General features: G+C 27.5%; 110 protein-coding genes, 1 pseudogene and 6 riboswitches (1 of these 117 running past the window's edge). Of the genes and pseudogenes, 86 read left to right on the top strand and 25 right to left on the bottom strand.

The annotated features are described in order from the left end of the window. Positions 1-109 carry the beginning of a GNAT family N-acetyltransferase gene (locus tag TEGL_RS11400; protein ID WP_018590613.1) on the bottom strand. It extends 443 nt beyond the left edge of the window, so 109 of the gene's 552 nt are visible here — the first part of the coding sequence; the start codon lies at positions 107-109; its stop codon lies off the left edge, out of view. A gap of 73 nt (positions 110-182) precedes the next feature. Continuing rightward, positions 183-344: a hypothetical protein gene (locus tag TEGL_RS11395; protein WP_018590614.1), complete on the bottom strand. Its 162-nt coding sequence runs from the start codon at positions 342-344 to the stop codon at positions 183-185. 122 nt (positions 345-466) lie between these two features. On the opposite strand from TEGL_RS11395, the gene TEGL_RS11390 reads away from it, so the two are divergent. Continuing rightward, a complete protein-coding gene (locus tag TEGL_RS11390; protein ID WP_018590615.1) occupies positions 467-901 on the top strand; it encodes a hypothetical protein in 435 nt (144 codons plus the stop codon). A 109-nt stretch (positions 902-1010) separates the two neighbouring features. On the opposite strand, the gene larD is transcribed toward TEGL_RS11390, so the two are convergent. Together larD and larA are read right to left on the bottom strand one after the other, a co-directional pair. After that, positions 1011-1721 (bottom strand): D/L-lactic acid transporter LarD, encoded by a 711-nt coding sequence (larD, locus tag TEGL_RS11385; RefSeq protein ID WP_018590616.1) that lies wholly within the window; start codon positions 1719-1721, stop codon positions 1011-1013. Positions 1722-1772: 51 nt separating this feature from the next. Further along, on the bottom strand, positions 1773-3056 hold the full coding sequence (gene larA / locus TEGL_RS11380) for a nickel-dependent lactate racemase (protein WP_018590617.1): 1284 nt from the start codon (positions 3054-3056) through the stop codon (positions 1773-1775). 190 nt (positions 3057-3246) lie between these two features. On the opposite strand from larA, the gene TEGL_RS11375 reads away from it, so the two are divergent. The 3 genes from TEGL_RS11375 to TEGL_RS11365 all read left to right on the top strand — a co-directional run bounded on the left by TEGL_RS11375 (position 3247) and on the right by TEGL_RS11365 (position 5405). Beyond that, the gene (locus TEGL_RS11375) at positions 3247-3903 is read left to right on the top strand and encodes a Crp/Fnr family transcriptional regulator (RefSeq protein ID WP_018590618.1); all 657 of its coding nucleotides are present in this window, start codon (positions 3247-3249) and stop codon (positions 3901-3903) included. 112 nt (positions 3904-4015) lie between these two features. Next, positions 4016-4615 (top strand): histidine phosphatase family protein, encoded by a 600-nt coding sequence (locus TEGL_RS11370; RefSeq protein WP_018590619.1) that lies wholly within the window; start codon positions 4016-4018, stop codon positions 4613-4615. Positions 4616-4634: 19 nt separating this feature from the next. Beyond that, entirely contained in the window at positions 4635-5405 is a 771-nt protein-coding gene (locus TEGL_RS11365) for an alpha/beta hydrolase (RefSeq protein WP_018590620.1), read from the top strand. Between the two features lie 54 nt (positions 5406-5459). On the opposite strand, the gene TEGL_RS11360 is transcribed toward TEGL_RS11365, so the two are convergent. Next, positions 5460-6185: a ferric reductase-like transmembrane domain-containing protein gene (locus TEGL_RS11360; protein WP_018590621.1), complete on the bottom strand. Its 726-nt coding sequence runs from the start codon at positions 6183-6185 to the stop codon at positions 5460-5462. A gap of 277 nt (positions 6186-6462) precedes the next feature. Between TEGL_RS11360 and TEGL_RS11355 the strand changes: the two genes are divergently transcribed. Next, the gene (locus TEGL_RS11355) at positions 6463-6624 is read left to right on the top strand and encodes a hypothetical protein (protein WP_018590622.1); all 162 of its coding nucleotides are present in this window, start codon (positions 6463-6465) and stop codon (positions 6622-6624) included. Between the two features lie 50 nt (positions 6625-6674). Here the strand turns inward: TEGL_RS11355 and TEGL_RS11350 are convergent, their stop codons facing one another. Both TEGL_RS11350 and TEGL_RS11345 read right to left on the bottom strand, forming a co-directional pair. After that, on the bottom strand, positions 6675-7607 hold the full coding sequence (locus TEGL_RS11350; RefSeq protein ID WP_018590623.1) for a permease prefix domain 1-containing protein: 933 nt from the start codon (positions 7605-7607) through the stop codon (positions 6675-6677). After that, complete coding sequence (locus TEGL_RS11345; protein ID WP_018590624.1) at positions 7607-7930, bottom strand: PadR family transcriptional regulator; 324 nt, start codon at positions 7928-7930, stop codon at positions 7607-7609. Before TEGL_RS11345 ends, TEGL_RS11350 begins: the two co-directional genes overlap by 1 nt. 227 nt (positions 7931-8157) lie before the next feature. On the opposite strand from TEGL_RS11345, the gene TEGL_RS11340 reads away from it, so the two are divergent. The 11 genes from TEGL_RS11340 (at position 8158) to TEGL_RS19810 (ending at position 21751) form a co-directional block, all read left to right on the top strand. Further along, positions 8158-9171, top strand: coding sequence for an ROK family protein (locus tag TEGL_RS11340; protein WP_018590625.1), 1014 nt, complete (start codon positions 8158-8160; stop codon positions 9169-9171). A 37-nt stretch (positions 9172-9208) separates the two neighbouring features. Next, positions 9209-9592, top strand: a complete 384-nt coding sequence (locus tag TEGL_RS11335; protein WP_018590626.1) for a VOC family protein — start codon at positions 9209-9211, stop codon at positions 9590-9592. A 95-nt stretch (positions 9593-9687) separates the two neighbouring features. After that, entirely contained in the window at positions 9688-10482 is a 795-nt protein-coding gene (locus TEGL_RS11330) for a hypothetical protein (RefSeq protein WP_018590627.1), read from the top strand. 204 nt (positions 10483-10686) lie between these two features. After that, positions 10687-12615 carry a molybdopterin-dependent oxidoreductase gene (locus TEGL_RS11325; protein WP_018590628.1) on the top strand — a complete coding sequence of 643 codons (1929 nt, stop codon included), beginning with the start codon at positions 10687-10689 and terminating at the stop codon, positions 12613-12615. Positions 12616-12848: 233 nt separating this feature from the next. After that, positions 12849-14045 carry a S41 family peptidase gene (locus TEGL_RS11320; RefSeq protein WP_018590629.1) on the top strand — a complete coding sequence of 399 codons (1197 nt, stop codon included), beginning with the start codon at positions 12849-12851 and terminating at the stop codon, positions 14043-14045. 21 nt (positions 14046-14066) lie between these two features. Beyond that, entirely contained in the window at positions 14067-15803 is a 1737-nt protein-coding gene (locus TEGL_RS11315) for an ABC transporter ATP-binding protein (protein WP_018590630.1), read from the top strand. Continuing rightward, the gene (locus TEGL_RS11310; protein WP_018590631.1) at positions 15796-17469 is read left to right on the top strand and encodes an ABC transporter ATP-binding protein; all 1674 of its coding nucleotides are present in this window, start codon (positions 15796-15798) and stop codon (positions 17467-17469) included. Before TEGL_RS11315 ends, TEGL_RS11310 begins: the two co-directional genes overlap by 8 nt. Before the next feature lie 132 nt (positions 17470-17601). Then, positions 17602-18750: a hypothetical protein gene (locus TEGL_RS11305; protein ID WP_018590632.1), complete on the top strand. Its 1149-nt coding sequence runs from the start codon at positions 17602-17604 to the stop codon at positions 18748-18750. A 112-nt stretch (positions 18751-18862) separates the two neighbouring features. Then, positions 18863-19135 (top strand): metal-sensing transcriptional repressor, encoded by a 273-nt coding sequence (locus TEGL_RS11300; protein ID WP_018590633.1) that lies wholly within the window; start codon positions 18863-18865, stop codon positions 19133-19135. 164 nt (positions 19136-19299) lie between these two features. Beyond that, positions 19300-21228, top strand: coding sequence for a heavy metal translocating P-type ATPase (locus TEGL_RS11295; RefSeq protein WP_018590634.1), 1929 nt, complete (start codon positions 19300-19302; stop codon positions 21226-21228). Between the two features lie 454 nt (positions 21229-21682). Beyond that, positions 21683-21751, top strand: coding sequence for a fasciclin domain-containing protein (locus TEGL_RS19810; RefSeq protein WP_242827325.1), 69 nt, complete (start codon positions 21683-21685; stop codon positions 21749-21751). Positions 21752-21823: 72 nt separating this feature from the next. Here the strand turns inward: TEGL_RS19810 and TEGL_RS11290 are convergent, their stop codons facing one another. After that, complete coding sequence (locus TEGL_RS11290) at positions 21824-22036, bottom strand: DUF378 domain-containing protein (RefSeq protein WP_018590635.1); 213 nt, start codon at positions 22034-22036, stop codon at positions 21824-21826. A 171-nt stretch (positions 22037-22207) separates the two neighbouring features. On the opposite strand from TEGL_RS11290, the gene TEGL_RS11285 reads away from it, so the two are divergent. From TEGL_RS11285 to TEGL_RS11250, 8 genes are all read left to right on the top strand, one after another. Next, positions 22208-22780 (top strand): biotin transporter BioY, encoded by a 573-nt coding sequence (locus TEGL_RS11285; RefSeq protein WP_018590636.1) that lies wholly within the window; start codon positions 22208-22210, stop codon positions 22778-22780. Positions 22781-22837: 57 nt separating this feature from the next. Beyond that, positions 22838-23800, top strand: a complete 963-nt coding sequence (gene bioB, locus TEGL_RS11280) for a biotin synthase BioB (RefSeq protein ID WP_018590637.1) — start codon at positions 22838-22840, stop codon at positions 23798-23800. Next, entirely contained in the window at positions 23793-24461 is a 669-nt protein-coding gene (gene bioD / locus TEGL_RS11275; protein WP_018590638.1) for a dethiobiotin synthase, read from the top strand. The genes bioB and bioD overlap by 8 nt, the downstream gene beginning before the upstream one ends. A gap of 212 nt (positions 24462-24673) precedes the next feature. Then, positions 24674-25330, top strand: a complete 657-nt coding sequence (locus TEGL_RS11270) for a hypothetical protein (RefSeq protein ID WP_018590639.1) — start codon at positions 24674-24676, stop codon at positions 25328-25330. Positions 25331-25491: 161 nt separating this feature from the next. Further along, complete coding sequence (locus TEGL_RS11265; RefSeq protein ID WP_018590640.1) at positions 25492-26028, top strand: dihydrofolate reductase family protein; 537 nt, start codon at positions 25492-25494, stop codon at positions 26026-26028. Positions 26029-26128: 100 nt separating this feature from the next. Beyond that, a complete protein-coding gene (locus TEGL_RS11260; RefSeq protein ID WP_018590641.1) occupies positions 26129-26428 on the top strand; it encodes a (2Fe-2S)-binding protein in 300 nt (99 codons plus the stop codon). A gap of 148 nt (positions 26429-26576) precedes the next feature. After that, positions 26577-26683: riboswitch (glycine riboswitch) on the top strand. A gap of 178 nt (positions 26684-26861) precedes the next feature. After that, positions 26862-28112: a saccharopine dehydrogenase family protein gene (locus TEGL_RS11255; protein ID WP_018590642.1), complete on the top strand. Its 1251-nt coding sequence runs from the start codon at positions 26862-26864 to the stop codon at positions 28110-28112. A 149-nt stretch (positions 28113-28261) separates the two neighbouring features. Next, the gene (locus tag TEGL_RS11250; protein WP_018590643.1) at positions 28262-29185 is read left to right on the top strand and encodes a GTP-binding protein; all 924 of its coding nucleotides are present in this window, start codon (positions 28262-28264) and stop codon (positions 29183-29185) included. Between the two features lie 72 nt (positions 29186-29257). On the opposite strand, the gene TEGL_RS11245 is transcribed toward TEGL_RS11250, so the two are convergent. Together TEGL_RS11245 and TEGL_RS11240 are read right to left on the bottom strand one after the other, a co-directional pair. Further along, complete coding sequence (locus TEGL_RS11245) at positions 29258-30178, bottom strand: pseudouridine-5'-phosphate glycosidase (protein ID WP_018590644.1); 921 nt, start codon at positions 30176-30178, stop codon at positions 29258-29260. Next, positions 30178-31266: a PfkB family carbohydrate kinase gene (locus tag TEGL_RS11240; protein WP_018590645.1), complete on the bottom strand. Its 1089-nt coding sequence runs from the start codon at positions 31264-31266 to the stop codon at positions 30178-30180. The genes TEGL_RS11245 and TEGL_RS11240 overlap by 1 nt, the downstream gene beginning before the upstream one ends. A 319-nt stretch (positions 31267-31585) precedes the next feature. Here TEGL_RS11240 and TEGL_RS11235 point away from each other — a divergent pair, with 319 nt between their 5' ends. Further along, the gene (locus TEGL_RS11235) at positions 31586-33211 is read left to right on the top strand and encodes a Sua5/YciO/YrdC/YwlC family protein (protein WP_018590646.1); all 1626 of its coding nucleotides are present in this window, start codon (positions 31586-31588) and stop codon (positions 33209-33211) included. 93 nt (positions 33212-33304) lie between these two features. Then, on the top strand, positions 33305-33784 hold the full coding sequence (locus TEGL_RS11230) for an STM3941 family protein (protein ID WP_018590647.1): 480 nt from the start codon (positions 33305-33307) through the stop codon (positions 33782-33784). Positions 33785-33812: 28 nt separating this feature from the next. Here TEGL_RS11230 and TEGL_RS11225 read toward each other — a convergent pair whose 3' ends face one another. The 3 genes from TEGL_RS11225 to TEGL_RS11215 form a co-directional block, all read right to left on the bottom strand. Next, positions 33813-34109: a winged helix-turn-helix transcriptional regulator gene (locus TEGL_RS11225; RefSeq protein WP_018590648.1), complete on the bottom strand. Its 297-nt coding sequence runs from the start codon at positions 34107-34109 to the stop codon at positions 33813-33815. 198 nt (positions 34110-34307) lie between these two features. Then, on the bottom strand, positions 34308-34625 hold the full coding sequence (locus tag TEGL_RS11220; RefSeq protein WP_018590649.1) for a winged helix-turn-helix transcriptional regulator: 318 nt from the start codon (positions 34623-34625) through the stop codon (positions 34308-34310). Between the two features lie 149 nt (positions 34626-34774). After that, positions 34775-35455, bottom strand: coding sequence for a FadR/GntR family transcriptional regulator (locus TEGL_RS11215; RefSeq protein WP_018590650.1), 681 nt, complete (start codon positions 35453-35455; stop codon positions 34775-34777). A gap of 184 nt (positions 35456-35639) precedes the next feature. Here TEGL_RS11215 and ilvD point away from each other — a divergent pair, with 184 nt between their 5' ends. The 7 genes from ilvD (at position 35640) to yjeM (ending at position 44661) form a co-directional block, all read left to right on the top strand. Continuing rightward, positions 35640-37301 carry a dihydroxy-acid dehydratase gene (gene ilvD, locus TEGL_RS11210; protein WP_018590651.1) on the top strand — a complete coding sequence of 554 codons (1662 nt, stop codon included), beginning with the start codon at positions 35640-35642 and terminating at the stop codon, positions 37299-37301. A 33-nt stretch (positions 37302-37334) separates the two neighbouring features. Beyond that, on the top strand, positions 37335-37469 hold the full coding sequence (locus TEGL_RS11205) for a hypothetical protein (RefSeq protein ID WP_018590652.1): 135 nt from the start codon (positions 37335-37337) through the stop codon (positions 37467-37469). Further along, positions 37469-37714 carry a hypothetical protein gene (locus tag TEGL_RS11200; RefSeq protein WP_018590653.1) on the top strand — a complete coding sequence of 82 codons (246 nt, stop codon included), beginning with the start codon at positions 37469-37471 and terminating at the stop codon, positions 37712-37714. The genes TEGL_RS11205 and TEGL_RS11200 overlap by 1 nt, the downstream gene beginning before the upstream one ends. A 274-nt stretch (positions 37715-37988) precedes the next feature. Further along, positions 37989-39410: an alanine/glycine:cation symporter family protein gene (locus tag TEGL_RS11195; protein ID WP_018590654.1), complete on the top strand. Its 1422-nt coding sequence runs from the start codon at positions 37989-37991 to the stop codon at positions 39408-39410. A 191-nt stretch (positions 39411-39601) separates the two neighbouring features. Then, the gene (locus tag TEGL_RS11190; protein ID WP_018590655.1) at positions 39602-41221 is read left to right on the top strand and encodes an EAL domain-containing protein; all 1620 of its coding nucleotides are present in this window, start codon (positions 39602-39604) and stop codon (positions 41219-41221) included. A 492-nt stretch (positions 41222-41713) separates the two neighbouring features. Further along, positions 41714-43099, top strand: a complete 1386-nt coding sequence (locus tag TEGL_RS11185; protein WP_018590656.1) for an aminopeptidase — start codon at positions 41714-41716, stop codon at positions 43097-43099. Between the two features lie 26 nt (positions 43100-43125). Continuing rightward, the gene (gene yjeM / locus TEGL_RS11180; RefSeq protein ID WP_018590657.1) at positions 43126-44661 is read left to right on the top strand and encodes a glutamate/gamma-aminobutyrate family transporter YjeM; all 1536 of its coding nucleotides are present in this window, start codon (positions 43126-43128) and stop codon (positions 44659-44661) included. A gap of 60 nt (positions 44662-44721) precedes the next feature. On the opposite strand, the gene TEGL_RS11175 is transcribed toward yjeM, so the two are convergent. Further along, positions 44722-46050, bottom strand: a complete 1329-nt coding sequence (locus TEGL_RS11175) for a hemolysin family protein (protein WP_018590658.1) — start codon at positions 46048-46050, stop codon at positions 44722-44724. Positions 46051-46231: 181 nt separating this feature from the next. On the opposite strand from TEGL_RS11175, the gene TEGL_RS11170 reads away from it, so the two are divergent. From TEGL_RS11170 to TEGL_RS11155, 4 genes are all read left to right on the top strand, one after another. Then, positions 46232-47137, top strand: coding sequence for an SDR family oxidoreductase (locus tag TEGL_RS11170; protein ID WP_018590659.1), 906 nt, complete (start codon positions 46232-46234; stop codon positions 47135-47137). Between the two features lie 152 nt (positions 47138-47289). After that, entirely contained in the window at positions 47290-48054 is a 765-nt protein-coding gene (locus TEGL_RS11165) for a lysozyme inhibitor LprI family protein (protein WP_018590660.1), read from the top strand. 133 nt (positions 48055-48187) lie between these two features. Beyond that, positions 48188-48271, top strand: a riboswitch (cyclic di-GMP riboswitch). Positions 48272-48383: 112 nt separating this feature from the next. Further along, a riboswitch (cyclic di-GMP riboswitch) is annotated at positions 48384-48467 on the top strand. Positions 48468-48578: 111 nt separating this feature from the next. Beyond that, a riboswitch (cyclic di-GMP riboswitch) is annotated at positions 48579-48662 on the top strand. A gap of 510 nt (positions 48663-49172) precedes the next feature. Further along, positions 49173-54461 (top strand): Cna B-type domain-containing protein, encoded by a 5289-nt coding sequence (locus tag TEGL_RS11160; protein ID WP_018590661.1) that lies wholly within the window; start codon positions 49173-49175, stop codon positions 54459-54461. 413 nt (positions 54462-54874) lie between these two features. Further along, on the top strand, positions 54875-58492 hold the full coding sequence (locus TEGL_RS11155; protein ID WP_018590662.1) for an AAA family ATPase: 3618 nt from the start codon (positions 54875-54877) through the stop codon (positions 58490-58492). Between the two features lie 66 nt (positions 58493-58558). On the opposite strand, the gene TEGL_RS11150 is transcribed toward TEGL_RS11155, so the two are convergent. Then, positions 58559-59338: a class I SAM-dependent methyltransferase gene (locus TEGL_RS11150; protein ID WP_018590663.1), complete on the bottom strand. Its 780-nt coding sequence runs from the start codon at positions 59336-59338 to the stop codon at positions 58559-58561. Positions 59339-59974: 636 nt separating this feature from the next. Here TEGL_RS11150 and TEGL_RS11145 point away from each other — a divergent pair. The 15 genes from TEGL_RS11145 to TEGL_RS11075 all read left to right on the top strand — a co-directional run bounded on the left by TEGL_RS11145 (position 59975) and on the right by TEGL_RS11075 (position 75390). Next, positions 59975-61384, top strand: coding sequence for an amino acid permease (locus TEGL_RS11145; protein ID WP_018590664.1), 1410 nt, complete (start codon positions 59975-59977; stop codon positions 61382-61384). Between the two features lie 128 nt (positions 61385-61512). Continuing rightward, entirely contained in the window at positions 61513-62121 is a 609-nt protein-coding gene (locus TEGL_RS11140) for a DUF2284 domain-containing protein (RefSeq protein ID WP_018590665.1), read from the top strand. An 84-nt stretch (positions 62122-62205) separates the two neighbouring features. Continuing rightward, on the top strand, positions 62206-62820 hold the full coding sequence (locus tag TEGL_RS11135; protein WP_018590666.1) for a flavodoxin family protein: 615 nt from the start codon (positions 62206-62208) through the stop codon (positions 62818-62820). Between the two features lie 157 nt (positions 62821-62977). Next, positions 62978-63346, top strand: coding sequence for a GntR family transcriptional regulator (locus TEGL_RS11130; RefSeq protein WP_018590667.1), 369 nt, complete (start codon positions 62978-62980; stop codon positions 63344-63346). Next, positions 63347-64045, top strand: a complete 699-nt coding sequence (locus TEGL_RS11125) for an ABC transporter ATP-binding protein (RefSeq protein WP_018590668.1) — start codon at positions 63347-63349, stop codon at positions 64043-64045. Then, entirely contained in the window at positions 64039-64851 is an 813-nt protein-coding gene (locus tag TEGL_RS11120; RefSeq protein WP_018590669.1) for a hypothetical protein, read from the top strand. Before TEGL_RS11125 ends, TEGL_RS11120 begins: the two co-directional genes overlap by 7 nt. Before the next feature lie 112 nt (positions 64852-64963). After that, a complete protein-coding gene (locus TEGL_RS11115) occupies positions 64964-66136 on the top strand; it encodes a DUF2812 domain-containing protein (protein ID WP_018590670.1) in 1173 nt (390 codons plus the stop codon). Positions 66137-66186: 50 nt separating this feature from the next. Then, positions 66187-66855: a response regulator transcription factor gene (locus tag TEGL_RS11110; RefSeq protein WP_018590671.1), complete on the top strand. Its 669-nt coding sequence runs from the start codon at positions 66187-66189 to the stop codon at positions 66853-66855. 2 nt (positions 66856-66857) lie between these two features. Continuing rightward, positions 66858-67898 carry a sensor histidine kinase gene (locus tag TEGL_RS11105; RefSeq protein ID WP_018590672.1) on the top strand — a complete coding sequence of 347 codons (1041 nt, stop codon included), beginning with the start codon at positions 66858-66860 and terminating at the stop codon, positions 67896-67898. A gap of 140 nt (positions 67899-68038) precedes the next feature. After that, positions 68039-68806, top strand: coding sequence for an ABC transporter ATP-binding protein (locus tag TEGL_RS11100; RefSeq protein WP_018590673.1), 768 nt, complete (start codon positions 68039-68041; stop codon positions 68804-68806). After that, entirely contained in the window at positions 68796-70823 is a 2028-nt protein-coding gene (locus tag TEGL_RS11095) for an ABC transporter permease (protein WP_018590674.1), read from the top strand. Before TEGL_RS11100 ends, TEGL_RS11095 begins: the two co-directional genes overlap by 11 nt. Before the next feature lie 209 nt (positions 70824-71032). After that, positions 71033-71413: a hypothetical protein gene (locus tag TEGL_RS11090; RefSeq protein WP_018590675.1), complete on the top strand. Its 381-nt coding sequence runs from the start codon at positions 71033-71035 to the stop codon at positions 71411-71413. Between the two features lie 402 nt (positions 71414-71815). Beyond that, positions 71816-72730: an ABC transporter ATP-binding protein gene (locus TEGL_RS11085; RefSeq protein WP_018590676.1), complete on the top strand. Its 915-nt coding sequence runs from the start codon at positions 71816-71818 to the stop codon at positions 72728-72730. Continuing rightward, positions 72730-73983, top strand: a complete 1254-nt coding sequence (locus TEGL_RS11080; RefSeq protein ID WP_018590677.1) for an ABC transporter permease — start codon at positions 72730-72732, stop codon at positions 73981-73983. The genes TEGL_RS11085 and TEGL_RS11080 overlap by 1 nt, the downstream gene beginning before the upstream one ends. Positions 73984-74058: 75 nt before the next feature. Then, a riboswitch (Fluoride riboswitch) is annotated at positions 74059-74131 on the top strand. 50 nt (positions 74132-74181) lie between these two features. Beyond that, positions 74182-75390, top strand: coding sequence for a cation:proton antiporter (locus TEGL_RS11075; protein WP_018590678.1), 1209 nt, complete (start codon positions 74182-74184; stop codon positions 75388-75390). Positions 75391-75443: 53 nt separating this feature from the next. Here the strand turns inward: TEGL_RS11075 and TEGL_RS11070 are convergent, their stop codons facing one another. Beyond that, the gene (locus TEGL_RS11070; protein WP_018590679.1) at positions 75444-76331 is read right to left on the bottom strand and encodes a PhzF family phenazine biosynthesis protein; all 888 of its coding nucleotides are present in this window, start codon (positions 76329-76331) and stop codon (positions 75444-75446) included. 134 nt (positions 76332-76465) lie between these two features. On the opposite strand from TEGL_RS11070, the gene TEGL_RS11065 reads away from it, so the two are divergent. Both TEGL_RS11065 and TEGL_RS11060 read left to right on the top strand, forming a co-directional pair. Next, positions 76466-77851: a PLP-dependent aminotransferase family protein gene (locus TEGL_RS11065; protein WP_242827311.1), complete on the top strand. Its 1386-nt coding sequence runs from the start codon at positions 76466-76468 to the stop codon at positions 77849-77851. 142 nt (positions 77852-77993) lie between these two features. Then, entirely contained in the window at positions 77994-78527 is a 534-nt protein-coding gene (locus tag TEGL_RS11060) for a GNAT family N-acetyltransferase (RefSeq protein WP_018590681.1), read from the top strand. Between the two features lie 110 nt (positions 78528-78637). On the opposite strand, the gene TEGL_RS11055 is transcribed toward TEGL_RS11060, so the two are convergent. Next, a complete protein-coding gene (locus TEGL_RS11055) occupies positions 78638-79177 on the bottom strand; it encodes a metal-dependent hydrolase (protein WP_018590682.1) in 540 nt (179 codons plus the stop codon). A 190-nt stretch (positions 79178-79367) separates the two neighbouring features. On the opposite strand from TEGL_RS11055, the gene TEGL_RS11050 reads away from it, so the two are divergent. From TEGL_RS11050 to TEGL_RS11030, 5 genes are all read left to right on the top strand, one after another. Then, positions 79368-80273 (top strand): N-acetylmuramoyl-L-alanine amidase, encoded by a 906-nt coding sequence (locus TEGL_RS11050; RefSeq protein WP_018590683.1) that lies wholly within the window; start codon positions 79368-79370, stop codon positions 80271-80273. A gap of 128 nt (positions 80274-80401) precedes the next feature. Next, the gene (locus TEGL_RS11045) at positions 80402-81250 is read left to right on the top strand and encodes a polysaccharide deacetylase family protein (RefSeq protein ID WP_018590684.1); all 849 of its coding nucleotides are present in this window, start codon (positions 80402-80404) and stop codon (positions 81248-81250) included. Between the two features lie 108 nt (positions 81251-81358). Further along, complete coding sequence (locus TEGL_RS11040) at positions 81359-81676, top strand: DUF1540 domain-containing protein (protein ID WP_018590685.1); 318 nt, start codon at positions 81359-81361, stop codon at positions 81674-81676. Between the two features lie 134 nt (positions 81677-81810). Next, positions 81811-82044, top strand: a complete 234-nt coding sequence (locus tag TEGL_RS11035) for a hypothetical protein (RefSeq protein WP_018590686.1) — start codon at positions 81811-81813, stop codon at positions 82042-82044. Then, positions 82045-82254 carry a helix-turn-helix transcriptional regulator gene (locus TEGL_RS11030; RefSeq protein ID WP_018590687.1) on the top strand — a complete coding sequence of 70 codons (210 nt, stop codon included), beginning with the start codon at positions 82045-82047 and terminating at the stop codon, positions 82252-82254. Between the two features lie 136 nt (positions 82255-82390). Here the strand turns inward: TEGL_RS11030 and TEGL_RS11025 are convergent, their stop codons facing one another. Genes TEGL_RS11025 through TEGL_RS11015 form a run of 3 tightly spaced genes read right to left on the bottom strand, consistent with a single transcriptional unit; the run spans position 82391 to position 84340 of the window. After that, positions 82391-82930 carry a nucleoside-triphosphatase gene (locus TEGL_RS11025; RefSeq protein WP_018590688.1) on the bottom strand — a complete coding sequence of 180 codons (540 nt, stop codon included), beginning with the start codon at positions 82928-82930 and terminating at the stop codon, positions 82391-82393. A 45-nt stretch (positions 82931-82975) separates the two neighbouring features. Next, complete coding sequence (locus TEGL_RS11020; protein WP_018590689.1) at positions 82976-83623, bottom strand: leucine-rich repeat protein; 648 nt, start codon at positions 83621-83623, stop codon at positions 82976-82978. Positions 83624-83644: 21 nt separating this feature from the next. Continuing rightward, on the bottom strand, positions 83645-84340 hold the full coding sequence (locus TEGL_RS11015; RefSeq protein WP_018590690.1) for a J domain-containing protein: 696 nt from the start codon (positions 84338-84340) through the stop codon (positions 83645-83647). A gap of 122 nt (positions 84341-84462) precedes the next feature. Here TEGL_RS11015 and TEGL_RS11010 point away from each other — a divergent pair, with 122 nt between their 5' ends. The 4 genes from TEGL_RS11010 (at position 84463) to TEGL_RS10995 (ending at position 89264) form a co-directional block, all read left to right on the top strand. Continuing rightward, positions 84463-84987, top strand: coding sequence for a nucleotide exchange factor GrpE (locus TEGL_RS11010; protein WP_018590691.1), 525 nt, complete (start codon positions 84463-84465; stop codon positions 84985-84987). 147 nt (positions 84988-85134) lie between these two features. Further along, positions 85135-86892, top strand: a complete 1758-nt coding sequence (locus tag TEGL_RS11005; RefSeq protein WP_018590692.1) for an Hsp70 family protein — start codon at positions 85135-85137, stop codon at positions 86890-86892. Between the two features lie 204 nt (positions 86893-87096). Next, complete coding sequence (locus TEGL_RS11000) at positions 87097-87969, top strand: cation diffusion facilitator family transporter (RefSeq protein ID WP_018590693.1); 873 nt, start codon at positions 87097-87099, stop codon at positions 87967-87969. 119 nt (positions 87970-88088) lie between these two features. Then, the gene (locus TEGL_RS10995; protein ID WP_018590694.1) at positions 88089-89264 is read left to right on the top strand and encodes a cation diffusion facilitator family transporter; all 1176 of its coding nucleotides are present in this window, start codon (positions 88089-88091) and stop codon (positions 89262-89264) included. A gap of 29 nt (positions 89265-89293) precedes the next feature. Here TEGL_RS10995 and TEGL_RS10990 read toward each other — a convergent pair whose 3' ends face one another. Beyond that, entirely contained in the window at positions 89294-91813 is a 2520-nt protein-coding gene (locus tag TEGL_RS10990) for a S8 family serine peptidase (protein WP_018590695.1), read from the bottom strand. A gap of 142 nt (positions 91814-91955) precedes the next feature. Then, the gene (locus TEGL_RS10985) at positions 91956-92276 is read right to left on the bottom strand and encodes a (2Fe-2S)-binding protein (protein ID WP_018590696.1); all 321 of its coding nucleotides are present in this window, start codon (positions 92274-92276) and stop codon (positions 91956-91958) included. A 248-nt stretch (positions 92277-92524) separates the two neighbouring features. Here TEGL_RS10985 and TEGL_RS10980 point away from each other — a divergent pair, with 248 nt between their 5' ends. From TEGL_RS10980 to TEGL_RS10965, 4 genes and pseudogenes are all read left to right on the top strand, one after another. After that, positions 92525-93232, top strand: a complete 708-nt coding sequence (locus tag TEGL_RS10980; protein WP_018590697.1) for a DUF5714 domain-containing protein — start codon at positions 92525-92527, stop codon at positions 93230-93232. Positions 93233-93388: 156 nt separating this feature from the next. After that, positions 93389-93550: a hypothetical protein gene (locus tag TEGL_RS10975; RefSeq protein WP_018590698.1), complete on the top strand. Its 162-nt coding sequence runs from the start codon at positions 93389-93391 to the stop codon at positions 93548-93550. 319 nt (positions 93551-93869) lie between these two features. Beyond that, entirely contained in the window at positions 93870-95162 is a 1293-nt protein-coding gene (locus TEGL_RS10970; protein ID WP_018590699.1) for a dicarboxylate/amino acid:cation symporter, read from the top strand. A 726-nt stretch (positions 95163-95888) separates the two neighbouring features. Further along, positions 95889-96329, top strand: a pseudogene (locus TEGL_RS10965) (DUF3916 domain-containing protein); the annotation flags it as partial. A 51-nt stretch (positions 96330-96380) separates the two neighbouring features. On the opposite strand, the gene TEGL_RS10960 reads toward TEGL_RS10965, so the two are convergent. Beyond that, on the bottom strand, positions 96381-96626 hold the full coding sequence (locus TEGL_RS10960; protein WP_146053484.1) for a hypothetical protein: 246 nt from the start codon (positions 96624-96626) through the stop codon (positions 96381-96383). A 224-nt stretch (positions 96627-96850) separates the two neighbouring features. Between TEGL_RS10960 and TEGL_RS10955 the strand changes: the two genes are divergently transcribed. The 12 genes from TEGL_RS10955 (at position 96851) to TEGL_RS10900 (ending at position 108033) form a co-directional block, all read left to right on the top strand. Further along, on the top strand, positions 96851-97537 hold the full coding sequence (locus tag TEGL_RS10955) for a hypothetical protein (RefSeq protein WP_018590702.1): 687 nt from the start codon (positions 96851-96853) through the stop codon (positions 97535-97537). Between the two features lie 39 nt (positions 97538-97576). Further along, complete coding sequence (locus tag TEGL_RS10950; protein WP_018590703.1) at positions 97577-98695, top strand: erythromycin esterase family protein; 1119 nt, start codon at positions 97577-97579, stop codon at positions 98693-98695. A gap of 21 nt (positions 98696-98716) precedes the next feature. Beyond that, a complete protein-coding gene (locus TEGL_RS10945) occupies positions 98717-99178 on the top strand; it encodes a GNAT family N-acetyltransferase (RefSeq protein WP_018590704.1) in 462 nt (153 codons plus the stop codon). Between the two features lie 6 nt (positions 99179-99184). Next, positions 99185-100000: a nitroreductase family protein gene (locus tag TEGL_RS10940; RefSeq protein WP_018590705.1), complete on the top strand. Its 816-nt coding sequence runs from the start codon at positions 99185-99187 to the stop codon at positions 99998-100000. A 52-nt stretch (positions 100001-100052) separates the two neighbouring features. Next, on the top strand, positions 100053-100283 hold the full coding sequence (locus tag TEGL_RS10935; protein WP_018590706.1) for a hypothetical protein: 231 nt from the start codon (positions 100053-100055) through the stop codon (positions 100281-100283). Between the two features lie 47 nt (positions 100284-100330). After that, positions 100331-101281, top strand: coding sequence for a hypothetical protein (locus TEGL_RS10930; protein ID WP_018590707.1), 951 nt, complete (start codon positions 100331-100333; stop codon positions 101279-101281). Between the two features lie 550 nt (positions 101282-101831). Next, positions 101832-103184 carry an APC family permease gene (locus TEGL_RS10925; protein WP_018590708.1) on the top strand — a complete coding sequence of 451 codons (1353 nt, stop codon included), beginning with the start codon at positions 101832-101834 and terminating at the stop codon, positions 103182-103184. A gap of 269 nt (positions 103185-103453) precedes the next feature. Beyond that, a complete protein-coding gene (locus tag TEGL_RS10920) occupies positions 103454-104806 on the top strand; it encodes an APC family permease (protein ID WP_018590709.1) in 1353 nt (450 codons plus the stop codon). Between the two features lie 251 nt (positions 104807-105057). Further along, entirely contained in the window at positions 105058-105894 is an 837-nt protein-coding gene (locus TEGL_RS10915) for a CPBP family intramembrane glutamic endopeptidase (protein ID WP_018590710.1), read from the top strand. An 83-nt stretch (positions 105895-105977) separates the two neighbouring features. Further along, a riboswitch (guanidine-I (ykkC/yxkD leader) is annotated at positions 105978-106071 on the top strand. 60 nt (positions 106072-106131) lie between these two features. Beyond that, positions 106132-107430 carry an MATE family efflux transporter gene (locus TEGL_RS10910; protein WP_018590711.1) on the top strand — a complete coding sequence of 433 codons (1299 nt, stop codon included), beginning with the start codon at positions 106132-106134 and terminating at the stop codon, positions 107428-107430. Positions 107431-107504: 74 nt separating this feature from the next. Next, entirely contained in the window at positions 107505-107705 is a 201-nt protein-coding gene (locus tag TEGL_RS10905; RefSeq protein WP_018590712.1) for a helix-turn-helix transcriptional regulator, read from the top strand. 4 nt (positions 107706-107709) lie between these two features. Next, positions 107710-108033, top strand: coding sequence for a hypothetical protein (locus TEGL_RS10900; RefSeq protein WP_018590713.1), 324 nt, complete (start codon positions 107710-107712; stop codon positions 108031-108033). A gap of 169 nt (positions 108034-108202) precedes the next feature. On the opposite strand, the gene TEGL_RS10895 is transcribed toward TEGL_RS10900, so the two are convergent. Then, positions 108203-108880 (bottom strand): manganese catalase family protein, encoded by a 678-nt coding sequence (locus TEGL_RS10895; RefSeq protein WP_018590714.1) that lies wholly within the window; start codon positions 108878-108880, stop codon positions 108203-108205. Positions 108881-109072: 192 nt separating this feature from the next. On the opposite strand from TEGL_RS10895, the gene TEGL_RS10890 reads away from it, so the two are divergent. The 5 genes from TEGL_RS10890 to TEGL_RS10870 all read left to right on the top strand — a co-directional run bounded on the left by TEGL_RS10890 (position 109073) and on the right by TEGL_RS10870 (position 112514). Beyond that, entirely contained in the window at positions 109073-109498 is a 426-nt protein-coding gene (locus TEGL_RS10890) for a VOC family protein (protein ID WP_018590715.1), read from the top strand. A 27-nt stretch (positions 109499-109525) separates the two neighbouring features. Beyond that, positions 109526-110005 (top strand): GNAT family N-acetyltransferase, encoded by a 480-nt coding sequence (locus tag TEGL_RS10885; protein ID WP_018590716.1) that lies wholly within the window; start codon positions 109526-109528, stop codon positions 110003-110005. 76 nt (positions 110006-110081) lie between these two features. Further along, a complete protein-coding gene (locus TEGL_RS10880) occupies positions 110082-110582 on the top strand; it encodes a GNAT family N-acetyltransferase (RefSeq protein WP_018590717.1) in 501 nt (166 codons plus the stop codon). Between the two features lie 427 nt (positions 110583-111009). Further along, the gene (locus tag TEGL_RS10875) at positions 111010-111549 is read left to right on the top strand and encodes a DUF7010 family protein (protein WP_018590718.1); all 540 of its coding nucleotides are present in this window, start codon (positions 111010-111012) and stop codon (positions 111547-111549) included. 152 nt (positions 111550-111701) lie between these two features. Next, positions 111702-112514 (top strand): hypothetical protein, encoded by an 813-nt coding sequence (locus TEGL_RS10870; RefSeq protein ID WP_018590719.1) that lies wholly within the window; start codon positions 111702-111704, stop codon positions 112512-112514. Between the two features lie 405 nt (positions 112515-112919). Here TEGL_RS10870 and TEGL_RS10865 read toward each other — a convergent pair whose 3' ends face one another. Continuing rightward, a complete protein-coding gene (locus tag TEGL_RS10865) occupies positions 112920-113612 on the bottom strand; it encodes an SHOCT domain-containing protein (protein ID WP_018590720.1) in 693 nt (230 codons plus the stop codon). A 249-nt stretch (positions 113613-113861) separates the two neighbouring features. On the opposite strand from TEGL_RS10865, the gene TEGL_RS10860 reads away from it, so the two are divergent. Both TEGL_RS10860 and TEGL_RS10855 read left to right on the top strand, forming a co-directional pair. Further along, positions 113862-114809 (top strand): DUF3997 domain-containing protein, encoded by a 948-nt coding sequence (locus TEGL_RS10860; RefSeq protein WP_018590721.1) that lies wholly within the window; start codon positions 113862-113864, stop codon positions 114807-114809. A 74-nt stretch (positions 114810-114883) separates the two neighbouring features. Continuing rightward, a complete protein-coding gene (locus TEGL_RS10855; RefSeq protein WP_018590722.1) occupies positions 114884-115309 on the top strand; it encodes a DUF4275 family protein in 426 nt (141 codons plus the stop codon). Positions 115310-115343: the final 34 nt, after the last annotated feature.

Below are 115343 nucleotides of genomic sequence, written 5' to 3'. Positions count from 1 at the left end.
CCCATCCTAAAAGCATTAAATCTTCATCTTGTAAAATTGATTTCATTTCATTGTAGTCATTTTGTTGTATTTTCTTCAATAATAATCTTTCAGTTTTAATAATACACATTTTCCCCTCCAAATTAAAAGTTATATTGTATTACTCAACTAAAAAAGAAATCTAAAGTATTTTAGATTAGAAGTTAATATATTTCATCTTCTTCTATTTCAATTAAACCCTTTGAAGCTAAAAATTCTTCTTGTAAATCTAAAATCATTTCTATTTCATCCTTAGAAATATTTTCTGCACATCTGCTATATATAAATTCTATCATTTCTTCTATTGAAATTGTTGTATCTTCCATAATATCCTCCTAAACTTGCAACATAAACATTATGATACAACATAATAAATCAAATTAAAAGATGTAGAATTTACTTTATATAATTGCAGATACTAAATTCAAACTATATTTAGGAGGATAATATGAGTAAATATAAATTAGATTATTTTTCGAAATACTATTTTTATGAAGAAGATGATTTTGTTAATGAAGTAGAAGAGGGAAAGTACATACTAGAACAAATAAAGACTAGTAATAGATTTGATTATAAAGGCCATTCATACAAATACACTAAGTTTGGAAACATATCACAAAGTGATACAAAAAGAGATGTAAATATGGAAATAGTAAAAGACAGTGTAAATGTAATTATAGATAATGAAAAATGTCACCTTGATTTAATATACAAATTTGAAACCAAAATTTTAGAGGACCATGTTAGAGTAACTACAAGAATTAGCGAAAAAGATGATGATATATCTTGTTTATTATATATAAATAATAGTGAGGCTGAAGAATGTATAAAAGAGTTAGAAGAGGTGAAAAAATTACAAGAGAGTTATCTTAAAATGAAATAAAGATTATAATTGAAATAATAATTTAGGGATATAGAAGTATTCCTATTGAATAATTATTCAATAGGAATGTTAAATTTTTATAATGAAACAGACAATCTAAGTATTAATTTTATACTCCGAAATAAAAGCGAACAAATAAAGCTGCTAATGCAGCACCTGCAAAAGGAGCTATTCCTGGTATTAATAATCCATATTGCCAATCGTTATTAGCTTTGTTTTTTATTGGTAGTATTTGGAATGCAAGTCTAGGACCTAAATCTCTAGCTTGGTTCATTGCAAATCCTGTAGGTCCTCCAAGGGCCATACCGATTGCCCATACTAATAAACCAACTCCTATTGCTAACATATCTTCATGCTTTGTAGCAATTACAAGTATACTACTTATAAATACGAAAGTAGCAAAGAACTCAACGAAGAAATTTCTAGGTAAATTACGTATAATTGGATTAGTAGAAAAAATATTTCTTACAGCAATAGGGTCAACCTCATTTTCACTAGCTTTAAAATGATCTGCATACATTAGATATACTATTATTGAAGCAACAAAAGCACCTAAAAGTTCAGCTATAGTGTAAGGTATAAAAGAGGACCAAGGTATCATTCCTAATATACATTGAGCAAAAACCATGGCAGGATTCATACATACACCACCAAAAACTAATAATGCTACTGTAATACCAAAAGCCCATGTTGTTATGGCAAATAGATGGCCACTTCCTCTATATTTAGTATTTTTTAATACTTCATCGCAATGAACTCCCACACCAAAGATAATCATAAGTGCTGTACTTAAAAATTCAGCAGTTAAATTTTGAAACATATTTTAATTCCCCCCTATTTCAGTTGTGATTTTTTATTATTTATATAAACATTAATTATTATTTTGAACTATTACACTTAATCCATCAGGTATTACAGCAACTTTTGCATCTTTACCCTTTAATTCAAATGCACGATTTAGTGCCTCATCTATATTTTTTGCTATTTCCATATGTAATCCAGTAACTAAAGAAGGATCTACTAAATCAGATACCATTATTACTTTGTGATTTACTAAAATTCTAGCTAAAATTTGTGAAGTCCACTGTTCTGGTAAAGTTTCTAGTCTTGGAGTTTTCTTTGCTAATTCTAAAAAATCTTTTGGTTCTTTTACATTTGCAACATTATCATAAAATGCTTGACCACCGTGACCATCGCGACATCCTGCAACCATTATAATAATTCCATCTTTATTTAAAGTAGCCTCAGCAGCAGTCATACCTTTTACTGCTTGATAAATATTTTGATCAAGAGGATAACCTCCATTAGTAGAAATGGCAATATCACAATTTACTTTATCTACACGAGCTAAGCTATTCACAAAGTTACAGCCTTCTAAATGAGCTCTTTCAAAATCTCCTGCAAAAGATCCTATAATTTTATGGTCTCCATTTAAAACTACGTTGACAATAAAAGCTAGCTTAGCAGTTCTTGCTGCATACACCATATCTTCATGAACTAGATTATGAGCAATATTTCCTGTACGAGAATTTTTGTCGCTTATAAATTCTCCACAGTGATTTGCCATAATAGTTTTATATGATGCTATACCTGGAAGTACTGATTTTCTTCCTCCAGAAAATCCTGCAAAAAAGTGTGATTCAATAAAACCTTCTGCTATAAGTAAGTCGGCTTCTGCAGCAATTTTATTTATTAAACATTCTCCTCCACTTGGTAGAGTACCAATTTTTTTCATTGAAGAATCATCAGTAGATATGTGCATTACTATTTCTTCATTTTCAGCTATTTCTTTTCCATATTTTGAAATTAATTCTTCTTTTGTACTTTCTCTATGAAAGCCAGTAGCAACTAAAATACGTATACGTGCATTAGGAGATACACTACGAATTCTTCTAAGTAAAATAGGGGTAATAATATGAGATGGCACAGGTCTTGTATGATCACTGCTTATTATTACAATATCTTTTTTATCTTTTGCTAATTCCTCAAGAGTAGGACTTGCAATTGGATTGTCTAAGGATCTTTCCACAATGTCAGTTTCACTTTCTTTGCATTTATAAGTCCCTTGTTGTGATTCTAAAAGTCCAGCAAAGTTATCAGGTTGTAAATTTAGACTTATTGTTTTTGAATCATAAGGCAGTTTGAATTTTTTCATATAATTTGTTCCTCCATTTTTCTAATAAATTGTTAATTTTTAATTTAATAACTAGTATAATTTAGAATGAAATATTATAATATATCATGTGATGTTACCATTTGATAACATCTTTTAATACAAAATAAAAGTTAAAGGACATAAAAACTATAGAGTTTTATAGTTTACATATCATTGGGGAGGGATATTTATGGATGCAAAATTTTTGCTTGATTTTTTAGAAAAAAATAATACAGAAACTATAAGGAAGAAGTATCATTCATATTTAACTTTTTATGGATTAGATGAAAAATACACCTATGTTTTAAAAGAAGGAGTAATAAAAACAAGTGTTATTTTGAAAGATGGTAGAGAATTTAATATTTCATATATATGTGAGCCAGATATAATTTCTTTATTAAGAGATGAGATAAGTTCAAACACATCATCACCATTTAATGTAAGAATTGAATCTAAAGAAGCTGTATTTTACAAGATTCCAAGAGTTACTTTTTGGAACTATGTTAATAATGATATTGAATTACAAACTTACATAAAGGATTATTACAGGACTAAATTGTTGGAAAGTATGCATAATCATAAAATAACCATAATGAATGGAAAAAAAGGTGCTGTTTGTGCATTTATTTATGAATTGATTGGTAAATTTGGTAAACAAAAAAATAATAAAATTGTAATAGATTTTCTTATAACAAATGAAGATATAGCCGGTTTTTGTGGTGTATCAACAAGAAATAGTGTAAATAGAATTCTACATGAACTAAAAAAAGAAAAAGTTATTGATGTTATAGATAAAAAAATTCATGTTTTGGATGTGGAGTATCTTCGTAATTTTGCATTAGATTAGTATAGAATACCATTTGCTTAACCTTGACAATTTTTATGCTACAATTATTATATGCATGTAGAGTTAGGTAGTTTTTAATATATTTATCATTAAAGTTAGAAGGGGAATGAATATGAAGAAAACATTATATTTAATGCGTCATGGTCAAACTTTATTTAATTTAAGAAAAAAAATGCAAGGGCATTGTGATTCACCGCTAACATCACTTGGGGAAAAGCAAGCTGAAATAGCGGGAGAATATTTAAAAAATATTCATATAGACCATGCTTATAGCTCATCTTTAGAAAGATGTTGTGACACTCTAGAAATCGCCACTAATGGAAGGATACCTTATGTAAGATTAAAAGGTTTAAAAGAAATGAATTTTGGTGTATTTGAAGGAGAAAGTGAAGATTTAAAACCTAGAGATAAAAAAGATTATGAAAGTTTCTTTGTCCAATACGGAGGAGAATCTTTGTCACAAGTTAAAGAAAGAATGCTTAAAACTTGTACAGAAATAATGGAAAAAGAATATCATAACACTGTTTTAGCGGTGTCTCATGGATTGGCTTCTTTATGTTTCTTATCAAATTTTGAAGATGCAGATGAACTGATGAAAACAGGCATACCTAACTGCACCATATTTAAATATGAGTACGAAAATAAAAAGTTCAAATTAATTGAAATTATACGACATGATTTTAGTCAAGTAGAAGAAGCTTTGGCTTATTAATAATTCTGGGAGTAAATTAATGGTAGTAGAAAAACAAATACATAAACCCTTTGCTTTTGAAAATAAAAAGTCAAATACCATGGTTATATTTATTCACGGAATACTAGAAGGGCCAAACCAATTTAAAGAATTTGCAGAAAATGTACATAAAGAAGGATTTTCATACTCAGCAGTTTTATTAGATGGACATGGAAAAAGCGGAGAAGAATTTGGAAGAAGCAACAAAAATAAATGGTTAGGTACAGTTGAAAAAGAAATATTAAAGTATAAAGATGATTATGAAAATATTATATTAGTAGGTCATTCTATGGGGTCATTAATATCACTATTATTTACTTTAAAATATAAAAATAAAATAAAGGGTCTTGTATTAATATCAGCGCCTCTTAAAGTTTTTGTTAAATTTAATATGATTATTAGTAGCATAAGAGTAGCCTTAGGAAGAATTAGAGAAGAAGATATTTTAGCAAAGTGTGCACAAAAAGCTTTTAGTGTTGATAGATGCTTGCCTGTAACTTATTTTACTTGGATACCTAGATATGTGGATTTATTTAAGTTAATAAGGATAAGTAGAAAAGAACTTAAAAATATAGAAATACCAACTTTTATTGTTCACTGTAAAAAAGATGAGCTTGTTAGTCACAGAAGTTTAAAAGTTTATAATAGTAAATTACAAAATGATTATAAAATTATAAATTTAGAAAAATCAGGGCATTTTTACTATGATGAAAATGAATTTAAAATTTTGCTAAATGAATTTAAAATTTTTATAAATAAGAGTATTTCTTAAGAAGTTAAATAAAAAGTTGTAGATAGTTACTAAAATAAACTATCTACAACTTTTTTAGTTTACGGCTTCCATTGAAGAACCTTGCTTTGATTTAGAAAGGGACCTTTTACTTACAAGCTTAGAAATACGCATTACAGCATAAGTTATAAATACAACACTATAAACCACAACATTTGTTATGTAATTAGTATCACCTGAAAGAGCAACTGGAACCATTATTAACATAACGTGAATATATATTAGTCCATAGAATAAATATGCAGATCTTTGCAATGTCTTCCATGACTTAGGTTTCATGCATTTTCTAACACTAGGAAAAGAAGTGATAAGCAGTGGAACCATTATTGCGATTAGAATTATACTTACACCTGCAGCAGCTTTCATATTAGTTTGCATAGTTTCTGGTGCTGTAAAAAGATTTACAAAGTGATTTTTACCAAAACTTATATTGTGAGCTAAAGTAAGTATACCTGCTATAATTGATAGTTCAGCTCTAATTGGCATTAAAAACTTAATTAATTTACTTCCATTTCGAAAGGCTCCTGTGTACATAACAATAACAAAAAGAGCAGTTGAAAAAGTACTTTTTATTAAAATAGGAAGTAGAGTAGTAGTAAACCAGGCTGGTAAAGTCCAAATTACACCTGTATAAGATCCTACTATTAATAAAATTGATAATATTGTAGTTAGTATATAACAAATATTAGCATGTTTTTTGATAAAGTCGCGACCAAAAGCTACTAGCAATATTGCGACTATTATTGATATTAAAAAATTCATAATTACCTCCACTAAATATGAGAAACACGGGTTGTTTATTTCTTCATATTGTTTTTAATATTTTATTGTAATGAAATTATAATATGTATTTTATTATCAATCAATACTTATTATCAATTAACAATAAAAATCAATAAAATTTGCAACATAATAATAAAAAGAAAAGATTAAATGATAATTAACATATGTAAAAATATTTGAAGAAGATATAAATTCAAAATGTGAAAAGACAATAATGTTTGTGTATGGATGGTGTATGTACTTTTGAATTTGCTGAATGTATGAATATACAATAGAAAAGTCTAAATTAATTTCTCTTAATGATGGAGGGCATGGTGAGTTTTATGAATGCAAGGATGATATAATAAATTCAGAGTTAGAAAAAGTTTATAATAAACAATTAGATAAAATGAAAAAGAGTAGTGATTTAAAATTATAATGTGTAAAAATTACTACTCTTTATTATATAAAATTTTATATTACTTATTTTTAATTATTAATTTCGTCTATATTATTACTTTTAAATAATTCATTTAATAAAGTAATTTGAGAAGAGCTAACTTTTATAGAAGCCCTGTCATTGGAAATTAAAGATGACTTTTTAAAAATGGATGTTTTTTTAGTTGAAAGTGCAAGACTATAACAAGGTTTTCCATTTATATTTTCCTTTGACCATATATATCCATTTATACTAGAAAAGGGAACAAATGAATTAAACATAAGTATACCCTCATTATATACAATTGCATTTTTTCCCTTAGGACTAAATATTGATACACTAATTGTTACAAGTAAAATAAAACTTATACTATTTATTGTTACTAAAGAAGAGGAGAATACTTCTACTGATTCAATATTATTAAATTTATTTACAAGAGATATAAAAAGTATAATACAAAATCCCAATAAAGAAATTTGAACATATTTCATAACTTTTTCATCCCAAATAGATTCCTTATAGGATTGAATATAAAAAAGAGGTTCTTCTCTAGAAAGTTCACCATCTTTTTTAATAATTCTTATAAAGTCCACAATCTCAAATATACTTTGTAAAGAAACAGTTATGGTAAGAGCTAAGTATTGAAATATTTCAAAATTGCTAGAACTATTAAAAGAAATATAGACAAAGTCGCTAGATATAAATATGAATGTAATTATTATTAGTGAAAAAATTCTAAATAATTTATTATACTTATAAATTTTATCTTTATAAATTTTACTTAAAGTATCAGGATCTCCCATTTGTTTTAAAGCCATAGTTGTGGCAGCATTGCAGCTCATACCATCCTCTGTATATTCTTCAATATAACTATAGATATGATCTTTAAGCTCATCTTTCATATCTTTTGCTTTTTCTTCTGTGGAAATAAACCTACATGCAGATTGTAGAAAGTTTTCAATAGTGTTATTTTCTATATTCATTAGTGTTGGCCCCCTAATACCAGATTCATTGTTTTGCTGAATACTTCCCATTCATTTTCACGTTTTTTCAATTCTGTTAAGCCTTTTTTTGTAATTCTATAGTATTTTCTACGCCTACCATTTTCACTTTCCCAAAAGGATTCAATAAATTTGTTTTTCTCAAGGTCATGCAAAATAGGGTATAAAGTCCCTTCTTTGAAAAGAAATACTCCACCAGATTTATTTTCTATTTCTTTAATCATCCCATAACCGTACGTTGGTTCTCTTTTTAGCGTATTCAAAATTAATGTGACAGTACTACCTTTTATAAGTTCTTTATTCACAATTAACACCTCGGTTTCCTATGTATTATAAAAAGATAGTATTTCAATTTTGGCTTAAAGTCAAGCAATACTTGAAAAATTAAAAATGTATAAAAAAAATTTTATAATAAAAATTACCTTTATAATAAAAAATATATTATAATACTTTTAATAAGACTTATTAAAAGTATTAACAAATAATAAAAAAATTTAAAGTAATAATAATTCAGTTGAAAAGAGGAAAATTAATGAACATTAGCAATACCAGAAATTTAAGAAAGATAAATCAGGAAAAAATAATTAATGCATTGATAAATAGAGATGCATGTACAAAAAACGAATTATCAATTTTGACGGGATTGTCTCTTGGAAGTGTTAACAATATTGTAGGAGATTTGTTAAAAAGTGATCAGGTTGTTGAATCTGGATATGCAAAATCTACAGGAGGAAGACCTTCGAAGCACTATGAATTAAATAGTAATTATTCTAAAAACCTATGTTTATCTATTTTTAAAAATAGTAATAGAATTCATCTTGTTTACAGGGTTTATAATTTAAAAGATGAGCTTTTAATGGAAAATAGAATTGTTAAACCTAAAATTTCAATTGAAGATATTTATGAAATTTTAGATAGTGTTTTAGAAAAAATAGAAAATATTAAAGTTATTGGAGTTAGTATTCCTGGAATTATAAAAGATGAAAAAGTAATATCTACAGGCATTGATAATTTTAATGAAATTAATATTATACAGTTGTTAAAGGAAAAATACGAGCAAAAGATTATTTTTGGCAATGATGTTAATACAGCAGCAATTGGATTTTATTTAGATCAAGAAAACTACGAAGATATTTGTTTATTATTCCAACCAGCTAATCATTGCGCAGGTGTAGGGATTATAGTAAATGGAAGAATGCTTAAAGGAATGAATAACTTGGCTGGTGAGGTTCAATATTTACCAATTGACCTTACAGATAATATGGAAATACTTTTAAATTCCAAAGAAGGTCATGAAGAGTTAATTACTAGATACACTCAGTCTATTATAGCCATGTTAAATCCTCAAGCTATTGGTATTTGTTCTACTGTTGTAGATGATTACTCAAATATTAAAGAGAATTTAAATAATATATTTAATAAAGAAGAATTACCAGAGCTAATAAAAATACATGATCTTATTGAATATATTATGTGGGGAATAAATTTGTTGTGTAAGGATTTATTAAAATCAAATCTTACAATAACAAAAAAGACAATTATATAAATCAGTAAAATATATTTATAAAATAGGAGAGAATAAAATGAGAATAGAACATGTAGCAATGTATGTAAATGATTTAGAAAATACAAAGGATTTTTATACTAAGTTTTTCGGAGCAAAAATAGATAAAAGATATCATAATTTTTTAACAGGACTTCAAACATATTTTTTAACATTTGATGATAATACTAAGCTTGAGATAATGACACGTCCTGAGATGGTAGCAATAGAAAAATCACTAACGCAAAGTGGATATATTCACTTGGCCTTTAGTGTGGGAAGTAAGAAAAAGGTAGATAAATTAACAAAAGATTTAAAAAAAGCAGGATATGAAGTGATAAGTGGACCTCGTACAACAGGAGATGGTTATTATGAAAGCTGCATACTTGGACCTGAAAATAATCAAATTGAAATAACTGCGTAATATAATAAATTGTATTAAAATATATATTGCATATAAGGTACTGAAATATTTGTTTATCATATTATAAATTAAGAATTTAAGAGGGAGGGAATTTTATGGGTTTTTATAATGAACCACTAATTTCTCCACAAATGGAAAATGTTTTTTATAATGATGATAAGTTAACTATTAGTGTTAAATTGTATTCCATGTATAATATTTACTGCAATAAAAGTGTAGCAATAAATTTAATTATTGAAGACAATATTGCAAATAAGGTATATGAGTATGCTGGAAGGGTTAAAAATGATATTTTATATGTAGATATTAGTAAAAACGAATTAAGAGATCTTAAAGAAAATAATATGGAGGCTCTAATAAAAGTAAAAGTATTTAATATCAATGGAAATATAATAGCTATAGAGGCAGTAAAGGGAAGATTATGGGAAGAAAAGGAGTTTGCAACAGCATTAGATTATAATGATGATACCTTGAAACTATTAATCACAAACAAAAATGATAATATTAATATTTTTGTTAATAAGAAAATTTTGATAAATGAAATTGATGAAATACAAAGGTATTATAGTAATTTGAAAGTATTGTTTAAAAGTGAAAAAAGTATAGGTAATATTATAGATGAAAATTCAAAATTTAATCTGATTGTTAGTGAAGGAAATTATACCTCTAATGGTATAGAAATAATCAATGAGAACTATTTTTATGTATATTATAAAGTGGAAAATCAAGATGATATTATAGAAAAAATTTTAATAGATGATGTTTTTCTAATAAGTATTATTGAAGGGAAAAGGTATAAAAATAAAATAGATAAAATAAACAAAACTAAAATTTATAAGTCAACGTATCAAGTTTTAAGGTTAAAAGTTAAAAATTATTTTTCCAAATAAAAGCTCATTGTTATTTTAAATGAGCTTTTATTGTGAAAGTAAAAACAATTCACCACTTCTTTTATTATTTTGATATACTGTATGTGAGCAACTAAAGTTGTGTAAAGAATACAAAGTAAAGAATTCACAAGTAGAAAAACTGTATTCCTTGGATGCGGTTGTATTTATATATAAAATATTTCTAGGTAAAATGAGGGTGATGAGATGAAAGTTTTAAGTGGAGGTTGTACATTAGATTGCTATGATGCATGTAAATTCAATGTATATACTGAAGACAACAATATTGCAAAAATAGAAGGAGACAAGTGCCATCCATACACTAAAGGCTTTATTTGTAAAAAAGGGCTAAAGCATGTTAAAAGACATAATCATCTAAATAGACAATATAAACCTTTATTAAAGGTTAATCATAAATGGGAAGAGATAACTTTTGAAGAAGCCATAGATATTATGGCAAAAAAGTTAAACTATTATAAAGAAAACTATGGATCAAAATCCTTTATATATTATGAACAATATGGAAGTGGAAGTCTTCTTAAAAGCATTGGAGAGATATTTTTTAATTTTTTTGGAGGCAGTTGTAAACAAAAGGGTGGTCCTTGCTGGAGTGCAGGAATAGAGGCCCAAAAAAGAAATTTTGGAGATGTAAAAAGTCATTCATTGGAAGATATGTTAAATAGTAAAACTATTATAGTATGGGGAAAAAATCCAGCTAATACAACGATACATACAATGAATATGATCAAAATAGCTCAAAAATCAGGGGCTAATGTTATTGTTATTGATCCAATTCTTACACCTACAGCAAAACAAGCTGATTTTCATTTAAGGATAAAACCTGGTGGAGATGGGGCTTTAGCTTTGGCTATGGGGAAAAGAATAATTGAACTAAACTTGCATAATGAAGATTATATAAATAAGCATGTGAAAAACTTTGATGAATACAAAGCTTATTTAGATAAGCTGAACTTAAGAAATTTATGCAAAATGTGTGGAGTGACTTTACCTCACCTAGATTTTATTGTAAAAAAATATGCAGAAATATATTCCACTATTTTACAAGGATATGGTATGCAAAAATATAATTATGGTGGAAGTACTATTGGATATATAAATACACTAGGAGCTATAACGGGCCAAATAGGATATAGTGGTGGAGGCGTTAATTATGCCAATAGAGTTTACCCAGATATATTAAACACAGATCCTTACCACAGCTATAAATATGCAGATGACGAATTTTTCTATGTAAGCAAAATAAGTGATTTTATTGAAGAGAAGAATATTAAAATGGCAGTAATAACAAAGAGTAATCTTTTAAATCAATTACCTCAGTTAAAAAAATTAGAAAAAGCCATGTCTAAAATTGAGTTCAAGGTATGTTTTGATTTATTTTTAACTGATACAGCAGAGAGTTGTGATTTATTTATTCCTGTAACAAGTGTTTTTGAAAGTGAAGATTTGCTATATAGTTCTATGACTAATCCTTACTTAACATATATTGAAAAAGCATTGGAGCCGGAAAATGATTTTATGGATGAGTATTATTTTTTCCAAGAAGTAGCTAGAAAATTAAACCTTACTAATTATCCTTATGTGGACAAAAAAGAGTATTTGGAAAAAGTTATAGAACCATTAAGAAATATAGAAAATGATATAAGTTTAGATTATCTTGCAAAAAACTATTTTACAATACATAAATGTATAGCTTGGGAAGATAAAAGATTTAAAACTGAGTCGGGAAAATTTGAGATATTTATAAATGAAAAGGCCTTAAACCCTAACAAAGTAGATGAAGAATACAATTTTAGATTATTAACAAATCATGGAAGTGACTCTTTGTTTAGTCAACATTATATGGACTACGAAAACAAAGCCAAAGCTTTTATTAATAAGAAGATGGCGTCTAAATATAAATTTTATCAAGATGATTTGATAAATATGGAATCAAGTGAAGGAAAGATAGAAGTTTTAGTACAAATTGATGATTCTATTTGCGATGATGTGGTTATGATGTATGCAGGTTGGTGGAAAAAACACGGAAATCCTAACTGGATAATAAAATCTGGTATATCAGATATAGGTGGCCAAGTAACTTATAACGAGACTTTTGTGAAATTATATAAATATTAAAATATAAACTAAGATTAGATGTAATAAAGGGGGCTGGATACAAAAATATCCAGCTCTTATTTTTTGTTTTTAGTAAATATTTAAAAAACTTTTGCTAAATATGATTATTATTTAAAATATGTCATAAAGTATAAGTATAAATTTAGAATACATATTAGATTTAGCCATTTGAATTTTTTATAAAGTAATGTTACAATGGGCAAAGTAATTGGAATAATAAGGATGTGAACTATATGAAAAAGAAAATATTGCTTCTAATAATGATTTTTATACTTATAATGGGATTAGGTAATTGTATTTATTCTAAAAATAGTCAACTCTCTAAAAGTGAAAAAATAGAGGACTTTGAATATTTGTACAGTAACATAAAGAAAGGATATCCTTATTTAAATGTAAATAAAAGACGTTATAATGTGGATTGGCTAGAAAATAAAGAAAAATATTTAAAGAGAATTGAAGATACGCCTGATGATGAGAAGTTTATGGAAGAAATGTCATTAATAGTAGGCGATTTACATAATCGACATACGGAATTAATAGATAATAAAAGTAGGTTTGAACTTTTTAAAACAGCATATTCAAATAATAATTGGTATGATTTTCTGAGTGATGAAAAAGTTTTAAACAGATATAATTCCATAAAACCAAAGATAAAAATGTCAAAAGATTATTTCTTCAAAAAAGAATTGACTTTAAAAGATATAATTAAAGATAAGGTTGGGTATATTTATTTGCCATCAATGTCCTCAAGTGGTGGATCTTTTAATGAAGATTTCAATAAAATAGGCGATTACATTGATACATTAGAAAATCATAAAGCTTTAATTATTGATATAAGGGATAATAAAGGTGGAAGTGATAGTTATTGGCAAGGAATATTATCTAAACTTATAAAAGAGGATAGGAAAGTAAGTGGTTATAGAATTTATAGAAATAACAGTAAAGCAATTAAAAATTATACAAAAAAAAGAAATATAAAATTACAGCCCATAAAAAATTTACCAGAGCATATAAAAAAGAATGGACCAAATGAAATTTTAAAACAATTTACTGATTTTGAAAATACGTCTTATACTATAAAAGGTAATCCTAATTTGAAATTCAAAGGAAATATATATTTACTTGTGGATGGAAAGGTATTTTCATCATCAGAGTTATTTTCTATGTTTTGCAAAGAAACAAAATTCGCAACAATAATAGGAGAGTCTACAGGAGGAGATGGTGGAGTTATTGATCCTGTATTAATTAATCTAAAAAATAGTGGTTTAATTGTTAGAATGGCTAGCTGTATGTATTTAGATAAAGATGGAGTATGTGATGAAGAATTAAAAGTGGTTCCAGATTATAAAATAGAAAATTGTGAAAAAACTTCTGATTTTAAAAATGATAATTGTATAAAAAAAGTATTAGAAATAGAAAAGCTTAATTAATAAATTTATAGGGGGGAATATATGAAAAAAAGATTAACCCAGTCTATAAAAAATCCTGATAAAATAAAGAATTACTGGCTTAAGGAAAAGAAGACAGTAATTCTACTCACTGTATTTGGGGTTTTGTACAATGTGGGGATGGTTGCTAGGCCTATTTATCAAGGAAAACTAATTGATGCTTTAATTGCAAAGATTAGTTTTAATAACTTAATAAACCTAGCGTTAACATTTATATTTATTACTTTTATGGTTCAATTTTTCAGATATTATAAAAGGTATTATGTGAGACAATTTGCCAATAGAACAACAGCAACTATGAGATTTATGCTTTACAATAATATTTTGCACAAAACTGAAAAAGAGTTAAGTGAAGAAAATATGGGCAGTATTATGACAAAGACCATTTCTGATGTGGATGTTTGTGTGGAGGGTATGAGAAAATCTACTACAGAAGTATTTGACACAGGAGTGCTCTTTGTATCATATTTAATAACCCTTTTACAGTACGATGTGAGAATAACATTATATGCTTGCATCTTCATACCTGTTGCCATATTGATTGCAGAAAAACTAAAAATAATTATATTTAAATTTACAAAAGCTTATAGAAGTCAAATATCTAAAGTATCAGATATAACTTACGATATGATAGATAATGCAATTTTATACAGGCTTTATGGTAGAGAATCTGATAATAAAACAATTTATGAAAAAGAACTAGAGGACTTTGAAAGAAAAGCAATTACAGCAAATGTATGGGAAAATGCCATGCAACCAATTTATAATGTTATTGCCATGGGTGGAATTGTATTCGTCATAATTATGATGGGAGAAAAGGTTTATAAAGGTAATTTTACTATTGGTGAATTTTCTGCTTACATTTCAATATTTTCTGTTATGGCAGTAAAAGCCAGTAGAATTGCCAAACTATTTAACACAATTCAAAAATCTAGAGTATCTTGGAATAGGATAAAGCCTTACTTAAAAGAATACATTCAAATTGATAAAAACTTAGGTAAAATAGAAGAGAAAACAAAAATTGAAGTTAAGAACTTATATTTTAAATATAGCGAAGAATATATAATAGAAAATCTTAATTTTCAAGGAATAGAAAATCAAATAATTGGAATAACAGGACCTATAGGTTGTGGGAAATCAACCATAGGGAAAATATTTTTAGCAGATTATGACTATGAAGGCAGTTTAACAATAGACAAGAAAGAACTGCGAGATTATAGTGAATATGAAAGAAGTAAAATCATATCTTATTTAGGACACAATCCTCATTTAATTTCAGACACTATTTACAACAATATAACTTTAGGAGATGAAGGTGATATATCTCATGTACTTAATATGGTTTGTTTTCATGAAGATTTAAAATTTATGGAACATGGAATAGATACTCTAGTAGGTAATGGTGGAATAAGACTTAGTGGAGGTCAACAAGCCAGAATTGCTTTAGCAAGAACTCTTTATCATAAATATAAAATATTAATATTAGATGACCCCTTTTCTGCAGTTGATATGAATACGGAAAAAATTATAATAGATAATTTAAGAAATCATTACAAAGACTGCTTAATTATACTAATTTCCCATAGACTATCAATTTTTAAATACTTAAATGAAATCATATTAATAAATGATGATAAAACTTTAGAATATGGAAATCACGAAAAATTATTAAATTCATCTAAGCTGTACAATCAACTTTATTCTTTACAGCAAAGAAAAGAAGGTGATGAAGATGAGTAGAAAGCATATAAAAATCAACAGTAAGGTTGTAAAATTAATAATAAATGTATTTAAAGAATATAAATTACTTACTTTTTTACTTTTTTTTATAATAATTGGAGCTATTGGTTTTAGTTTGGCAACACCTCAAGTACTAAAATATGTTATAGATGATTATTTAACAGTTGGAGGAAAAAATCTGTTATTTCCATCATTATTATACTTTGCAACAATTGTACTTCTTGGTATTTTTAACTTTGGAAAAGAAGGAATCATAACTATATTTGGTCAAAAAATAATAAGAAAAATTAAAGAAGAAATGATGATAAAGCTGGAAAAAATACCTATAGGATACTTGTCTACAAATGAAAGTGGATCCATAGTATCTCGTTTTTCCAATGATGTGGAAGCTGTAGGTTCATTATTTACAAGTGGTATAGTCAGCATGTTTGTAGATGCTTTTAAGATTATAGGTATTGTAATTTCTATTTGGATTTTTAGTTACAAACTTGGATTTTTAGTTTTGTTTATAATACCTGTAGTATATTTTTTGACTAGAGAATTTCAGAAAAAAATGTTAAGTGCCCAAAGATTATATCGTGTTTTAACAGCTAAAGTAAACAACCATATACCAGAAAGTATAAATAATATACAAATGATTAAATCTTTTGCAAAAGAAGAATATATGGAAAATAAATATGTGGATTATTTAGATGAAAGTTATGAAGCTATGGACAAAATAAATTTCTATGACTCAATTTTTTCTCCTATAATTTTGGTACTGAGAGCAATTGTCATAGCCATTGTAGTTATTTTATCCAGTGATCATTTATCTTTCTTAGGAATTTCTATAGGTACTGTTGCAGCAGCCATAGAGTTAATAAACAATATATTTACACCAATAGAAAATCTAGGTATGGAACTACAAAATATTCAACAGTCCATAGCAGGAATTTATAGAATAGACGAATTCTTAAATGAAAAAGAAGAAACAAAGAAGAATATTGATTTTACATATGAGAAAATTATAAATAATAACTTAAATATAGAACTTAATAATGTAAACTTTCACTATGAAGAAGGTGAAAATATTTTAGAAAATATATTTCTTAGCATAAAATACAAAGAAAGCGTAACTTTTGCAGGAAGAACAGGTGACGGAAAGACAACACTTTTTAAATTAATTCTTGGACTTTTGGAGCCAAGTAGTGGAAGTGTTACTTTAAGTAATGTGAAAGTTAGTGAAATACCAAATGATGAAAAGCGAAAAATCTTTGGATATGTGGAGCAGTCTTTTTCTTTTATTAAGGGAAGTGTAGGGGAACAAATTAGTTTAAAAGATAAAAAAATAAGCAAAGAAGATATAGAAAATGCCATGAAATTTGTAGGTTTACATGATTATATAATAACTCTAGAAGAAGGATATGACACATTTGCATCTCCTCATCTTTTCTCACAGGGGCAAAGACAATTACTATCAATTGCAAGAGCCATTGTAACATCACCACCAATTATGTTACTAGATGAAATTACAGCAAATTTAGATTCAGAAACAGAAGAAAAAATTATTTCTGTACTTAAAAGTGCTTCTTCTGAAAGAACTGTACTTTCTATTTCTCACAGATTATCATCTGTTTTAACAAGTGATAGAATAATTAAACTGGAAAATAAAAGCATAGTCATGTAAAATATAAAGTTAAAATCCTCCTCCAAAAATTAAAATATTATAAATTTTTAACATGAGATAGTATTAGTAATAAGGACAATCCATGATAAATAAATAATATATGAGGATTAAATAATTGGGGGAGGAATTTTTATGACATTCAATAATAAAAAAGTAATAATTGATGCAGCTTATGGCAGCATAACTAATAAATACGCAGATGATAAAGTTATATTAGTTGGGGAATTTCCTGATGAAAAAAGCAATTATGCAAACAGCTTACAACTCGTTATAGATAGAGAAAATGATTTACCCCTTACTATAAATGTTCCATATGATGGATGCAATATGCAACTCTTTGTTGGGGATTTTACTGGAGATAGAATAGATAATATAATGATTAGGGGAGAATATAATAATACACTTGTTGATAAAAATGGACATAACAATTTAATCAATTATGAACTAGGTGTGATTTATAAATATGAAAATGAGAAGTTAATTGAAATTTTTAATATGGAAAAATATAAAAACAATAATTTACCCTATGCTAAATTTAAAAATAATTATAGAACTTCAGTATATTGTAATAAGAAAAAATATTTAATAGACTTATCTACAAGATCTAAAGAGTATTTAAATGGGATTTACGATGAAAATAAAAAGGTAAAAACAAATTTAATACCAACTGTAGACAACCCAAGTGGAATTTTTCCCATAAAAGAAGTTTTTAATGATTGCTATAATTTGCTTATTTATCAAAAAATTGTGGGAATTAATAATAGCGACGTTATTGGAACAATTGAAACACTAATTAATCTAAATTATAATAAGATAAATATTATATATGAAGGATTATTGTCATTTCCTTACGAAGAAGTTGGTAAGTTAAAGAATGAAATGAAAAATCAGTTTAAGGAAAGAAGAAAAATACTTGAAGGTAGCAGGTATATAAAAACATATTTTTCAAAAAATAAAAATAATAACAATCGAAATGATGATTTAAACTTAATAATAAAATCCATGGATGAAGAATTTAACACACTGTATGTTGATGCATATTTACTTAACTTGAAAAGTTATGAGATAAAATCATTAAGTAATTTGAAAGTAATATTAAAAGATGATCAAGATAGAATAGTAGGAAATAAAGTTTTTAATAGAGTTGATATAGGTGAAGGTTTAAAACCAAAAGATAGAATGAGAATATTATTATCTTTCTTTTCAAATGAATACAATGTATTTGATGATTTAGATATAAATAATTTAACTTGCGAAATTAATTATGATGCAAGAAGTTAAAATTTTTCAGAAAAATTATATAGAAATATTTAACATATAATAATATAATGACTATAATACAAATTGATAAAAATCCATTATATATAAATGAAAACAATTAGGAGGATAACTTATGAAACAATGTATGGATTCAGATAATATACACAGAAGAATGAAAAAAATAATAGGTCAGTTGAATGCAGTTGATAGAATGGTAGACGAAGATGTGCCTTGTGAAGATATAATTATGCAAATTAATGCAGCAAAGTCAGCTCTTCATAAAGTGGGGCAAATAGTTTTAGAAGGTCATTTACATCACTGTGTTAAAGAGGGGATAGAACATGGAGATGCAGATAAAACAATAGAAGATTTTGCAAAGGCAATTGAATACTTTTCAAGAATGTAAAATAATCAAATATAAATTTTATAAAACAAGGTTGTTTAGCGAGGAGCTAATAACCTTGTTTTATTTTTAAAAAACAAATATTCTTGTTGCTAAATTATACCCCTATGGGTATAATTTAGGTATACCTAGGGGGGTATATTTTAATAAGGAGGAGTAAGCATATTATGAAAAATATATTTAAAGATGAAATAAAAAGAGACATTTTATTTTTGCTCATATCAGGAATTGCACTTATATTTAGTTTTAGTCATATAAAATTATTTAATTTAGACTTAGCTTGGATTTCCATAATACTTTGTGGTATTCCCATCATAAAAGAAGCTATAGAAGGTCTTGTTACAGAGTTTGATATAAAAGCAGATGTACTAGTATCTATGGCACTTATTGCATCAGTTATAATTGGAGAGGTATTTGCAGCTGGTGAAGTGGCATTTATAATGCAAATAGGAGCTTTTCTTGAAGAATTTACAGTTAGAAAATCAAGAAAAGGAATTGAAAAACTAGTACATTTGACACCTACATTAGCAAGGGTAATAGTAAATAATGAAGAAAAATCTATTAATGCAAAAGATGCTAAAGTTGGAGATATACTTAGAGTTAATCCAGGAGAAATAATACCAGTGGATGGAGTAATTACAAAAGGTAAAACATCTATAGACAATTCTATTATGAGTGGGGAATCTATCCCACTTGATTTAAGTGAAGGAGATAGTGTGTATTCTGGGGCAGTTAATCAGTTTGGATCTTTTGAAATGAAAGCAACAAAGGTTGGAGAAGATAGTTCTATTCAAAGAATGATAAAGTTGGTACAAAGTGCAGATGCCAGTAAAGCAGAAATAGTAGGTGTTGCAGATAAATGGGCAACATATATTGTTATAGCTGCTTTTTCCAGCGCTATTTTAACTTGGCTATTAACGGGAGAAATAATAAGAGCAGTTACAATTCTTGTTGTTTTTTGTCCTTGTGCATTAGTTTTAGCAACTCCAACTGCTATAGTAGCAGCCATAGGAAATGTTTCAAAACATGGTATTTTAGTAAAAGAAGGAGATGCACTAGAGAGACTTTCACAAATAAGTAAAATTACTTTTGATAAAACAGGTACTTTAACTTATGGAAAGCCAAAGGTTGAAGAGGTTGTAAGTGTAATGAATAATTTAAACAATGAAGAACTTTATGAAATGGTTGCTTCATGTGAACTGTACTCAGAGCATCCTCTTGGTAGGGCAATAGTATCTTCTTTTAAAGAAAATCACAAAATAGAAATAGATTCTCCGCAGGAATTTGAAATAATTCCAGGTAGAGGAGTAGTTGCAAAAGTAAATAATAAAAAAATAATAGCTGGTAATAAACATCTGCTTTTAGATGAAAAATTTAAAAGAGACGAAATTAGATTTATTAGAGAAAAATATAAAAATAAAGGCAAATCAATAATTTATATTGGAATAGATGATAAAATTGGTGGTTACGTAATACTTAGTGATACACTTAGAGATGAGTCTAAGTTTATGATAGAAAGTATAAAAAATTTAGGAATAACACCTGTTCTTTTAACTGGAGATAATAAATATGTGGCAGAAAGTATTGCATCTCAAGTTAATATAAAAGAAGTAAAATCAGAATGTTTTCCTCAAGATAAATTAAAAGTAATTGAAGATAGCCAAGAAAAAGAAAAGAAAATGGTTTGTATGGTTGGAGATGGAATAAACGATGCTCCAGCTCTTAAAAAGGCATTTGTAGGAATTGCCATGGGCGGCGTTGGTAGTGATATAGCAGTAGATGCAGCCGATATTGTACTTGTTAGAGATGATATAGATAATTTACCTCATTTATTAAAATTATCAAAACATATGATGAAGACGATTAAAATAAATCTTACTTTTTCCATGGGACTTAATTTTGTGGCAGTTATTCTTGCCATGACAGGTATGCTAGGTCCTGTAGTAGGAGCTCTTGTTCATAATGCTGGCTCAGTTTTAGTTATTATGAATTCTGCCTTACTGTTAAAATATAATAATAAATCAAATGAAAATGAAAAATACTTAAAAAATGAAACATCAAGAAAAAACATAGAAGTAAGTTGTTCAAGTTTATAAAAACACATAAAAAAAAATCCTTGCTTTACCGATCAAGCAAGGATTTTAAAATATATTATAAAAAGGGGTTTTTAGGGAATATATTTATTTGGGGAGTAATCAGTTATTGGGGAAATAACTGTATATTTATAATAACAAAGTTCGACAAACTTCGCAAGAATAAAATTTTATTTTTATGAAAAAAATTATTAAAAATAAAAAGAATATAGATTAAAATCTCTACACAGGATTACCTGATTTACAATTATTTAATTAATGATTTTAACAATATTCACATCACAAACTTCTTCAGTTTTTGCTATGGAAAATAAAAAAGAAAAGGATATAGCAGTAAATTTACCACATTGGTAGAAGGATTAAAAGCTGAAAACAAGGATAAACTTAATGATATTTTACTATATCATGTGGCTAAAGGAAGTTTGATGCTAAAGAAGTATTTATTAATGACTCCAAAGTGATTATAACATATATAATGGCGATAAATGGAATTATACATGTAATAGATACAGTATTACTTCCATAAATAAATTAAAGAAATAAAAAAGTATTTTATGATATTAATTAAATCATCAAATACTTTTTTTATTTGACGTTATTAAATGTAAAGTAGTATAAACTGTATGCCCACATAAAGAGCAGAAAGTCCTACTAATGTATATATAATTCTACTTATGGAACTTATATTACCAAAATCTCCTCCTCCAGCTAGTAGGGCAGCTACTAAATCAAATTTAAATAATCCTACTAGCCCCCAGTTAATAGCTCCAATAAGAACTAAAGTAAGACAAATGTTATAAACTATATCCATTATAATTCCTCCTTAACTAATAATTGTAATTAGTTTATGCAAAAAAAGGATAATAATTCAAGTGTCATATATAAAAATAAATGTAAACCTATAAAAATAAAAAGGTTGACACAAATAAAAATCATAACTATACTTCTAAGTATAAACTTATAAAATTTAGGAGAACTAAAAATGATTGAATTAAAAAATAAAACATCTAAAATAGTTATTTGTGGCTTATTTGCAGCAATGATTGCCATAAGTGCATTTATTCAAATACCAATACCAAATCTTGATTATTTTACACTACAATTTTTATTTGTATTGTTAGCAGGTATGTTACTTGGATCAAAACTTGGAGGAATTTCAGTATTGGTATATGTTATAACAGGTCTTATGGGATTTCCTATATTTGCAGCAGGTGGAGGACTTACATATATACTAAGACCTAGTTTCGGATATTTGATAGGATTTATATTATGTGCATTTGTTACAGGATTTGTTTGCGAGAAAATAAAAAGTAAGAAAATATCTAAGTACTTAATAGCAGCTTTTTGTGGTTTTTTAGTTACTTATGCCATTGGTCTTACATATAAATATTTTATTTTAAATTTTTATATGGGAACTAAAATGCCTTTTTTAGCAATATTTCTATCATGTTTTCCGCTAGACATTCCTGGAGATATAGTTTTATGTATTACAGCTAGTTTAGTAGGTTCAAAATTAAGTAAATATGTAAAAAGAGAAAATGTAAATTATGCTTAAAGCCGTATTTTAATTTTAATATTAGTAAACATAGTAATTTAAGAAGGAGTTGGAATTATGCTTAAAAAAATTAGTGAAACAATAATCAATGAAGAATTAATAGATAAAGATACTGCTTTAAGTTTATTAAAATATGATACAGAAGATTTATGCAAAGAAGCTGACAAAATTAGAAAGCACTTTTGTGGTAATGAATTTGATTTATGTACCATAGTAAATGGTAAAAGTGGCAGATGCTCAGAAGACTGCAAGTTTTGTGCTCAATCTAGTCATTATAAATCTGAAGTTGAAAATTATGAATTATTAGATACAAATTCAATGAAAAAAGAAGCAATTTATAATGATGAAAAAAATGTAGGTCGTTATTCTGTTGTTACAAGTGGGAAAAAGTTAAGTTCAAAAGAAGTAGACTCCCTATGTGACACATATATAGAAATAAGAAAAAGTTGTAAAATTAAATTATGTGCTTCTGGCGGTTTATTAACTTATGAAGAGCTATGTAAATTAAAAGAAGCAGGTGTAATAAGATATCATAATAATCTAGAAAGTAGCAAAAGATTTTTCTCGCAAATATGTACTACTCATACTTATGATGAAAAAATTGAAACTATAAAAGCTGCTAAGAAAGCAGGCCTTACAGTTTGTTCTGGTGGAATAATGGGTCTTGGTGAAAATATGGAAGATCGTATCGATTTAGCATTTACACTTAGAGATTTAGGGATAACTTCAGTGCCTATTAATATACTAAACCCTATAAAAGGTACACCATTAGAAAATAATAAAGTATTAACATTGGACGAGGTAAGAAAAATAGTCGCTATTTATAGATTTATTCTACCTAACGCACAACTTCGTTTGGCTGGAGGGAGAGGTCTCTTAGAAGATAAAGGATTAAGTGTTTTCTCATCAGGTGCCAACGCTGCAATTACAGGAGATATGTTAACCACTTCTGGAATTACTATTGATGAAGATATGAAAATCATAAAGAAACTTGGATATGAGGTGAAGTGTAATGAATAAAGGTGTATTTATTACAGGTACTTCCACAGATGTGGGTAAAACTTATGTTAGTTCTTTAATAGTAAAAAATCTTAGAGAAAATAATGTGAACTGCGGATATTTTAAAGGAGCTTTAAGTGGAGCTTATTTGGAAGATAATGAATTAATACCTGGAGATGCAAAGGAAGTATGCATTAGATCAAATTTAAATTACAATCCGAAAGACTTAGTAAGTTATATATTTAAAGAACCGGTATCTCCTCACTTAGCAGCAAAAATAAATAATGAATTTATTGAGTCAAATAAAATAAAAGCAGATTTTGATAAAATTAGTAAGAATTACGACTTTATGGTTGTTGAGGGATGTGGAGGAATTATTTGTCCTTTAAGATTTGATGATAAAAAAATAATGTTAACTGATATTATAAAATTACTAAATCTTCCTATTATTATAGTTGCTGATGGAGGACTTGGAACAATAAATGATACAGTTCTTACAGCAGAATATGCCAAATCTCAAGGCTTTTCAATAATAGGCATTATTCTTAATAACTATGATGAAAATAATATGATACATATTGATAATAAAAAAATGATAGAAGATTTAACTAATATACCTGTTATTGTTTGTGTAAAAGAAGGTGATGAAAATATAAATACATCTTTAAAGGAAGTAATTTAAAAATAAAATATATTCAAGTAGAAAAGGATGGCTAATGCCATCCTTTTTATTTTGATTAATATTAATTAAAATAAACTATCAAAAATGTAATATTTCTGTAATGTAAATCAATTGTTGAAAAAATCTACCTAATATAAAATAAAAATATATTTTTCGTGTTGTTTGTTGGATTTAGAGCAATTAGATTTATTAAATATAAGGGAGATGGTAAAATGAAATTTTCAAAAGGAAAAGTTATAGCAGCAGTTTTAGGAATATTAGTTATTGTAGGTGGTGTATCTGTATATAAATCATTAATTAATGATTATCCATACAGACTTATATATATATCAGAAGAAGGCAATAAAAAGGAAAAATCACAAGAAGAAGCAATAAATGAAGCATTGAAAGGTTCAAATGCAAAAGAGACTAACTTTGATATGCTTAAAGTAGATGACAAAGGAACTGTAGTTATCAAGCAAACAGAATATAATAAATTAGCTAAAGATAAAAGTCTTAAAGTGGTTGACCTTTCTGGTGATGAAGCCATGATTATACCTAGATATGATGGGATAAAGAATTTATCATATTTAAACAAGCAAAAAGAAGTAAAGGAATTTAAAGCAAAGGATATTGATATAAAAATAAAAGGTGTTCTTAATAAGAAAATCTTAATAACTGGACTTTTTAAGAATCAGTTTGTTGTAAGTGATAAAACTTATGAAAAATTATCTAAGGATAGTAAAATACTAAAAGTAAATGGTTATGATTATGAAAGCAATAAAAATATACAAAATAATGTGACTAGATTATTTAAAAATAAGCTATTTTCAATTAGTAATGATGACAGATTATATTACTTAATTGGAAAAGATGCTTATGCAGAATAATAGTTTTAAAATTAATTAAAGAATTAGCTGATCTATTGTAAAGATAGTAATAATACATTGATGTACTATTACTATCTTTTTTATTTAAGTGTACTAATAATGGGTATATAAAGGAAATACTATTTAAGGATATTTAATTATTGAATAAAAGGAGAAATATAATGAGCAGAAAAATAATCTTTAACTTAGCTATGAGTATAGATGGATATATAAGCGATGAAGATGGTGGATTTGATTGGATTGTGGGAGAGGATAATAATTCACTGGATACTAAAGGACAATTTGAGTTTAATAAATTTTTAGAAACTTGCGATACAATAGTGATGGGAAGAAAGTCTTATGAAGATATACCTAGAGAAACTTTTGATGAATTTTCAGATAAAAAAATTTACTTAGTTACCAATAAGAAACTTAATATAAATAAAGATAATGTGGAGATTATAAATGGAGATATTGTTGGAAAAATACTTAACCTAAAAAAAGAAGAAGGAAAGAATATATGGATATTTGGTGGTGCAATTTTAGCAGATACATTCATAAAATCTGATGTTATAGATGAGTACATAATCGGTATAATTCCTTGTATATTAGGTAAGGGAAGAAAGTTATTTTTGGAAAATAATCCAACTATAAATTTACATTTAAAAAATTATAGTTTCTCAGGTGGAATTGCAGTATTAACTTATACAAAAAGATAGAATTATATTAAAAAATGATATTTGTATAAACCTACACTAAAATGGAATAATAAATTTAAAATGAAAAATAATATTATTTATAAATATAAGGAGTATGGATATGATTTTAGATAAGGAAAAATATATAAAAGTTAGAGCAGCTCAGGCACAAGGAGCTAGAACGGTACAAGATGTTAAGGTCATGACAGATATAGTTATAGAAAATGATGAAGAATATAGAGAAATTGATAGGGTAGTACAAAATGTTTGTAAATGCCAAAATGTATCTGTAAATGAAGTTGTAGCAGCGGTTAAAAGTGGTGCACAAACAGTAGAACAAGTTATGGAAGAGACTAAAGCAGGAACTGGTTGTGGTAGATGTAAAGGAATAATAGAAAATATATTAAAAAATAAAAAATAATTGTATTAAAAAAGCCTTAGTAAATTGAAAACAATTACTAAGGCTTTTTATATGTAAAATATACATAAATTTAAAGAGTAATCTAAATTATATATTGACAATGAAAATATATATTATAAAATATAAATAGTAAAATAAATATGATCGGATGAGAATAATCTTAGACATTACTTAAATGTAAGGCCGAAGAAGCAAAAAAAAGAATTTATCTTAATCTTTTTTGAAACTGACAGGCAAAAGGAAGATTATTTGACGAAGCTTTGGAGAGAACGGATACCGTCGCCTACGTGGCTATAACCAACTGGCAAAAGGACAGAGTAATAAGATACTTAATTTTAGTATGCTTATTATTCTGTCCTTTTTTGCTTTTGAAAAATCATATTTATGTATAAATGTATATTTATAAATTTAAATAAGGGAGATATAAATTATTATGAGAATGATGTTAGTAGGATCAGGAGCAGTAGGAGAATCAATACTAAAAATACTGCAAAGTAGAGAAAATTATAGAGAATGGTTAGAATTTGTTTTAGTTGCGGATTATAATTTAGATAGAGCTAAAGAAGTAATAGAAAATTTAAAGGAAAAAGAAAATTATAAGGCAGTTCAAGTTGATGCTAAAAATAAAAATGAGATGATTGAATTAATTAAAGAGTATAATATAGATTTTGTAATGGATTCTGCGGCTCCATTTGTAAGTAATCAAATATTTGATGCTGCTTATGAGGGTGGAGCAAGTTATGGTAGTATGGGAACATGGTCAGTACCTATGGATAATCCTAAATTTGGTATAGGAATAGAAAATAGCTATATAGAGCCTATGACCAAGTACAACTTTGATAGGCATGAAAACTGGAAGAATAAAAATCAAATGGCTTGTATATGCATGGGTATAGACCCAGGTGTAGTAAATGTATTTGCAAAATATGCTGCAGAGTATGAATTTGATGAACTACATGAAGTGCATGTAAAAGATGGTGGAAACTTAGAAATACCAGGTGCCAAAGAAAATGATATAACTTTTGGATTTAATGTATGGACTATTTTAGATGAAGTTATGAATCCTAATGTGGAGTATAATAAAGACAAGGGTGGATTTATAGTGGAAGATGCTTTTAGTGGAGAAGAAACATTTATAATGCCTGAAGGTGTTGGAGAAAATAATTTGATAAAAGTAGAACATGAAGAAGTAGTTACTATGCAAAGATATTTAGGTAAATATGGTCTTAAAAAAGCTACTTTTAAAATAGCTTTAGACCCATCTTTAGTAAATGCTTTAAAAGTAATAGATTCATTAGGTCTTAGAAGTATACACCCTGTTGATGTGGGTGGAGTAAAAGTAGTGCCAAGGGATGTAGTTGCAGCATGTGCTCCGCAACCAAAAGAGATAGGTGATGAAATGATAGGCATGATGCTTGTTGGAGTTCATTGTATAGGTATAAAAGATGGAAAGAAAAAAGAAATTTTTATATATCAACCATTTGAAAATAAACAATCAATAAAAGATTGGGGCATGCAAGCAGTAGTAGCTCAAACAGGATTTGGTGCAGCTCTTACTATAGAACTTATTGCTAGGGGAATATGGAAGGGAGAAGGAGTATTTTCACCAGAGTATTTTAATCCAATTCCATACTTAGATTTAATGAAAGAAACAGGATTTAGATACGAAATAATAAATATGTAAATTAAAAAACTACAGTTTCTCATGTTAATATATATCAATAAAATTTATATTTACTCAAACTTTATAGAAAATATCAATTTCAATAAATATTTTTTATATGTTACTCTTATAATTGAATTAAGTTAAATTAAGACAAAAGAGGAGAGAAAATGAGTATAAAAATCGATATTATTTCAGGATTTTTAGGTGCTGGAAAAACAACTTTTTTAAATGAGTTTGTTAAAAATACAGATGAAAAAATTGCTATTATTGAGAATGAATTTGGGGATATGTCTATAGATAGTGATTTAATAAAGGGAGATTTTATAATAAAAGAATTACCATCAGGATGTATATGTTGCAGTTTAATAGGTAACTTTAAAGAAGCAATATTATCCCTAATTGAAGAAACTAGTTTAGATAGAATTATAATAGAACCTTCTGGAGTTGCCATGTTATCAGACATAATTAAACTGTGCCAAGATATATGTAAGTATTCAAAGAAAGAAATGATAATCAATAATGTAATAACAATAGTAGATTTATGCAATTTTTATGAGTATGAAGATAATTTTGGAGATTTTTATTTAAATCAAATTAAAAATGCAAACATTATACTACTTAGTCATTTTGAAGGAGTGAACAAAAATGAGCTTGAACCTATTATATGGAAACTTAGTGACTATAATGAGCAAGCCTATATAATAGAAGAAGATTGGTATTTAAAAAGAGAATTAAACTTAAAACATTATATTGAAGCTTTAGAAATAAATAGAGTTGTTATAAAAGAAAATTTAAATGATACAACTAGAATTAAGAAGTTATTGAAATCTACTACAATAGATAAACCTAAGGTTTTTACAGAAGAAGAATTAAAAGAAGTATTAGAATTACTAAATGATAAAAAACAGGGATATGTATTAAGGGGAAAAGGAATAATTCAAATTGAAAATGGTAAAACTGTTCATTTTGACTTTACTCCAAGGAATTATTCTTATGAATATATGAATAAAATATGTAAGACCAAAGTAGTCATAATAGGACTGCTATTAAATACAAAATTATTAAAAGAATTATTTTTAAATGAGAATTAAAATAATTATAAAAAATAAGGAGCTGTGGTACAAGTATTAAAAGTTGTTGTACTACAGCCCTTTTTAGGATTATTATTTATTTAAATCAGCTAAGTCTTTTGCTATATTAGCAGCAACTTTAGCATTGTTGTAAACAAGTTCTATATTAGAGGCAAGAGATTTTCCTTCAGTTATAGTTTTTACTTTATCTAATAAGAAAGGTGTAACTTGCTTTCCACCTATATGTTTCTCTTCAGCTTCTTTTAAAGCAGATTCTATGGCATTAGTTATGGTATCATAATCCATTTCAAATTCTTTAGGTATTGGATTAGCTATAACCATACCGCCTTTTAGATTTAAGTCCCACTTAGCTTTTAAAGCTTCAGCTACTTCCACAGAAGAGTCTACTCTGTAGTCAACACCAAATCCTGATTTTCTAGTGTAGAAAGCAGGCATTTCTTCAGTTCCAAACCCTACTACTGGAACACCGTGAGTTTCTAAGTATTCTAAAGTTAAACCAATATCTAATATAGACTTAGCTCCAGCACATATAACAGCAACATTAGTATTAGCTAATTCTTCTAAGTCAGCAGATATATCCATAGTAGTTTCGCCACCTCTATGAACTCCACCTATTCCACCAGTAGCAAACACTTTAACACCAGCAAGATCTGCAAGTATCATAGTAGTAGCAACAGTAGTAGCTCCAGTTAATTTTTTAGATATTATAAATGGTAAGTCTCTTCTAGAAGCTTTAACTACATTTTTGCTTGTAGCTAATAATTCTATTTCTTCTTTAGTTAAACCAACTTTTAAAACTCCATCTAGTATAGCTATAGTTGCAGGAACTGCACCATTTTCTCTTATTATATTTTCAACAGTACTAGCCATTTCAACGTTTTGTGGGTATGGCATACCATGAGATATTATTGTAGATTCTAAAGCAACAACTGGTCTTCCTTCCTTAACGGCTGCTTCAACTTCTGGATGTATTTGTAAATATTTTTTTAACATTATATTAACTCCTTTATTGTTTTATTTATTAAATCCTCGCTTAAATTAGGATTGATTGTATCTTTATGAGATAGTGCTAAAATTGATGCTCCAACAGAGAACTTTGCAGTTTGCTCTATATCAAGATCATTCATAAACCCATAAACTATACCGGACATAAAAGCATCTCCAGCTCCAGTGGCATTTATTATATCAATTTTTATACCAGGTATGTGAAGTGTTTTTTCTTTGTTAGCACAATACACACCATCACTACTTAGTGTTATAAATACACTTTTAACACCTTTTTCTATAAAGTATTCACAAGATTTTTTAGCATTATCTAAATTTTCTATTTTAATTCCAGATAATGTTTCTGCTTCATATTTGTTTAATTTGATTCCTTCGAACCTATTAAGTATATCTTTTATTTTTATACATTTAGAAGTAGAAACAGTATCTACGAAAATTGGTAAATGACTGTGATTTCTTGTGATAAAATCTATAGTTTCCTTAGATAAATTAGTATCTAAAACTATGGCCTTGGAGTCATCTATTGATTTATGTTTTGAATGAATGAAAGTTTCATCCAGTTTTTCAATGATGTCCATATGACTTATGGCAAGTTGCATATCTTTTGAGTGGTTTAATATAGAAACATAAATTGAAGTAGAGTATTCATCTGATACAAAACAATCATTCACATCTATATTTAGATTTTTACACTCAGAAAGAATAGTATTTCCATATAAGTCATTTCCTATAGCTGAAATAAGTTTAGTATTAACATTTAGTCTACTTAAATTTTCTGCTATATTTCTGCCAACTCCACCCATAGATATATCAACCCTACCAGGATTAGAGTCATGCATTATTAGAGGATTATTTGGAAAACCTTGAATATCCATATTTGATCCACCAATAACTGTAACGTAATTTTCTTTTCTTAAAATGTAACCTTTGCCTAAAATCTGTCCTTTTTTCATTAAATTAGTTATATGAACAGCCACAGAAGCACGAGATATATTTAACATATCTGCCAGTTCTTGTTGTGAAATCATAGGATTACTTTTTAGGATTTGTAAAATTTCTTTTTCTCTATAAGTCATTTAATCACCTAAAATTAATATTTGTTTATGTGCATAAACATTTGTTGAGGATATAATAACATCATTTATTATAAAATACAATATTATTTTTGCGATATTGAATAAATAGTATGTATTAAATAAGAAAAATGATGAATGTGATACATTAATTTGGTATTTAATGTAAATAAATAAAACTAGACTTATAAAAGATTATGTATACTGTTTAAAAAAACTATATATGTATTTTCAAAGGAAATTAAGAATATTTATAATATAGAAGATATTTTACAAATAGGAGGTAGTATATGGATAAAAAAGAAAGAAATGAAGTGATAATATGAGTAGTAAAAAAATAGAACAATTTGAAATAGAAAATAAAGAAATAAGAATAGAAAGTACTCATTTAGAGAGGCGGTTTAATTCCCAAGAAACTTGCTACAAAACTAGTGAGCTGAATCTTAAATTAATAGATAAATATGGTAGAGAGTATAGTGATAATAATAAAATTATAGAGAAAGTAAAAAGGCTTATAAAAATAGGTAAGATTATAGCAATTAAAGGATTAGAAGGGTTTTACTTAGTTTGTGATGGAACAAATCACAAAGCCATAGCAAATTTGAGAAAAAGAAAAAATATAAAATCAAAATCTTTATCATTGATGATGAAAGATATTGATGAAGTTAAAAATCATTGTTATCTTAATGAAAAAGAAAAAAGTCTGCTAAATAGGAGCGATAATCCTATTGTTATTCTAAAAAAGAAAAACAATAACCTACCTAATAATATTTCCTTTAATAAAAATTCTTTAGGAGTGATGTTACCATATACAACTATTTATAGTATGTTATTTGATGATGAACTTAAAACACTAGTAATTACAAGTGGTAATATAAGCAGTATGCCTATGGTATATGAAAATAAAGATGCTTTGGAAACTTTAAAAAATGTTGCAGATTTTTTTGTGGTTCATAATAAGGAAATTGATGTACCAAGAGAAGAATCTGTATTAAAAGTACTTTTAAATGAAGAGAGAATAACAAGAGTTGGAAGAGGGTATGATTTTATTAATTTAAAAGATACTTATGTAACCAAAGCAAATGTTAATCATAATCACGCTCATATAGTAAGTTGTATGTTTGAAAATAATATAACAGAAAAAGTTATAGGATTGTGTTTTGATGGAACTGGCTGTGAGGAAGATAGAAATTTATGGGGTAGTGAGTTTTTAATTTGTGACAATAAAAATTTTAAAAAAGTAGGTCATTTAAAATATATGAAAATGGCTGGAGGAGACAATGCGACTAAAGCGCCTTGGAAGATGGCAGTAAGTTTACTTGAATCATGGTCAAGTAATAAACTAAATTTTCCTGTGGAAGAGCTAATAAGTAATTTAAGTATAAATAATCTTTTTAGTTATATTAAATATAAAAATTATAATACCATACTATACATGATTAAAAATAATGTTAATACACCTATTACTTCTTCTATGGAAAGATTATTTGATGGAATAAGTGCATTTTTAAATTTTCAAAATAAAATTTCTTATGATGGAGAAGCTTGTGTTGAGTTGGAAAATTTGGCGAAGAAATCTATGAATACAAAGGATTACTACAAATTTGAAATTAACTATGAAAATAATCAATTTGTAGTGGACACAGATTATATAGTAGAAGAAGTATTCAAAGACGTCATAAATAATATAAATCCATGTATTATAGCTATGAAATTTCACAACACAATAGTAGAATTTTCTTTCAGAATATGTCTGTACTTAAGAAAATTATATGACTTAAATATAGTTGCCTTAAGTGGAGGAGTATTTGAAAATGAAATAATATTTACAAGATTATATGAAAAATTAAATAATAATAACTTTCAAATATTAACTCATAAGATTCTTCCATGTAATGATTCTAACTTATTAATAGGGCGATTAATAATAAACATTAATAAAGGATAACAATTATTTATATTGTGAGATGAAATTAACCCCTCAGCTTATTTTTTCAGTTATAATGTAAATATATGCATATTTATCAAAGGGGGAATATATATGGAAAAGGAAATAGTATATAGAAGGTCTAGAAAAGATATATTAATGTATTTACTTTTAGTAATAATTGCTGATCTAGGTTGTGCCTATATGATGTTGTGTAGCTCTTATATATTAGGAATTATATCTTTGATTGTATTTGGAGCAGCAACGCTTTATTTAATTAAGTCACTAATTGTACCTAGTGCAATTCTCAATGTTAATAAAGAAGGAATTAAAACAAAGTATACAAAGGGAAAATATATATCTTGGAATGAAATATCTGAAATTTATATTGATAAAGACTCATACAAAGACAGACCAGTAGATGTACTGGCAATAAAGCTTAAAAAAGAAGATGAGGAAGTTAAAAATATAAAATTCCCACAGCCTAAAAATAAGGTAAGAGGAGACTACAATGTAAATCTTCAGTATTCTGATGGTAAATTGGAAGATGCATATACACAAATAAGAGATTTTTATAGAAATAATATAAAATAAATTAAAGCCAAGGATTTTTCCTTGGCTTTTATGTTAATATTTCAAATTGCTTAATAAGCTTTGAGTATTCAAATCCTTTCGAAGTTAAAAAGTACTCTACTCTTGGAGGATATTCATAAAAATATTTTTTATGAATTAAATTATCACTTTCTAATTCTTTTAATTTTTCACACAGTACTTTATGGCTTACTTGGCCAATGGATCTTTGTAAGGCAGTAAATCTTTTTTTGCCAGTTGATAGATTATAAAGTATTGAAGATTTGTATTTGCCCCTTATAGGATGAAAATTATTTTCCATGTTGACTGTATCATGATGACTATTCATTTTAACTCTCCTTTAACTAATTGTTTATATATATTTTACACAGAAAACAAAATATAATACTTACTAAAAGGTAACTATCCCAGAAAAAAATAAATAAAAAAATACAATGTAAATTTTAGTAAAAAATAAACACCAAGTTATTTAACTTGGCGTTTATTTTTCAACATATATTATATACATCATTTGTAAAGATATCTCCTATACTGCTATACTATCTACATCCACATAGCTACGTAGAGATCTTACACATTCCCAACCTTTTATAGTTAAGAAATATTTTATTTCTGCAGGATATGAATAGTTAACACTCTTGTATATTAAACCTATTTCTTCTAGTTGTTGTAATTTGAAATTTATTAAATCAAAACTCAAACCTACCATTAATTTTTGAAGGCTAAATAGAGTTTTTCCTCCAGATTGTAAATTGCACATTGTAATAGTCTTACATTCACATCTAATTGGATCGAATCCTATAACTTGTTTACAAACTTTATTTTCTTCTCTTTCACTTTTCAAAGTAATCACCTTTCTTTTTGGAATATTATTATTTTATTTAACTATATTAGCAATAAACTTTATTTATTACTTTAAATATAGTATATACAAAAATGATAAGAAAAGCTACTAATTTTCAGAAAATTTTGAAAAGTAATTTATTAACGATTTTACTTACTTTGTATGCCGAATACAGTCATGGCATTTATAATATGTAATTCCATGGCAACCTTGGCACCCTCAGCATTTCTATCCTTTATAAAGTCCATAATCATTTTATGATCCCTAAGAGTTAATTCATTTATCTTATGAAATTCTTTAGATAAATTAACACCTTTGTTAATAGCTTCATTAATTATTGGCATTAAATCTTTGATAAAAGCATTGTGGCTAGCTTTTGCAATGGCGTTATGAAAATATAACTCATCTTCACTTCTATCTTCATTATTTAAAATTTTCTCTTCAACATTTTTACCATAATGTAATATGTTCTCAACATCTTTCTCAGTAGCTCTTTTAGTGGCATAATAAACAGCCATAGGTTCTATTATAAGTCGAAGTTCAAGTAAATCTTTTAAATCAGAAACTGTATTACTTAGTTTGCTAAGATTATGATTATCTATATTATCATTAAGAATATAAGTTCCCTTACCTCGCTTTATTTCTAGAATATTTTCTGTTACAAGGATTCTAATAGCTTCTCTTAGAGTGGTTCTACTAACATTTAATTCATCTGATAATAAATTTTCGTTGGGTAACTTATCTCCAATTTTGTATTCTTTTTTTACTATTATTTTTTCTTTTAAATCATCAGCAATTTGCAAAGATAATGAAGGTTCTTTCCTTTTCATGTAATCCTCCTAAAAGTATATTTAAAAATTTAATTGACATTATACATATGTAGAACTAATATTATGTTATACAACGTTTAAAGTTGTCAGACAACTGTGTAATAGATAATAATATTATAACATACTTAATTGCAAAATGAATTGTTTGAAAATTTAGAATATAAAAATGACAGGGGGAAATAAAATGAAAAGTGATAATGTGAGAAAAGGCATGCAGCAAGGACCACATCGTTCTTTATTTAATGCATTAGGTCATACAGAAGAGGAAATGAATAAACCTTTAGTTGGGATAGTAAGTACATATAATGAAATAGTACCAGGGCATATGAATCTGGATAAAATAGTAGATGCAGTAAAACTAGGCGTTGCCATGGCAGGCGGAACTCCTGTTGTATTTCCAGCAATAGCAGTATGTGATGGAATAGCCATGGGCCATGAGGGAATGAAATACTCACTTGCAACTAGGGAGCTTATAGCAGACTCAACAGAATCAATGGCGCTTGCTCATCAACTTGATGCATTAGTTATGGTTCCAAACTGTGATAAAAATGTACCAGGGCTTTTAATGGCAGCTGCAAGAGTAAATGTTCCCACAGTATTTGTAAGTGGAGGACCTATGCTCGCAGGTCGTGTTAAAGGAGAAAAAAGGAGTTTATCATCCATGTTTGAAGCCATAGGAGCTTTTGCTGCAGGAAATATGACTGAAGAAGAAGTAACTGAATTTGAAAATAAAGTATGTCCAACATGTGGGTCTTGTTCTGGAATGTACACAGCAAACTCAATGAACTGTTTAACAGAAGCTATAGGTATGGGATTAAAAGGAAATGGTACAATACCAGCAGTATATTCAGAGAGAATAAAACTTGCTAAACATGCTGGTATGAAAGTTATGGAACTTTATGAAAAAGACATAAGACCAAAAGACATATTAACTAAAAAAGCATTTATGAATGCATTAACTGTGGATATGGCTCTAGGGTGTTCTACCAACTCAATGCTTCATTTACCAGCCATAGCACATGAAGCGGGGATAAAATTAACATTAGACTTAGCAAATGAGGTAAGTGAGAAAACTCCTAATCTTTGTCATTTAGCACCAGCAGGATATACATATATGGAAGATTTAAATGAAGCAGGTGGAGTATATGCTGTGATGAATGAACTAGACAAAAAGGGGTTACTATATGCAGATTTAATAACTGCTACTGGAAAAACTATTGCTGAAAACATAGCAGGATGTGAAAATAAAGATCAAGAAACTATAAGAACGATTGAAAATCCATATAGTGAAACAGGAGGACTTGCAGCTCTTAAAGGAAATCTTGCACCAAATGGATCTATAGTTAAAAGATCAGCAGTTTGTGATAAAATGCTAGTACATGTTGGTCCAGCTAGAGTGTTTGACTGTGAAGAAGATGCCGTAGCCGCAATAAAAGGTGGAAAAATAGTAGCAGGTGACGTGGTTGTAATAAGATATGAGGGTCCAAAAGGTGGCCCTGGAATGAGAGAAATGTTAAATCCAACTTCAGCCATAGCAGGTATGGGACTAGGAGAAAGTGTTGCTCTTATAACTGATGGACGCTTTTCAGGAGCATCTAGAGGAGCATCTATAGGCCATGTTTCACCAGAAGCAGCAGTTGGAGGGCCTATAGCCTTAGTTAAAGAAGGGGATTTAATAAGAATAAATATAAATGAAAAAACTTTAGAGATGCTAGTATCTGAAGAAGAACTAGAAAAAAGAAGAAAAGCTTGGACTCCAAGAGAACCGAAGATAACTACTGGTTATTTAGGTAGGTATAGTAAAATGGTTACTTCTGGAGATAGAGGGGCAGTATTGGAGTTTTAATACAGACTTAAAAAATTTTAAGGGCAGAGATAAATGGAAACATTAGAAAAAGTAAGTAAATCTGTTGGAAAGTATATGGCAATTATCGTACTTATAGTAGCTGCAGTAGCTTTGTTTGTCCTACTTCTCTTAGTTGGATACAAACTTCTTGGATTAACTACTTATTAATGATAGTAATGTTTGGCATGGGACTTGCCACTACATCTTTCCCTAATTTAGCTATGGCTACTGTACCTGGAGCTATATTTAGTGTATGGCACAATATTTCAGGAGCAATAATAGCAAATATATTTGCTAATATGAGGGATACAGATAAAAGGGTAAATAGTGAAAAAGAAGTTCTTCAGAGTATGGAAAGTTTTGAGATGGTATTATCTGTAGATGGTAACACTTATGTATGTAGAGATAATTAAATAAAAATTTTATAATTAAGATATTTTGAAATGAATCTTGCAAAACATTTCAGGGTATCTTATTTTTTATTTCAAAAAATGCAGGAAAACTGTTTTCCTTAATCTTTTGTTGAATAAATTGCAACATGATAATTAAATTATGCAAAAACATGTTGTAATTTGATGAAAAATATCTTATAATTAATTTAAATGAATGAAGCGTGAATGAATTATGCATTTTTCGCATTAATAAAACAAGAAATAAAATTTGAATATTATTGGAGGAAAAAATATAATGGAATTATTAAACAATTTAGTATTAAGCTTTAATGACTTCTTATGGTCAAAAGTTCTTATAGTAATGTTAATTACATTAGGACTTTACTTTACTTTTAGGACGAAGTTTGTACAATTTAGATATTTCGGAGAAATGTTTAGACTTTTAGGTGATGGAGTAAAGGGAGAAAAGAAAGAAGGGGCAGTTTCATCATTCCAAGCTTTCTGTATATCAACAGCATCTCGTGTTGGTACTGGTAATATAGCAGGTATTGCAATGGCAGTTGTTGCTGGAGGACCTGGATCAGTATTTTGGATGTGGCTAATAGCTCTTATTGGTTCAGCATCAAGTTTTGTGGAAAGTACATTAGCACAGATATTTAAGATAAAAGATGGTGAAGCATTTAGAGGAGGACCTGCATATTACATAGAGCAAGGTCTTGGAAGTAAAAAAATGGGAATGTTATTCTCAATTCTTATAACAATATGTTTTGGATTTGTGTTTAATGCAGTTCAATCAAACACAATAACAGCTGCATTTAACAATGCTTTTGGAATAGATAAATTTGTAATAGGTATAGTTATTGCTATACTAACAGCGTTGGTAATATTTGGTGGTGTTCACAGGGTTGCAAAAGTTACTGAAATAATAGTGCCAGTATTGGCAGTTATGTATATATTAGTTGCATTATTTGTTGTGTCTATTAATATAACAGAAATACCAGGAATAATAGTAACTATATTTGAAAGTGCTTTTGGATTTAGAGAAATGGCAGTGGGCTCAATGAGTGGTATGATATTAGTTGGTATAAAAAGAGGTTTATTTTCAAATGAAGCAGGTATGGGTTCTGCTCCAAATGCTGCGGCAACTGCAGATACAACTCATCCAGTTAAACAAGGTTTAATCCAAAGTTTAGGTGTATTTACAGATACTATAGTAATTTGTTCATGTACTGCATTTATTGTACTGTTATACCCTGATTATTCAACAGCAGGACTTGATGGAATACAATTAACTCAGGCAGCTTTAAGTTCTCACATAGGATCAATAGGATATGTATTTTTAGCAATATGTATATTACTATTTGCGTTCAGTTCTATAGTTGGAAACTACTACTATGGACAATCAAATATAGAATTTATGAGTAATAACAAAACAGTGTTAAATGTATTTAGAGCATTAGTTGTTGGTATGGTTTTATTTGGTTCAGTGGCAACTGTAGAAATAGTTTGGAATTTAGCAGACGTATTTATGGGGTTAATGGCAATAATAAACTTAGTGGCTATAGCTTTACTTGGTAAATATGCATTTATAGCTTTACAAGATTACACAGCTCAAAAGAAAGCTGGAATAAAAGAACCTGTATTTGATGCTTCTAACATAAAAGGATTAGAAAACATTGAACATTGGAGAGACGATAAAGAAGAAAAAGCCATATAATATAGAATAAATAAATTTGGAGGGTGTATCAAAAAATGATACACCCTTTTAAATTAGAAAAATAACATGATTTTTAACTAAAGTGCTAATTTTAAATTAGTGCTTTTTAACTATTAGAAACTTGAATTATTACTTTTTTTACCATAAAATATTAATGGTAAAAAATACTTAATAAATCGAAGGGGAATAGGATGAATAAAAAAACAAAAAAAATACTCTTTCTAACTATATGTTTTGTAATGATTTTATCAAAAATAAATATTTTTGCATATGCAAATAATAGAACAATTAAAGTTGGACTATACTTATATGAACCGTATTATTATAAGGATAAGAATAATAATATAACTGGATATTATCATGATTTGCTAGAGATTTTGTGCAAAGATGCTAATATGAAATATGAATATGTAAATGTTAGGATGGATAATGCTGTAGAAAAATTAAAAAACAATGAAATTGATATATTATTAGGTGTGCATTATAGAGAAGAGAGAGCAAAAAAGCTATATTACTCAGTTAATAATATATCTTTGAATAACCAAAGCTTGTATACAAAAGATCAGAGTGTTGCTTATGGAGATGTAAATTATTTAAATGGAAAGAGATTAGCATACATTAAAGGTGATATAGCTGCTAACTGGATAAATAATGCATTTAAAGTAAAAAATATAAAACTGGATTTAGTAGAAGCTAAAAGTCTAGATGAATGTGTTGACATGATTGAAACTGATAGAGCGGATGTAACATCTTTACCAAATGGAAATAGTGTAAATAATAATTATAATAATATATTTAACTATTCATCCGGTATTGTTTATATTGCCGGAAATGAAAATAGTAAAGACATTGTAAAAAAGTTTGATGAAATTATTAATGAAAAATATAAGTCAAAATATTATAGTAAATTATTATCTTCATACAACAAGTATTTTAGAAAAGAAATTATAGAAATTAATTTAATAAGTTTATTTTGTGTGATATTATTAGTACTTATTATATTATATAAGGTTATATATCCTGTTATTAAAAAAATAACACTGAGGAGAAAGATAAGAGAAAATAAAGAAAAAAATAATTTTACCTTATATTATCAACCAATAGTTAATCCTAACAATAATGAAGTAGTTGGATTTGAAAGTTTATTAAGGTTAAAAGATAAAAATAATAAAATATTACTGCCTTCATGTTTCTTAAAAGATATAGAAACAGCAGGTATGTTTTTTGAGATGACATTATGGGTTTTAGAAAGAGCGATTCATGATTATAAAATAATAAGTAATTATAAATGCTATAAAAATAAAAATTTTTATATATCTATTAATTTATCATTTGAAGAATTAGAAAATGAAGATTTTATAAACCGAATAATAAAAATAGCAGATAAAAACAAAATTAATAAGGGAAGTATTTGTTTAGAAATTTTGGAAAGTATTCATATTAAAGACTTAGAGGGTATAAAGTCTACCATAGAAATCTTAAAAAATAATGGATTTAAAATTGCTATAGATGATTTTGGAATAGAATATGCAAATTTAAATATGCTAGAAATTGTAGCATTTGATATTATTAAACTAGACAAATACTTTGCTGATAATATATCAAAATCTAAAATCAACAATGAAGTAATAAAATTTTTGTCTAATATAACACTATTAACAAATAAATACTTTATTATTGAGGGTGTTGAAGAAAAATACCAAATTGATGAAATAAAAAATATACATCACAATAATTTATATATTCAAGGATACTTTTACTCTAAGCCATTACCTCTTAAAAAATTAGAAAAATTCACTGTAAAATTATAATAAACTGAAATTAAATATACATATGGATATGTATAAATGAATTTAAATTAAAAGTTTTGACTATGTACTGGGATGATATTTCATTCCAGTGTTTTTATTTTAATCAATTAATTTTATGAATTTTTTCATTTTATATATTCATATTTAAAGTAATCATTTTTTAAAAAAAGGAAAGCTAAGATTTCTATAGTTCATTTTATCTTAAGATATTGCAGACTATTATTAATTAAATAATTAAATTTTTGACAATTTGAATATTGAATATCTGTTAAAATTTGAATAGTTAGAAAAGTAATATTTAATATTGGAAATAATTAGAATATAGAGAAAATATTTGCTATTGCGAAAATATTTTTTTTGTTGAAATTTGAAAATGATGTTGTTAGAATTTAGACAAATAATAAAAGTAAGTGAAAACAGATATATGTTTAATTTAGTAAATCATTTATCATAATTATATTCATAATATAAAATATTTTGGAGGGATGTATAATGAAATTAAACTACAAGTTAAAAAATGGATGGGAAATTGTAAGAGAAAACAATAATTATGAAAATGTTTTCCAATACTCAAAAGAGTATATGCAATTTCTAGATCGTGGTAAAACAGAAAGAAAATGTGTAAAAGAAATTGTAAATATGGCGAAGGAAAGAGGTTATATATCTTTGGAAAAGGCAATGTCAAGCAAAGAAATAAAGCCTGGACAAAAAATATATGCAATTAATAGAGATAAAGGAGTAGCACTATTTGTAATAGGTGAAAAAAATATATCAGAAGGTATTAAAATTATTGGAAGTCACCTTGATTCTCCCAGACTTGACTTAAAACAAAATCCTCTTTATGAAGAGTCTGATTTAGCAATGTTAAAAACTCATTATTATGGTGGTATTAAAAAATATCAATGGGTTACAATTCCTTTAGCAATGTACGGAGTTGTAATATTAAAAGATAATACATCTATGGAAATATCTATTGGTGATGGAGATAATGATCCAGTATTTTGCATAACTGACTTACTACCTCATTTATCAGCAGATCAAAACTCTAAAAAAATGAGTGATGGTATAGGAGGAGAAGATTTAAACGTATTATGCGGAAATATGCCTGATGAAAATGAAGAGTCTGATAAAGTAAAATACACAATTTTAAAATTATTAAATGAAAAATACGGAATGGATGAAGAAGACTTCCTTAGTGCAGAAATTGAAATAGTACCTGCTGGGTTTGCTAAAGATTTAGGAATAGACAGATCTATGATAATTTCGTATGGTCATGACGATAGAGTTTGTTCTTTTGCAGGAATAAAAGCCATATTTGATATAGAAAATCCAGAGTATACAGCATCTGTAATTTGTGTTGATAAAGAAGAAATAGGGTCTGAAGGTAATACGGGAATGAAATCAAAGTTCTTTGAAAATGTGGTATCTGAGCTTATAAACTTACAAGAAGATTACTGTGAATTAAAGGTGAAAAGAGCATTTTATAATTCTAAAGTATTATCAGCAGATGTTACAGCTGGATATGACCCAAACTTTGCATCAGTATATGACAAGAACAACTCATGTCAAATAGGTAGCGGTGTTGTACTTACTAAATATACAGGAGCTAGAGGAAAAGCAGGAAGTAATGATGCTAATGCTGAGTTTGTGTCTGAAATTAGAAATATATTTAATAAAGGAAATATAGCATGGCAAACTGCAGAACTTGGAAAAGTAGACCAAGGAGGCGGGGGAACTATAGCATTTATTTTAGCTAATTATGGAGCTCAAGTTATTGATTGTGGTGTAGGGGTGTTAAGTATGCATGCTCCTTATGAAGTAATTTCAAAAGTGGATATTTATGAAATGTATAGAGGCTACAAAGAATTTATAAAATAAATTACAAATTTTAAGGGGGACTTAATATGTCGAATGAAAGTAGCAATGCAAAAAAACTTACACTAGTATCCTTAATACTTATGATTTTCACATCAGTGTTTGGCTTTACAAATATGCCAAGAGCATTCTTTTTAATGGGATATTCTGCAATACCTTGGTATGTATTTAGTGCAGTTTTGTTCTTTATTCCATATGCTTTTATGATGTCAGAGTATGGTGCTGCATTTAAACATGAATCAGGTGGAATGTATTCTTGGATGGAAAAATCAGTAGGTGGTAAATATGCATTTATTGGAACATTTATGTGGTACGCATCTTACATAATATGGATGGTTAATGTGGGTTCAGGATTATGGGTGCCATTATCAAATGCCATATTTGGAAGTGATATGACATCTACTTGGTCATTATTTGGATTAACTTCAGTTCAAACTTTAGGAGTGCTAGGAATAGCATGGATAATATTAGTTACATTTGTTGGAAGTAAAGGTTTGGATAAAATAAGTAAAATCACTTCTATTGGTGGAACAGCAGTTACTTTATTAAACTTAGTTTTATTACTTGGTGGTATATGTGTTTTTGCCGCAAATGGAGGTCTAGCAGAACCTATAAATAATGTGGCTCAAGCATTTACAAAATCTCCAAGTCCTGATTATCAATCAATGACTGGTATATTCTCATTCTTAACTTTTGCAATATTTGCATTTGGAGGTTTAGAAGTAGTTGGAGGTTTGGTTGACCAAACTGAAAATGCAGAAAGGACATTCCCAAAAGGTGTTATGATTTCTGCAATAATAATATCAGTAGGATATGCAATAGGTATATTTGCATGTGGTATGTTTACAAATTGGAATACCATATTAAATTCGGATAATGTGCATTTAGGAAATGTTGCATATGTATTAATGAAAAACTTAGGTTACCAAATTGGTATGGGATTTGGAACTAGTGAAGCTGTAGCATTAAGTATAGGGTCTTGGACAGCTAGATTAGTGGGATTATCAATGTTCTTAGCATTAACTGGAGCATTCTTTACATTAACTTATTCACCTTTAAAAACATTAATACAAGGATCTCCAAAAGAAATTTGGCCTGGAAAAATTGGTGAATTAAAAGATGGTATGCCAGTATATGCAATGAAAGTTCAAGCTGCAATAGTAATAATTATTATAGCTATAGTATCATTTGGAGGAAAGAGCGCATCAGCTTTCTTTAATATATTAGCTTTAATGACAAACGTTGCAATGACAATTCCGTATATGTTCTTATCTTTAGCATTTATAAAGTTTAAGAAAAAACAGTTAAATGGAGAAATTGAAAGTCCTTTTATGATATACAAAACACAAACATCAGCAACAATATTTGCAATAATAGTAACTTTTATAGTAGGTTTTGCAAATGTATTTACAGTAATACAACCAACTATACAATCATCTGATGGGTTAGTAAGCACAATAACAATGATAGCAGGACCTTTAGCGTTTACTTTAATAGCATATTTATTATATGGAAGTTATGAGAAAAAACAAAAAAGAATTAGTAATAATAAAGATGCAATGTAGATAAATACACTATAAAAAGTCACAGGCTTATTTAATAAGCCTGTGACTTTTTTATTAGCTTTAGCTTGCGCTTTCTTTAGCAAAGTTGACTTTGAGTTTTTCAATACGATTATCGTCAACTTCAACTACTTCCAGCTCATAATTTTCTATATTTAAAATAATATTTTCTTCATTACTAGGAATCTTATTTATAGTTGAAATAATATAACCATTTATTGTATCGCAATCTTCACACTTAATATGTGTGTCAAAAATATTATTAAAATCTAAGAGAGACATGTTACCTTTAATTTCAAAGCTACCATGGCCAAGACTTTTAACTTTATCATTATCTATGTCATACTCATCTTCAATGTCACCAACTATTTCTTCTATGACATCTTCCATTGTGACTATACCAGAAAAACCACCATACTCATCAATTAAAATAGCCATATGGTTTTTGCTTTGTTTTAACAATAAAAACAGTTCATCAATTTTCTTCGTTTCTGGTACAAAGGAAGGTGAGTGTAATAAACTTTTCAAATTAAGATTATCAAAATTACAGTTTACTAAATGTGATATTAAATCTTTAATGTAAAGTATTCCAATTATATTATCTATAGAATCCTTATATACAGGAATTCTTGAATATTTGCAACTAAGAATGGTGTTAAGTTTTGTATTAATATCATCATCTATATCAATTAATACAGTATCTGTTCTGGAGGTCATAATTTCTTTAGACATCTTATCAGAAAAATCAAAGACCTTATCTATTATTTCTTTTTCCATAATATTAATTGTTCCATTTTTTTCAGATTGTGTAATTAATAGTTTTATTTCTTCTGTGCTAATATTGTTTTCGTCTTCTACATCATCATTATGTGTTAGCTTTAGTATAGTTTTAGTAGATAATGACAATATTTTTATGAAAGGTTTGGAAATTTTAGATACAAAATAAATAGGTTTTACTGAAGCTAAGGCGATTTTTTCGCATTTTTGTAAAGCAATTCTTTTAGGTACTAGTTCACCAAATACTAATGTTAAAAATGAAAGTACTATTGTTATCAATATCATGGAAAATTCCTTGATATATGGAATGTTGTATGGTGCTAGGAAATTAAATAACCTAACTGATAGTGTAGTTGCAGCAGATGCACTTGAGAAAAACCCAGCCAAAGTAATTCCTATTTGTATAGTAGATAAGAAATTACTTGGATCATCTAACAATTTCCTTAAAAGGATGGCTTTTTTATTATTCTCTTCACATAGAGAATTAATTTTGTGCTTGTTAACTGATACAAATGCCATTTCCGCAGCTGCGAAAAAACCATTAATCAGTGTAAGAATTAGTATTAAAAATAATTGAGGAATAATACTCCTCGAGAGGTCATCAAGACTACTCATTATCAAACTCCTCCTAAAGTTTTTATTAATAATATTATATAAGTAATTATAGATAAAATATATTAATTTTGTGTTAATTTATGAATATTTTTTTATAAATTTTTTATATCATTGAAAATACATTAAATTAAGGGAAATGAGGATAATTTATACTAAGAGAAAATATGAGAGGAGAATATAAATGTATCCTGTTTATAAAAATATAGACACTAGGGAAAATTGTGAAGTCGTTAAAGTTAATTTTCCACCACAACACCAAAACTGTCATCCTGGTGTGGAATATCTCATGAACCCAAGGCCCATATCTGAAAATGTAAATTATAAGGGAAGTGACAAGTTAAAAGATAGGGTTGCCATTATAACTGGAGGAGACAGTGGAATAGGAAGAGCAGTTGCATATGCATTTGCAAAAGAAGGAGCAAATATAGTTATTGCCTATCTTAATGAGGACGAAGATGCAAGAGAAACTTGTGAGCATATAAAAAACTTAGGTAGAAAATGTATCGCTGTAAGAGGTGATTTACAAAAAGAAGAAAACTGCAAATTAGTAATAAAAAAAGCCATAGAAGAGTTTGAGAAAATAGACGTCCTAGTTAATAATCATGCAGTTCAATACATTCAACAAAGTATTTTAGACATAGATGAAGAGCAATTGGAAAAAACATTCAAAACGAATATATTTTCTTTTTTCTACTTAGTAAAAGCAGCACTTCCTCACCTAAAGGTGAATTCTTCCATAATTAATACTACATCAGTAACAGCATTTAAGGGTGAAGAATTATTAATTGACTATAGTGCAACAAAAGGGGCCATACTTGCCTTTACAAGATCTTTATCCCAGTCTTTAGTAGGAGATAAAATAAGAGTAAATGCAGTAGCACCAGGTCCAATATGGACACCACTAATAGTAAGCAGTTTCGATGCACAAGAAGTTGAGACATTTGGAAGTCTTAGAAGTAAAGTACCTATGGATAGAGCAGGGCAACCTTATGAAGTTGCTAGCGCTTATGTATTTTTAGCAAGTGATGATTCAAGTTATATGACAGGTCAAGTATTACATGTTAATGGAGGAAATGTAATTGGATAAATTTTAGAATAGTTGCATTGTTGCAACTATTTTTTTCAGAAATAATAATTTTAATTAAATTTGATTTAATATGTATATATTCTGAATGAATTTGTGTAAATATTATGATATTATAGAGAATGCAGGACGAATTTAGGAAGGAATATATCATTATGAAGAAAGTAACGGTTTTATTAATTTTATTAAGTACATTTATTACAGGGTGCAGTAAAAATAAAGAGTCAAACTCTTTTGGAAGATATATGGAGGAAGGAAAAAGAGCTATAGCAAGTGATGAATACGAAGTAGCAAATAAATTTTTCTCATTAGCTATAGAAGAAGATAATAAAGACACTGAAGCAAAGGCACTATACAATCAAAGTAATAATTTAGTTGAAGCTTTACAGTCAATAGAAGATGAAAAATATGATGTGGCAATTCAACTATGTGATGCTGTAGAAAAAACAAGTAGTAAAAGCAATCTAATAAAAGACGTGGCTAAATCTTTAAAAGAGGAATGTAAGACTTTGTTGAAAAAATCAAAAGATGACTCTGAAGAAGAAATTAGCATAGGTAGTACTATTTCTAAAAAATCATATTATTTAGACAGTTTAAATGCAATAGAGGAAAGCTACAAATATGCTTATGATGATCTTATATCAGGAGTAGAACTTCGAGAAATATTAGGTAAAGAATACTCACAATGGAATAAAGCCTTAAATGAAATATGGTCAATTCTTGAAGAGCAATTACCTAATGAAGAAATAAAAGGCCTAGCACGAAATCAAAAAAAATGGCTAAAAACTAAAGAAGCAGATGCTGATTTTGCACAAGAAGAAGGTGGGACAGGAACTGTAGGTTTAGAGATGAGGGCAGACTCTTTACTAGAATCTACAAAAGAAAGGTGCTATTATTTAGTTTATAATTATATGAGATAGTATGTTTTATATGAAAACTTAAGTTTTTGTTAGAAATTTTGTAAAAGTTGCAAAAAATATATAAATATGGTATTATTATAAAAAATGTATAAGTTGTTAAGTCGTATGAAGACTACAATTTTAAAACTGTATAAAGTAGAATAGATACTGTGAAATATATCTTGTATGTGGGCACCTAAGATATATGGAGTAAGTGGTGCAACCGGCTATATTTTCAATTAATGAATTTTTGTTAATTGTTGAGTATAGCTTTTTTTAATATAGATTATAATTATTTCAAAGCTGATGAAAATTTATATAACTACTTTTTATATTTATACGAAATAAAATAATAAAATAGATACTGTGAAGTATATCTTGTATGTGGGCACCTAAGATATATGGAGTAAGTGGTGCAACCGGCTATATTTTCAATTAATAAACTTTTATTGATTGTTGAGTATAGCTTTTTTTAATATAGATTATAAACTTTCACAGTTTGTAAAAGTTTATATAACTACTTTTTATATTTGTATAAAACTAAATAATAAAATAGAAACGATGAAGTATATCTTGTATGTGGGCACCTAAGATATATGGAGTAAGTGGTGCAACCGGCTATATTTTCGATTAATAAAATTTTATTAATTGTTGAATATAGCTTTTTTTATTGATGATTATATTATCTCATAGTTTATGAGAACTTACTTGGGCATTAAAACCTAAAAAAATAGTAAGAAATCTAATGAAAATTCATGCTTATGTCATAACTATGCAAAGATAAACATATAGGATATTCAGGCGCTTAATTATTTTATGATAATCAAATTGGGATTTTCCAAAATAAAAAATATAAAAATAAAGGTAAGTAATGATGTTACCTAAATTTAATTTATGTAAATTGTAAATATGAAAGTTATAGGGCTTCAAATACTAACAAAATAATGTCGAAAATATACAGAAAATTAGGAAAATTCAGATGTATAAGACAAGAAATTCTAACATATTTCTTTAAGGTTTTACATTTAAAAGAAGATATATTTTCGCGGAGTCTTATTACGGTACTTCTGATGTAAAAACAGTAAATAAAATAATTACAACTTACATAAGAAATATATTACTAGTGAGGAGTTATAATTATGAAACAAAAAAAGAAAAGTATATTTGGGATTTTTATGGCAGCTATAATGGTACTTAATCTCATTATGCCAAACATGAGCGCATATGCAGAAAATAGGCAGGTAGGAAGAGATATTTCATCTACTAATGTTGCTCAGTTATTAGTATCACCATCAAAAATTGATGATGGAGGAAGCGCAACAGTACGTTTAGAGTTTGATGAAAATGGTGGGAATATCAGTGAAGGGGATACGATACACATAACTTGGGGCTCATCTGGACAAGCGTATCTTTCAGGGTATAAAGATACTATACCACTTATTATCCAAGGAAAAGAAGTTGCAAAAGCAGTTATTACTAATTCTGAAGCAACAATTACATTTAATAGCAAAGTAAATAATTTGGATGATGTTGAAGGATGGATAGAGTTTAAAGTTTTAGGAAGAAATTTAACTAGTACTTCAGGCGAGGATACAAAAACAGTATCTATTCAATCTGGATCAAAAAGGGCAGAAGTTTCTATTCACAAAGGTGCATCGGGAACGAACAGTGTTTTTTATTATAAAACAGGAGACATTCAATCAGATGATATAGATCATGTTCGTTGGTTTTTAGCAATAAATAATGAAAAGGCACATGTGGATGAAAATATACGTATTGAAGATATGATTCAACCAGGTCAAGTATTAGAACCAGATAGTTTTAGAATTGATGTTGATGGATATAGACCAAATTCATATTATGGTGACAATGCCATAGAAAATTTTGAAAGAGATTATCCAGGTTCTAGTATTCGTGTGAATGTTTCTTCAGGAGAAATTACAGTTCATATTCCTAGAGGATATGCCTCTTTAAATAATTTTATAATTATGTACAAAACAAAGATAACAAATAAAAAACAAGATAAATTTGAGAATAATACAAAAGCTTGGTACAAGGAAAATAATCAGCCAGCAGTTAGAGGAAAAGATTTTAATTTTAGCGTAGCGAATATTCATTCTGATGGAGGAATCACTGGTACAGTTAAAGGTGAATTGAAAATTTTCAAGTCTATTTCTGGAACACAAGTTGGTATACCAAACGTTAAGTTTGAGTTAAAAAGAAAAGATGGTGGAGTAATTAAAGGTAATGAAAAAGTCATCCAACTAGTTACTGACGAAAAAGGTGTTGCAAATGTGAAAAAATTGCCTGTAGCAGAATATATAGTTAAAGAAATTTCTGCACCACAGTGGATTAAATTCGATCCACTTGAATCAAAAGAAATAACTTTTGCTGTAAAAGATACAGATACAGAAGGAACATTATTAAATATTGAAAATAACAAGAAACTTATTGATGTAAAAGCAACAAAAATTTGGGATGGTGGACCGACAGAAAAGCCTACAATATATTTTAAATTATATCGTAGCGTTGGAGATGATACGACTTCTAAGGAAGTTACAAATACAGAGATAAAATCTCTTCCAAACGGTACTTCACAAGTAACATGGAATAACTTAGATAAAACAGATGACAATGGTAAAACTTATAATTATTTTGTAAAAGAAGTTAATAAAGATGGAAAAGATTTTACACCAAATGGTTATGTAAAGTCAGAAAAAGATCTTACAGTAACAAATACATATAATGAAAAGACTAATATTGATGTGACAAAAAAATGGATTGGTAAAGCATCTGAGAGTGTAACAGTAAATTTAATGGCTGATGGTAAGAAGGTAGAAAGCCAAATTTTAAATGAAGGGAATGGTTGGAAATATACATTCTCAAATCTGGAAAAATATAAAGATGGAAAAGAAATAAACTATACAGTAGAAGAAACACCTATTGATGGATACAAAGTAGAGATTACAGGAGATGTAAACAAAGGTTTTGTAATAACAAATACTAATACAGAAAAAATATCAATACCAGTAAATAAGGTATGGGTAGGAAAAGCAGGAAAAGAAGCAGAGGTAACACTTTTAGCAGATGGAAAAGAAAAAGAAACAATAAAACTTACAGAAGAAAAAGGATGGAAAGATACATTTACAGAATTACCGAAGTACGATGAAAAAACAGGAAAAGAAATAAACTACACATTAGCAGAAAAATCATTAGAAGGTTACTCAAGTGTAATAACAGGAACAGTAGAAACAGGATTTACAGTAACTAACACAATAACAGGAAAAACATCAGTTGGAGTAACAAAAAAATGGATAGGAAAAGCAGCTGATAGTGTAACAGTAAATTTAATGGCTGATGGGAAAAAGGTAGAAAGTCAAATTCTAAACCAAGGAAATGAATGGCAATACACATTCACGAATTTAGAAAAGTACAAAGATGGAAAAGAAATTAACTATACAGTGAAAGAAACTCCTATTGATGGATATAAATCAGAAATCACAGGAGATATGAATTCAGGTTTTGAAATAAAGAATACTAACATAGAAAAAATATCAATACCAGTAAATAAGGTGTGGGTAGGAAAAGCAGGAAAAGAAGCAGAAGTAACACTTTTAGCAGATGGAAAAGAAAAAGAAACAATAAAACTTACAGAAGAAAAAGGATGGAAAGATACATTCACAGAGTTATCAAAGTATGATGAAGTAACAGGAAAAGAGATAAATTATACATTGAAAGAAAAAGCACAAGAAGGTTATTCAAGTGTAGTAACAGGAACATCAGAAACAGGATTTACTGTAACAAATACGATAACAGGAAAGACATCAGTTGGAGTAACAAAAAAATGGATAGGAAAATCATCTGATAGTGTAACAGTAAATTTAATGGCTGATGGGAAAAAGGTAGATAGCCAAATTCTAAACCAAGGAAATGAATGGCAATATACATTTTCAAATTTAGAAAAGTATAAAGATGGAAAAGAAATAAACTATACAGTAGAAGAAATAAATATTGATGGATATAAATCAGAGATCACAGGAAATATGAGCTCAGGTTTTGTAATAACAAATACTAATACAGAAAAAATATCAATACCAGTAAATAAGGTATGGATAGGAAAAGCCGGAAAAGAAGCAGAGATAACACTTTTAGCTGGAAATGTAGAAAAAGAAACAATAAAGCTTACAGCACAAACAAACTGGAAACATACTTTTACAGAGTTACCAAAATATGACGAAGCAACTGGAGAAGAAATAAACTACAAATTAGTAGAAAAATCATTAGACGGTTACTCAAGCGTAATAACAGGAACATCAGAAACAGGATTTACTGTAACTAACACAATAACTGGGAAAACATCAGTTGGAGTAACAAAAGAATGGGTAGGAAAAGCATCAGATAGTATAACAGTAAATTTAATGGCTGATGGTAAAAAGATAGAAAGCCAAATTCTAAATGAAGGAAATGAATGGCAATATACATTCTCAAATTTAGAAAAATATAAAGATGGAAAAGAAATAAACTATACAGTAGAAGAAATAGCTGTAGATGGATACAAAACAGAGATCACAGGAAATATGAACTCAGGTTTTGTTATAAAAAACATTAATACAGAAAAAATATCAATACCAGTAAATAAGGTATGGATAGGAAAAGCAGGAAAAGAAGCAGAAGTGAGACTTTTAGCAGATAATGTAGAAAAAGAAACAGCAAAACTTACAGAACAAACAAACTGGAAACATACTTTCACAGAATTACCAAAATACGATGAAGTAACAGGAAAAGAAATAAATTACACAGTAGAAGAAAAATCACTAGAAAATTACTCAAGTGCAATTACAGGAACATCAGAAACAGGATTTACAGTAACTAATACAATAACAGGAAAGACATCAGTTGGTGTAACAAAAAAATGGGTAGGAAAAGCATCTGATAGTGTAACAGTAAACTTAATGGCTGATGGTAACAAGTTAGAAAGTCAAGTTCTAAACGATGGAAATGGATGGAAGTACACATTCTCTAATTTAGAAAAGTATAAAAATGGAAAAGAAATAAACTATACAGTAGAAGAAATAGCTGTAGATGGATACAAAACAGAGATCACAGGAAATATGAATTCAGGTTTTGTAATAACGAATACTAATACAGAAAAAATATCAATACCAGTAAATAAGGTATGGGTAGGAAAAGCGGGAAAAGAAGCAGAGGTAACGCTTTTAGCTGGAGATGTAGAAAAAGAAACTATAAAGCTTACAGCACAAACAAATTGGAAACATACTTTTACAGATTTACCAAAATATGATGAAGTAACCGGAGAAGAAATAAACTATACATTAGTAGAAAAAGCACAAGAAGGTTATTCAAGTGTAATTACAGGAACATCAGAAACAGGATTTACTGTAACAAATACAATAACTGGGAAAACATCAGTTGGAGTAACAAAAAAATGGATAGGAAAAGCATCTGATAGTGTAATAATAACTTTAATGTCTGATGGTAAGATGATAGGTAGCCAAATTCTAAATGAAAGAAACAACTGGCAATACACATTCACAAATTTAGAAAAGTACAAAGATGGAAAAGAAATAAATTACACAGTAGGAGAAGCACCTATTGATGGATATAAATCAGAAATCACAGGAGATATGAATTCAGGTTTTGTAGTGAAGAATATTAATACAGAAAAAATATCAATACCAGTAAATAAGGTATGGGTAGGAAAAGCAGGAAAAGAAGCGGAAGTAACACTTTTAGCAGATAATTTAGAAAAAGAAACAATAAAACTTACAGAAGAAACAAAATGGAAACATACATTTACAGAATTACCAAAATATAATGAAGTAACTGGAGAAGAAATAAATTATACATTAGTAGAAAAAGCACAAGAAGGTTATTCAAGTGTAATAACAGGAAGTGCACAAACCGGATTCACTGTAACTAATACAATAACAGGAAAAACATCAGTTGGAGTAACAAAAGTATGGAAGGGTGGAGAAGAAAAGAATATTACAGTTATATTGTTAGCTAATGGAGAAGAAATACAACGCAAACAATTATCTAAAGAAGAAAACTGGCAATATACATTCTCTAACTTAGAAAAGTACAAAGATGGTAAAGAAATAAATTATACAGTAAAAGAAGTAGCTGTTGAAGGATATGACAGCACTATTACTGGTAGTGTAGATGAAGGATACTTAATCACAAATACTAAAAAAGGTACAAGCTCTAATGGTAATTTAAACAACAATGATCCAAATAGTAGCAATAATAATACAAATGGTAATAATACAAATAGTTCAAATAATAATAATAATACGACTACACCAGCAACTGGAGATTCAGCAAATATTTTATTCTATTTAGTAATATTATTATCATCAATAGTTATAATTTTTGTAATCCAACGTAAAAAAAATACTAAGAGCTAAAATAAAAAAATTTTGTTAAGCACCTAGATTTTGAATAAAAAAGGTTCTTAATTTAACTCAAAAAGACTTGCTTAATAAGCAAGTCTTTTTATATTATCGTATCATATATATACCCATTATCATTAATTCTTCCTACTTGCCATATACTTTACACCAACCGTTGGAATTTTTATTATAAGAAATATTTGTTTAAATATTGTCTTAATTCAGTAACTAGACATAAAAATAGAAAAACTTCAAAAAATATAAATGTATGCAACATACTTTAAGATTTGAAAAAATATTTGTAAAGTAAGTATTTTCATAGGATAATAATATATGATGATATAGGTTAAAAATTTAAAAATAATGATGAATATAAGTGTTAAAAGGGTATAAGATTATAGATAAGGATAAAAGAGAGGAGCTAATTTATGGATGATATATACAATGAAATAGAAAATAAATTTGAAAAAATAGAAAAACTTTTGAAAAGAGAACTTATAGGACAAGACTTATATATAAAAAATTTAATAAATTATATAAAAGATAAAACTGTAAAAAATGAAAAAGGAGTTATTCTTCTAGTTGGAGAAAAAGATACGGGAAAGAAAACAAGTGTTAGACTTTTGATTGAAGAAATGTACAAAGAAGAGCTAATAGAAGGTGATAATATAAATGAAATAAATCTAGATTCATACAACTTCAAGTTAGGATATAATGCATTTTTAAGTGATTTGCATGATAAATTAAAATCAAAGTCAAAATGTATAATGTTTAAAAATATACAAGATGCAATGGAAGAAATAGTTAATGTTATTTCTGAGCTTTGTCTAAATTCTTGTTTCAACTTAAATGATGATTATGTTATAAAAAATAATGTATTTGTAAAAGCTGCTGAAGAAAATGAAGAAGAGATTAATGATATTTTAAGATCAGAAAAAATTCATAAAGAAAAAATAAATCAATTAATTTGTAATAATAAGTTTATAGTATTTACTAGTGATGATAAAAATATTGATTTAGAAAAAGTATTTGGTAATAATCTAATTGATAAAATACTTTATACTAAAGATTTGGATGAAAAAGAAAGAAACATTGTTGTAAGAAGAAGGGTTATTGAAACAATAAACAAGATCAAAGAAGAATTATCTTTGGACATAATGATAGATTTAAATAAAGATGATTCTAATAAAGAATACTTCGGTATTTGTAAATATTTACAAGAGAGCTATAAAAAAGATAGTGATTTTGGCATATCAGAATATGTTATATACAAACTTAATAATCCTCTTAGAAATCTTGTTATTAAAGAAAATATAAAATTAAACAGTAGATTATTTATTTATGTGGAAAATGACGAAATATATTGCAAGGTAGGATTTCAGGTTTATAAATTAAGTGATTATACAACGCCAACCTTAGAAGAAGCTAAATATAAATTAAACTCTATTATAGGAATAAAGGAACTAAAAGAATTTATTTATAATGTTCAAAACAATTTTAAAGTACAAAATATAAGAGAGCGATTGGGACTTACTACTTCGAAAATATCAATGAATATGATATTTGCAGGAAATGCAGGTACAGGAAAGACTAATGCAGCAAGAACTACTTTTGAATACTTAAATGCCCTAGGTTTACTTTCTCGTGGAGTGTTTAGAGAAGTAAGTAAAGCAGATTTCGTTAGCGAAAATACAAATGAAACTGCTAAGAAAACTATGGAAGTTATAAACTCTGCCATTGGAGGAGTTTTATTTATAGATGAAGCTTATTCTCTTTGTGAAAGCGAAGAAGATAAGGTGGGCAAAGAAATTGTAGATGCTCTTCTTAAAGGAATAGAGGATAATAGAGATGATTTAGTAGTAATTCTTGCTGGATATGAAAATGACATGGAAAAATTCCTAAGTATAAATCCAGGATTAAAATCTAGATTTCCTAATATAATTCATTTTGAAGATTATACTCCTTATGAAATGTATGCCATAGGGGTCAACATAGCAAAGAGCAAAGGATACAAAATAGCTGATAATGTGGAAGACGATTTAATAGACTTATTTGCCAAAAACCAAATTAGTGGAAAGAATGATTTAGGAAATGCAAGATTTGTAAGAAATATAATTGAAAATGCCATAATGGACGCATCTAGAAAATATCTACAAGATAAACAAAAGAAAATAGATTTGTTAGAAAGACATAACTTCAACTTCAAGGTTAAAGCTAAATTTAATTTGGAAGAAAGACTTAAGGATATAATTGGATTGGAAGAAGTTAAAAACTTACTAAGAAGTCAGTATAAGCTTATTGTGGCACAGGAAAAAAGAAAATCAGTTGGTGTGGAAACAGAAATTGAACAAAATCTAAATATGGTATTTGCAGGAAACCCGGGAACAGGAAAGACTTCCATAGCAAGACTTGTGGCAGAAATGTTAAATAGCATGGGCTTACTTAAAATAGGTCAACTTGTGGAAACTGATAGATCTAACTTTGTTTCAGAAATTCCTGGTGAAACATCTAAAAAAACTGAAGAAACTTTTAAAGAAGCTATAGGAGGTATATTGTTTATAGATGAAGCTTATACCCTAGCCTACGATGCTCTTGGAAGAGAAGCCATAGAAACTTTACTTAAATTAATTGAGGATTACTCAAAGGATGTCATAGTAATACTTGCAGGCTATGAAAAAGAAATGGAAGACTTCTTTGATGTGAACATTGGCCTTCGTTCTAGATTCCCTCTATGGACCAACTTTGAAGATTATAAGCCGGATGAACTCTCTGAAATGGCAATAAAACTTTTAGAGTCAAAAGGATTTAAATTATCAAAAAATGGATATACATCACTTAAAAAGAGTTTTGTGGATATATATGAAAACTCAGATATGCAATCAGGAAATGGTAGATTAGTTAGAAATTATGTGGAAAATTTAATAAGGGCTCAAAGTATTAGAATTTCTGAAAGTGATATTAGTGTTTATGAAATGAATCTAATAACTACTAAAGACATTGATAATATAAACGAATTTACATCTGCCAACGATTTTAATTTAGAATCTAAGTTGAAAAAAATTGGAGCAAATGAAAAAGCTAAGAACTTTTTAAGAAATCAGTATAAAATTATAAAGACAAAAGAAAAAAGAGAAAAGCTAGGAGTTAAAAGTCAGTTAAGTAAATATAGCAATATGGTATTTACAGGAAATAATGGTACAGGTAAAAAATCAACATTAAAAATATTATCAAGTATGTATTACAGTGTTGGAATTTTAAAATCGAAAAATATAGTGGAAATGGATGAAATAGAAATTACTGCTCTTTTAGATGGAGGAGTACAAATTGAAGATATACTAAATAGCTATTTAGGTAAAATGGTATTAATTGATAAAGTACATTTATTTAATAATAAATACAATAAAAAAGAGTTAATGTCATCTTTAATTAAGTTTATTGATAAAAATAATAATAAAATAATTATTGTGTTGTGTGGTCAAAAAGATGGTATGAAGGATTTTGTATTAAGTAACCCTGCACTTAGTTGCAGATTTCCAATATGGTTAGATTTTGAGGACTATAATGAAAATGAACTATTTGAAATCGCAACAAATCTTATAACTTATAGAGGCTATGAAATAAATAAAGATGGAGAGGAAGAATTAAAAAAATCCATAATGGATCTTTCAAACGTATCTGATCTTAGTGTTAAAAATGCTCTTATGATTACAAAATTTTTAGATAAAGTTGTAAGAATACAAAGTATAAGAGTTTATAACGATAAAATAATACCAAAAGACATAAATACAATTAATGCTTTAGATATAAGAAAAAGTAAAGAACAATTTATAAATGAAAACACAATTGAAGAAGCAATTTGTAATATGAAAGGCAAGGAAGAAAATATAGTGCAAAGCAACTTAGTAAATGATAAGGAAAGTAGTTTAGCTTATGGAAGAAGTTTGAATATTATAGATGAATTACTTAAATTGAAAAACTTATTAGACTTAAGTTTAATTACTAAAGAGGAATTTAATCTTTTGAAAAAAGATTTATTAAGAGATTAATTATAAGTAAATAAAATAATAAAAGGGACTATATAGAAAAATATTCTAATATAGTCCCTTTTATTATTATTTAGTTTTTATAGCTTTTGTTGCAAAATATTTAGCACTATATTTACATATTTTATCATTGTCAACATCTTCATAGAAACCATCAATAGCAAAGCCAACACTTGTTTGACCACCTATTAAATCTTCTAAAGTATGACTATATTCTACGGCTTCTTTATTATTTAAAAAGTCTATTTTCTCTTCTTCATTTAATTCATCTAAAGAGTTAAATGGAAGTTTATTTACAACCTCAAATACACCTTCATCGTATTTTTTATTATCAAACAAATAAATTAAAGGATTCGTACTTCCAAATAAGAAGCTTCCACCTGTTTTTAAAACCCTATAACATTCTTTGAATACAGGAAGTACATCTGGTATATATGTGACCGATACAGGACAAAATACTAGGTCAAAATAATTGTTTTTAAAACAATGTAAATGTGTCATATCTCCTTGAACAGTGGAAACCATCAGATTATTTTCTTTGGAAACCTTTTCGTCTTGCTTTAATTGATTCATTGATATATCAAATACGGTAACTATTGCCCCAGCAGCTGCTAAAATAGGGCCTTGTTGGCCTCCGCCAGAAGCAAGGCATAATATTCTTTTTTTATTTAAATCCTCTGGAAACCAACTTCTAGGTACATTCTTGTGAGCAGTTAATTTTATATTAAATATACCTTTTCTTGCACTTTCTATTTCTTCTTTTGTCACTGGTATTGACCAAGGAGTATTATTTACAACCTTTTTGTCCCAAGCTAATTGATTTTGTTTTACTACTTCTTTGTTATTCATAATATACACCCCTTAAAATTAACACAAATAAAATGATTAAATTAAATAATGATAGATTATTTTTGTACTAATTAAATTGCTTGCTTTATAAATAGTATATTATAAAATTATTGTCTTTTAAATAGATAAGTAATATAAAACTGACACTTATACAGATGTCAGTTTTTTAATTTATAATAATAACCTTTACAAGTCACCCATCTTTTATTTTATGATATTAATTCGAATAAGAATATTAGTTTACAGAAGTTATAGCTTTAGTGAACATATCTACACCTAAGGTTAATAATTTTTTACATAATATGGTGTTAATGATCCTTTACATTTCTAGCAATATTTAATATTTTAGAAACATTAATTAGGGTATATTTTGCTAGATTATTACGATAAACTTAGTTAGACTTTGTGTTTATATGATGAATAATACAGAAATTTGAAAAATAAATGATGGTGAATTATGTAGGGAAATTATAAAAAATAAATTATTTGAATTGTCAGAAAATTAACCTGTTTTTAACCTTAGCTTAACCATTTCTTAATAAAAAATCCATATAATTAATTAAAATTTAAAAAAGGTAACCTAAAAATTTCCAAAATCCCAAAGATTGAAGAAAAAAATGGTGAAGGAGGTTAATTATGAAAGCAGATATTTTTAGGAAAATGCCAGTAGAGAATTTAATGAATCATAATCAAGAAGGCAAAGGTTTGAAAAAAGTTTTAGGTGCATTTGAACTAACGATGCTAGGAATTGGGGCAATAATAGGTACAGGAATATTTGTATTAACAGGTGTGGCAGCAGCAGACTACGCTGGACCAGCATTAGTATTATCATTTATAATATCAGGTCTAGCATGTGCATTTGCAGCACTGTGTTATGCAGAGTTATCGGCTATGATACCTATTTCAGGAAGTGCATATACATTTGGATATGTAGGTCTAGGAGAGATATGGGGCTGGATAATTGGATGGGATTTAATTTTGGAATATTGCGTTGCCGTTGCTGCTGTTTCCATTGGGTGGTCAGGATATATGGTGAATATTTTAAATATAGTAGGTATTCATCTACCAACTGCAATAATAGCAGCACCTGGAAGTGGAGGTATAATTAATTTACCGGCGATTTTAATCTTAGCATTAATAGCAGGATTATTATTACTTGGCGCTAAAGAAAGTGCAAAACTTAACAATATATTAGTGGCAATAAAAATAGCAGTTGTATTATTATTTATAGTATTAGGATTTAGCCATGTTGAACCTGCAAACTGGCATCCATTTATGCCTTATGGCTGGAGTGGAGTATTCTCAGGAGCTGCAATAGTATTCTTTGCATATATTGGATTTGATGCAGTATCGACAGCAGCTGAAGAAGTTAAAAATCCTCAAAAAGATTTACCAAAAGGAATAATAGGTTCTTTACTAATATGTACAGTTTTATATATAGTAGTTTCTGCTATATTAACTGGAATGGTTCCTTATTTAGAATTTAAAGATAATGCGGCACCAGTAGCATATGCTTTAGCAAAAGTAGGAATTAGCTGGGGATCAGCTTTAGTATCAGTAGGAGCAATCTGTGGTATAACTTCAGTTGTATTAGTTATGATGTATGGTAGTACTAGATTGTTCTACGCTTTATCAAGAGATGGATTACTTCCAAAAGGATTTAGCCAAGTTTCTAAAACTAGAGGAACACCTAATAAGAGTATAGTATTAGTATTTATTGCGACAGCTTTAGTTGCTGGATTTTTGCCAATAGGTAAGGTGGCAGAATTAACTAATATGGGTACGTTGGCAGCATTTGTTATAGTATCATTATCAGTTATTCTTCTTAGAAAATCTAGACCAGACTTAGATAGACCTTTTAAAGTTCCTTTTGTACCTGTAGTTCCAATACTTGCAGTTGCATTTTGTTTATTCTTAATATGCCAACTTCCAACTTTCACTAAAGTTGCATTTCTAATTTGGATTGCTATAGGATTTGTAGTATACGCATTTTATGGTTACAAGCATAGCTCTTTGAACGGAACAAAAGCTGAAAAAGCAGATTAGTAAAAAGAGGTATGGTACGAAAACAGTGCCATACCTTTTTTTATTTAGATAAACTCTGATTATATAGGAAAAATATAAAATTATATATTAAAATAGAATTAAGGATATATAAAATGGAGGGAATTATTTTGAATGAATTATCTTATTTAAATAATAGTTTTACTACAGAAGTATTTTATAAAAAAATAAAGGTGGAGGACATACTAAATGATTACATAGATGTGGATACATTTTTAGAATGTTGTAAACAATGTCCTAATTATGATACAAGATGGAGCTGCCCCCCTTATGATTTTGATGTAATTGATTATTGGAAAAATTACAAATACCTACATGTATTAGGATATAAAATTACTTTTGATGAAGATGTAGTTTTAAAAACTTATGGCGAAGAAGAACTTAATTTATTTATAAAAGAACTTTTTAGAAAGCAAATGGAGTTCTTTTATGAGAAATCAAAATACTTAGAAGAAAAATACGAAGACTCTGTAAGTTTGGCGTGGGGTAAATGTTATAAATGTGATGAGTGTACAAGAAAGCAGTCTAAAAAATGTAGATATGAAAATGACATGAGATATTCCATTGAGTCATTGGGAGGAAATGTAGACAAATTAAGTAAGGATTTATTTAATATAGAACTAAAGTGGGCCCAAAGGGGAAAACTCCCTCAGTATTTTTTTAATTCTATAGGCCTTTTAACTAAAGAAAATGAAACTTTAACTGAAGATGAATTTTAAAAATTACATAAATATATAAAGATTATTTTTAAAAAATATACTAAACTTAATAAGTAAGAATAAAAGTAAAAGGGAGATGTTAGAATGAAAGTGTTATTAATAAATGGAAGCCCGCATAAAAATGGATGTACCTACACTGCCTTAAGTGAAGTGTCAAAAGCTTTAAACAATAATAATGTGGAAAGTGAAATTTTTCATATTGGAATGAAGCCAATACAGGGATGCATAGCTTGTCGTAAATGTTACGAAACTGGAAAATGTGCATTTGCAGATGAACTTTATAATAACTTATTTGAAAAAGTAAAAGAAGCTGATGGAATAGTTGTAGGTTCACCAGTTTACTATGCAGGTCCAAATGGTTCTTTATGTGCTTTATTAGATAGATTATTTTATTCTGCTTCTTATTTAATGAAAAATAAACCTGCCGCAGCAGTAGTAAGTTGTAGAAGAGGAGGAGCAAGTGCTTCCTTTGATCGTTTAAACAAATACTTTACAATAAATCAAATGCCAGTAGTTTCATCTCAGTATTGGAATTCTATTCATGGTAATACACCAGAAGAAGCAAAACAGGACCTAGAAGGTCTTCAAATTATGAGAACATTAGGAAATAATATGGCTTGGATGTTAAAAACAATGAAGAGTTCTAAGGAAGAATTACCACAACAAGAAGAAAGAATTGGAACAAACTTTATTAGATAATAATAAATATAAATGTAAGTCCTTAAAATAAGTAAATAAGCTTGTTTTAAGGATTTTTTGTTTTTGAAATAAAACATTTTTATAAAAAGTACTTGATAAATAAATTGTATTACTGTACTATTGTATTAAAGTATTAATACAATAAGGCGGTGAAAACATGAGTTGGGATATAGATAATAATAAGCCTGTATATATACAACTGGTGGAGCAATTAAAATCTAAAATAATCTCTGGTGAGTTTAAGGCAGGAGAAAAAATAGATTCAGTAAGAAGTTTGGCAGAAGATGCACAAGTAAACCCAAACACAATGCAAAAAGCCTTGGTGGAACTTGAAAGAGAAGAACTAGTTTTTAGCAAAAGAACTAGTGGCAGATTTGTTACAGATGATAAGGAGAAAATTAAATCTATGAAAAAAGAAGTTGCCAATGAGGAAATAAGGAATTTAAAAATAAATTTAAAAAGACTTGGTTTTACTAAAGATGAAATAATTAATCTTGTAATTTCTAATATAAAGGAGGAAGACTAAATGGAAAATATGGTAGAATTTAATAATGTTTATAAAAGTTATAGCAACAAAGAAGTTTTAAAAGGTGTAAATTTAAATATACCAAAGGGAAAGATTGTAGGGTTACTTGGACCTAATGGTAGTGGAAAAACTACGATGATAAAGTTAATGAATAATTTACTGCAAGCAGATGAAGGTAGTATAGAAATAAAGGGTATGGAGCCTTCCATAGAAACTAAAAAAATAGTTTCATATTTACCAGAAAAAACTTATTTAAATGATTGGATGAAAGTTAAAGATATATTAGGATTTTTTAAAGACTTTTATGCAGACTTTGACATGGAAAAAGCAGATCAAATGATTGAAAGTTTAAAAATAGATAAAAATCAAAAGCTAAAAACCATGTCTAAAGGGACAAAGGAAAAAGTTCAGTTGATTTTAGTAATGTCTAGAAATGCGGATTTATATATACTTGATGAACCTATAGGTGGTGTGGATCCAGCAGCAAGAAGTTATATACTTAAGACTATTTTAGCAAACTACAATGAGAATTCTACTTTATTAATTGCAACACATTTAATTAGTGAAATAGAAAATATTTGTGATGACGTAATATTTATTTCCAATGGTGAAATAGTACTTCAAGGAAATGTGGATGAAATAAGAGAAGAAAAAGGTAAATCAATAGATGCTTTATTTAGGGAGGAATTTAAATGTTAGGTAAATTAATAAAATATGAATTTAAAGCTTGTGGAAGGACATTTTTTCCTTTATATTTAGGAATTTTGCTATTAGCAGCAATAAATGGAGTAAACATAGGTGTGAATTTTAAAAATGAAGCAGTAGATGGACTTCCTATGAATCCAATAGCATACAATACTCAAGGTATTTTAATGCTAGTTTTAGTTGCCTTATTTGTTGCTTTATTTGTAATTACTATAATTCTTACAATTCAAAGATTTAAGAAAAATCTACTTGATGATGAAGGGTATTTAATGTTTACACTACCTGTTAAAAGTAGCTCTTTAATATTATCTAAACTTTTAGTAGCTTTAATATATGCAATTATTAGTGCCATTGTGGCAGCATTATCATTTATTATAATAGGTGCAATCGGTGGAGATATTAATATATTAGAACTTTTTAAAGCATTTACACACTCAGGATTTTTAACTGAAGGTATACAGTTTACAGTTTCTATGGTTTTAGGTTTATTAATAAGCTATAGTATATTTGTATTAACAATTTATTTATCTTTATCTGTTGGTCAATTACCTAAGCTTAGTAAGCATAAAGTTGCAGCAGGAGTAATAATATTCTTTATTTTGAATCTAATTATAACTAATATACAAAACTTTGTTAGAAACAACATTTTAGGATCAGTTACAGAAGTAGAACTTACAAATTACTTTACAGTTTCATATCTTAAGTATGTATCATTAGAATTAATAATAGGTATTGCTATAGGGACAGTACTGTTCTTATTAACTAATTGGATATTAAATAAAAAATTAAACCTTGAATAAATAATTAAGACTTGGAGAGTATCTTCAAGTCTTTTGTTTTAAATGGAAAAAATAAATCAAGTATATTATTATTATAAATAAAGTAGAAAATAAATTGAATGGAGAAAAGTATATGAAAATTGGGGTAAATAAAAAAATAGTATTTTTATGCTTTGACAAATCAGATTGTGAAACTTTAGAAAACTATCTAAATGAAATGGCAAAGAAAGGTTGGTTGTTAACTAAGATAAAAAATTACCATTTGACTTTTGTTAAAACAGATAAAATAAACTTTAAATATAATGTTGACCCACTTGGAAAGAATTTTGATGGTGATAGTTATGTAGATAAGATAACATATATAAAATATTGCAAAGATCATAACTGGGAATTTGTTTGTGGTAATAATCTTTTTCAAATAAGTATATCAGAAGAAAGTAATAATGAAAAAATTAAAAGTAAACCTGAAGAAAGTATAAAATCTTTAGTTATAAAAGATGTGATTTCATTAATAGCATTCATACTATTTTTTTATTTTATTTTTAAATATGATAATTATTATTTAGGTGAATCATATATGGACTCTGTGTCTAATAATATATGGGTTGGTATTTATGTTATAGGAATTTTATTATTAATATATTTAGGTATAGATTTAATTCTAAGAATAATTTGGTATATTAATTATTTTATAAAAAAGGAATTTAAATATAAAAGCTTAAATCAAATAAAAATAAGCTCTATTTTTAGTGTGACATTACATTTTTTTATTATGACTTTACTTATATTAAATGTAGTAATTAACCTTCTTGATGGATTTGGTATATCTCCAAGAACGTCATTCTCAAAAGAAAGTTTGCCAATAACCCTTGAAGATTATAATATAAAAATTCAATCTGAACGTGATTGTAGTACAACAAAATACAAATCATTTTTAGGAAAATATTATTCTTTTAGTGATTCAACATATTATTATGAAACTTATGATGATGATGATGGTACATATATAGAAAATGAAAATAATGGTGGGGTTATTTCTTATGAAGTATTTGAAAGTAAGTATAAAAATATAATGAGTAATGCACTGGAAGATATAAAAACAAATCATGCTAATATGGGAAGTAAATATAAAAAATATACAAGTGGTGAAGAATTCAATACTTGGGGAGCAAAGGAAATTTATATTGATAATTCAACAGAGGAGAGGATAATAGTTTATGATAATGTTATTTTAATGTTGGATATGGAAGGAGATTATACTAAAAGTAGAATTAATTTTATAAAAGAAAAATTATTAAATTTATAATATAAGAAAATGAACATGGAATATTTGTTACTAGGGGGAAATTTGAAATAATGAAAAAAATTATTATAGTAGAAGATGAAGAAAAAATAAGAGAAGAGCTTAAGAATTTCTTAGTTAACTACAATTACGAAGTGATTTGTCTATCAAAATTTGAAAACATAATAGGAGATATTTTAAAAGAAAATGCACATTTAGTATTATTAGACATAAATTTACCCATATACGATGGATACTACATTTGCAGGGAAATAAGAAAAAAATCTAATGTACCAATAATCGTAGTTACTAGTAGAGATACAGAGATGGACGAGCTTATGAGTATTAATTTGGGAGCAGATGATTTTATTACAAAGCCATATAATACACAAATCTTATTAGCACGAATAAACTCAATTTTAAAAAGAACTTATGATAAAGAAAATACAGATGTGATTATATATAAAGGATTAGAATTAGATTTACCTAGAAACACTGTTACATTTGAAAGCAAAGAAATAGAGCTTACGAAAAATGAATTTAGAATATTAAATTGTTTGATGAAAAATAAAGGAAAAATAGTTTCAAGAGGAGATTTGATGGATTATTTATGGGACTTGGATTTATTTATAGATGATAATACGCTAACTGTAAATATTAACAGACTTAGAAAAAAATTAGAAGAAATAAAATGTGAAGGATATATAGAAACTAGGAGGGGAAGAGGCTATATAATGCCGTAATTATGAAAATAAAAGATTATATAAAAGATAAAAGCTTATCTATAATTTTAAGGCTAATATTTCTCGTTTTTGTAATATATATCCTGAACTTATCTAGAGTTGAAAACATAACTATAAATTTTATTATAACTCTATGGATAGTATTAACTTTTATAGAATTTGCACACGATTATTTAAGAAAAAATGATTACTACACGAAAGTAGAAGCATCTCTAAGAGAACTTGATAAAAAATATTTGCTACCAGTGCTAATGGAAGAACCGTCTTTTTTAGAGGGGAAAATTTTATATAATGTCTTAAGTGTTACAGATAAAGCAATGAATGAAGAGATTAATTTATATAAATTTAATCAAGAAGAGTATAAGGAGTATCTAGATTTGTGGGTACATGAAGTCAAACTACCCATATCAGCGAGCAAGTTGATAATAGAAAATAACAAAAATGAACATACATTAAGCGTTTTAGAAGAAATAGAAAAAATAGAAGACTTTATAGAACAAGCACTTTATTACTCTAAAAGTAATGAAGTAGAGCTAGATTACATAATAAAAGAAATCAATCTGAAAAAATACATAAGCAATACAATAAGAAGAAATAAGAAGCTTATAAGGGAAAATAAAATAATTATAGATTTGCAAGACTTTAACAGCAATGTGTACTGTGATAAAAAATGGTTGGAATACATTCTAAACCAAATAATAATAAATTCCATAAAGTATATAGGTAGTAAAGATATAAATGAAAAATTAAAGAGCCAATATGGCAAAATTACTATATATACAAAGGAAAGTAAAAATTACATAGAACTTTTTATAAAGGATAATGGAATAGGTATAGATGAGAAAGATTTGAAAAAAGTATTTAGTAAAGGTTTTACAGGAATAAATGGTAGAAAATTTAAGAAATCAACAGGTATGGGTTTATATATATCTAAGAAATTAGCAGATAAGATGTACTTAGGATTAGAAATAGATTCAAAAGTAAATGAAGAAACTACTGTAAAAATAACATTTCCTAAGGGGAGTATGACTCAGATAAATTAAAGAAGTTCTGATTTGATGAAACATTACAGAGATACAATGTAAACTTACCTTTTTGTAAGATTGTGGTAAGGTTATGTTATTAATGCAAACCTCTAAAGCTTATATAATATAAGTATAAATTGGTTATGGAGGTAACAACAATGAACACAGTTTTACAAGTTAAAAATATAGAAAAATATTATGGTAATAAAAGAAATTTAACAAAAGCAATAAACAATATCTCTTTTCAAGTGGAGGAAGGAGAATTTATAGGTATTATGGGTCCTAGTGGTAGTGGTAAAACAACACTTTTAAATTGTATAGCGACTATTGACAAGCCAACTACAGGAACTATATTAATAGAAAACAAAGATATAACTACTTTTTCAAGAAAAAATGTAGAGAAATTTAGAAGAGAACATTTAGGATTTATATTCCAAGAATTTAATTTATTAGATACCTTAACAGTTTACGAAAATATATCTTTAGCTTTATCAGTAATTGGGGAGAAGGGTGTTAACATTGATGAAAAAGTAAAATCAATTGGAAATAAATTAAACATTTCAGATATATTAAATAAATTCCCTTATGAAATATCCGGAGGTCAAAAGCAAAGAGTAGCTTGTGGAAGGGCTATAATAACTAATCCATCTTTAATTTTAGCAGATGAACCAACAGGATCCCTTGATTCGAAATCTGCAAGAGTGCTACTTGAAAACTTGTCTAATCTAAATGAAAGTTTAAATTCAACAATAATGATGGTAACTCATGATGCTTTTACAGCTAGTTACTGCAAAAGAATTTTATTTATAAAAGATGGAAAGATATTTAACGAGTTAATAAGAGGAAATGACGATAGAAAAGAATTTTTCAAAAGAATTATAGAAGTAGTTACATTTCTTGGGGGTGACACTAGCAATGTTATTTAAGTTATCACGAAGAAATGTGCAAAGAAGTATAAAAGATTATAGTATATATTTTTTCACACTGGCATTAGGAATTTGTATATTTTATATTTTCAATTCCATAGAATCACAAACTATAATGATGGATTTATCAGATACACAGAAGATTTTTCTTGATGCGCTTAATAAGATAATATCTATGGTATCTGTATTTGTATCATTTGTACTTGGTTTTTTAATACTATATGCAAATAATTTTTTAATAAAGAAAAGAAATAAAGAGTTTGGAATATATATGACACTAGGTATTAGTAGAAGTAAAATAGCTTTTATGTTATTTTATGAAACCATTATAGTGGGTATATTATCCTTAGTAGTTGGAATATTTATTGGTGTGTTTTTATCTCAAGGACTAGCAGGAGTTACAGCAAAACTATTTGCTATAGATATGACTGAATATAAATTTATTTTTTCAAAAGATGCATGTCTAAAAACTATTTTATATTTTGGGATTATGTATTTTATATCTATGGTTTTTAACTTTATTCTAGTATCAAGGTGTAAGTTGATAAACCTTATAAACGGTGATAGAAATAATGAAAAATTAAAAGGTACAAATTTAATTTTATCAGTGATTTTATTTGTTATATCAGTGGTTTGCTTAGCAGTGGCATATAAGTTAATTTTGGAAAATGGATTAACAGATATAAATGATAAATTTAAATTATCAATTATACTAGGAATAGTTGGAACTGTATTGTTTTTTAGAGCTTTGGCAGGCTTTTTAATAAAGGTAATACAAAGTAGTAAAAACCAATATTTAAAAAATCTTAATACATTTACTTTGAGACAACTAAATAGCAAAATAAATACAAATTATATTTCTATGAGTGTTATTTGTTTGATGCTGTTTATTTCCATAGGAATGTATACTGCATCCATAGGAACAAAAAGTGCAATGGAAAATACAGCACAATTCTTAGCACCTTATGATATGACTTTGATACATACATATGAAAAAGAAGAAAATTTAAAAGCCTCAAAAGAAAAGATAAGTGAAACAGTAAAAAAAATAGGATTTAATATAAAAGATTATACAAATGAATATTTAGATTACAACATATATAATTCACCAGTAAAATTTAAACAGTTGTTTAAAAGCACTACAGATGATTTTTTATCTAGACAAATAAATAGTATGAGAGATTTTACTGTACCTATTGTAAAATTATCAGATTATAATAAATTAATGAAAATGCAAAATAAAGAGACAATAACTTTAAAAGACAAAGAAGTATTTATTTTTACTGATATGTCTACAATAGAGCCCTCAGTTAAAGAATATGTGAGCAAAAATAAGACTATGAAAATTGGACAAGAGGATTTTGAAGTTAATAGTCAATATGGATTTAATTCAATAGAAGATACTCTAGTTAGTGGTAATTTTGCAACACTAGTAGTTAAAGATGAAAATATTCGTAAATATAGTTTACTTAAAAAGTGCTTAAGTTTAAATTATATTGGTGATAAGAAGGATACAGAAAATAAAGCAGTGAAAAATCTTGAAAAAGGCATGGCTGAAGGCAAAAAATATAAAGAAAATGATAAAGTAAAGATAAGTGCAATGACTAGAATTATAGCATTAGAGGGAAATATGGCTTCATCTAGTATGTATTTATACGTTGGATTATATATAGGGATAATTTTCTTAATAGCCAGTGCGGCAGTTCTTGGACTTAGTCAATTGTCAGGAGCAATAGAAAGTGTCGGTAGATATGAAATATTAAGAAAGCTAGGTGTAAGTTCAAACATGATAAACAGATCCATATTTGTACAAGTTTTATTATACTTTGCTATACCTATACTTCTAGCTTTAGTTCATAGTATATTCGGAATAAAGGTAGCAAATGATGTGGTAAAAATAATTGGAGATTACGATACTTTAGGCAACAATATAATTTCAATATGTATTATATGTGCTGTTTATGGTGTATATTTCTATGGAACATATAGAGGGTATAAGAGAATTGTAAATAAGTAATAGTGTGTCAAGATTAGTGCAGTGAATTTATTCTTTAACCTTAACATATTAATTTGTATCATATTAAATTTACGAATTATTTTCCACTATATCAAATCTCAATGAGCAATAATATAATGGAATTTTTAATCAAATAGTTCATTACATTTGTACTTTTCATATTTTTTTGATACAATTTATACAAATATGTATATATATGGGGGTTTCTGATGCATAAAAGTAAAGATGAAATAAAAAAAGAATTTAGTGATGTGAAGAATCTTTACAAAGATGGTTTTAAACAAGTAAAGGAAGAGCAAAAAAGAAAAACAGAAGAAAAGTTTAATAAAGAAAGAGAAGAATATGCAAAAACAAAAAAAGTGAATTATTGCAGTCCTACTTGTTGGGAAACAATGAGTCAAGAAAAGTTAAAGAAAATTAATAGTTTTTTAACATATTTTGGGATATTCTTTGTTGCTTTCGGTTTATTATTTTTATTTGGATCAGATGATAAGTTATTAAGTATTTTTATTGTATTAGTAGGTTTATATTTCTTATATTTTGATCCTAGACGATTTACGAATTCATATAAAAGTAATAAAAAACATTAATTATGATATTCTTTATCAAAAACATAAAATAAAATGGCTAGGTTGGGTACATTGATATGTATCATTCCTAGCCATGTTTTAATATCCACTAAAACAGATTTTTTCGTGAACACTTTATTTTTAATACTTATTTCGCATTATATAACAATTGCGAACTTTGATTACATTATACATAGTATTCATTTATTTTCAAATAGCAAAATAATTTTATTAATTAAAAGTTCAATGCCTTGTTTTAAGTTAGATCAATGAATTAATCTCTAATAGTAAATGTAGCCACAAGTGTATCTTTAAATTATAAAAATTCTATCTATCATATATTGTTTCTTAAGGAAACTTAACTTGAAACAAAAATGATTTTAATATATTATTTAGTAGACGATTATTTTAAGGGGGGAATATATGAGGCTAGAGGTAAGGAAGATAAGAAAAAGTTTTTCTGAAAATGAAGTACTGCATGGAATATCATTTTCAGTTGAAAGTGGAAAGGCACTTGGGTTGTTAGGAAGAAATGGAGCAGGAAAAACTACAACAATTCGTATATTAATGGATGTTTTTAAAGCTAACTCAGGTGAAATATTAATAGATGGAAAAAAATTTGAACCAAGAAACTATCAAATTGGATATTTACCAGAAGAAAGAGGTTTATATCCTAAGAAGAAAGTTACAGAGCAGATAGTTTATTTAGCTCAGTTAAGAGGAATGACAGCAAAAAATGCAAAAGAAAGTACAAAGATATGGCTTAAAAAGTTAGGCATAGAAGAATATGCAAATAGAACACTAGATAGTTTGTCAAAAGGGAATCAGCAAAAGGTACAATTAGGGCAAACTTTAGTTTGTGATCCAGAAATAGTTATACTTGATGAACCTTTTAGTGGGCTAGACCCAGTTAATGCGCAAATACTTAAAGATACTGTAAGAGAATTAATAAGCCAAAATAAACTAGTTATATTCTCTAGCCATCAAATGAGTTACGTTGAAGAATTTTGTGAAGATATAGTTATAATAAATAAGGGCGAGATTGTTTTAAGTGGAAATCTTAAAGACATAAAAAGAGAATTTGGTAATAATAGGTTAATATTAAGTGCAAATAACTTAAAAATAAATGATTTAAAATCTATATGCCAAGAGAAGTTTAATGATTTGGTAATTGTAAATGAAGTTAAAAAAGATTATTTAGTATTAGAGTTACATAATGATGCAACAAAAAATCAATTTTTAGAAAAAATATTAAAAGAAAATATAGATATAGAGAAGTTTTCTACATATGAACCAGATTTAACAGATATATTTGTAAAGAAAGTAGGTGAGGAATAATGAAACAATTTCTTACTGTACTAAAATTTGAGCTTAGTAATTATTTTAAAAAGAAATCTTTTATAATAAGCACTGCAATAATTGCTTTAGTGATGATAGTTGGATTATCTATACCTAACTTTATAGATATGTCATCAATATTGCCAACGGCAGGTGAAAATGAAACTAAGGTAGAAGAAGTTGCAGAAGAGGATAAAACTGATTTTGCAATATATGATGAAAATAATACTATACCTAATAAAGAAATATTAAATGCTTATTTTCCAAACTCAAATTGGAAAGTTGTAAAAAATCAAAGTGAATTAAATAAGTTAGTTGAAAATGAAGATGTAGAAGCAGGTTTCAATATAGACAGCTTAACTAAATATGACTATGTTGTTCAAAATACTAAATTTGATGATGAAAACAAAAGCATATTTGATGAAGTTTTGAAAAACATATATAGAGAAAAAGAAATTACTAGTAAAGGAATGGATTTCAAAAAGGTAGATAAAATTTATAACACTCAAATAGTTTCTAATGTTGAAATATTAGGAAAAGATAGTGCAAATAATTATTTCTACGCATATATATTAATTTTCATTATATATATGATGATTATAATGTATGGTCAATTAATTGCTATGGGAATAACTGCAGAAAAAAGTAATAGAGCAATAGAAGTCCTAGTTACTAGTACAAATACAAATAATTTAATCTTTGGTAAGGTTATTGCAGGTGCAATAGCAAGTATAGCACAAGTTGGAATAATAATGTCATCAACATTTATTGCATATAAGGCAAATAGTGAAGTATGGAATGGAATGTTAGATAATGTATTTAAAATTCCTTCAGAATTATTAGCTACATTTGCTATATTTGGAATATTAGGATACTTATTCTATTCATTTATATATGGTGCATTAGGAGCTTTAGTATCAAAGACAGAAGACATAGGAACAAGCGTTGGTCCTATTACAATGATATTTGTTATAGTATTTTTCATAAGTATATTTGGATTAACTAACGGAGATAGTATAGTATTAAAGGTTTGTTCATATATACCATTTGCATCTCCAATGACAATGATAGTAAGGGTTGCAACAGGAGCTGTTACATCAGCTGAATTCATAATATCTGCTCTAATATTAATAGTATCAACAGTACTAGTAGGAATGGGTGGAGCAAAGATATATAGAATGGCTACATTAATGTATGGAAATCCTATAAAATTGAGAAATGCTTTAAAATGGATTAAAAGTGAAAGAGATTAATACAACTTCAATTAAGAAAAATTAAATAATATTGAGGATAATATTAATTGAATTAAGATGCAAATTATGTTAAAATAAAAACATGGGAATGAAGTTCTCCCAAAGTTTACACTTAAACCGCATTTATGCTGATGACTTCTGTGATTATTTTGTCACGGAGTTTATCAGCTTTTTTTATGCAAAAAATAGGAGGTAGAGATGTTAACAAGTTTAGCAATTATTTTTTTACTTGGCTTATTAATGGGAAGTATATTTAATAAGTTAAAATTGCCCAGCTTAATGGGAATGATTTTTACAGGGATTTTAATAAGTCCTTATGCATTTAATTTATTGGATGATAAAATATTAAGTATTTCACCAGACCTTAGACAATTGGCTCTTGTAATTATTTTAACTAGAGCAGGACTATCACTAGATGTGAAAGATTTGAAAAAAGTAGGCCGCCCTGCTGTACTAATGTGTTTTGTGCCTGCATGTTTTGAAATTTTGGCAGTTGTTTTGATTGCACCCAAATTACTAGGAGTAACAGTATTAGAAGCGGCAATTATGGGAGCTGTGGTTGCAGCCGTATCTCCAGCTATTATTGTTCCTAGAATGATTAATCTGATAGAACAAAAAATAGGAAGAGAAAATAGTATTCCACAATTAATTATGGCTGGAGCATCAGTTGATGATATTTTTGTAATAGTATTATTTACTGCTTTTACAGATTTGGCAAAGGGTGGAGACATGTCTTTATCAAGTTTTGCACAAATACCAATTTCTATAGTAATGGGAATCTTAGTTGGTGTACTTATGGCAACTGTATTAATAAAAATATTTAAGAAAGTTCATTTTAGAGATTCTATAAAAGTAATAATAATACTTAGTGTTTCTTTCTTATTGATAGAATTACAAAATAGCTTGGAAAATGTAATTCCTATGTCAGGATTACTTGCAATTATGAGTATGGGAATATTAATTAAAGCAAAATATGAAGTGCTAGCAGTGAGATTATCAAATAAATACAACAAGTTATGGCTAGCTGCAGAAATAGTATTGTTTGTTTTAGTTGGAGCAACTGTAAATGTAAAATATGCAATTACAGCTGGAATACCAGTAGTAATAGTAATATTATTTGCCTTAATGATTAGAATGATTGGAGTTTTTGTTTGTCTAATAAAAACAAAGCTTTCTAAGAAGGAAAGATTATTCTGTATGATAGCTTATACACCAAAGGCTACAGTACAAGCAGCTATTGGAGGTATGCCATTAGCTATGGGTCTTACTTGTGGGAACATAGTTTTAACTGTGGCAGTTCTTGCCATAATTATAACTGCACCATTTGGGGCCATAGGAATAGACAGTACTTATAAAAAACTTCTTTGTAGTGATAATAAAGAAGTGACAGACGAAGTAGCTAATTAAGTTTATTAAATATAAAAGGATAGTTATTTATTATAAATAACTATCCTTTTATATTAGTATAACATTTCACCTTCTAAAATAGTTTTTGCTTCACCGCCAATTTTTATATCTATAATTTCATCACTGTCACTTTTTATTTCCACATAAACTTTGCCAGGTCTTTCAACAAAATGACCCTGCTCTCCTACTAAAGATGATTGATTTTCATTTATTAATTTATGATGAACAATATAAGATGATACACTACCATTGCCAGTACCGCATACTGGATCTTCTGATACACCACAATAAGGAGCTATAGATCTTACATGATATGTACAGTCGTCATTAAAAGTTTCCATAGTGAATAGAGAAATACCAACAAAATTATTTTCTTCACTTAAATTATATATTTTGTCCAAATTTGGAGTAATATTTTTTAATATTTCTAAGTCTTTCACACCAAATACAAGCCACCAAAGGCCAGTACTAACACTTTCCACTGGATAAGGCAATAAATCTTCACTATTAATATTTAATGACTGTGCAATTTCTTCTCTTAAATGATCTAAATTTATAAACTTTGGATTTACTTGAGTCATCATAAAGATTTTTTTATCATCCATATTTCTAATTTCCACTGGCAAAACTCCTGCTTTAGTTTCTTGATAAAATTTATCTTTACTTAAATCCAGCTTATTTTCTTTATATAAAGTATCAAAAGTTGCAATAGTAGCGTGACCGCATAAATCTACTTCAAATTTTGGAGTGAAAAACTGAACTTTAAAATCTGCTTTGTCTGAAGAAGAAACAAAGGCAGTTTCTGAAAGATTCATTTCTTTTGCAACTTTTTGTTTTATAAAATCATCAATACTATTGGCATCTGTCACAACACCAGCTGGATTACCGCCAAAAGGAATAGAAGTAAAAGCATCTACTTGCTTAATTTTAATTTTATTCATATTAAAACCCCCTAAAATATTATCTTAAAAAAATTGTAACATTGATAATTTTTGCAATCAATATTATAATTGTATGCAATACAATATTATAAAGGAGCGAGAAAATGCCTGTAAATTCCTTTGAAAACTACCCAATGAGCTGGAAACCAAATTTTAAAAATATAAAAGGACCTATTAGTAAAGGTTTGGCAAAACTTTTAGAAGAAGATATAGAAAAGGGTAAATTAATTCCTGGAACAAAGTTGCCACCTCAAAGAGAATTGGCAGACTTTTTAGATATAAATTTAAGTACAGTTACTAGAGCATTTAAACTATGTGAAGAAAAAGGTCTTATTTGTGCAACCATAGGAAAAGGAACTTTTGTATCTTCTGATGTTCATATAAAAAACACCATGATGGAAACCTTAGAAAGAGGAAGTTTAATAGAGCTCGGTGCCGCCCATCCTACATATGAGCAAAATGAGTATGTTGTTAAAACTATACAAGAAATAATGAATAGACCTGATGCATATAAGTTGTTTGAATACAAAGAAGTAAATGGTTCATATTGTCAAAAGAGATTGGTGTGCAAATTTTTAAAGAAAGAATATAAACTACCTTGCAATGAAGAGGATATACTTTTTACTGCTGGTGGTCAAAACGCCTTATGCGCCATATTACTATCGCTGTTTAATAGTGGAGATAAAATTGGTGTGGATCCATTAATATATGTAGGACTTAAAACTAGTGCAAATATGTGCAAAATTAAATTAATTCCCATTGGATCAGATGAGGAAGGAATGAGTCCTAAGTCTTTAAATATCATTTGTAAAAATGAAAAACTTACAGGTATATATTTAATTAATGATATTCACAATCCTACTACTAAAACAATGAGTGAAAAAAGAAGAGAAGAAATAGGAAAAATATCACAAAAACATAATTTACTGATTATAGAAGATGGAATTCATAGATTACTTTTAGACAATCTTCCAAAAACCTTATATGAAATAAGTGATAACACTATTCATATAGCAAGTATGTCAAAGATTATTTGCCCAGGCTTGAGAGTTGGTATGATAATTACACCACAAAGATATAAAAAAGAAATTCAGCTTGCTTTATATAATATAAATGTTATGGTATCAAATTTGCAAATTGAAGCTTTGTGCAGTATTATTAATAATCAAGTTTATAAATCAATAATAAATGAAAGAAAAGAAGTTATAAAAAATCGAATGAAAATAGCTGAAGATATTTTGAAAAAATCTAATTGTAATTACAATAAGGGTGGTAATTTAATATGGTTGAAGCTACCTAATAATTTTAATTCCAGTGATTTTGAAGTACTTTGCAAAGAAAAAGGAGTACAAGTATATTGTAGTGAAAGATTTGTGGTTGGTAATGAAGATAAATTGTCTTGTATAAGATTATGTATAACAGCGCCACATAGTGAAGAAGAACTAAAAAAAGGTTTAAATATAATAGTAAATTTAATAAATAGTTATATAAATAAAGATTGTAAACTTTCTAAGGATTAGATGATAAAGATTATATATAAGGTTGTTGAATGGAAATTTGTGTCACTATATGTTGATTTATATTACTCTGTGTTATATTATTTATAGTATATAATAAATTAAATATTAATATTAAACTTAAAAAGACAGGGTGGGATGTATCGTGAAAACGGTTTTAACAAAAAACAATCTAAGTGTTGTACTAAGAAGTCCAAAAGAAAGTGATGCTAAAGAAATAATAGAATTTTATAATATAGTAGGTGGAGAAACTACATACTTATCTTTTGGGGCAGGGGAATACAAAGTAAGTCTTGAGCAGCAAGAAAACGCAATCAAATCAGTAAATGAATCAGACAACAATACTATGATTCTTGCTATAATAGATGATAAAATAATTGCGATAGGGACTATATCTTCTAACCAAAAGAAAAAAGGTAAACATGTAGGTGAATTAGGTATAGTTATCAAAGAAGAATACTGTAACTTAGGACTTGGAAAAATAATGATGGATGAGTTAATAGATTGGTGTAAGTCAAACGGTATAACTACTAGAATAAGTTTATCTGTAAGAAAAGATAATCCAAGAGCTATACAACTATATAAAAATTGTGGATTTGAACAAGAAGGTATACAAAAAAATGAAACATATATAGATGGAGAATATTTTGACATCGTTCTTATGGGATTAATCTTATAATAAAGTGATTAAATTATAATATTAGATAAAAATAATTTCGAATATATACCTAGGTATGCTAGGGTGTATCTTTTTTGATACACCCTATTTTAAATTTATTAAATTAAGTATTACAATGTTATTAAGTAAAACCTATATCCAATAAGAAATACTACTAAAAGACTAAATGCTTTGCTAATGTTTTTTTCAGTTCTTGAACTAGTTTTTATTGGTAAAATTGAAAAATTAATTCCCACAGGATAAAAAAGCTCTACTCCTTCCTTTGTGATTAAATCTAAACAAATATGTGAAATTACTCCAGCCAAAATTCCGCTGAAAATACAAGTAAATACAATATTATCATTACTTGAAACTATAACTATTTCTCCAATAAATGCTATTAGACCTAGAAAAATTAAACTATGAGTGAAACTTCTATGTCTAAATCTTTTTCCGAAAATTTTATATATAATGGGAAACCTCTTACTAATATATGATCCTCTCATATCTATATCGCTAAGTAATGCTCCGAAATGTGTAAAATAAGCATATATAAATAAGAGAACTATACGATAAGATAAGTTATATCCCACAAGGAAGGTGTTATGTATGTAAGGAAGTAATAATAGTCCTACAATATAACCACCCTTTGAGTGAGTTTCTTTTGTCATAAATCCTCCAGTTGTCATAAATTTCTAATATATTTTATTATAAAGGAAATATATATAAATTTCAAAATATAATTTAACTGGCATGTATAAATATTAATGGCTAAGATATTTTTAATAAGAAGTTGTTTTAAGATAAAATTAGTGTCAAAATTTGTCATTACTTTATATATTAATTGTAGGAGGTGTTTATATGGCAAAAAAATATTTAATTGCCCTTGATGATGGTCATGGAATGGAAACAGCAGGCAAAAGAACGCCACCATTAAAAGAAGATTTATATGTTAATGGTAAACTAGTAAGAAAAAAAGGTGAAGTAATTAAAGAAAATGAATTTAATAGAGCTGTAGTAAAATATTTGGAGAAAGCACTAAAAAGATGTGGTTTCGATGTTCTTTTAGTTGCTCCAACTGATGTGGATACATCACTGCAAACAAGAGTTAGCCGTGCAAATACAGCTAATGCAGATGCCTATGTAAGCAAACATTATAATTCAATAGGTGAAAAGTGGCAAATTAAGGCTAAGGGCCTAGTAACAATAATTCATTACAGCTCACAAGCTAAAACAAAAGTACTAGCAAAAAATGTACAAGAAGAATTGTGGAAATTGCATAAAGACCATGATTGTATAAATTATGGAGTAAGAACTGATACAGATATTTCAGGTTTTAGTCTTTATGTTCTTAGAAATACAAAAATGCCTGCTATTTTAACTGAATCAGGATTTATGGATAATATGACAGAAGCCAAGTATATGTTAGACCCCAAATTCCAAGAGAAAGATGCAGAGGCAACTTGTAAAGGTATATGTAAAACTTTTGATGTGACTTATGTAAAACCAGATGAAGAATTTGTTTGTACAGAAAAAGATGTGGAAGTTCCTACAAATGTAAAATATGTAAAAGTTATTGTTAATGAGTTAAACGTTAGAAATTGTCCATCATGGGACGATGGAGCAGTAGCTGGAACTGTAAAAAAAGGTGAAGCTTTTACAGTAATGAAAAAAGTTAAAGTGGATAATTATTATATGTATAAGTTGAAATCAGGACTATATATAACTGCTAGCAGCACATATGTAAAAAGCATGACTTCTTTATAGAAAGTTTTCATAGAACAATCCTTCCTCATTATAAAGAGGAGGGATTTTTTTACATTTTATTGAAGTATTAAAGTATAATTATTATTGGTGGAAAATATAATAAAAGTTATGAACTGGAGGGATATAAATTGAAAAAAATTATATTTATTATTTTATGTGTTGTAATAAGTACAACAGGGTGTGGTAAGAAGTCAGATGTAAAGGAGGAAACTATACAGGAAAACAATATTAAAGCAGATACATCTCAAGTTGAAAAGGATACAAAAGATAAAAATGAAGAAGCTAAGATAAAAAGTATTGTTAAAACTTATGAAAATGTAGAGCCAAAAGAATGGGGAGAGCATTTAAATGGAGTAGTAAGTCATATAGATGATAAAAATAAAGAAATAGCATTAACACTAGATGCCTGTGGAGGAGAACATGGGAGCAAATATGATAAAGAATTGATAGATTTTTTAGTAAAAGAAAATATTCCTGCCACATTATTTATAAATTATAGATGGATAGAAGCTAACAAAGATATTTTTATGAATTTATCTAAAAATAATAATTTTGAAATTGAGAATCATGGATATAGTCATAAACCTTTATCAGTAAATAAGAAATCTGTTTATAATATAGAAGGAACATCAAATGTGGAAGATGTTATAAATGAGATAAAATTAAATAATGACGCAATATATAAATTGACAGGTAAAAAACCTAAATACTTTAGATCTGGTACGGCTTATTATGATGAAGTTGCCATAAAAATTGCAGATGAACTTGGATATAAAATAGCTGGGTTTAGTATAAATGGTGATGGTGGGGCAACTTTTTCAAAAGAAGAAGTGATAAATGAAGTTAGTAAAGCAAAGGCTGGAGACATTATAATTTCTCATTTTAATCAACCAAATGGAAATACATACGAAGGGCTAAAAGAAGCTCTTATAATATTGAGAGAAAAAGGATATAAATTTGTAAAATTAGGAGAATAAATAAAATATAAATTACCTACATTTTAATAATCTTAAAAGTTGTCAAATAAATAATTATTTACTTGCATTTAGCACATAATAAGAATGAAAAAATGTAGGAGGTATCATATGAAAAGTACTAGTGTAACTTGTAAAGCTACTAACTGTGTTCATAATAAAAGCTGTGATTGCATGGCAGGGGTAATTAACGTAAAAGGCATTACTGCCAAAACTGTTCAAGAAACAAATTGTAATACTTTTGTAGAAGAAGGTGCACATGTTCACGATAATTTATCCAGTCTTCATGATAATAAAAAAACTGTGCCAGAAACAATTAGATGCAGTGCAAGTAACTGTGTATATAATGAGAATGGAGACTGTAATGCAGAGGATGTTCAAATAATTGCAGCAAATGCAGCTTGCGGTACATTTGAATGTAGATCATAAAAATATAAAAAAGAACTCTGAATATATTTAGAGTTCTTTTTTTGTAGTATAAATTAAAAAAAGAGTCAATGAATTTTACTTGTATATAGGCGTTTATAAGTTATAAATATATCACACTAAGGGGGAATTTAAAAATGTTTAAGTTGTTAGGAACAAGTGATTATACAAAAAAATCCATGCTTATATTAGATTCATTCTATCTATTATTTATTTTAATTGTTTTTATAATCGATGTTTATATAAGTACTGATATTTCAACAATTTTATTACTTCTTGGGATAGTATCTTCTATGGTACTTTTCTTTTTCCATTCTAAATTTGAGGGTATAAATGATGAACTAACTGAAAGAAAGGGGATATACTACTAATTGTCTATTTTAAAAACAAATATAAAAGAATACAGAGAAAAATACCTTATTAAACAAAATGAATTGGCAAAGTTAGTATGTGTAAGGCGTGAGACTATAGTTCATTTGGAAAATGGTAGATATAATCCTTCTTTGAAACTAGCAATGGATATTGCAAAAGTATTTAATGCACATGTTGAAGATTTATTTGAATTTTTAGATGAAGAATAAGGAGCATTAAAAAAACTATTTTGAATTTTGCCATAGACAAATATATCCAAAATAGTTTTTTATTTTTATCTAAACTTTTCATAATGAATATTCATGATACTAATATTTGAGCAACTTAGAAAATATTAAGCTTAAATCAAAGTAGATCTAATATTGACTTATATATATCTTTATATATTAAATCTCTGTTGTTTTCATCTATTTCAAGTAAAAGTAAATCGTCTCTTTTTTTTATATCATTTATTAAAGAACAATTCTTTTTCTTTAATACACCTAAAACAGCTTTATCACTATCTAAAACTTTATTTAAGGAATCTATAAATTCATATGAATTGCTTTCAGCACATCCGATTTCATCAAGTATTATAAGATGACAATTTTTTAAATCATCATTAAGTTTTTCTGAGTATAAATTAAAATTTCCAGTAAAAATTTCAACATTATCACTGTTATTAATTACTCTATTTTCGATTATTTTATAAGAAGATAAGTCTCTAAGAGAGACTAAAAAAAATTCATATTTGGTAAGGTGATTTTCAATAATTATATTTCTGCAACACTTGTAACCACCAACTTTTATATTATTTTCATAATTCTCTTTCAATAAGTCTAAAACTTTTTTTATTACAGTACTTTTGCCAATTCTTATATCCCCTGTTATAAATATATTCTTCATATTAATTCTCCTTATTCTATTATGAAACTTAGCATATAAATTATATTAAGTGCTTAAATGCTCACAAGGAATATAGTATTTTTTGCAATAATCTTCTGCAATGGAATTTTTGTAACAGCGAATAGTAAGCCTAGGACAAAGATTAAAAGCTCTAGGATGAATATTAGTAACACTTTCTGGAATTACTATTTGATTTAAATTTTTACAATTAACAAAAGAATTTTCATCTATATACTCCATGCTTGTGGGAATTATTACGTATTTTATAAATTTATTATTGAAAAAAGCATGTGTATTTATATTTTGTACACCTTGAGGTATAAAATAAGTAGATGTTTGTTTTGAAGGTGGATAACATATGATTGTGTTCATGCTACTTGAGAAAAGTACTCCTAGCTTAGAGCAGTAATTACTATTTCCTTCTTCTACTTTTATATTTGTTAAGTGGCTACAATTAACAAAACATTTGTCTTCAACTAAAATAATATCTTCATTTACTAAAAATTCTTTTATATTTTTATCTTTAAAGGAGTCCTTGCTTAATATGGAAAAAGAATCTAAATCATCCTTATAATAAGAATCTGATGATTTTTTAGAAGTGGTTTTATTATGTTTTCCTTTATTATTATAAAAAATGTAAGAAATAAAAATTATAAGTAGAATAGCTACTGCAACCCCGATTTTAAAGATCATATTCATAACCCCCTTAAAAAATTAAAAAATATCTCTCAATCTATCATAAGCTAAATTTATTTTTTTGTATGTATCTTCTAATTCTTTTCTAACTTCTGCCGGCATTTCTTCTTTGTTGTATTTGTCAGGATGATAACTTTTAGTCAGATATGCATATTGTTTTTTTAAGTCTTCTTTTGTGCTATTTTTACTTAGACCAAGTATTTTATAACATTCATCCAAGTCATCTGTACTTTCATCATCTTTAATTTTTTTCTTTTTTTCTTTTAATACTTTATCGTAGATTTGGTCACAAGAATTAGCATCTAAGCTAAATACATTTATAAAATCACTTATTATTTCAGATTGAGAGTCGTTTAGTGCTTCATTGTCTATTAAGCATAAAGTTATAAGATGAGAAAGAATTTTAAAATCAAGATTTTTCTTATCTAGAAGTCTACCTATGGAGTTTTTTAGAGAGATAATTATTTCTTTGTTATAGTTGTGAAATCTTCCATAATCGTATTGGGCAAATAGCCAAATTTCCTCACTACTGTTCATGTCAAATGATTCAAAATAATCTAGTATATAATCTCTTTCTTTTTGGGATATTTTTTCGTCTGCCTTAGCACAGTAAATAAATAACCTCATTAAATAATCAGCTGTGGCATTTTCCACATTTTCTTCTAGATTTTCATCTATATAACCTTTTAATAATAAATCTTCCATAAGAGTCATAATAAAACCTCCTTAAATTTTAATATTTCTCAATTAATTAGAGTATATATAAAATAATTTTCAGTATCAATCATATATATTAAATAAGTTAATAAGTATGAAAATTTTATAAGGAGGAGTAGATGTTGAGTGAGGGTGAAGATGTAAAGAAAGAGTGTAATATGGATGATTTGATTCAAGTTATTATGAATATGAAAAGTGATTTAAGAATAATTAATAAAAATAGCAAAAAAAGCATAATGTCTATTGAGTCCTTAAAAGAAGATCTAAATAAGAATAATAAGGAAAATTTTAAACTAAAAAAAGAAATTGAAGAAAGAAAAAGTAATGAGATAAAAATTTATAAGAAAATGATTCTAATTTTAGACCAAATAGATAGTTTTGAAAAGATTATAGCAGATTTGGATAATGAGCAATTTTCCTATAGCTTGGATATAATGAAAAAAATTATTAGTAAAGAAATAAGTGAAATTAACTTAGTTGAAATTAAATCTATGGGAGAACTTTTTAATCCAGAATTACATAAATGCGTTGCAGTAGAAGAGGATATTTTGAAGGAGAGCAAGGAGATTATTGGAGTGATTGAAAAGGGATATATGCTTGGAGGCAAGGTCATAAGACCTGCTTCAGTAATTATAGCAAGGTAGGCTCATAGCGCCAACGATATATCTTTGCTACCGCTGCAGATATATCCGTTGCTTAAAAATCGCTACGCTCATTACGCCAACGATATGTATTTGCTAACGCTTCATACATATCCGTTGCTTAAAATGATATGATAAGGAGAAGATGAAATGGGAAAGATAATTGGAATTGACTTGGGGACAACTACTTCGGAAATAGCTTACATAGAAAATGATGAACCGAAAATTATTCCAGACTGTTTTGGAAATAGAATTGTTCCATCAGTTGTTGGAAAGAAAGAAGATAATACTGTTATTGTGGGACAGGTAGCTTATAATCAGCTAATACCATCTCCTGAGAGAACAGTGGCAGAAGTAAAAAGACTTATGGGATCAGACACTAAAATTAACATGGGAGAAAAGGAATATATGCCCCATGAAATATCTAGTTTGATTTTAAAAGAGCTAAAAAAATATGCAGAAGATTATTTGGGAGAAGAAGTGGAAGAGGCTGTTATAACTGTACCTGCTAATTTTAATAACTCTCAAAGAAAGGTAACAAAGCTTGCAGGTGAAATGGCAGGCCTTAAGGTGGAGAGAATTATAAATGAACCTACAGCAGCGGCCATGGCTTATGGTATTAATAATGCAGACAAAGAAGAAAAAATCCTTGTTTACGACCTTGGAGGGGGAACATTTGACGTATCCATTTTAGAAATGTTTGAAGGTATCTTAGATGTTAAATCAAGTAGAGGTAATGACAGACTTGGTGGAAAGGATTTTGATAATAGAATAGAAAAATACATAGAAAAAGAATTTGAAAGAATTTATAATCAAAATTTATATAAAAATTTAGATGTTCAAAATAAGTTAAGTATAAAATTAAGAGTAAAAGAAGCTGCCATAAATGCAAAAAAAGAATTATCAAATCAACTATCAACTACAATAAACATACCTTTTATTACCGTTATGGATAATAAACCTGTATCTATAAGTATTGAATTAAAAAGAGAGAAATTTAATGAATTAACAAAAGATTTAGTTGAAAGAACTACAGAAAAGATTGATGAGGCATTAAAAGCGGCCAACTTAAAAGCAAAAGATATTGACACTGTGTTACTAGTTGGTGGATCTAGCAGAATACCTGCTGTAAAAGAGTTGGTGGAAAGTAAGTTTAAGGGTAAAATTATATCAGGAATAAATCCAGACGAAGCTGTTGCCATGGGAGCTGCAATTCAAGCTGGTATAAAAAGTAATCAAATTACTAGCGAAGAAAATCTTATTATAACTGATAAATGTAGCCATAATCTGGGAACAAGTATAATAAAAATAGGGGATGGAAAAGTAATAAATGGAGCTTTTGATTGTATAATTCCAATAGACAGTAGCATTCCTTGTTCTAAAAAGAAATTATATTATACTGCAGTAGATAACCAGGAAGAAGTAAGGGTAGAAGTTTATGAAGGAAATGAAGAACTGGCAGAAGATAATATGAAAATAGGTGACTTTTTACTTAAGGGAGTTCCAAAGGCTAGAGCAGGGGAAGAGAGTATAGAAGTTCAATTTGATTATGATTTAAATGGAATACTAGAGGTGAAGGCTACTATAATGAGCACAGGTGGTTCAATTAATAAAATTATAGATAATTTCAAATTGATTAAATTGGCACAAGATGCATTGGTAGATGAAAATTTATATGAAAGATTTAAAGTAGATGAATGGCTAGATTATGATTTGGCATCAGGAGTAAAAAGTACCGTAGAGTTGGCAGAAAAGAAAATTAAAAGTGCTAAGATAGACAAAGATGATTTTAAATATAGAAAAATAGAAAAATTATTGGAAGAATTGAAACTAGCAGTAATTCATGACAATGAAGAATTGGTGGAAAAGTACGATGAAGAATTAACTGATATATTATTTGAAGAATAAATTGTTTAACCTAAATTTAATATAGATAATATTGACTAAGGTAAAAGCCGTTGCTACAATAGATATTAATATTTAAATTGTATATAAAAAATCAGGTAATAGATACTGTATTACTGGGCTTATAATAGGCAGTGGAACATAAATCCATGGGATAGTTTAAAAACTTTCCATGGATTTTTTTATTTAAATTGAGGAGGAAAAAATATGGAGACGAATTATAAAAAGGTTAAGCAAGTTTTATGGGTAATATTGATTGCAAATTTTGGAGTTGCTCTGCTAAAAATTGTAGTAGGAAGGGCCATAAAAAGTGCTAGTATGACCGCCGATGGTTTTCATTCAATATCAGATGGAACATCTAACATAGTTGGGCTTATAGGAATTAGTATAGCCTCAAAGCCAATAGACAAAGAACATCCATATGGACATAATAAGTTTGAAGTTATATCGGGGCTTTTTATTGGTGCCATGCTTTTATTTTTAGGTGGAAAAATAGTTATAGATGCTATTTATACATTTAAAAATCCAGTTGTTCCAGACATAACAACTGAAAGTTTAATCGCTTTAATTGTTACTTTAATAATTAATATATTTATATCTAATTATGAATATAGAGTAGGTAAAAAACTAAATAGCTATATACTTGTTTCGGACTCTCTTCACACTAAAAGTGATATCTTTGTAACTATAGGAGTATTAGTAACATTGATAGGTGTAAAATTAGGTTTGCCAGCCATAATTGACCCTATAGCATCTTTAATAGTTGCCTGCTTTATATTCCATGCATCATATGAAATATTTAAATCTACAATTGATGTTTTAGTAGACAAAGCAGTAGTTGATGAAGAGGAGATAAAAGAAATTCTTAAAGAATTTGAAGATATAAAAAGCTATCATGATATAAGAAGTAGGGGAAGTGAAAGCAACATTCATATTGATATGCATGTTATGGTTGAACCTGCTATAACAGTGGAGTATTCTCATAGACTAAGTCATAATATTGAAAATAGAATAAGAAAAAAAATTAATGAAAGTGCAGAAGTTATTGTTCATATAGAGCCTTATTATGAAGAAAAATAAGCATTATAGACTATAAATGAAATTATTTTCTATTTTTTGACAAAAAACATTACCATATATTATTATAGTATTAGCAGAATAATATATGTAAAAGAAGTGTTGTTAAAAAGGAGAGAAAAATGATTTCAGATTACTTAACTAAAAAATTCATAATAAATCATGAAAATACGGAAGATGAAAAAACTAGAAATGCCTATGTATATATGGGAAGTATAGTTGGAATTATATGCAACCTAGTATTATCCATTGTCAAAATAAGTGTAGGATTTATAAGTGGCAGTGTTTCTATTACAGCAGATGGTTTTAATAACTTATCAGATATGGCATCTTCTGTAATAACTATGGTAGGTATTAAGCTGGCAAATAGACCAGCAGATAAAGAACATCCCTTTGGTCACGGAAGGATGGAGTATTTATCAGCATTAGTAGTTGCCTTTATGGTTATGCTTGTAGGTGTTCAATTTATAAAAACATCTATAGATAGAATTATGAACCCAGTACCAATAACTTTTGAAATGATACCATTTATTTTATTACTTTTATCTTTAATAGTAAAATTTTGGCTTAGTAGATTTAATAAATATGTGGGAGAAAAAATAAATTCATCTGCATTAAAAGCAGCTTCAGTAGATGCTCTTGGAGATGTATTTACATCTAGTTGTGTGTTAATATCATTTTTAGCTGCAAAATTTACCACATTACCAATAGATGGCTATGTAGGTTTAGTTGTTTCAGTAGCCATATTATATGCAGGTTATTCTTTAGTTAAAGAGACAATAAGCCCACTTCTTGGTGAAGCACCAGATGAGGAATTGGTAAAAGGAATTAAGCAAGGAGTTTTATCTTATGATAATATAATTGGTGTTCATGATTTAATAATTCATAATTATGGTGTGGGAAAATGTATGGCATCAATTCATGCAGAAATACCTTCTAATATTGATTTAATAACAATACATGAGATTATAGATAGTGCAGAAAGAGAAATTTCGCAAAAGCTAAATATATACCTAGTTATTCATATGGATCCAATGTGTATTCATGATGATAAGATAAATGCAGTTAAAGGAAAAGTTCAAAATATACTTTTAAAATTTGATGCTGTAAAATCTATGCACGACTTTAGAATTACTGAAGGAGAAAATAAGATAAACCTAATATTTGATATTGAAGTAGATGCTCACAATATTAATACAAAGGATAAGGAAGAAGAACTTAGAAATGACTTAATAGAAGAAATTAAGAAAATGGATCCTTTATATAATTGCGTAATAACTATAGATAAATATTTTTAAAAAAATTACTGGGAAAACCCAGTAATTTTTTATTTGACTTTTATACTTTTAATTGTGCTGTAATCGCTGTAATAATCTTTTTTATTATCTGTTCTTACAGCCTTTACTTTGTAATAATATGTTTTTTTCTTACTTACTTTTTTATCTGTATATGTAGTCTTATTTGAATAACCTATATAGTCATATTTACCTTTTTTAGAAGTTGCTCTATATATTTTGTATTTAGTTGCTCTGTTAACTTTTTTCCAAGACATATTAACATTTGACTTAGATGATTTTAGAGTAACAGTAGGTTTATATAATTTTGTGACAACTCTAGCTTTGGAGTAAGGGCTATAATAATATTCATTGTTAACTTTTTTAATTGCTCTAATTTTATAGTTATAAATAGTTCCTGAAACTCTGTTTTTGTCAGTAAAACGAACAGAACTAGATTTTGAATTTTCTTTTACTGTGGCGATTTTATCATATTTTTTTTCTTTAAAGTTGTATCTATAAACTTCATAACCGTAAGATCCTCTTACAGGTTTACAAGAAAGAGTTACCTGTGAAGTAGTATAATTTTCTACCTTAAAACTACTAACTGCTTTAGGTACAATTTTAAACTTAATAATGTGTTCACCATAATAATTACCAAGGCCTGTTATTTTAATAGAAGCAGTTCCTATGGATTTATTGTTACTGTAATCTACTTTATAATCTACACCTTTTACAAGTTTATCATTTGATGAGTATAAGTCACCTAAACTAGGTTTTATATAGCTTCCTGTATAAACTTGAGAAGAAATAGATTTGTATTTTAATTTATTAATATTTTCTGAAACTTTTACTTTACATGTATCAACCATGTCATTGTCTAATTTGGCTGTGATAGTTGCTTGACCAGCACCAACAGCTTTTACATTTCCATTTGAATCAACAGTAGCTATATTTTTATTACTTGAAGTCCAAGTGATTTTTTTACTAGCATAATCTGAAGGTATTATAGTAGCTTTTAAATTAGTAGTATTTCCCTTGTCTAATTTAAGTGAAGTTTTATTTAAACTTATTATGTAGTCAGACACAGTTACACTACACTTAGCAGTCAAGTTATTACTTGTTTTAGCTGTAATAACTGCTTTTCCAGGAGAAATTCCAGTTACTGTTCCATTACTATCTACTTTTGCTATATTTTCATTACTTGAAGACCAGGTAATATTTTTATCTAAAACATGATCAGGATATAAAGTAGTACTTAATTTAAATGATGAATTATTAGTAGTTAAATTAATACTGCTTTTGTTTAAAGTTATCTTTTGATAGGCTAAAGCCTTGCTCATATTAGGAATACCATGTCCGTAATATTTATCCCAACCTTTTGGTCCGAAATCTTCTGAACTTGAGATTATTAATGACTCAACCTTTGCAGGAGTCATATTAGGGTTAGCAAGCTTTATTAACGCAGCGATAGCAGAAATATGAGGAGCTGATAAAGAAGTTCCATCTTCTTTAGTGTAACCACCTTTATAAGAACAAGTTAATATTTCATACCCTGGCGCTGCCACATCAACTGTATTTCCATAGTTGGAAAAAGAAGCTATTTCATCTGATTGAGTAGAAGCTGAAGTAACTATTACAGAATCCATATCTGCTGGGCATGAATAAGACACATTTTCACTATCATTTCCAGCTGAAGTTACTACAACGACATTCTTTTTAAGAGCATATTCTACTGCATCATGTAAAAAAGCATGATGAACTCCACCGAAACTTAAGTTTAATACATCAGCACCATTGTCTACGGCATATCTTATTCCTAGGGCTATATTAGATGTATTACCTTTACCATCACTATTAAAAGTTTTTACTGGTAAAATTTTAACGTTCAAATTTTGAGTACAGTCTACAAGCACACCGGCCATGGCAGTACCATGTCCGTTTAGGTCATTGGGAGTATTATCATTATCTAAAAAATCCCAACCATTGGATAAAACCCTATTCTTAAGAAAAGGATGACTTACAATTCCAGAGTCAACCACACCTACAGTGATTTCCTTTGACTTGTTAGGTAAAGAATTAGCATACTTGTCTATTTGAAGACGTTTAACGCCCCAAGAATTAAATGAGCTTTTTGATAAAGTAGATTCATTAATGTTCTTTGAGCTTTTTGTACTTTCCACTTCTAATTCTATATCAGGCTCAACGTATTTTACATTTACGTTTGAATTAAGTTTTTCAAAAGCGTCTTTTGTTGACTTTTCACTATCAAACTGTAAAAAATATAAATTATCAGGGCCTGATATAATGTCTTTTGCACCCAAATCAGCTAGATTTAAATTATCAATTTTTGATTTTACTATTAAACGTTTGCTGGAATACTTTGAGTTTGAAGATGGTTTTACTTGATTTTCCTCTATAAGAGTTGATAATTCACTGGAAAGGTCGTCGTAGTTATCTACTTTTTCAACTTTCGGTGAATCAGCATCTGCTATAGCTGTTGTATTTTTCAGAAAAATAAAAGTAAAAGTAAGTATTGAGAAAGTAATTACTATTTTTCTTAACTTATTCATTTGTTCCCCCTTATTTTAAATTTTAAATATATTATACAATAAAATATGTGGAAATAAATAGAATTTTGTCAATAAAAAAGAAGTTTACCACATTATTAATAATAGTAAACTCCTTTTCATATTTATAAAGATAATTTAAAAACTATCTTTTTATATCTATAACGTTTTGAACTAAAGCTTTACATCTTCCACAACCAGATCCTGCTTTAGTAGATTCTGCAACTTTTTCAACTGTATCACAACCGTTGTTTACTGCATTTACAACATCTTCTAATGACACATTGTGACATCCACATACTGAAGCTAATATTTCTTCTATAGCACCAGCACATCTACCACATCCAGTAGCAGCTCCTGTTTTTTCTTTGATTTCTTCTAAAGTTCTTGCACCATCTATCATTGCCATTCTTATATCTATATAAGAAACATTTTTACAATGACATATTATTTTGTTTCCAGCCATAATTATTTCTCCTTAATATTGTGAATTTATAAATTCAATATATAAATACTGAATTATTATCTCTTACTATATACCAAATACTATTAGGAGCTAAACAATTTTTTATAAATACAAGTTAAATTTAAAATTATTATGGAACTAAAGCAAAGTCATTTTGACCTTTATAATTCCTACTGCTACAATTAAATTAATTATTACAAAAAAAGTCATTTAACAAGGAACTATATTAAAGAAAGGATGATTATATTATGGAAGAAAGCTTTCATAAATCGGGATGTTTGATTTGTGGAGAATCAATTATTATTCTAGAAAAAGAAGCTACACATACCTGTTTAATTTGTAATAAACATTTTATCTCATCAACTATTTGTATCCAAGGCCATTATGTTTGTGATGATTGCCACACTAATACTAATGAATTTGTTGAATTATTACTTAATTCCAAAGAGACAAATCCAACTATACTGTTTTCTCAAATAGAAAATTTAAAATCTGTAAATATGCATGGACCAGAACATCATAGTATTATTCCATGTGTTTTATTGACTGCATTTAAAAACAGTGGAGGCAAGATTGATTTATTATCAGCTATTGAAACTGCTTTGCAAAGAGGTAAACAAGCGCCTGGTGGTACTTGTGGCTTTTGGGGGACTTGTGGTGCAGCCATTGGCGCTGGAATTTATGGTAGCATAGTTACTGAATCTTCTCCTCTTAATAGTATGTCATGGTACAAGCCACAGAAACTAGTATCAAGAACCATAAATAAAATAGCACAAGAAAATGCAGTTAGGTGCTGTAAAAGAACTTCTCGTTATGCAATTTTAGAGGCAATTGAATGGACTAAAGAATACATGGGTATAGAACTTGAAAAAAGTGATTTCTTATGCACCTTATCTTACTACAATAAGGAGTGTATTCATGAAAACTGTCCATTTTATAATGAACAAGGAGATTAATTATGAGTAGATATTTAATCTACATATATTGCGGAAAAATACGGTCCCAATAAAGCTTTTTCAAATTTTATTATAGGGCTAGAACCTATAGAAACTTTAAGAGAGGGAGCTAATTATCTTGCCGAAAGAGGAATTATACCATCAGCTTCCATATGGATGCCCTTTGGTAAACACGTTAATGGATCTATGAAAACTCCTAATATTGAATATTTTAGAGCTGTTAAGGAAATGCTTGGTGAGATTCATGTCAAATATAACCTTAATCCTGCATGTAGTTGCGGATTGAATGTTTGCATAGAAAGAGATATAAAAAAATAGGCTGAAGAAAAATAAGTTTTTACTTACTAATATTTTAAAAGTTAAAAGTGGAGATGTGAAATATCTGTTTTTATTTTTATAATTAAATAAAACTGAATATTCCGAATATAGATATTGATATTTACAATAATTCATTTTCTGATATAATTACATTAATAAAAAACTCGGATATATGTGGAATGCCGGGAATAATATCATAATAAAGGGAAAATGAATGGAAAGATGTCATAATGAAATGAATTTTGTTTATCTAAACTTGCAATTGATTAAATGGTGAATATTATGACTATGAAAATTCTAATCAAAAATGGAGGCAGAAATGGAGACTACAAAGAAAAAATTCAACTTAACAACGAAAATTTTTATAGCATTAATATTAGGTGCAGTATTTGGTATAATTCTACATTACTTTGTACCCGCAAGTACTTTTAGAGACAATATATTAATAGATGGAGTATTTTATATAATAGGAAACGGATTTTTAAGATTAATGCAAATGCTTGTTGTTCCTTTGGTATTTTGCTCTTTAGTATGTGGAGCATCAGCTATTGGTGATACAAAAACCTTGGGAAAAGTAGGAATTAAAACTATGGGATTTTACTTAATAACGACGGCCCTTGCTATAACAGTTGCTTTATCTGTGGCAAAAGTAATTAACCCAGGAATAGGCCTTGATATATCAGCTATAGAACAAACCAAAACTACTATAGCAGAAACTGCAAGTTTTGCTGATACTTTATTAGATATAATACCTAAAAACCCTATACAAGGTTTAGCAGAAGGAAACATGCTTCAAATAATTTTATTTGCCATATTAATTGGTATAATACTTGCAAAATTAGGTAAGAAAGCAGATGTGGTATCTAAGTTTTTTGCACAATTTAATGATGTAATGATGGAAATGACAATGATAGTTATGAAGGTTGCTCCAATAGGTGTTTTTTGCTTAATATCTAAAACATTTGCAAACATAGGATTTGATGCTTTTGTACCAATGTTAAAGTATATGTTTAGTGTATTCTTTGCTCTAGGTTTACAATGTTTTGTTGTTTATATGTCAATGTTTAAAGGATTTACAGGATTAAATCCGATTAAATTTATAAAGAAATTTGCACCAGTTATGGGATTTGCATTTTCTACAGCAACATCAAATGCTACAATACCAATGTCAATTGATACTTTAGAGAAAAAAGTTGGAGTGAATAAGAAGATATCTTCATTTACTATACCGCTAGGAGCTACTATAAACATGGATGGTACATCAATCATGCAAGGTGTGGCAGTTGTATTCGTAGCTCAGGCATTCCATGTGGATTTAACATTTGTTGACTATTTAACTGTTATTGCAACGGCTACATTGGCATCAATAGGTACAGCAGGAGTTCCAGGGGTTGGTTTAATCACCCTTTCTATGGTGTTTAACTCTGTAGGACTTCCAGTGGAAGGTATAGCATTAATTATGGGTATAGACAGAATACTTGATATGACTAGAACGGCTGTAAATATAACAGGAGATGCTGTTTGTACTGCTATAGTTGCTCATCAAAATGGAGACTTAGATAAAGCAGTATTTGAAAGTTATGAAGAAGAAGATCAAGCAGCACTTGCTTAGATATAAAATAGAATGTGGAAATACAATTACTAAAGGGTGTATCAATTTTTTGATACACCCTTATATATATAAAACTACAATTTATTTATTTAGAAAGTAGCCCTAAACAAAATGAGCTATTGACTCTCACTACCCTAAGGCCTATTGATAGTATATATGGTTGGATTTTACATTCAATAAATATCCACTGTTAATAAATAAATTGTAGCTTATTAAATATTATGTACCTATATTGTGATATATACTCCAAATAAAAAATCATAATGGACTTGGAATTTATAATTATGCAAATGAAATAGTTAAATATTGATAAGTAAATATTATTTTTATAGTATTATATATTATAGAGACACTTGAAATTCATATGGTGAAGAAATATGTGATAATGAAAGGAATATGATAATGAAGACGTATATAAAAATTATTGGTTACTTGGGGATGTTCATTTTTATAGTGCTAAATATAGTTAGTCGTTTAACTGATATAAGTGACGTGGTTTATGTTATTGTAATGATTATGTCATTAATAATGTTTATACCCCTTTGCATACAAGAAGTGTTGTCTTTGAAGAATAGATAGAACATTTTGTATAACAGTATTAGAGTGAATTTTAGACATAAATAAAGGAGGAGATATGATGTATCATATATACCCAGATAAATCATATAGAAAAAAGATACGAGGGAAAAGTCGTAAATTTAAGGTTATGGAAAAGAATTAACATCAGAATTTCCAAAAATCGATTTAGACTATGGATACTGGCATTTACATATACCCACATCCCAAAGATTTATTGATTCTTATAAAACACCTGTTGCACTAAGAAGAAAGTGCATTCAGTTAATTATAGATAGAGTTGAGTTTTTAATAAATAATAAATTACAATCAGATATTGCCACAAGGGTTGTTGCTTGTATAAATCTTCCTAGCCTATGGGATTCGCAGATTATAGTATTCTTTGGAGATGAGTACTATAAGAATTTCTTTAATAGAAATACTAAATATCAAAAATGGATTCCACTTTTAAAGGAGAGAAATATTTGCAAAGAATGGGATTTAAATTTTCCAAGTTCAATGAAAGTAAAAGGATATAAAGAAGAAATTTATGAAGAGGATTTATGCTATGAAGGAGAGCTGTGGTTTATTGGTGAAATAGATGTAAAATAAGCCTATATCTTAATATAAGATATAGGCTTATTTTTGTAATAAATTATTAATTTACTTAATCTTAATTTTCTGGTCAATAAGAAAATATATAATCATTGCTGGAAAAACAATAAATGATATGTATTTGCTAGGGATTATATTAAATAATAGCAATAATCCGAGTGTTACAATAAAAATACCACTGCCTAAATCTACAAAAAAATTTATTTTTTCAGTTTTTCCTTTATAGTATTCTACTGATGTAAAAATAATAATTATTATTCCTAAAACTATGGATATCATACCAGGTGATTTCATAACTATCATATTCCTCCATTTTAATTAAAATTCTCTTAATCTCATTATTCCCTATTGTAGAAATTTTTCTTACAAGTTATTAGGAATTCTGATTCATAAAAAAATTATACTACTTTATTTATTATAGAAGTGTTAAAAATTTTTAGCATAAATTAGCATAATAGAAATTTCATTTTTTCAATGTGTTACAATTAGAATAAGTCATATGAAGTATGGGGGAGTATATGAAGAAAATGTATTTTTTAATACCTATAATACTTATATTATCTATTATAGGTAGCTTTGGGGGGATAGTATATAATCTTAAATTTAAACATGACAAACTTCAAGGTATATCACAAAACCAGCTACCATTATATGAGGCAGATCAAATAGTTGTTGATGAGGACGGAAATTACTATATTGGAGGTGGTTGGTATAATCTTAATATACAAATCTTTGATTCAAATGGAAATTACAAAAATACAATATCATTTTCAGGAGGAAGTTGCAATTTTAGTGTAGAAAAAAATAAATTAATTGCTATTTCATTTGGTAAAACTGAAAGTATAGAATATGTTATTGATTTAGATAAAATGAAAATATTAGAAGAAAATGAAATTGATAGTGATAAAGCTGAAGATTTATTTGTAAAATATGGGCAATTAACAGAGAAGACTTATAAAACAAGAAATATAATTTATGAATTGAAACGTAATTTTATTTTGCATAATAAAATTAATATTATAAATGGTGACACAACCAAGACATTGGTTCTAAAAAATATGCCAATATTTCCTTTACCTACACCAGTATATTTAGGAGTAATAGTATTGTTATTTTGGAGCTTATGTTTATATATAAATATAGTTTTATATTTTGATAAAATCAAAGAAAAGATAAATAGCTATAAAAAGATAAGAAGTAAATAAAAGTTATTTTCTTAAAATAATGTAATGGAGGAAATAGCAATGAAGAAATTTACAAAAATACTAATGATCCTACTACTTGTGATAATAGTAATATTAACAAGTGTTTTTTATAAAAATATAAGAATAAATAGTTACATAAAAGAAAATAACTCATTTGATTTAATAAATACAAATAATTATGAGGTATTTCTTTCTGGTGAAACTCACACTATGGCAAAAAGTGATAAATTTAAAAAAGAATTTTTTACATACTTAAATAAAAAAGCTGGAGTTAAAAACATAATGGAAGAGGCAGGTTTTTGTAATGTACTTTTATTAAATGAATATATACAAAGTGGGAATGAAGATTATTTAAAATCTTTTATGAATCAACTAAAAGGTACAATGGCCTATACTAAAGAAAAATATGAATTTTATAAATGGTTATATAAATACAACTTAGAATTAGATGAAGATTCTAAAATAAACATCTATGGCATTGATGTGGAACATGACTCATTGGCTGCAGTAAAAGGTATAAAAACTTTAATAGATAAAAATAAAACTGTGCCAAAATCTCTTCAAAAAGGGATTTATCTTCTTAAAGAAGAAAATACAAAGTCTGCTAAATATTTAAAAATGGCCTATGAAGAAGATAAAAAATCATGTGAAGAATATTTTGGAGAAAAATTTATATATTTTGAAAATGGAATAAAGAACTTGTATCAACTTGGTGGAGGAGAAGATAGGCGTGATAAGGTAATGATGAGAAACTTTTCATTTTTATATTCACTAAAAAAAGGAGAAAAATTCTTTGGACAATTTGGAAGTGAACACATATATCAAGATTATATGAATAGTGATTTTCTTACTATGGAAGAAGTAAGGTTTGGCACATTACTAAATAGTAAATCATCTCCAGTAAAAAATAAAGTTTATTCTTTGTTATGCATTTATGAAAATAAAGAAGGAAATTTTCCATCAAAGAATTTTTTCAATTATTTTTATTTTAACAATATTAAATCAGATAAATTTATTGAACTTTCAAGAGAAAAAAGTCCTTTTTATAATAAAGAATATTTATTTAATGGAAGTAAGGAAAATAGCGTAACTTGTGATTATATACAAGGATTGATGATACTTAGAAACTCTAAAAAAACACAAGTGTATGGAAATTAAAACGTTTTTGAGGTGGAATATATGAATATTAATTTTAGAGAAATAGATAAATCAAATTACAATACTTGTATAAATCTAAAGGTGGCAGACCATCAAAAGGACTATGTTGCAAGTAATGCCATATCCTTGGTACAAGCTTTTTATGAAGAAGAGTTATATCCTATTGGTATTTATAATAATGAGGAAATGGTAGGATTTATACTATATGATTATGACAAAGAGCTGGAAGGATGGTCATTTTCTAGATTTATGATAGATATTAATCACCAAAATAAAGGTTATGGATCAAAAGCTCTAGAAAAGTTTTTAGAGTTTTTTCATAATAAATACGAAGAGGAAAATTTATATACAAGTGTGGAAATAGACAACGATGTAGCCATGAAGCTTTATGAAAAATACGGATTTAATAAAAAAGATTCATTTGAATATAAAATTGGAAATACTGTTTATAAGGAATTTAGAATGTTGAAGGAATGGAGGTAGTTTAATTTGAACAATACTTTTAATAAATCAATTACAGAAATAATAAAAGATAGACATTCAGTAAGAACTTACAAAGATGTAGAATTATCAAAGGACATTATAGAAAAAATAGAAACTTACTTAAAAGAAATTAATAATAGTAAAGGAATTTTTGGTGGGTCAATAAGAGTTAATCTAATTGAAAAAGATGACAATGATAAAGAGACAAAATTAGGAACATATGGAGTTATAAAAGGTGCAAATTATTATTTGACTGCAGCTTATGACAAAAGTGAAATGGGGCTTTATGATTTAGGATACTTATTTGAAAAAGTTGTATTATACGCTACATCTCTAAATTTGGGAACTGTGTGGTTAGGAGGAACTTTTAATAAAGGTAAATTTGCAAAAGCCATAGACCTAAAAAGTAATGAAGCTTTACCAATAGTATCTCCAGTGGGTATTGAAGCTGAAAAGAAAACTTTTATTGCAAAAGTATTTGGTGGCAATACAAATAAAAGAAAAGCATTTAATGAAATATTTTTCGAAAATAATTTTGATACACCACTTACTTATGAAGAAGCAGGGGATTTTGGTGAAGTTTTGGAGAATGTAAGATTAGCACCATCTGCCCTTAACAAACAGCCTTGGAGAATAGTAAAGGAAAATGATAATTTCCATATATACAATGAGGGCAAAATAGAAATGAGCAAAATTGATATGGGTATCGCCCTATGTCATTTTAACTTAAGTGTTAAAGAAAAAGGGCTTAAAGGTGAGTTTAAAGTGCTAAATGAGAAAGATAGTGATAAATTTAAATACTTAATATCTTGGATAGGATAAATTTAATAAGAGTAAAAAATAGTTTTGAAGTTATTAAGGGGGATTAACAGGAATGAAAAATAGTAAATTTATAAATGGCAGCATATTTGTACTTAGTCTTATTTGTTTAATAATATCATGTAAATTATTTTGGAATTTAGGTATTTATGTAGATGAATTTAATACATCTCCAGATGTGGTATTAGGTGGTGAGTTCTGGCTTTCTATGGATTGGCTGAGAATAGGAGCATCTGCTTTAATTTGTTTCTTATCAGGTATAAATTTATTTCAATCTCAAAAGTAACATATTTTCAAATGAATTTTTAAGCGTGTTAGGGGGGGAGAGACGAAATGATAAGAAATAAAAAAATAAATCCTATTGAAAGATATATAAAACAAAAGAAGAATTATGGATGGGAAGTAAAAAGTGAAGATAGTGAATACTTAATATTTGAAAAAGAAGAACCAAATGGAAAGTATTTTCAAACCTTTATGAAAGACGAATTATCTTTTAGCTCAATATTTGTTATAATATATCTACTTTTTATTCAAAATATTCATTATTATTACAAAGTAGACTTTTACTATACAGTAACAAGCTACTGGAAAATTTTTATGTTATGTTTTACTAATTTATTTATTATAATATTCTTAATAATATGTACTGTAGAAATATATTATTTATTTAAACATAGAGTTAGTATGCAAGGTGGTAAAAGTGAGTATATAATACCAATAAAGCTAGTAAAAAGAAAAATGAAGTATGAAAAAGTAGGGTCAATTACTTTATTGTTTTTATTTATTATAGGGGTAACTACCACAATATGTGCCAATGTTTTATCAAAAGACAAGGAACCAAATGTCAACCTAAATTTAAAATTAACAGAGTTAAATGATAAAATTGAAGGTGAAATTGATAATTCATTAGATATAAGAAAAACAATATTTGCTGAAGATATTTATTTGAAGCAAATTGTTTACCATACTATTGACAAAAAGTACTATACTGATCGATTAGTAAAAGGACGCTTGGATATAGAGTATTTTTTCAGTGATAATCAGTGGGTTTTAAATAAAGGTTTTGAAAGTATTTATAATGACTTAAGTGATTACAGTTTATATAAAGAAGATAATAATTCGCAAGAGCTTAAAAATTGGGGTGCAAAGAAATTATTTATAGGCGAAAATAAGGAACGTATTATTTTGTATGAGGATAGGGTACTAGCTATAGATGGAGATTTTGATTACACAAAGGAAAATATAGATAAAATATTAAAAGCTTGTAGTGAGTTGAAAAAATAAAAATGTCTAGGTGGGATATATTCCTTCCTAGCTTTTTTATTTTATAAATTATTGTTTTTACTTTTTTAGGGATAAATATATTTAAATTTTAAAATTACAAGGAAAAATCATATGATAGAAAAATAATTAACAAAAAATTGATTAATAAAATTTATAAGATTATAAAAATTTAAAAGTAAAAGTGGTGAAAATTCAATATACAAATCTTACAACAGTTACAATTAAAAGGTTTTAATATTCTGAAAATATATGAAATTAAATAAATACTGACTTTTCTAAATAGAACAAACACTAAAAGGTTGTCATGGATTTAACAATGAATTAAAGAAAATCATATATTCTCTGAGAAAATATCTTAGATAATTAAGTTAAAAACTAAATTACCTATAATAAATATTTTTAAATACATAAAAATTATAATTTATTTTAAAAAGTATTGCGAAAACGTTTTTTTGTATTACAATAATCAAGTAATGATTTTTTCATATTTATGAAAATAAGCGCAAAATCATAACTAATATTATTTGCATATGAAAAGGGAGGAAAGATTATGGGACAAAATTTACAAAAGAATTTAGGACTTTCAGCAGCTTTGTCAACAGTTATTGGTATGGTTATAGGAGCAGGAGTATTTTTTAAACCCCAAGCTGTATACACTTTGACTGGAGGAGCTCCAGGTCTTGGAATTCTATCATGGATTTTGGCAGGAATACTTACAATAGCTGGAGGATTAACAGCAGCCGAAGTATCAGCAGCAATACCTAAAACAGGTGGTATGATGGTATACATAGAAGAAATTTATGGTGAAAAATTAGGGTTTTTAACTGGGTGGATGCAAAGTGTATTATTTTTCCCAGCAATGATAGCAGCCCTATCAGTAATGTTTGGACAACAAGTTGCTTATTTATTTGGAAATCCTTCATTAAGCTTACCTTTTACAATAGGTGTAATAGTGTTTTTAGCTTTTATGAACAATCTTGGTTCAAAAACTAGTGGTACAATACAAACAGTATCAACAATTTGTAAATTAATACCTTTGATTATACTAATGATATTAGGATTCGTAAAAGGAAATCCATCTTCAGCATCCATAATGACTCCAATGGTGGGAGAAGGAGTTTCTCCTATGGGAATAGTTGGACAACTTATGATAGCTGTATTATTTGCTTATGATGGGTGGATGAACGTAGGGGCTATAGCTGGTGAAATGAAAAACCCAGGAAAAGATTTACCAAGAGCTATAGTTGGTGGATTAACAGCAGTAATGTCAGTATATATTATAATAAATATAGCTTATCTTTGTGTATTACCTGCAAATACACTAGCAACTTTTGACTCTCCAGCTTCTGCAGTAGCTGAAGTTATTCTAGGGCCAATAGGTGGGAAATTAATAACTTGTGGTATATTAATATCATTATTTGGTTGTGTTAACGGATATATTTTAACTGGTTCAAGATCTTTATATACTTTAGGAGTTAAAGAATTAATACCAGGAAGTAAATTTATAAAAAAACTTAATAAACAAGATACTCCTGCATATGCAATAGGTGTTATAGTTGTACTTTCAGTAATATATTCTTTATCAGGTCAATTTAATTTACTTACAGATTTAGCTATGTTTTCTGTATGGGCTTTCTATGTATTAACTTTTTATGGAGTAATAAAACTTAGAAAAGATAACCCTAATTTACATAGACCTTATAAAGTTCCAATGTATCCTTTTATACCTATTCTTGCAATGAGTGGTGGATTATTTGTAATTTTAAATCAATTATTATTTGCTGGTTCATCTAACAGAGCTTTAGCAATTGGAAGTGTATTGATAACTTTATTAGGTCTACCTATATATAATCATTTTAACAAATTAAAAGAAATTAATTTCAAATCTAGAAAAATAGTATAAATTAAATAAAAGCTACTTAAAATGTGGAAATAGTGGTAATAACTTAAATTATTAAAGTTATCACCACTATTTTTTTATTTATTTTGGATAATATGAAAACAAACTATTCAAAAATGTATGGATTTTAAAATATGTGAAAATTTTGATTAATTCAAAAAGTATTGCGAAAACGTTTTTTTATACTACAATAATTAAGTAAAGTTTTTTATAGCTATGGCGAATATGGTGTGATTATAATTATTGTTTGCAATTAAAAGGGAGGAATAGTTATGGAACAAAATTTACAAAAAAATCTAGGACTATCAGCGGCACTATCAACAGTTATTGGAACGGTTATTGGAGGTGGAGTATTTTTTAAATCCCAAGCAGTTTATACCTTAACAGGGGGAGCTCCGGGACTGGGAATTTTAGCCTGGATATTAGCCGGTGTACTTACAATAGCTGGTGGTCTAACGGCAGCTGAAATATCAGCAGCAATACCTAAAACAGGTGGTATGATGGTATACATAGAAGAAATTTATGGGGAAAAATTAGGTTTTTTAACTGGATGGATGCAAAGTTTATTGTTTTTTCCAGCAATGATAGCAGCTATATCAGTAATGTTTGGACAGCAAGTTGCTTATTTATTTGCTAACCCTTCATTAAGTTTGCCTTTTACAATAGGCGTAATGGTGTTTTTAGGATTTATGAATAATTTAGGTTCAAAAACTAGTGGTATAATACAAACAGTATCTACAGTTTGCAAACTAATACCTTTAGTTATATTAATCGTATTAGGTTTTGTTAAAGGAAATCCATCTTCAGCATCTATAATGACTCCAATGATTGGAGAAGGATTGTCTCCTATGAGCATAATGGGACAACTTATGATAGCTGTATTATTTGCTTATGATGGATGGATAAACGTAGGGGCAATAGCTGGTGAAATGAAGAATCCAGGTAAAGATTTACCAAGGGCTATTGTTGGTGGTTTATCTGTTGTAATGGCAGTATATGTTATAATAAACATATCATATCTTTGTGTATTGCCAGCAAGCGCATTAGCAACTTATGACGCTCCAGCTTCTGCAGTAGCCGAAGTTATTCTAGGGCCAACAGGTGGAAAGTTAATTACATGTGGTATATTAATATCATTATTTGGATGTGCTAATGGATATATTTTAACTGGTTCAAGACCTTTATACACTTTAGGTGTGAAAGAGTTAGTACCAGGAAGTAAATTTATAAAAAAACTTAACAAACAAGATACTCCTGCATGTTCAATAGGTGTTATTGTAGCAATTTCAATTGTGTATTCAATATCAGGTCAATTTAATTTACTTACAGATTTAGCTATGTTTTCTGTGTGGGTTTTCTATGTTTTAACTTTTTACGGAGTAATAAAACTTAGAAAAAATAATCCGGATTTACATAGACCATATAAAGTGCCAATGTATCCTTTAATACCTATTATTGCAATGTGTGGAGGATTATTTGTACTAATAAATCAATTGTTTTTTGCAGGTTCATTTAATACAGCAATGTCAATTGGTAGTATAGTAGTAACTTTACTAGGTTTACCTATGTATAATTATTTTGATAAATTAAGAGTTAAGGATTTTGGAACTGAAAAAACAGGATAGACTTATAAGTGTAAACTAAAGGTAGGATAGACCCATAAATGTAAACGGTTACAAATAAAAGGATAGTTGTGATAACTTAAATTTTAAAAGTTATTATACTATCCTTTTTATTATTGGACATAAATTATAAGAATAAATTATCTTAAGATGTATTAATAAAGTAGTAATGAGAATATACTCTATAGTAAAATTATGTAGTGAGGGTAACTTAAAGAAATTATTTTAAAAGGAAGAGGCATAGGGGGAAAATAATGAAAGAAATTAAAATTTGGCAAATGATTTTGATTTACCTTGGAACAACATTTTTAGTTACATTTGGAGTAATATTATATTCATTTTTAAAAGGTATACCAGAAATGAATGATTTACAATTGTCATTTGTTTTATCTTTATCAGTATTACTAGTTACTTTAATATCAGGTAGAGTAGGTGTAAAATTAGCAAAAGAAAGATTTAATAATTTTAAAAAAGTTGCTAGTATAAAAGAAATAATAATAGTAGTAGCAACTCAGATATTTTTATCCATAGGCCTTTCTAATCTAAGTTTAGGATTTGTATCAATTACTGATAAAAATAAAGCCTTAGAGGTGGTTAATGATACTTTTGGAAATCCGATTAATAATAAAGAATTGTTAATATTCCTGATTTCTATAGTAATAATAGCACCTCTTTTAGAGGAAATAATTTTTAGAAGAATTGTTTTTAAAAGATTAAATATGAGATTTAGCTTTATTATTTCTGCAATTATATCATCTTCCATTTTTGGTATTGGTCATGAGTTTTTAGGTGTATTAGGAGCTATAGTCTTTGGTGTGGCATGTTGTTTATTATACGTAAAATATAATAACTTACTAGTTCCAATTACTGTTCATGTTGTAAATAATTTATTATCGGGAATTTTTACAAGTATAAGTTATTTCAAGGGGAGTTTAAATGAGAAGGTGAGTGTTATAACAAGTTTTGATATTAAAATGAACTTTGTTATAGGCACAATTTTAACAGTTATAACATTAATAATATTTATTAGATTTATTATTGGAAATAAGCAGTATTTAAAAACAAATAGAGGCAAATTAAAAATTTCATAGTTTTTCTTAATATTAATATACTAAAAAATATATTTGATTTAATATTAATATTGTGATAGAATTCCACTATAATTCAATTTTATATTTTAGTTTTCTAGGGTTCCGCAGTTTGTGCTGGCTGGTCCGAGAGAAAACGCGCAGCAATTGTGTACACGGAAGGATAAAAGCCTGGGAGATATTTTTAATAATATCCCTGTGGCTTTTTTTTTATTACTATTTTCAAGGAGGCATAATTTAATGGAAAAATTAAAAGTTAAATTTATGAAGTATGTTAGTTTAAATGTTATGGGAATGATAGGTATTTCATGTTATATTCTTGCAGACACATTGTTTGTTTCAAAGGCCCTTGGAACTGTAGGTCTTGCATCGCTGAATTTTTCAATACCTGTTTTTAGTATTATTCAGGGGATTGGTCTGATGATAGGTATTGGTGGTGCAACAGATTATTCAATTAATGAACAACAAAATATTAGTAATAATACATCATTTACTCAGTCATTATATTTGGGTGGAGTAATGTCTATTATATTTGTATTGTTAGGGGCTTTCTTTGCAAAAGAATTAAGTACATTGCTAGGTGCAGATGAAGCAACACTTTCACTTACAAAGACTTATTTGACTACCATAATGTTATTTGCACCATTTTTTATTTGTAACAATATTTTGCTGGCTTTTATTCGTAATGACAATAATCCAAAGTTATCAATGATAGCCATGCTTACTAGTAGTTTGGCAAATATAATTTTAGATTATGTTTTTATGTTTCCTTTTTCAATGGGGATTTTTGGAGCAGCACTTGCAACATCACTTTCTCCAATAATAAGTTTATGTATATTATCAATACATTTTACTCAGAAAAATCAAAACATTCATTTTGTAAAAAGTAAAATATTATTTTCAAAGATATATCATATTATGACATTAGGACTTTCATCACTTATTGGAGAGCTTACATCAGCAATATCTTTAATAACATTTAATTTAATAATACTAAGAATTGATGGAAACACAGGTGTAGCAGCATATGGTATAGTAGCAAATGTGGCACTTATTGCTACTTCCATATTTACAGGAATATCTCAGGGGATTCAGCCCCTGTCTAGTGAGTATTATGGTAGAGGAGATATGACGTTAGTAAATCGTATTTTGCGATATTCTATGACAACTACTATAATATTCGCGATTTTAATTTATACAATTGTTTATATTTTTACAAATCAAATAGTGGCTATATTTAATAGTGAAAACAACATGAAACTTATGATTATAGCATCACAAGGAATGAAAATATACTTTTTAGGGTATTTATTTGCAGGAATTAATATAGTGTCTTCTGCATTTTTTAGTTCCATATCAAATGCAAAACAAGGCATGATTATATCTATTTTAAGAAGTACTTTAATCCTTATTCCTACTGTTTTACTTTTAAGCTCTATATTTAAAATGGATGGTATTTGGTATGCCTTTGTAATAACTGAATTAGTGGTGTTTGCTATAAACAGTATGTTTTTAATTAAGATGAAAAGTATCTTTTAGTTGACAAAATGTAAACAACAGATTACAATTTAAAATGTAAACAACAGATTACATTTTGTCAAGGAGGTAATACTTTGATACACAATCGAATTAAAGTTTTGAGAGCTGAACGTGATTGGACACAAGCTGACTTAGCTGCAAAGGTAGGTATCTCTCGTCAAGCGGTTATATCAATTGAGAAGTATAAATATACACCATCTTTAGAATTAGCTTTTAAAATCGCAAAGGTTTTTGATATTTCAATAAATAAAGTTTTTGAATACGAGGAGGATTAAAATAATGAATGGACAAATTATTATTTCAATTTTTATAATTCTTAGTACTGGAATTACTATTTTTCTTTATATGTGGAAGGCTAAAAAAGAAATTGATTACAAAAAAGACGAACGTTGGCAGTTAATTCAAAACAAAGCTAATAATGCAGCGAATTTTTCAAACTATATCTTGATAGTATTTTTAGCTATTGGAGAAACCATATTGCTATTTTCTAATATTGACATAACCCTTACTTTGAATCGTGTATTTACTTATGTGTTATGTTTTATCGGATTACGAAATGCTATAGAATTATTTTCGCTAAAATATTTCGATAATCAATTATAACTGAAAGAAATACATTGTGATTAGATAATACTATAGCTAAATTATAAATAGCAACTATTTCGGGAGAGACCAAAGTAGTTGCTATTTTTAATTTACAAATATACAATTTTTATATCTAATATGTAGAAGTTCTACTTAATTAAATTAAATACATTCTTCTACTAATTTTCTATTTTTTTATTGGATCTTCAAATGATGGTGGAGTAATATTCATTTTGCTATCGTGGTTAGGTCCTGGTGTAGATAAATCAAAGTATATTTTTGAATCTTCAGTTACCCCAAAACTCTTATTAGAACCTGTATCTTTAACTTTGTTAAGAGCATCTCTAAATAATGCATTATGGGCTTCCTCTCTGTTTAGTAAGAAATCTATTGTTTCTCTTACATATTTATCTTCTATTTGTCTATAAAGATATTCATAAACAACTTTAGCTCTTTGCTCTGATGCTATATTGGATAATAAATCAGCAACTAAGTCACCTGTTACAGTTACGTAATCTGCTGTCCATGGTGCTCCTGATGAGTTTATTAATACAGGAGATAGTCCTGTTAATACATGGGTTTCAACCTCACCTGATTCAACTGCTTTATAGTCAACATCATGACCGTTTAGTAGATTTATAGTTTGGGCTACCATTTCCATATGGCTAAGTTCTTCTGATGCTATATCCAAGAATAAATCTTTGATTTCTGGATCCTTTATTCTAAAACTTTGAGCCATATACTGCATAGCAGCTTTTAATTCTCCATTACCTCCACCTAATTGTTCTTGCATTAGAACTGCATATTGAGGGTTAGGTTTTTCTACTTTTACTTCATGTAACAATGCTTTATCATGTTTAAACAAAATAATTTACCTCCTTTATTATAATTAGTCTTATTTTTTCCTGTACTTTGCTTTGTATTCTTTTAATTAATGGAAAAGATTAAGTTTATATTAAAATATTAACTTAATCTGAAAAAATAATTATTTTAATATAATATATAATTAGAGAAATAATTTATTTGTTATTTATAGTCTAATAAGGAGGATTAGAAAATGATTCAATCAATAGTGCATATTGCTTTAGTTGTAAAAGATTATGATGAAGCAATAGAATTTTACACAAAAAAACTTCATTTTACATTAGTAGAAGATACGTACCAACCGGAGCAAGATAAAAGATGGGTCGTAGTATCTCCACCTGGTTCAAATGGTACGACAATTTTACTTGCAAGAGCATCAAAAGAAGAACAAGAGCATTTTATAGGAAATCAAGCTGGGGGGAGAGTTTTTCTCTTCTTAGGAACTGATGATTTTTGGCGTGATTATAATGAAATGATAAAGTTAGGCATAGATTTTGTTAGAGATCCTAAAGAACAGGATTATGGAACTGTTGCTGTATTTAAAGATTTGTACGGAAACTTATGGGATTTAGTTCAGTTTAAAGAAAATCATCCAATGTTTAAAAGAGTAAAATACTAATTACTAAATAGTGCTGGGGGTACTGAAATGAACAAGTACACATTTCATAAAATGGAAGACGATTATGTTGATGTGGTAGTTAATATATACAACTCTAATAAAATTTTTTTACAAAATCATATGGGCATATCTAGGGTGACGAAAGACTTTATACTTAAAGAAATTGAAGAAATGAAAAATCATGGTTTTGATTCTTTAATAGTAAAAAATAATCCAGGAGAAATAGTGGGAGTATGTGATTTTAAAATCGAAAATGAAGTATATTTATCCTTGCTAATGATTGATGCTAAACATAGGGGAAATGGAATAGGAGGAAGAGTATACAATCAGTTGGAAAAAATATTTAAATCTAAGAAGGTTAGTAGTGTTAGAATTGATGTGGTATATGATTATGAAGAAAATGTTCTTAGGTTTTGGGAAAAGCAGGGATTTGTAGCTAATGAAAAAATAAATTTATATTGGAATGGATATAAGCTAAATGCTATAAAAATGTATAAAAGTATATAACTTGATAATTGAAGAAGAAAACAAAAATATAGAAGAAGATTGGAAAGATAAAAAAAGGTAAGAGGGAGAATTTAATATGATAAGAAAAGCTAGTTTAAATGATGTAAATAATATAATGGATATAATAAAATCAACAGTGGAAGAAATGAAAACTTACAATAATACTCAGTGGGATGAAAACTATCCTCAAGCTATAGATTTTACAGAAGACGTAGAAAGTGGAGATTTATATGTGCAAGATGAAGATGGTCAAATAAAAGGGTTTATCTGCGTTAACTATATAGAGCCAATAGAATACGAAGATTTAAGTTGGGAATCTAAAGATAAAGCCATGGTAATACACAGAATGGCAGTTAATCCTAATTATAGACAGCAGGGAGTAGCTACAAAGTTAATGAATTTTGCAGAAGAATTAGCCTTAAAAAATAATGTTGTATATTTAAAAACAGATACTTATTCAATAAATACAAAAATGAATTCTTTATTTAAAAAATGTGGCTTTAATCTTGTTGGAGAAATGAGTTTTCTAGGAAAAGAAAAACCATTCTATTGCTATGATAAATTATTAAAAAAGTAAAGTTAAAAATGTTGTTATAAAAGGATAGAGGAAACTATTGAGTTATCTTTCTATCCTTTTTTGAATTGATTACAAATAGTTTGAAAATGGTGTTTTAGAAAGTGTTACTATATATATAGTAAAATTGTAATTAAGTAAGGATTATAAAAATAAATTAAGCTCCAGATAGAATGAGTAAGTTTAAAAAGGCATATATAACATAGCTGGTTATACATTTAGGGTAAAATATGAAATATTAATAAATTTTAAATAACTCTATCTTAGTAAATATTATAAAGCTAGGATAGAGTTATTTGTAGTGGAATATTAAATATCATTAAAATCAAAATCTGAAATTTTTATTATGTTAGGCTATAATTAATATGAATAAAAGTATAAATGTGGTTTTAAATTATGTATTAAAAAAATAGATATTTAGGAGGAGAAAATGAATTTAGATGAATTAAGGTTGGACTGTGCAATAAAGCAAAAGAGAGGGCTTCATATTATTATGGCCTCAGTTATTATATGGGGGGCAATTTTACTTGTACATATGTCATCAATGAACATCTTGACTAAAAATTTATTTACATTTATTTGTACAGCACCATTATTACCAATTTCATATGCTATTTCAAAAGTAATTAAAGTGGATTTTCAAAATAAGGAAAATCCTTTGACAAGTTTAGGGGTATTATTTTCAGTAAATCAAATAGTATACTTACTTATTCCCATGTGGATATATCCTACCATACCAGACAAAATGTTAATGGTTATGGCAATAATTTTTGGTGCTCATCTTATGCCTTTTGGTTGGTTGTACAAATCCAAAACATATTTTGTTTTATCTGTTATTATTCCAATATCAGCATTGCTTGTAGGTCTTAATTTTAAACCAGTTATACTTGCTACTATGATAACATTGTTTGAAATAATTTTTTGCGTATGTTTAATTTTTGAAAATAAAAAGCTAAAGCTAGGTTTATAATTCATCTCTTTGATATATAACTAGAAATTCGTAAAATAGGGGGAAATGAACAATAGTTATATAATGTTTATTGAAATAAAATTAAAGTACTATGAAAAGCAATGTATACAGTTATTTTGAATTAGTATTTTACTAAAAAGGGGTGGAAGAATATGAGGAAGATAATAATAGTATTCACATTACTTACATGTATATTAACTATAGGATGCTCACAGCAAAAAGAAGATAAAATAGAATCTATAAAAGATGTATATTTTGATGTGGTTCAAAAAATAGAAAATAATGATGTGGTGAAAGTTGAAACCATAAAAGAATCATTACAAGAATATAACTATGAACAAGATAGTGGAACATGTATATATGCTTTTAATGATAGCAATGATAATGAGACCCTATTAATTTATTATAATTCTAATGAGGATAAAACAGTAAATAAGGTTAGCTATAGTTGTAAAACTGAATCAAATTTAATAAATTTATCATATGAAGGAATTGATGATGCAAATAGATTTAGAATATCTTTGCAAACAAATGATATAAATTTATCTGAAGAAGTATGTAATATTGTAGATAATAAAGATTCTAATATGCTTAATATATACAATGATATTGCTAAAAATATGGCTACTAAAAACAATATGTCATTGGAAGATATTGAAAAAAACATTGGCATAAAACCAGATTCACATACTTATAAAAATATTTATAACAATGATGTAGAAGTATCACGTGATATTTATGAAAAGGGTAAGGAAAGTTTGACTGTTGATTATATAGATAGTTCCAAAAAAAATATTGGTGCTTCATATACCAAAAGTGAAGCCGAAGGTAATGTCTTATTTACAAAGAATATTTTTTTAGAAGAATTATTGAATGATAAGGGTGAAAAATTATCGATTACTATACATGAACCTGTTGATAGTTTTTCAGCACAAGTTAAAATTACAAATATGTTTTTTAAATAATGAATAATTTTAATACAATGAAAAGTAAATACTATGATTATTTCATGTGTTCATGTACACACTATTTAAATGTAATTTTTGTCTATAAATTTAAGTACGATTTTGGCTCAAAGGTTGGTAAAATACTATCTACGATTATGATAACATTGATAATCGTAAATTCGTTATTTTTTACTGCTATTTTTTAAATCACAATTTTAATAGTTTGTAATAATAAAAGCACTTAGTAAATAAATTTATTAAGTGCTTTTATCATATAAAAATATGGTATTGAAAACAGTAAATACGATGGTAAGCAAAGATATATATCTATAATAAAAAATAAGTACGCAATATAAGTCTGATGCAAACAAAAAGGACTATCGCAGAACAATTCTTAATTGTTTATGCAATAGTCCTTATTTTTTAATTATTTAAAAGCTCTTTCTTTTTCATTTCAAATTCTTCTAGAGTTATTGCATTCATATCTAACAACTCTTTATATTCCTTGATTTGCTTAGGAACAGAATTTTCATTAATATTTATGTTATTTGTTCTATCAGAGGAATCTAAATGTGAAGTATCCTCTAGCATTATTTCAAATCGCTTTAATCCTTTTAATATTTCATTATAGTTTTCTTGAGATTCATCAATATCATAGGCTAAATATTTGAAAACTAGTTCTTCTGTAGATTCATTTGTATGAATATATACATTTATTGACTCAATAATTTCTTTGAATTCACGTCTAGAACCGTCATTTGTATTTCCTATAGTTATATTATTAACCTTAATTTCTAGCTTAACAATAGAGTTAAAATCTATAAGTTTTTTTGTTTCAAAATTATTCCAACCAATACAGACTTTTTTATTTTTAAGGACAATCAACTGACCTTCATCGCAATATTTGCTTAAGTTAATATCTATATTATTATAGCCACCAATTTCATCAAGAATATCTTTGCTTCTATCAATAGTTGATTCTTTTTTAGTTTCTTCTATATCGTTTTCTCTTGCAAGACAAAATATCCCAAATACTATAATTATAAGACCTCCCCCAAAATTTGCATCGCCTATAATTTTATATAGGCCAAATATTATTATAATCCATCCAAGCATTCACTGACTCCTCCTTATGCAAATGTAACTACATGTATTATATCAATGCTTCACATAAAAAACTAGACTTGTGCTTGACGATTATAGATAACATCATTTACATTTTAGATAATGCAATGAGAAAAATAGTGGTATATCAATAGGTATATTCCTGATTTTTGTTATTAAAATTTTTTCTAATATCAACACTATGTTAACTAGCTTTGCAATTATAACAATAATAGGAATTTGTAGATGGGGGAGTAATATATGGTAAAAAAGACTTTGAAATTAATAAGTGTTTTATTGATGGGTTTAATTATGGTAGGATGTGCAGGTCTAGGGGATTATAAAATAGAGCTAATAAATGGATATAGAGTAATTCGAAGCTCAGCAGAAGATATAAGTATTTATCCTGAAGAAGGTGATTTTGATGGGATACAAATACATTCAGTAGATAGTGAACAAGAATTTAAAGAGCTTGATGAAGACAATGTGGATAATGAGTATATAGTGAAAGTAGGACATGATGAAAATAGATATATAGTTGCAAAGACTAATTTAAATGTATATTACATAGTAGATACTAAGGAAGTAGTTAAATATGGACCTTTGACAAATACTGAATTTAATAAAGAAAAGAATAAATTAAATATACCGTCAAGCATAGAACTTAAAGACTTAGATGAATATGAACAAGATCATATTCTACCAGAAAAGATTTTATTGATTGAAATTTTTGGTATATTTCCTCTTTTATGGTTGTTAGTATTGCCATTTAATTTTATTTTTAATTCAATAATATTAGCTATTATTTTAAAAGTAATGAAAATGAATTTGAAAGAAATAAAGAATATCTATAAACTATCCAGTGTTAAAATATGTTTTTCAACTTGGTTATCACAATTGATTGCTATTCTTATAATGAGTATTCCTATGTTTATTGATGAATTTGAAAATTTAAATAAAACAATATATTTTATAATAAAAGAATCATTAGCCATTGCAACAAATCCTTTTGATAACATATATTCTTTGAGTTTTTTATTAATACTTATAATGCTAATAGGCATAATGAATTATTTATTTGTTGGTAGATTTTCTTTAAAAGAAGTATATAAAAACAAATATATAGATGAAAAACAAATAAAAAAAATAGCATTATTATTTGCTATATTTAACATCCCGTATTTTGTTTATTTTTCAATATCATTTTAGGTAAAAATTTTTAATTAGTTAAGTGGGAGATAGTTATATAATGGGAAATATTAATTATATTTAGGGGGTTAATTATGGTACTGTTTTATAAAAATATTAATTTTCAAGCTTTAGATAATTTAGAAGAGATTGAAGATAAATGGATAGAAGTATTTGCAGGACATTTAACAGAAAGAGAAAGAATAGATGAAATAGGCATGGATAGCTATTTATGGCATGTATTTTCTAATGAGAAAAGAGATTGTTTAGAAGGTGATGAGGCAAGAAAAGCATTTGATGAATTGAGGAAAAGAGGATATTATATTTTCTTTGATGATTATGATTATGATTATTTATCTGAATATGAAAATAAAGTTTTTGAGGTTTTTGATGGGGATAAAGTTAGGGCAAAAGATTTTAATAAAGAGGATGATATATATATAGTAGATAAATACTTTAGATGGACTTATGTAAATACTCATGAAAGAGGTTGGCTGGGACCTTATTTTTGCAAGTTGTAAACAATTAAAATAATAGAGTAATTTTTTATGATAA

Origin of the sequence: Terrisporobacter glycolicus ATCC 14880 = DSM 1288 (genome assembly GCF_036812735.1) — a bacterium.
Lineage (GTDB): Bacteria > Bacillota > Clostridia > Peptostreptococcales > Peptostreptococcaceae > Terrisporobacter > Terrisporobacter glycolicus.
Note: the sequence above shows the minus strand (reverse complement) of the source record. Positions and strands in the feature narration are given on the sequence as shown.

Bases quoted from the DNA above. Each gene is read 5' to 3' on its own strand.
- TEGL_RS11395 (WP_018590614.1), bottom strand. From the start codon at position 344: ATGGAAGATACAACAATTTCAATAGAAGAAATGATAGAATTTATATAT.
- TEGL_RS11390 (WP_018590615.1), top strand. From the start codon at position 467: ATGAGTAAATATAAATTAGATTATTTTTCGAAATACTATTTTTATGAA.
- larD (WP_018590616.1), bottom strand. From the start codon at position 1,721: ATGTTTCAAAATTTAACTGCTGAATTTTTAAGTACAGCACTTATGATT.
- larA (WP_018590617.1), bottom strand. From the start codon at position 3,056: ATGAAAAAATTCAAACTGCCTTATGATTCAAAAACAATAAGTCTAAAT.
- TEGL_RS11375 (WP_018590618.1), top strand. From the start codon at position 3,247: ATGGATGCAAAATTTTTGCTTGATTTTTTAGAAAAAAATAATACAGAA.
- TEGL_RS11370 (WP_018590619.1), top strand. From the start codon at position 4,016: ATGAAGAAAACATTATATTTAATGCGTCATGGTCAAACTTTATTTAAT.
- TEGL_RS11365 (WP_018590620.1), top strand. From the start codon at position 4,635: ATGGTAGTAGAAAAACAAATACATAAACCCTTTGCTTTTGAAAATAAA.
- TEGL_RS11360 (WP_018590621.1), bottom strand. From the start codon at position 6,185: ATGAATTTTTTAATATCAATAATAGTCGCAATATTGCTAGTAGCTTTT.
- TEGL_RS11355 (WP_018590622.1), top strand. From the start codon at position 6,463: ATGTATGAATATACAATAGAAAAGTCTAAATTAATTTCTCTTAATGAT.
- TEGL_RS11350 (WP_018590623.1), bottom strand. From the start codon at position 7,607: ATGAATATAGAAAATAACACTATTGAAAACTTTCTACAATCTGCATGT.
- TEGL_RS11340 (WP_018590625.1), top strand. From the start codon at position 8,158: ATGAACATTAGCAATACCAGAAATTTAAGAAAGATAAATCAGGAAAAA.
- TEGL_RS11335 (WP_018590626.1), top strand. From the start codon at position 9,209: ATGAGAATAGAACATGTAGCAATGTATGTAAATGATTTAGAAAATACA.
- TEGL_RS11330 (WP_018590627.1), top strand. From the start codon at position 9,688: ATGGGTTTTTATAATGAACCACTAATTTCTCCACAAATGGAAAATGTT.
- TEGL_RS11325 (WP_018590628.1), top strand. From the start codon at position 10,687: ATGAAAGTTTTAAGTGGAGGTTGTACATTAGATTGCTATGATGCATGT.
- TEGL_RS11320 (WP_018590629.1), top strand. From the start codon at position 12,849: ATGAAAAAGAAAATATTGCTTCTAATAATGATTTTTATACTTATAATG.
- TEGL_RS11315 (WP_018590630.1), top strand. From the start codon at position 14,067: ATGAAAAAAAGATTAACCCAGTCTATAAAAAATCCTGATAAAATAAAG.
- TEGL_RS11310 (WP_018590631.1), top strand. From the start codon at position 15,796: ATGAGTAGAAAGCATATAAAAATCAACAGTAAGGTTGTAAAATTAATA.
- TEGL_RS11305 (WP_018590632.1), top strand. From the start codon at position 17,602: ATGACATTCAATAATAAAAAAGTAATAATTGATGCAGCTTATGGCAGC.
- TEGL_RS11300 (WP_018590633.1), top strand. From the start codon at position 18,863: ATGAAACAATGTATGGATTCAGATAATATACACAGAAGAATGAAAAAA.
- TEGL_RS11295 (WP_018590634.1), top strand. From the start codon at position 19,300: ATGAAAAATATATTTAAAGATGAAATAAAAAGAGACATTTTATTTTTG.
- TEGL_RS11290 (WP_018590635.1), bottom strand. From the start codon at position 22,036: ATGGATATAGTTTATAACATTTGTCTTACTTTAGTTCTTATTGGAGCT.
- TEGL_RS11285 (WP_018590636.1), top strand. From the start codon at position 22,208: ATGATTGAATTAAAAAATAAAACATCTAAAATAGTTATTTGTGGCTTA.
- bioB (WP_018590637.1), top strand. From the start codon at position 22,838: ATGCTTAAAAAAATTAGTGAAACAATAATCAATGAAGAATTAATAGAT.
- bioD (WP_018590638.1), top strand. From the start codon at position 23,793: ATGAATAAAGGTGTATTTATTACAGGTACTTCCACAGATGTGGGTAAA.
- TEGL_RS11270 (WP_018590639.1), top strand. From the start codon at position 24,674: ATGAAATTTTCAAAAGGAAAAGTTATAGCAGCAGTTTTAGGAATATTA.
- TEGL_RS11265 (WP_018590640.1), top strand. From the start codon at position 25,492: ATGAGCAGAAAAATAATCTTTAACTTAGCTATGAGTATAGATGGATAT.
- TEGL_RS11260 (WP_018590641.1), top strand. From the start codon at position 26,129: ATGATTTTAGATAAGGAAAAATATATAAAAGTTAGAGCAGCTCAGGCA.
- TEGL_RS11255 (WP_018590642.1), top strand. From the start codon at position 26,862: ATGAGAATGATGTTAGTAGGATCAGGAGCAGTAGGAGAATCAATACTA.
- TEGL_RS11250 (WP_018590643.1), top strand. From the start codon at position 28,262: ATGAGTATAAAAATCGATATTATTTCAGGATTTTTAGGTGCTGGAAAA.
- TEGL_RS11245 (WP_018590644.1), bottom strand. From the start codon at position 30,178: ATGTTAAAAAAATATTTACAAATACATCCAGAAGTTGAAGCAGCCGTT.
- TEGL_RS11240 (WP_018590645.1), bottom strand. From the start codon at position 31,266: ATGACTTATAGAGAAAAAGAAATTTTACAAATCCTAAAAAGTAATCCT.
- TEGL_RS11235 (WP_018590646.1), top strand. From the start codon at position 31,586: ATGAGTAGTAAAAAAATAGAACAATTTGAAATAGAAAATAAAGAAATA.
- TEGL_RS11230 (WP_018590647.1), top strand. From the start codon at position 33,305: ATGGAAAAGGAAATAGTATATAGAAGGTCTAGAAAAGATATATTAATG.
- TEGL_RS11225 (WP_018590648.1), bottom strand. From the start codon at position 34,109: ATGAATAGTCATCATGATACAGTCAACATGGAAAATAATTTTCATCCT.
- TEGL_RS11215 (WP_018590650.1), bottom strand. From the start codon at position 35,455: ATGAAAAGGAAAGAACCTTCATTATCTTTGCAAATTGCTGATGATTTA.
- ilvD (WP_018590651.1), top strand. From the start codon at position 35,640: ATGAAAAGTGATAATGTGAGAAAAGGCATGCAGCAAGGACCACATCGT.
- TEGL_RS11205 (WP_018590652.1), top strand. From the start codon at position 37,335: ATGGAAACATTAGAAAAAGTAAGTAAATCTGTTGGAAAGTATATGGCA.
- TEGL_RS11200 (WP_018590653.1), top strand. From the start codon at position 37,469: ATGATAGTAATGTTTGGCATGGGACTTGCCACTACATCTTTCCCTAAT.
- TEGL_RS11195 (WP_018590654.1), top strand. From the start codon at position 37,989: ATGGAATTATTAAACAATTTAGTATTAAGCTTTAATGACTTCTTATGG.
- TEGL_RS11190 (WP_018590655.1), top strand. From the start codon at position 39,602: ATGAATAAAAAAACAAAAAAAATACTCTTTCTAACTATATGTTTTGTA.
- TEGL_RS11185 (WP_018590656.1), top strand. From the start codon at position 41,714: ATGAAATTAAACTACAAGTTAAAAAATGGATGGGAAATTGTAAGAGAA.
- yjeM (WP_018590657.1), top strand. From the start codon at position 43,126: ATGTCGAATGAAAGTAGCAATGCAAAAAAACTTACACTAGTATCCTTA.
- TEGL_RS11175 (WP_018590658.1), bottom strand. From the start codon at position 46,050: ATGAGTAGTCTTGATGACCTCTCGAGGAGTATTATTCCTCAATTATTT.
- TEGL_RS11170 (WP_018590659.1), top strand. From the start codon at position 46,232: ATGTATCCTGTTTATAAAAATATAGACACTAGGGAAAATTGTGAAGTC.
- TEGL_RS11165 (WP_018590660.1), top strand. From the start codon at position 47,290: ATGAAGAAAGTAACGGTTTTATTAATTTTATTAAGTACATTTATTACA.
- TEGL_RS11160 (WP_018590661.1), top strand. From the start codon at position 49,173: ATGAAACAAAAAAAGAAAAGTATATTTGGGATTTTTATGGCAGCTATA.
- TEGL_RS11155 (WP_018590662.1), top strand. From the start codon at position 54,875: ATGGATGATATATACAATGAAATAGAAAATAAATTTGAAAAAATAGAA.
- TEGL_RS11150 (WP_018590663.1), bottom strand. From the start codon at position 59,338: ATGAATAACAAAGAAGTAGTAAAACAAAATCAATTAGCTTGGGACAAA.
- TEGL_RS11145 (WP_018590664.1), top strand. From the start codon at position 59,975: ATGAAAGCAGATATTTTTAGGAAAATGCCAGTAGAGAATTTAATGAAT.
- TEGL_RS11135 (WP_018590666.1), top strand. From the start codon at position 62,206: ATGAAAGTGTTATTAATAAATGGAAGCCCGCATAAAAATGGATGTACC.
- TEGL_RS11130 (WP_018590667.1), top strand. From the start codon at position 62,978: ATGAGTTGGGATATAGATAATAATAAGCCTGTATATATACAACTGGTG.
- TEGL_RS11125 (WP_018590668.1), top strand. From the start codon at position 63,347: ATGGAAAATATGGTAGAATTTAATAATGTTTATAAAAGTTATAGCAAC.
- TEGL_RS11120 (WP_018590669.1), top strand. From the start codon at position 64,039: ATGTTAGGTAAATTAATAAAATATGAATTTAAAGCTTGTGGAAGGACA.
- TEGL_RS11115 (WP_018590670.1), top strand. From the start codon at position 64,964: ATGAAAATTGGGGTAAATAAAAAAATAGTATTTTTATGCTTTGACAAA.
- TEGL_RS11110 (WP_018590671.1), top strand. From the start codon at position 66,187: ATGAAAAAAATTATTATAGTAGAAGATGAAGAAAAAATAAGAGAAGAG.
- TEGL_RS11105 (WP_018590672.1), top strand. From the start codon at position 66,858: ATGAAAATAAAAGATTATATAAAAGATAAAAGCTTATCTATAATTTTA.
- TEGL_RS11100 (WP_018590673.1), top strand. From the start codon at position 68,039: ATGAACACAGTTTTACAAGTTAAAAATATAGAAAAATATTATGGTAAT.
- TEGL_RS11095 (WP_018590674.1), top strand. From the start codon at position 68,796: ATGTTATTTAAGTTATCACGAAGAAATGTGCAAAGAAGTATAAAAGAT.
- TEGL_RS11090 (WP_018590675.1), top strand. From the start codon at position 71,033: ATGCATAAAAGTAAAGATGAAATAAAAAAAGAATTTAGTGATGTGAAG.
- TEGL_RS11085 (WP_018590676.1), top strand. From the start codon at position 71,816: ATGAGGCTAGAGGTAAGGAAGATAAGAAAAAGTTTTTCTGAAAATGAA.
- TEGL_RS11080 (WP_018590677.1), top strand. From the start codon at position 72,730: ATGAAACAATTTCTTACTGTACTAAAATTTGAGCTTAGTAATTATTTT.
- TEGL_RS11075 (WP_018590678.1), top strand. From the start codon at position 74,182: ATGTTAACAAGTTTAGCAATTATTTTTTTACTTGGCTTATTAATGGGA.
- TEGL_RS11070 (WP_018590679.1), bottom strand. From the start codon at position 76,331: ATGAATAAAATTAAAATTAAGCAAGTAGATGCTTTTACTTCTATTCCT.
- TEGL_RS11065 (WP_242827311.1), top strand. From the start codon at position 76,466: ATGAGCTGGAAACCAAATTTTAAAAATATAAAAGGACCTATTAGTAAA.
- TEGL_RS11055 (WP_018590682.1), bottom strand. From the start codon at position 79,177: ATGACAAAAGAAACTCACTCAAAGGGTGGTTATATTGTAGGACTATTA.
- TEGL_RS11050 (WP_018590683.1), top strand. From the start codon at position 79,368: ATGGCAAAAAAATATTTAATTGCCCTTGATGATGGTCATGGAATGGAA.
- TEGL_RS11040 (WP_018590685.1), top strand. From the start codon at position 81,359: ATGAAAAGTACTAGTGTAACTTGTAAAGCTACTAACTGTGTTCATAAT.
- TEGL_RS11035 (WP_018590686.1), top strand. From the start codon at position 81,811: ATGTTTAAGTTGTTAGGAACAAGTGATTATACAAAAAAATCCATGCTT.
- TEGL_RS11025 (WP_018590688.1), bottom strand. From the start codon at position 82,930: ATGAAGAATATATTTATAACAGGGGATATAAGAATTGGCAAAAGTACT.
- TEGL_RS11020 (WP_018590689.1), bottom strand. From the start codon at position 83,623: ATGATCTTTAAAATCGGGGTTGCAGTAGCTATTCTACTTATAATTTTT.
- TEGL_RS11015 (WP_018590690.1), bottom strand. From the start codon at position 84,340: ATGACTCTTATGGAAGATTTATTATTAAAAGGTTATATAGATGAAAAT.
- TEGL_RS11010 (WP_018590691.1), top strand. From the start codon at position 84,463: ATGTTGAGTGAGGGTGAAGATGTAAAGAAAGAGTGTAATATGGATGAT.
- TEGL_RS11005 (WP_018590692.1), top strand. From the start codon at position 85,135: ATGGGAAAGATAATTGGAATTGACTTGGGGACAACTACTTCGGAAATA.
- TEGL_RS11000 (WP_018590693.1), top strand. From the start codon at position 87,097: ATGGAGACGAATTATAAAAAGGTTAAGCAAGTTTTATGGGTAATATTG.
- TEGL_RS10995 (WP_018590694.1), top strand. From the start codon at position 88,089: ATGATTTCAGATTACTTAACTAAAAAATTCATAATAAATCATGAAAAT.
- TEGL_RS10990 (WP_018590695.1), bottom strand. From the start codon at position 91,813: ATGAATAAGTTAAGAAAAATAGTAATTACTTTCTCAATACTTACTTTT.
- TEGL_RS10985 (WP_018590696.1), bottom strand. From the start codon at position 92,276: ATGGCTGGAAACAAAATAATATGTCATTGTAAAAATGTTTCTTATATA.
- TEGL_RS10980 (WP_018590697.1), top strand. From the start codon at position 92,525: ATGGAAGAAAGCTTTCATAAATCGGGATGTTTGATTTGTGGAGAATCA.
- TEGL_RS10975 (WP_018590698.1), top strand. From the start codon at position 93,389: ATGCCCTTTGGTAAACACGTTAATGGATCTATGAAAACTCCTAATATT.
- TEGL_RS10970 (WP_018590699.1), top strand. From the start codon at position 93,870: ATGGAGACTACAAAGAAAAAATTCAACTTAACAACGAAAATTTTTATA.
- TEGL_RS10960 (WP_146053484.1), bottom strand. From the start codon at position 96,626: ATGAAATCACCTGGTATGATATCCATAGTTTTAGGAATAATAATTATT.
- TEGL_RS10955 (WP_018590702.1), top strand. From the start codon at position 96,851: ATGAAGAAAATGTATTTTTTAATACCTATAATACTTATATTATCTATT.
- TEGL_RS10950 (WP_018590703.1), top strand. From the start codon at position 97,577: ATGAAGAAATTTACAAAAATACTAATGATCCTACTACTTGTGATAATA.
- TEGL_RS10945 (WP_018590704.1), top strand. From the start codon at position 98,717: ATGAATATTAATTTTAGAGAAATAGATAAATCAAATTACAATACTTGT.
- TEGL_RS10935 (WP_018590706.1), top strand. From the start codon at position 100,053: ATGAAAAATAGTAAATTTATAAATGGCAGCATATTTGTACTTAGTCTT.
- TEGL_RS10930 (WP_018590707.1), top strand. From the start codon at position 100,331: ATGATAAGAAATAAAAAAATAAATCCTATTGAAAGATATATAAAACAA.
- TEGL_RS10925 (WP_018590708.1), top strand. From the start codon at position 101,832: ATGGGACAAAATTTACAAAAGAATTTAGGACTTTCAGCAGCTTTGTCA.
- TEGL_RS10920 (WP_018590709.1), top strand. From the start codon at position 103,454: ATGGAACAAAATTTACAAAAAAATCTAGGACTATCAGCGGCACTATCA.
- TEGL_RS10915 (WP_018590710.1), top strand. From the start codon at position 105,058: ATGAAAGAAATTAAAATTTGGCAAATGATTTTGATTTACCTTGGAACA.
- TEGL_RS10910 (WP_018590711.1), top strand. From the start codon at position 106,132: ATGGAAAAATTAAAAGTTAAATTTATGAAGTATGTTAGTTTAAATGTT.
- TEGL_RS10900 (WP_018590713.1), top strand. From the start codon at position 107,710: ATGAATGGACAAATTATTATTTCAATTTTTATAATTCTTAGTACTGGA.
- TEGL_RS10890 (WP_018590715.1), top strand. From the start codon at position 109,073: ATGATTCAATCAATAGTGCATATTGCTTTAGTTGTAAAAGATTATGAT.
- TEGL_RS10885 (WP_018590716.1), top strand. From the start codon at position 109,526: ATGAACAAGTACACATTTCATAAAATGGAAGACGATTATGTTGATGTG.
- TEGL_RS10880 (WP_018590717.1), top strand. From the start codon at position 110,082: ATGATAAGAAAAGCTAGTTTAAATGATGTAAATAATATAATGGATATA.
- TEGL_RS10875 (WP_018590718.1), top strand. From the start codon at position 111,010: ATGAATTTAGATGAATTAAGGTTGGACTGTGCAATAAAGCAAAAGAGA.
- TEGL_RS10870 (WP_018590719.1), top strand. From the start codon at position 111,702: ATGAGGAAGATAATAATAGTATTCACATTACTTACATGTATATTAACT.
- TEGL_RS10865 (WP_018590720.1), bottom strand. From the start codon at position 113,612: ATGCTTGGATGGATTATAATAATATTTGGCCTATATAAAATTATAGGC.
- TEGL_RS10860 (WP_018590721.1), top strand. From the start codon at position 113,862: ATGGTAAAAAAGACTTTGAAATTAATAAGTGTTTTATTGATGGGTTTA.
- TEGL_RS10855 (WP_018590722.1), top strand. From the start codon at position 114,884: ATGGTACTGTTTTATAAAAATATTAATTTTCAAGCTTTAGATAATTTA.